Source organism: Rhizobium sp. IY2, from assembly GCF_047532935.1.
Lineage (GTDB): Bacteria > Pseudomonadota > Alphaproteobacteria > Rhizobiales > Rhizobiaceae > Rhizobium > Rhizobium anhuiense.
This window is the reverse complement of record NZ_JBLKNU010000002.1, coordinates 686237-800438: the sequence shown is the minus strand read 5'-3', so window position 1 is coordinate 800438 and position 114202 is coordinate 686237. Positions and strand designations below refer to the sequence as shown.

The window sequence follows — 114202 nt, the reverse complement described above, 5'->3', positions numbered from 1 at the left end:
GCGCGGCCAACTGCGCATTACCGATCAGGCAATTCGCTTTGGCGGCGAGGAATTCGTCGTCCTGCTCGCCGGCGCTCCCCGGGGCGCCGCCGATGTCTGCGAGCGGCTGCGTTTGGCCGTTGAACAGTGGGCCTGGTCCGAGATCTGCAACGGGTTGCACATTACGATCAGCATCGGTGTCGCCGGCACCCTGTCTGCCAATTCTCCGAACGAGATCCTGGCGATCGCCGATCAGAATCTCTATGCGGCGAAAAAGAGCGGCCGCAATCGCGTGGTTGCCTAACCGGCGTTTCCGCAGCTTTCGGGTCAAGGTCGCAGTTACGCCAAATCGGGCGGGTCGCCTCTTTGGGAATGGCTATTTATAGTCCTTCAATGTCGAGGATGAAGGCGAATTCGCCGGCAAGCCCCGGCGCGTGGGCTATGACAGGCCCGCCTTGCGCAAGCAGCCTGTCGACCGGCGGCATCGCCACCACAGCGCCGGCCTCTTCGGCGATCAGCGCGCCGGCGAGCATGTCCCAGGCATTGAGGTGGCGTTCGTAATAGAGATCGGCAGCGCCCTCGGCGACGCGGACGAGGTCGATCGCGGCCGCGCCCATGCGGCGATAATCCATGCCGCGTTCGTGGAGCCGCCGCGAAAGCGCGAGATGGTCTTCAAAGCTCGTCTTGCGGGAATGACCGAGAATGACCAGCGCATTGGCCGGATCAACGGTCGCAGCCGCGTGCACCGGAAGCCCGTCCTTGAAGGCGCCGCCGCCGCGCACGGCGTGAACGACCTTGTCGGCGGCGGCGTCATAGACCACGCCGATCTCAACCTTTCCCGAGACGACGAAGGCGATCGATACGCCCCAGTGCCGGAAACCCCTGATATAATTGGTGGTGCCGTCGATCGGATCGACGACCCAGGTGCCGCCCTCGCCCGATCGTCCGCCGCTCTCTTCGCCCATGAAAGTATCGTCCGGAAAGCGCGACAACAGCCCGTCGCGGATTGCCTGCTCGGCCTTTCTGTCGGCGATGGTGACGAAATCCTGCAATCCCTTGTTCTCGACGGCGAGAATGCCGGGGTCAGAGTCGCGCCGAAACCGGGCCGCTTCCCGTCCGACCTCAAGGGCAACTGACATGGCGACCTCCGCCCGAGCGCGGATGGCGGCGGCATCGAATGCGGAATTCATCAGGCAGTCCTTCTTCTGATCAATGTCACCGGCGTGAATTCGACACGCGCCGTCAGGTCCGGCTCGGCCATCCGGCTCATCAGCAGATCGACCGTCTTTTCGGCCTGGACGTCGCAGGGCTGGCGGATGGTCGTGAGATCGTAAGCGGTCCAGCTCGCTTGCGGAATGTCGTCATGGCCGATGATGCGGAGCGGCGGAGCGTCATCGCGGCCGCGGCCCTGCATGACGCGGTCGATCACGCCGCAGGCCATGTAGTCGTTGGCGCAGAACAGTCCGTCGATGCCCGATGCGGCAAGTTCGGCTGCCGCATCATAACCGCTCCGGTAGTTGTTGATCCTTACCTGCAGGAATTGCGCCTCGACGCCGAGCTGCCTGCAACGCGCGATGAAGGCCTCGCTGCGCCGTCGCGCCGTATAGGATACGGCAGGTGCGGCCATCACGGCGGGCTTTCGCACGCCGCTGTCGATCAGCTGGGTGGCGGCTAGATGGCCGGCCATCCGGTCGTCGGAAATGATGCGGTCGACGAAGGGGATGTCGTTGCCCTTGTTGATGAGCACGATCGGCACGCCTTCGGCCGCGCACTGCTCGCAGATCTCGGTCGGCGGTGCGTCCGAGGTGACGATGACGCCTGACACGGCGTAATGCAGCAGCTGACCGATGACCGTCGAAGTATCGGCCTCCGGCGAGGTCGGCAGCAGGATGGGACGAAAATTACGGGCGAGCAGCACTCTTGCGAGATTCTCGATCTGTAGCGTGCGGAACGGGTTGTCGAGGCCGGCAGCGACAACGCCGACGAGATCGGAGCGTTTGTTGGTCAGGCTTCGAGCAAGATAGTTCACCCGGTAGCCGAGTTCCTTGGCGGCCTGGTAGACTTTCTCGCGCGTCTTCGGCGAGACGCTGGCATCCGGCGTGAAGGCGCGCGACACGGCGGCGCGCGAGACGCCGGCCACACGCGCCACATCGAAGGAGGTTACCTTGCGCGGTCCCTTATCCCTGTCTGCCAACTGCTTTTTCCTTAACCGCAGGCGACCGCATCAGATCGGGCAGATCCGTGCAGATGCCGAGAACGGGAAGCTTCATGATGTCGTCGAGAATGGCCGGTCGCTCCTCGTGCCAGAGCACGATCTCGCGGCCCGCCTCGAAGGCGCGGTTCATCAGCGCCTCGGTGACCAGATCCTGCGGACGCTCGCCTGCCCTCTCCCAGCAGAGATGCAGGATATCGGCGCCGGCCTCGTCGCCGAGCGCATGCGGATCGTGGCCAACGCGGATCAGCACCGAGAGCGGAAAATCGCAAGCCGCGTCACGGAGTTCGCGCACCTGCGCCGTGTCGAAGGAGCCGAGACAGGCGAAACGCTGGTTCATCTCGGCAAGATGCCGCCAGCAGCGCATGCCGGTTCCAGGCGCTTTCAGCTCGACATAGAGACCGGTCCCGGTCTCGCGGCCGAGAGCGGCGACCTCCGAAAAGCTCGGCACGCCGACACCGTCGAGCCCGGCAAGCTCCGCTGCCGTCATTTCGGAAATGCGGCGGTCGATGCCGAAGACGCGCTCGAGATGATCGTCATGCGAGACGACGACCACGCCGTCGCTGGTCAGCTGCGTGTCGAGCTCCCACATCTCAGCGCCGAGTTCGGCGGCGCGGCGAAAGGCGGCAAGCGTGTTCTCGGGTTCATGGCCGCTGGCGCCACGATGGCCGATGCAAAATGGAAGCAGGCCCTTGGCCGCTGGCCAGCCGTAACGCTCGAAAAATCCCGAAAAATCGTGGGTCATCAGAGCCTCCTGCCATGTTCATCGAAGACGAATATGCCGCGGCTGTCGATCGCCCAGCGGACGTCGTCGCCGACATGGATATCGCTGCGTACCGGCTGGATGGAGCGCAGCAGCGGCCCGCCGGCAAGAGCCACATCGTAGAGGTTCTCGCGGCCTTGCGTTTCGGCGAAGGTGATCTTGCCGGGCACGGGGATGTCGCCCGCCGGCGTGAAATGCTCCGGCCGGACGCCGAGCATCAGCTTCGTACCCTCGGCGGCGCCGATGGTATCGGGCAGCGGCACGCGGATCTCGCTTTCCGGGATCGTGAATGCGCCCTTGTCGACGACGCCGCGCAGGAAGGTGATCGGCGGGTTGCCGAGAAAGCCGGCGACGAAGGCGGTCTTCGGATCGTTGTACATTTGGGCCGGCGTGGCGATCTGAACGATCTCGCCTTCCTTCATGATGGCGATGCGGTCGCACATGCTCATTGCCTCCACCTGGTCATGGGTGACGAGAATGGCGGTGATGCCGGTCTCGCGCTGCAGGCGGCGGATTTCCGAGCGCATTTCGAGGCGCAGCTTGGCGTCGAGATTGGCGAGCGGTTCGTCGAGCAGCAGCACGTCGGGTTTGCGGATCAGCGCGCGGGCGAGCGCCACGCGCTGCTGCTGGCCGCCGGAAAGCTGGGCCGGCCGGCGCCCCATCAGGTTGCCGATCTGCACGAGGGCTGCGATCTGGTCGACCTCCTTTCGGATTTCGGCGGCGGACACGCCCTTCACCTTCAGGGGAAAGCCGATGTTTTCGGCAACCGTCATGTGCGGGTAGAGCGCATAGGATTGGAAGACGACGCCGACATTGCGGGCTTGGCTCGGCAGATCGGTGACGTCGCGGTCACCGAAGAGGATGCGTCCGCCGGTCGGCCGGTGAATGCCGCAGACAGCAAAAAGCGTCGTCGATTTGCCGCAGCCGGAAGGCCCGAGCAGCGCCAGCATCTCGCCGTCGCCGACTTCGAGCCGCATGTTCTCGATGACCTTGGTGGAGCCGAAGCTCTTCGAAAAATTGTCGAGGAGGATGCGCATCAGCCTTTGCTCCCGCCGCCGTAGATGTTCATGAGATATTTGTTGAAGAGTGCGTAAGCGATCAGAACCGGGAGGAAGTAGAAGATGCCGACCGCTTTGAACATGTTGAAATCGTAATTGTTGTCGTCGACGAGGAAGCCGGCGAGATAGACCGACAGCACCTGCACCTGATTACCAGGCGCCAGCACCTGCGGCAGGATAAATTCACCCCAGCCGGAGAGGAAGGAGAACAAGCCGAGCGCCATGATGCCGGGCTTGACTTGCGGCAGCACAAGGCTGCGCCAGACCCGGAAACGCGAGGCGCCGTCGACGACACCGGCCATTTCGATTTCCCACGGCACGGTGTCGTAGAAGCCTTTCATCAACCAGATGCCGAGCGGCAGGTCGATCGCCGCCTTTACCAGGATGACGCCGATCAGCGAATTGTAGAGGCCGATCATCTGCAGCACGATGAAGATGGCGATGATCAGCGTCACCGAGGGGAAGGCATGCAGCACCATGACGCCGGCAAGGAAGAAGCCGCGCGCCGGGACGTTTAGCCGCGATAGCACATAGCCCGCCATCGACGAGACGATGAGCACGACGCTGGTGGTGCAGGCTGCAAAGAGCAGCGTATTCACCGTCACTTGCCAGATGTTCGCCTTGCCCGCCGTCGTCTGCCACAGGAAACGCCAGTGCTCGAGCGTCAAGCCGGAGGGCAGCAAGGCATCCGGCTGCCTTACCGTCACGGTGTCGAGGAAGAGATAGGCATACATCAGGAGCAGCGGCAGGCTGACGATTGTCAGTGCCGATATGACGGGCCAGCTGCGGTAATTTGCCGAGGGCTGCGATTGTTCGGCCATGGTCAATCCTCGATCAGGGGCTTGGCGACAAGCGTGCCGTAGTTGAAGACTCGCAGATAGAGGAGCGACAGCACCACGCCGATGACGACGAGCACCAGCGCCATGGCGGCACCCAGCCCATATTCGAGATTGCCGGCATAATTCCTGAGCGCGGTGTGATAGGCGGCCAGCGCCCAGACCTCGGTCGAGTTGCCCGGTCCGCCATTGGTGGCTAGCAGGATTTCATTGAAGGAGGCGAGCAGCGACAGCGTCTGATAGCAGGTGACGAAGAGGATCGGCCAGCGCATCTGCGGCAGAATGATGTAGCGGATCTGCTGCCAGCGTGAGGCGCCGTCGACCTCGCTCGCATAGAACTGGCTCTTCGGAATGGCTTTCATCGCCGAGGAGAAGACCAGCATGCCCATCGAGGCGCCGATAAAGCCGTTGATCAGCACAACGAAGATCCAGGCATTATAGGCGTTGTCGAGCAGGTAGTTCTTCGGGGGATAGCCGAACTTGCCCATCAGGATGGAAATGAAGCCGGTATCCCAGGCAAGCCATTTCCACAGCATCACATAGATGACGACGGGGGTGATGCGTGGCAGGAGCCAGATGCCGCGGAAGATCGAGGCTGGCGTCGGCGGCATGTAATGCGTCCAGATCGCCAGCAGCAGCGCATAGCCGACATTGAAAAGCGTCAGCACCAGCGCGACATAGAGCACGGTATTCAAGAGCACGCGCGCCATGTCGGGTGAAGTGACCAGGCGCGAGAAATTGTCGGTCGTCCAGATCCAGCCGGTATAGGTGGCCGTGGCGACGGTTTCCTTCTGTTCCGGGGTCAGCTTGAAACCCAGAGAATCCAGCGCCGAAAAGAGCTGCTCCTTGCTGTCGAAGCGAGTGTTGAGGACGGAGCGGTTGAACTGTTCGGAGATCTGCTTGACCTCGCGCGTCGAAGGCCGCTCGGCGAGATCCTTGAGCATGCGCTCGACGTCGCGGCGTGCTGGAAAGACCTCGCCCATATGTTTGGCACGCAATTCCGCCGAGATCCCAGGCGCAAGCCCGAGGCCCTCGACGGCCTTGAGGCCAGCTTCGTCGACCGTGTAACGCGGTTCGGCCATCTCGGCGGCAATGTCGGGCAGCGCCGATTTCAGCGCGATCAGGGAATTGGGCGCGATCTGGTAGACACCGCCTGATATGCCGGTCGCCGTCGTCATGCTGGTCATCGAGAAGACTGCCGTCAGGACGACCGGCATCAGGAAGAACAGGACGATCATGATCGCCGCAGGCGCAATCATCACCAGTCCGAGCGTTCTGGACGATTTCATGGAAGCCCCTCATCGCGAACCGACCGGGCGGCGGGTGCTGCCGCCCGGAGCTTCGATCTTAGCGGATGACGATCTTGTCGCCGAGCGTGCTCTTCAGCTCGCTCTCGGCATCACCAATGGCGGCGTCGACGGTCTTGGCGCCGGTCCAGGATGCCTCGAGGTTCTTCCACATGATGTTCCAATATTTGCCGAAATCGGAATTGTTCGGCATGGCATTGGCATGCGGCAGCAGGCGCTCGGTGGCTTCGCGGGTCCAGCGGTCGGCCGAGTAGAAATCGACTTGCGATTCCGCCTCGGAAATGCCGAGATGGGCCGATTTGACCGCATGCAGCGCGTTGATGCGCGGCTCGGAGGCGATCGTGATCAGCTGGGCGGCGATATCGGTGTCTTCCTTGTCGTGACCCGCTGTCAGCAGGTAAACGAGCGGGTGAGTCAGCGTGTTGGCCTTTCCGCCTTCGCCGGCCGGGATCAGCGTGAAGATCACATTGCCGAAGAAATCCTTGAGGCCTTCCTGGTTGACAAGGCGGGCATAGTGCCAGGTGCCGCCGTCCCAGATGCCGGCCTTGCCGGTGGCGACTTCCTTCCACCACTGGTCGCCCGGCATGCCGATGTGGTTCTTCTTGGTGACACCTGATTTAACGGCATCGGCGAAGAACTGGTAGGTGCGGGTCATTGCCGCCTTGTCGAAAACGAGCTTGCCGCCTTCTTCCATCGTGCCGCCGAAGCTGGTGTAGAACTGCCAGTAGTCGGGTCCGTTGCTGGCGCGCGGATAGAAACCGTAGCCGGCCTGGACCAGGCCTTTGTCCTGCATCTTCTTGGCGTCTTCGAGCAGGTTCTTCATGGTGTACTTGCCGTCCTGGACGCTCTGCGGCAACGCATCCAGATCGGCGTCGCTGTAGCCGATCGCCTTCATGTAAGGCTTCCAGAAGAACATCGGACGAGACTCGGCATCCTGCGGAATGCCGTAGACCGTGCCGTTGTAGGAGGCTATCTGCAGCAGATTTTCATAGATGCCGTTGAGCGGCCAGGAGTCGAGATCGACGTAATCCTCGATCGGAACGATAAGGCCGGCCTGCGACCAGGGCGCGATGTCTTCATGGCCGCTGACGACGATGTTCGGCGCGGTCTTGGCTTCCGCGGCAAGGGTCAGCGCCTGCTTGAAGTCCTCCCAGGCGGAGTAGGATTTCTTGTCGACGGTGATCTTCAGGTCTTCGCCCTTGAGGGCGGCCTGGCGCTGCAACTGCTGGGCCGCGATCTCGATGGCGTCGAGGCGATAGACGTCGTTCGGGCCGGTACCGCCGGCCCAGACGCTGATGGTAACGTCCTTGGCAAAGGCGAAAGCGGAGGTCGAGGCCAGAATGGTGGCCGCGATCGTGAGGGATTTCAAGCTCGGCAGAATAGTCATCTTCTTCGTCTCCCTAGAAGAGCAGTGTGAAGCCTCTTGACGGGTCAGCACTGCTGATGATGGCCGCTCCGAAACCCCACGAAAACGTGACAATGTCCGCTTTATGGACTGAACGTAACGGCCGAATGACAAAATTGAGCACGTGTGCAAATTTATTATGCCGATGTCCGGAAGACTTGCAAGCGGCGGTTTTCGACGGGCGTCTTTTACGCTTCAAATTGCGCTTTTCCTGCGTTAACGTCCCGCCATGAGCCTCGAATCCGTCCGCGCCTTTCTCAGCGTCCACGCACCCGATATCGAAATCATCGAAACCGCCGAGAGCTCCTCGACGGTGGCGCTTGCCGCCGAAGCCCACGGCGTCGAGCCGGCCCAGATCGCCAAGACGATCTGCCTGCGCGTCGGCGAGCAGATGATGCTGGTCGTTGCCGGCGGCACGGCAAGGCTCGACAATCGCAAGTTCAAGGACACCTTCGGAGCCAAGGGGCGCATGCTCGACGCCGAAGAGGTGGTGGCGGTCACCAGCCATCCGGTCGGCGGCGTCTGCCCTTTCGGCCTGCCCTCGCCGCTGCCCATCTATTGCGATATCTCGCTGAAACGTTTCGATGAAGTCGTGCCGGCGGCCGGCTCGACGAATTCGGCCGTGCGCATCGAAACCGGACGGCTGGCCGAGCTGACCGGCGCCAGCTGGGTCGATGTCTGCCAGTAAAACTGGCCGAAGAACTTCACACCGGGGAAAGACTACCTATATTACCTCTCGACATGCCGTCATTGTGCATGACAGGAGATCAGGAATGCCGAGTGCCGTTTCGCGTTTTGCCAAGATCGCGGCAATTGCCGCACTGACGAGCGCTACCGTTTTTGCTTCCCTCGACGATGCCGAGGCGCGCCGCGCCGGTAGCGGCGGTTTCGGAAGTCGCGGCACGCGCACCTTCCAGGCTCCGCCCGTCACCAGCACCGCGCCCGGGACTGCGGCACCGATCGAAAGATCGATGACGCCGCGTCCACCGACCACGGCACCGGCGACCGCGCAGCAACCCTTCGGTACCCAGCGCCCCGGTCTCTTCGGCGGCTTCGGCCGTTCGATGATCGGCGGCCTGATTGCCGGCGGCCTTCTCGGCATGCTGCTCGGTCACGGTTTCGGCGGCGGCTTCGGCTTTCTCGGCATGCTGCTGCAGATCGCGCTGATCGGCGGCGCCGTCATGCTCGCCATGCGTTATTTCGCCAATCGCCGCCAGCCTTCCTACGGCGTCGGCGGCCAGAGCCGATCCTCGCCACAGTCCTATGGCCAGCAATCCTATAGCATGTCGCCTGCCGGCAATTCGTCCTTCCACATCCCGGCGATCGGTTCGGGGGCCGGTTCAGCTTCGTCTTCGCGCGGCAACCGCCCGAGCGACGAGATCGGGCTGGCGCAGGCCGATCTCGATCAGTTCGAGGAACTGTTGACCAGCGTTCAGTCCGCCTACGGCGCTGAAGATTACGGCACGTTGCGGCGCCTGACGACGCCCGAGGCCATGTCCTATCTTGCCGAGGAACTCGGCGAAAACGCCACCAACGGCGTGCGCAACCGCGTTTCCGACGTCAAGCTGCTGCAGGGAGACATTGCCGAAGCCTGGCGCGAGGACGGGCAGGAATTTGCCACGCTCGCCATGCGCTACTCCTCGATCGACGCCATGGTCGAACGCGACAGCGGCCGTGTCGTTTCCGGCGACGACCGCCGCCCGAGCGAAAGCGTCGAGATCTGGACCTTCGTGCGCAAGCCGGGCGCCGACTGGAAGCTCGCCGCGATCCAGGGCACGGAGCAACGCGCCGCGTGATGCGGCGCGCAAAGCCGATACTCTCTTTAATTCACTGCGACCGGTTTGGAACGCATGCGGGAAACCGTCTCGCGTTCCGCCCGCTTGCAGCGCATCGGCGGCAGGCCGCGATCCATCAGGTCCATGTCTTCGAGCACCATCTCGCCCATCTTCTTGAAGGCGCTGTCGAGTGCGCCGGCGCGATGCGCCGAGCGGATGAAGCCCTTCAGGCTCCGCACCGGATGATCGGCCGGCAACGGCTCTTCAGGGTAGACGTCGCTCGCCGCGACGATATGGCCTGACGAGACGGCCGCCATCAGCGCATCGAAATCGACGACATCGGCGCGGCTGAGCAGGATGAAGGCGGCGCCCTTGCGCATGCTGGCGAAGGCCTCCGCGCCGAGAAATCCCCTGTTCTCGCTGGTGACGGCGGCGGCGACGAAGATGAAATCGCTCTTCGTCAGAACGTCCTCCAGGCTTGCCGGCTCGACGCCGTTTTCCTCGAGGATCGATTGCGGCAGCCAGGGATCGAACACCCGGATGCAGGCCCTGAAGCCGGACAGCACTCGTCGCAGCGCCTTGCCGAGATCGCCGAAGCCGACGATGCCGATCTCGGAGCCGGCGAGCAGCCGCGCGCTTGCATTGCCCTCCCCTCCCCAGAGTTCGTTGCCCTGGCGGAAGGCGACATCCGCATCGACGATGCCGCGCGCCAAGGCCAGCGCGAAACCGAGACCGATTTCGGCGACCGGCTCGGCAAAGACCTGGCCTGTGGTCACGACATGGATGCCGCGCTGGAACAGCACCTCATAGGGCATGTTGTTGAGAAGATTGCTTTCGACATTGAGGATCGAGCGCAGGGCCGGCATCCGTCCCAGCGTTTCCGCCGAAAGCGGCGGCTGGCCGATGATGTAGCGCGCCTTGCCGAGGATCTCGTCGCCGAGGGCCGCGATATTCTCGGGGTCGGCCTCGATGATCTCGTATTTTGCATGCAGTTCGGCGCGCGCCTTGTTACTGAAGATCAGGTCGAGCGTGCGCGGCTCGGGGGCGCTGATCGCCAGCGGCCGTTCAGTGTTCGTCATGGGCATCTCCTCCACCGCGGCGGCTTGCGCCATCTCCGCCGGACGATTGATAGCCGCTGTGCGCGATCGTTTCCAGTTCGCGGAAAAGAACTTTGAAAAACGAGGACGCTCGGCGCCGAGAGGCGCTATCGAAAGCGGCATCTGCCTATCAGATAAGCAATTGAATCGGCTTGGTATTTCGCGGCATTTTCGTTGACGGCGAGAATTCTTTGAACTAGCGTGATGCACGCGACTTGGAACCACGCCTGTGTTCGGCGGCCGCAGGATATTCGAAAACTCACGAGGGAATGAGCAATGAAATCAGCACTCAAGAGCGGTCTGCTTGCCTTGGCTGCCGCAGCGCTTCCAGCCGTCGCCTATGCCCATCCCGCCATCGGCGAAGCCGCCGGCTTCAGCCATGGCTTTGCCCATCCGATCTCTGGCCTCGATCATGTCCTCGCCATGGTGATGGTCGGTGTTTTCGCATTTCAGCTGGGCGGCCGCGCCACCTGGCTCGTGCCGACGACCTTCGTCTTGGTGATGGCACTTGGTGGTGTCCTCGGCGCTACCGGCGTCAATATTCCCTTCGTTGAAACCGGCATCGCGCTTTCCGTCGTCGTCCTCGGCGCCATCGTCGCGCTCAATGTCAAGGCGCCGCTCGCCGCAATACTCGGTATCATCGGCCTCTTCGCCATCTTCCACGGTCATGCACATGGTGCCGAAATGCCGGAAAATGCCGCCGGTGCTGCCTATGCTGCCGGCTTCATGATCGCGACCGCACTGCTGCATGCCGCCGGCCTCACGCTTGGTTACCTCATCGGCCGCGCCGGTGAACGTCAGGGGCTTTTTGTGACGCGTACGGCAGGCGGCATTGCCGCCATATCGGGCGTCGGTATCCTGGCCGGCTTGATCTGAGCCTGGCATTTCTGAACAAATACGAGGCGGCGTCCTAGACATCTCAATCCGACAGAACGCCCGGCATGCCTAGCGCATCGCCGGGCGTTTCTGCGTCATCGCTGCAAAGGGCTCCGGATTTGACCCAAGTCAAATTCACCGGCGTTGCGCCCGGCTATAGATAGCCAACGATCAACGACGGGACACCCAAATTGACGCAGGCCTGCCTTGCCCATTGCCGGCGAGACGCGAAAGTCAGTATATTAATTTCAGAAATTTCTGAAATCACAGACGCAACGGAAACGACTATGAACCTTCCGCCTCTCGTCCAGTCCTTTGTTCTCCATTTCGGCGAAATGGGATCCCGCTGGGGAATCAACCGCACGGTCGGCCAGATCTACGCCCTGCTCTTCGTTTCTCCGGCGCCGCTCTGCGCCGAGGAGATTGCCGAGTCGCTCGGCATCTCGCGCTCCAATGTGTCGATGAGCCTGCGCGAACTGCAAGCCTGGAACCTCGTTCTTCTCAAACACAGGCCGGATGATCGCCGCGATTTCTTCACGACGCCAGATGATGTCTGGCACATATTGAGGACGCTTGCCGAGGAGAGAAAGAAGCGGGAAGTCGATCCGACGCTGTCTGTTCTGCGCGAAATCCTGATGCAGCGGCCGGCGAGCGACGCCGAGCGCCATGCGCAGCAGCGGATGAGCGAGATGCACACGCTGATCGAGCAGCTGACGCATTGGTATGACGACGTAAAACAACTTGAAACGGAAAGGCTCGCAACGCTACTCTCGCTGGGTGCGAAAGTGACCAAGCTTCTGGAGGCCAAGGACCGGGTCGTTTCGCTCGGCCGCAGCCGCCGGCCAAATCCTGCGAACAAGAGTTAGCGCCATGGGCACTGCTTTCTTCGACGCGAAGGACAGACAAGAGGCCGAGCCAATGCCGGAGGGCGATCCTGTCTCGCCTGTCACAGGTCCCAACGGTGCGAAAGGCGGGCTGCGCAGAGCGGCAATGCTGCAGGCGCTGGGCGCCGCCATCTGGATCCCGCAGGCCGGGTTGCTGGCCGTCTCGGTCGGCCGCATCGCCGATGGCGGCGGATGGCATGACGTTCTATGGCCGGCCCTCGGCATCCTTGTCCTCGGGTTTGCAAGAAGCTGTCTCGACGCGGCCGGCGGCCGCCTGGCCTTTCATGCCGCGCGCGGCGAGCTCAGCCGCAGGCGGAAGATTGCCGCCGCGGCACTTTCCATGTCGTCGCCGATCGATCGCAGCCGGCCGGCCTCCGGCAAAGCCGCAAGTGTGCTTGGCGAACAGGCCGAACTTATCGTGCCTTACCTCGCCCGTTTTCAGCCGGCGCGCATGAAGGCGAGCCTCGTGCCGCTCATCATCCTTGCCTTCATCCTTCCGGTCTCCTGGATCGCCGCGCTGGTTTTGCTGTTCGCCGCGCCGCTGATCCCGATCTTCATGGCGTTGATCGGCTGGCGTGCCCAGGCGGCCAGCGAAAGACAGCTGGTTGCGACCGGCGGCCTCAACGGCTTCCTGCTCGATCGGCTGCGTGGACTGGCGACGATCCGCGCGCTCGACGCGGTGGATGCAACCGCCCTGCGGCTGCGTTCGGAAGCGGAATCGCTGCGAGTGCGCACCATGGCGGTTCTGAAGATCGCCTTTCTGTCCTCGGCCGTGCTTGAGCTTTTCGCAGCCCTCGGCGTGGCCATGATAGCCGTCTACGTCGGCTTCAGCCTGCTCGGCGAAATCCGCTTCGGCACTTGGTCAGGCCGGCTCGACCTGACGGAGGGATTGTTCATCCTGCTGCTGGCGCCGGCCTTCTTCGAACCGTTGCGTGAACTTTCGGCCGTCTGGCACGATCGGGCGGCGGGCGAAGCGGCGCTGAAAGCCATGGACGCCATCGCTGCCGACGGCCTGTCCATCCGAGGAGCAGTCGAAGTCGCGCCGGCGGTACCTGCCGTCGCCAAAGCGCCTGATATCCACCTTGAAAATCTCGCCTTTCGCTACGCCGCCGACGAACCGTTGGTGCTCGACGATTTCAACCTCGATATCGTAGCCGGCGAACATCTGGCGCTTCTCGGCGCCAGCGGTTCCGGTAAATCGACGCTTCTTTCGTTGATTTCAGGACTGGCGCCCTGCACCGGTGGCCGGATCGTCATCGGTGGCATCGAGCTTGCGGACGATACCGCCGCCGTCCTGCGCGGCAGCATGGCGTGGATCGGCCAGAGACCGCATATTTTTGCCGGTACCATCGCTAGCAATATCGCGCTCGGCAGGCCCGGCATGCTGCGCGGCGATCTGACGGATGCGCTCGATGCCGCGAGACTGCGAAATGTCGCCGAGGCCTATGGCAGCCGGCCGCTCGGCGAGGGCGGAATCGGACTTTCCGGCGGCGAGGCGCTGCGGCTGGCGATCGCGCGGGCCGCCTGCAATCCGCATCTTAGGATCATCCTTGCCGACGAGCCGACTGCGCATCTCGACGCCGCCACCGCCGCCGAGGTGACCGAGAGCCTGCTTTCGCTCGCCAGGGACCGTATCTTGATCGTTGCGACCCACGATCCGCTGCTTGCCGCCCGCATGCATCGCATCATGCGCATCGACACTGACCTCGTCATGAGGGAGGCCGCCGAATGAGCACATTTGCTACAAACCTCAAGCCGATCCTGCGACTCTTCTTTGCCGAACGCCGGCGTGCGCTGCTGCTCGGCGCAGCACTTTCGGCGGCGACGGTGGCGGCCGGCATCGCCCTGCTCGGCCTGTCCGGCTGGTTCATCACCGCCACCTCGCTCGCCGGTCTCTCCGCCGCCGCCATCACCTTCGACGTCTTTGCGCCGTCGGCCGGCATCCGCCTGCTCGCCATCGTCCGGACGGCCGCGCGCTACGGCGAGAGGCTTGCGACCCATGATGCAACGCTCGGCGTGCTCGCCGCCCTGCGCGAAAGGCTGTTTCGCGGCTTTGCCGAACCGGGTGCGGCTCGCACCCTGCTCTATCGTCCCGCAAGACTACTCTTCCGGCTGACGGCCGATATCGATGCACTCGATTCCCTCTATTTGCGCATTCTCGTGCCGGCTGCGGTGGCGATCGGCGCAGCGCTGGCGGCAAGCCTCGCACTGGGGCTGATGCATCCCGTGTTCGGTCTGTGTTTCGGCCTTTTTCTCGCCGGCGCCGGGCTCGGCCTGCCTCTGATCGCCGGCCGGGGGGCGCGCAAACATGCCCGCAGGCGCGCCCATGGTATCGAGGGGTTGCGGTCGCGGACGATCGATCTCGTCGCCGGCCAGACCGATCTCCTGATGGCTGGTCGGCTTGCCGCGCAGAGACATGCGATCATGGCAGCCGACAGCTATGCCGCCCACGCCGACGACCGGCTGAACCGTGTCGAAACCGGCGTGACATTCGGCTTCGGCCTCGTTTCGACGCTGCTGTTGACGGCATCGCTGCTTGCCGTCGCAGCGCTTGCGGAAGCCAAGGTGATTACCGCTCCCGTCGCCGCGCTCGGCCTGCTCGTCGCCTTTGCCGCGGTCGAACCCTTTGCAGCACTACGCCGCGGCGCCCTGGAACTCGGCAGAACGCTGCTCGCGGCAGCGCGGATCGCGCCGCGGTTTGCCGCCGCGACAGAACCCGAACCATTGGCAGCGCCTTTGCCGGGATATGCTTTCTCACTGGCTGATGTGTCAGCCTTCCATGAAAACTCCGCCGCGCCGGCGCTTGAGGGTATCGAACTCACGCTTCAACAGGGCGAACGTCTCGCCGTCATCGGCAGCAGCGGCGCCGGCAAGTCGAGCCTGCTTGCTCTCCTTTCCGGCGAGTTGCCGGCCCGGACGGGAAGTGTTGCCGTGACAACGGCGACCCTGCTGACGCAACGGACGGAACTCTTCGAGGACAGCCTGCGCGGCAACCTCTGTCTTGCGAACCCGGATGCCAGCGAGGGCCGTCTTCTTGAGGTGCTCGGCGCCGCCGGCCTGCTTGCCGATATCGAGGCCATGCCGCGGGGGATCGATACGCCGCTCGGCGAAGGCGGGATCGGTCTTTCCGGCGGCCAGTCGCGCCGGCTGGCGCTTGCCCGGCTCTTCCTGCGCGACACGCCGCTCTGGCTGCTCGATGAACCGACAGAGAGTCTCGACGGCGCCACCGCCCGTGACGTGATCGGCCGGCTGTCGAGCATGGCGGCAGGCCGGTCGCTGGTGATCGCCACGCATATCCGTCGCGAGGCGGCAATCGCCGACCGCATCGCCGTCATCGAAGGCGGCCGCATCTCAGAGATTTCGCGCCGCGGAGAGGCGGCGTTCGAAAAGGCGCTTAACCGGCTTCGGCCGGATTGAGCAAACATGCCCTCACGCGCCGGCCGGCGCGGAGGAACGCTTTGTATCCCGTGGGACCGTGGGAGAAAGATAATGGAACTAGATATCGTCGCGCTATCGCGCTTCCAATTCGCGCTGACGGCGCTTTACCACTTCCTGTTTGTGCCCTTGACGCTCGGCCTGTCCGTGCTCCTGGCGATCATGGAAACCGTCTATGTCATGACCGGTCGCCAGATCTGGCGGCAGATGACGAAATTCTGGGGCACGCTGTTCGGCATCAACTTCGTGATCGGCGTCGCTACCGGCATCGTCATGGAATTCCAGTTCGGCATGAACTGGAGCTATTACAGCTATTATGTCGGCGACATCTTCGGCGCGCCGCTGGCGATCGAAGGCCTCATGGCCTTCTTCCTCGAGGCGACCTTCGTCGGGCTGTTCTTCTTCGGCTGGGACAAGCTGTCGAAGGTCGGGCATCTCGTTGCCACCTGGGCGGTGGCGCTCGGCTCGAATTTTTCGGCACTCTGGATCCTCATCGCCAATGGCTGGATGCAGAACCCGGTGGGATCGGCGCTCAACCCGCAGACGATGCGTATGGAGATCACCAGCTTTTTCGACGTGGTCTTCAATCCGGTGGCCCAGGCGAAATTCGTCCACACGGTGTCGGCGGGTTACGTCTGCGCCTCGATCTTCGTGCTCGGCGTCTCGGCCTGGTATGTGTTGAAGGGCCGGCATATCGAGCTTGCCAAGCGCTCGATGACGGTGGCCGCCTCCTTCGGCCTCGCCTCGGCACTTTCCGTCGTCGTGCTCGGCGATGAGAGCGGGTATCTCGCCACCGAAAACCAGAAGATGAAGCTCGCCGCGATCGAGGGCATGTGGAAGACGGAGCCCGCTCCGGCGGCCTTCACCGCCTTTGGTTTTCCCGATCAGGAGGCGCGCGAGACGCATTTTGCCGTGCATATTCCCTGGGTCATGGGCCTGATCGGCACACGGTCGCTGACGACCGAGATCCCCGGCATCGACAAGCTCGAACAGCAAGCCGAAACCCGCATCCGCGACGGCATCAAGGCTTACGACGCGCTGATGCAGATCCGTTCGGCACCGGCACAGGATCAGGTTGCGCAGGAAGTGCGCAGCTCCTTCGAGGATCTCGGCCATGATCTCGGTTATGCCCTTCTTCTGAAGCGCTACGTCGACGATCCTCGCCAGGCGACCGACGAGCAGATCGTCCAGGCCGCGCGTGATACGATCCCGCACGTGCCGACGCTGTTCTGGTCGTTCCGCATCATGGTCGGCCTCGGCATCTTCTTCATCCTGCTGACCGCCACCTTCTTCTGGCTGTCGGCGCGCCGCCATCTCGACAAATATCCGCTGCTTCTGAAGATTGCCGTGCTGGCGATCCCCTTGCCCTGGGTCGCCATCGAACTCGGCTGGGTCGTCGCCGAGTTCGGCCGCCAGCCCTGGGTGATCGAAGGCGTTCTGCCGACGGCTGCCGCCGTCTCCAGCCTCGGCGCCAGCACTGTGCTTCTGACCATCATCGGTTTTGGCGCACTTTATACGGTGCTGATCGTCATCGAGATGAGCCTGATGATCAAGGCGATTCGCCAAGGACCGGAACCGGACGACGAGCCGGAAGCCGTTCTGATTTCCGAAACCCTCGTCCCGGCCGCGGAGTGACTGTCATGATCCTTCACGAACTCATCGACTATGAAAGCCTGCGTCTCATCTGGTGGCTGCTGCTCGGCGTATTGCTGATCGCCTTTGCAACGACGGGCGGCTTCGACCTCGGCGTCGGCACGCTTCTGCCTTTCGTCGCCAGGACCGACACGGAACGGCGCGTGGCGATCAACACCATCGGCGCCACCTGGGAGGGCAACCAGGTCTGGCTGATCCTCGGCGGCGGCGCCATTTTCGCCGCCTGGCCGCCGCTCTATGCGGTTTCCTTCTCGGGCTTTTACCTGGCGATGTTTGCGATCCTCTTCGCGCTCATCCTGCGCCCGGTCGGTTTTAAATACCGGTCGAAGCGGGAAAGCGCCACTTGGCGGAGCGGCTGGGACTGGGCGCTCTTCATCGGCGGTTTCGTGCCGTCGCTGATCTTCGGCGTTGCCGTCGGCAATGTGCTACAGGGCGTGCCCTTCCGCTTTGCCGACGATATGCGGATCTTCTACGAAGGTTCGTTCTTCGCCCTGCTCAACCCCTATGCGCTGCTCTGCGGCCTGCTTTCCCTAGCCATGTTGACGATGCATGGAGCGGCATGGCTGGTGTTGAAGGCAAGCGGCCCGGTGGCCGAACGTGCCAGACGCTATGGCAGCATCGCCGCTCTTGCCGTCATCGTGCTTTTCGCACTCGGCGGCCTCTTCCTGTGGATCGGTGTCGGCGGCTATCGCATCACCAGCGATATCAGCCCGATCGGTCCCTCCAACCCGCTGCTGAAGACCGTGGCGCTGGAGAAAGGCGCGTGGCTGACCAACTACGCTGCCCATGCGTGGATGATCATCGCGCCCGTGCTCGGCTTCGTCGGCGCGGCACTGGCCTTCATTGCCATGCGGGCAAAACGCGAGGTGATGACGCTGCTGTTCAGCAAGGTGGCGATCCTTGGCATCATCTCCACGGTCGGCCTGTCGATGTTCCCGTTCATCCTGCCCTCCTCACTCGATCCGCGATCGAGCCTGACGGTCTGGGATGCATCCTCCAGCCACATGACGCTGTTCATCATGCTGGTGGTGACGGTGATCTTCCTGCCGATCATCTTCGCCTACACGGCCTGGGTCTACAAGGTTCTGTGGGGCAAGGTCGATGAGAAGTCCATCACCGACAAAAATAGCCACGCTTACTAGAGCGGCTCAGTAGAACCGCTCTAACCTTTTGTTTTTACGCAATTCCCGGCAAAAGCGCTTCACGCTTTGCCTGGAATTGCTCTGAAGGAGACGAAACGATGTGGTATTTTGCATGGATGCTCGGACTGCCGCTGGCCGCCGCCTTCGCCGTCCTCAACGCCATGTGGTATGAGCTGATGGACGATGCCGCCCGGAAGAGGGCTTCCGAGTCACGCAAGTAGAATGGAAAGGGCGCGACGTGAACCGCGCCCTTTCCTATTGGTCAGCCTTCCAGCCACTTCACCTGATCGGGCGTCAGCTTGATGTCGAGCGCCGAGAGACTGTCTTCCAGCTCGGCGACGGTGCGCGGCCCGATCAGCGGAATGACCGGGAAAGGCTGGGCGATCACATAGGCGAGCGCGATATGGATCGGATTGCGGCCGAGCTTGTTGGCCAGCTCGATGGCGCGGTCGCGGCGTCCGAAGTTGCGCTCGGAATACCAGACCCGCACGATCTCCTCATCGTCTCGCTTGTCGCGGCCGGCACGGTCGGTGAAGAAGCCGCGGCCCTGGCTCGACCAGGCAAAGTTCGGGATCTGCTTCTCGTTCAGCCACTTCTTCCAGTCGTCGTCGGAAGCGGCGACGCAACCGGCCCAGATCGGATCGAGCATCTCGGCGAGCGAGAAGTTGTTGGAGAGTGCTGCCGGCGCCGCCTTGCCGGTCTTTTCGGCATAGGCGATCGCCTCGTCGAAACGCGCCCTTGTCCAGTTCGAGCCACCGAAGATGCCGCGAATGCGGCCACGCTTGACCTCGGCATCCATGGCATCGACGAACTCGCTGACGGGCACGTCGGTGTTGTCGCGATGCATGAAATAGATGTCGACATAATCGGTCTTCAGCCGGGAAAGCGACTGGTCGAGCTGCTTTGCGATCATATCGGGATAGCAGAGCGGCGAATGCGCACCCTTGCCGATCAGCACGATCTCTTCGCGCGGCACCTTTCGGCTCGTGTGCCAGTCGCCGAAGATCGCTTCCGTCTTGCCGCCGCCATAGACATAGGCCGTGTCGAAGGCATTGCCGCCGGCTTCGTAGAAGGCGTCGAGCGTCAGCGAGGCAGAGGCGAAGTTCGGGAAGAACTCGAAGCCGAGCGTGACGACCGAGGCCGGCTTGGAAATGCCGGGGATCTGACGCTGCGGAATGCTGTTGCCACGCGCGACCGTGCCGCCGGCAATGTTTGCCGTGCGCTTACTGGCTTTCTCAACGCCGTATTCCAGACCGACCGAGGCACGCCATTGGTCGAGCACGCGCAGGTTTCCGATCGAATCCGCCCAGCTCATGCCGGGAGAGCTGAATTCCGTCTTACCGGCGCGGATGGCGTCACCCGCCGCATCGGCCTCGAAGGAGTAAAGCCAGCGGTCTTCCCTGAGCTCGACGGTTTCCCGGCTGCCGCCCTTGAAGATCTCGATCTTGCCGACGCCGCCCTTGTGGCCGGAGGCGAACCAGAAGTCCTGGACCTCGATCCGGCCTTCCGAGCCGATGATGCGCAGCACATTGTCCTGATTCGCCATGATCGAGCAGGAGACTTCGGCGATGATCTCGTTCGGGAACTTCAGCACGGCAGAGGCCCATTCATCGACGCCGCTCTCTCCGAGATGGGCGACGCCCGAGACCTTCTCGGGTTCGAGGAAGGCCTTGCCCTGCGCCGCGCCGGCAATCAGCCGGGCCATCGAAACCGGATAACCGCCGACATCGAGAATGCCGCCGCCGGCGGTATCATTGGCGAAAAGCCGGTGTTCCGGCCTATAGCTGCCCATGTTGAAGCCGAAGCTCGAACGGATGATGCGGACGGTGCCGATGACGCCGCTTTTGACGAGCTCGACCAGCTTCTCCGTCTGCGGATGCACGCGGTACATGAAGGCCTCGCCGGCAAAGACGCCGGCCTTTTTCGCCTCGTAGTAAACGGCTTCGGCATCATAGGCCGACAGCGCGATCGGCTTTTCCACCAGGATGTGCTTGCCGGCGCGGGCGGCCTTGATCGCCCATTCGGCATGGCCGGTATGGGGCACGGAGATATAGACGGCATCAACCTCAGGGTCGGAAAGCAGCGCCTCGTAGCCATTGACGATGCGGGCGCCGGGGAAATTTTCGGCAAGGCCGGGTTTTGCAGGATTGCGGGTGGCGATTGCCACCAGCTTTCCCGTGCGAGAATGGGCGACGCCGTCGGCAAAGGTGCGGGCGATGGTGCCGGGGCCGATGATGCCCCAGCGGATCGGTTGATCTGAACTCATGGAAAATCCTCTTTCGTCTTTCGGTCTTGGGATAGGTTAGCGAAGCCGCCTGCCGGCACCGTCGAAAAGGAATGTGCGGTTGGCGGGAAGGCCGACCGTCAGCGTCTCGCGATTGCCGGCGACGCGGGATTCCGGCCGCTCGATGATCAGTTGCTCGGGGCCGATGGTGGCGTAGATGTAGCTGGTATTGCCGAGGTGTTCGGCGACGTCGATGGTGACGGTGAGGTCGGCATCGCCCATGCCCGCATCGACGAAATGTTCGGGACGAATGCCGAGCGTCACCTTCGCGCCGGCTTCGATCGGATCGGCGACGGGCAGCGACAGCCGTGTATTGGTATCACTTTCCAGCGCGATCACCGCCCTGCCCGGCTGCGTCTCGATCACCACGGCCTTCAGGAAATTCATCTTCGGCGAGCCGACGAAACCGGCGACGAACTGGTTGGCGGGGTCGTCGTAAAGGTCGAGTGGCGCGCCGATCTGCTCGATATTGCCGGCGCGCAACACGACGATCCTGTCGGCGAGCGTCATCGCCTCGGTCTGGTCGTGGGTGACATAAATCATCGTCGTGCCCAGTTGCTTGTGCAGCCGGGAGATTTCGACGCGCATCTGCACGCGCAGTTCCGCATCGAGGTTCGACAAGGGTTCGTCGAACAGGAAGACCTGGGGTTCGCGGACGATGGCGCGGCCGATCGCGACGCGCTGGCGCTGGCCGCCGGAAAGCTGCTTCGGCCGCCGCTTCATCAACTCGGTGATCTGCAGGATCTCGGCGACATGGCGCACGCGCCGTTCAGTGTCGCCTTTCGGATTGCCGTTCATGCGCAGGCCGAAGCTCAGATTTTCCTCGACGGTCAGGTGCGGATAGAGCGCATAGGACTGGAACACCATGGCGATGCCGCGATCGGCCGGCTCGACGTCGTTGACGACCCTGCCGCCGATCTGAAGCTCGCCCGAGGTGATGTCCTCGAGGCCGGCGATCATCCTGAGCAGCGTGGACTTGCCGCAGCCGGAGGGGCCGACGAAGACGACGAATTCGCCGTCCTTCACCTCCAGATTGGCGCCGTGGATGATCTCAAAGCCGCCGAAGCGCTTGACGATGTTGCTGAGTGAAAGCTCTGCCATGCGGCCTCCCTATTGTTCGATTATTTGATTGCGCCGGCCGCGATGCCGGCGATGAAATGGCGCTGGAGAGCCACGAAGACGACGAGGATCGGCGCCGTCAGCAGCACCGCGCCGGCCATGATGCCGCCCCAAGAGACCTTGGTGAGGCCGATCAGCGTTCCCAATGCCACCGGCGCTGTCATCATTCCCGGTTTGGAATTGATCAGAAGCGGCCAGAGGTAGTTGTTCCACGAGGCCAGGAACAGGATGATCGCCAGTGCCGCCATGGTCGGACGCGCCAGCGGCAGCGCGATGCGCAGGAAGATCTGCCATTCCTTGACGCCTTCGACCCGAGCCGCATCAAAGAGTTCGCCCGGCATCATCGAGAAGGATTGCCGCATGAACAGCACGCCGAGCGAATTGAACAACGGTGGCACAATCAGCGCCACCCAGGTATTTGCCAGCTTGAATTCGCGTGCCACCATGATGAATTGCGGGATGACGACCACCGAAAACGGCAGCGTGATCGTGCCGAGGATGATGGCGATGACGATGGAGCGGCCGACGAAACGGTAACGCGCCAGCGCCCAGCCCGCCATCGAGGTCAGCAGTACCGACAGGACCGTATAGATGAGCGCGACGCCGACGGAGATCACCATGGCGCCGATGAAATCGGTATCGGCCTGCAGGTTCTTGAAATTCTCGACGAAATTGGTCGATGGCCAGAGCACGATATCAGGGCTGAAGATGCCGTTGTCGGGCATGGTCGAGAAGACGAACATCATCCAGAGCGGAAACAGCCAGATTATCGCCAGCGGCGCCAGTGCGGCATGCAACGCGATCTGGCGCAGCAGAAGGGATTGCGATTTGGACTTCATTTCGGATCCCTCCCGACCCAGAGATTGAGAAGCGAGATCGCCACGGCAAGGGCAGCCATCGTATAGGCGATCGCCGAGGCATAGCCGAAGTTCAGCGAAGTGAAGCCCTGGCGGTAGAGCAGCAGGCCGAGGGTCTCGGTGCCGCCGCCGGGACCGCCGCGGTTGGTGATCAGGAAGGGCTCGGTGAAGAGCTGCATGGTGCCGATCACCGAAAGAACCACGCAGAAGAGGATGATCGGCTTCAGAAGTGGCAGGGTGATATGAAAGAATTGCTGGATCTTGCTCACCCGGTCGAGTGTCGCCGCCTCGTAGACATCGTCGGGAATCGACTGCAGCCCGGCGAGAATGATGATGGCGTTGTAGCCCGCCCAGCGCCATGTGACGGCGAGGATGATCAGCGCCATGGCGGCATTCGCGTTGTCGAACCAGGAGACCGGGCTGAGACCGACGGCGGAAATCAGCTTGTTGATGATCCCGAAATCGAGGCTGAACATCAGCCGGAAGACGGCAGCATAGGCGACCTCGCCGACGACGACAGGCGCAAAGAAGGCGAAGCGGAAAAGCGGCCGCGCTTTCAGCAGCGGCGAATTGAGCATTACGGCCATGACCGTCGCAAGCGCGATCATCACCGGCACCTGAATCAGCAGGATGATCAGCGTGTTGTAAAGAGCATTGTAGAAGGCCGGGTCGTAGAAGAGCCGGCCCCAATTGGCCTGGAAACTGTATTTCCACGGGTTGATGCGGGTGTTCTGAAAGGAAATCAGGAACGAATTGATGATCGGCCAGACCCAGAAGGTGGCAAAGACCAGCAGATAGGGGGCAAGGAACGCATAGGCGCTCCGGGTTCTGAACGGCATCAAGCCTCCTCCTCACGAACGAATGACCGGCCGCTTTGCAAGCCGGGGGAAAGCCGGGCGCCTCAAGCGCCCGGCATCGTCATTCATTGCGCGATCGGAAGGCCGGTCGCTGAAGCGATCTGCTTGGCGGCATCGTCGAGAGCCGCCTTCGCATCGGGATAGCCGCCGGCAAAGAACTTCGCCTGCGTCGCCTTGAAGATGGCTTCGGCATCACTTTGGAAGGCGGTACCGCGGCTCGGCACGATCTTCGGCAGTGTCGCCAGGATATCAGCCCAGACCTTCTGGCCGCCCCAATAGGGTTGCGGCTCATTGACGAAGGGATCCTTCTCGGCCGAAAGCAGCGACGGAACCAGACCGAACTCCTTCAGCATGGTGATCTGACCCTCATCCGTGCCGAGGGCGTAGTTGACGAATTTCCAGGCGGCTTCCTTATTTGCGGACGTCGCCGAAATGGCGAGCGACGAACCGCCGAGATTGGCCGCATGCGGGCCATCAGCCGTCAGGCTCGGCATTCTGTAGACGCCCCACTTGCCCTTGAGATCGGGAGAGGTCGAGCGCACGGTGCCCTCATACCAACCGCCATACAACTGGCTTGCGGCCTTGCCGGCGGTATTGGCCTGGATCTTTTCGTCCCAGTTGGCCGCCGTCAGCGTGCCGGCGTCCTTCATTTCCTTCACTTTTTGCAGCGAAGCGACGCAGGCCGGCTGGTTGATGGTGATGTTCTGGCCGTCGGTCGAGTAATAGCCGCAGCCCTGTTCATTGGCGATCATGCGGAACCATTCGCTGTCGCCATTGAAGTCTGCCTGCGCCATGACCACGCCGGGATTGGCGGCGGAAATCTTCTTGCCGGCGGCAATGAAATCGTCCCAGGTGCTGATGGTGCTCGGATCGACGCCGGCCTTTTCGTAGAGGTCGCGGCGGTAGAAGACGGCGACAGGGCCGGAATCCCACGGCATGGCGTAAGCGACATCGCCGACCTCGAGCTCAGTGCGCTTGAAGTCAGGAAATTTTGCCTGGATCTCGGGCGTATAGCCGAGCTCTTTCAGATTGGCAAAACAATCCGGGAATCGGCTCCAGAAGATTTCAGCCTCGAAATTCTCGATGCTGACGATGTCAGGCAAGCCGTCGCCGCCGGCGGCGCAGGCAGCGAGCGTCTTGTCGAAGACCTGGCTGTTGCCGAGGTCCTCAACGGTGATTTTGATATCGGGAAACTGCTTGTTGAAGCCTGGAAGCGTGGACTTCAATGCCGATGCGGCGACATTCCAGCTCCAGATGGTAAGATTGGCCGACTGCGCGAATGCGGAGCCGGAAGCAAGCAATGCAACAGCTGCGGTCGCAGCGAGAAGTTTGAAGCGCATTGAAAATCCTCCCTTTTCAATTGCCGATCTTTCACGAACGCGGTTAGACTATCTGTAAGGGAGCGGGTGTCTCCTAAAAAGGGAACATGAATTTGGCGGAAAGTAAGGTCGGCACACGTGCAATCTACCAGCCCGGCGCGAGCAGCATCGAGGGTTTGCCGACAGCGCTGCAGATGTTTCATGCCCATCCGCCTGTTATGGCGATGCCGCACTGGCACGCGCAGGTCGAGGTCAACTACGTGATGCGCGGAACCGTTCACTACCGGATGAGCGACCACGAATTCCGGCTGAACGCCGGCGAAATGTGCCTGTTTTGGGGTGGTCAGCCGCATCAGATGGATGAATCTTCGGATGATTCGCTCTATGCCGGCGCCCATTTGCCGCTCGTCTATTTCTTCCGGCTGCGCTTGCCGATCAGCGTTTCCAGCCGACTGATGAAGGGCGAGACGCTGCTGACTTCGGCAACGGATGCCGCCGACAGCGAGAACTTCACCCGCTGGTTCCGCTATGCCAACTCAGGCGATCCCGCCAAGGCCCAGCACGCCGTCGACGAGCTGCTGCTGCGCATCGAGCGGATCGCGCTCGAACCCTATTCGATGACGTCGCAGGCGGCCATCAATCTCGACGGCGATCAACCGTATCCGCATTCCTCGCGCAGCGTCGCGCGCATGTGCGATTTCATCGCCGCCAATTTCCTGCAGGACATCGATTCGGTCGATATCGCCCGCGCCGCCGATCTGCATCCGAAATATGCGATGAACCTGTTCAAGCGATCGACTGGCATGACGCTCAGCAAATACGTGACGCTGCTGCGGCTGTCGCGCGCTCAGGCGATGCTGATGAGCGAGGGCGCCAACGTGCTGCAGGTGGCGATGGACAGCGGCTTCGGCTCGATCAGCGCCTTCAACAAATCCTTCCGCCACATCGCCGGCATGTCGCCGTCGGACTTCCGCCGTGACATCCGGCTGGTGACGACGGTCCCGGCCGGCGCTTTCCGGAACTAACTCAGGGCAGCCGCAATTCGGCGTTCTGTGCGTTCTGCCTGGGGCCTTGTTTTCCGCTGGGCAAAAAAGAACCAGCGCCTAAGCTGGCGGCAGAATACGCACATTTTCTGTGCAAGTGCATGCACTATTGCATTTGCTGGGGAATTGGCGCCATCGACCTCTCAATAAAATCAACGGTTTATAATTTGGCACGCACTTTGCTTCGATAGTTGCAGAGTTGGTGGCTAGGGTTCCGGCGTCGCAAGGCGTGGCTGGTCCGAGAGCTACCACCGGCAGGGGAGACATCCCGCCGGGTGCACGGCGGGACAAAAGCCCGGGAGACCTCGTAAGCCAAGGGATTGGCGGCACGATGGTCATTGCCGATCCCTTTTGAAGAAAAGCAAAAGGGGAATTTCAATGCAGACTTTTTCGAAGATCCTATCGATCACCGCCCTGACGGCGTCCCTGGCGCTCGGGCTCGGCTCCATCGCCAAGGCCGAACAGAAGGCCGATTTCAAGGTCGCCTGGTCGATCTATGTCGGCTGGATGCCCTGGGGTTATGCTGCTGATCACGGCATCGTCAAGAAATGGGCCGACAAATACGGCATCAAGATCGAGGTCACCCAGTTCAACGACTATGTCGAATCGATGAACCAATATACCGCAGGCGCCTTCGACGCCGTGACGTTGACCAATATGGACGGCCTGTCGATCCCGGCCGCCGGCGGCGTTGATACGACAGCGGTCATCGTCGGCGATTTCTCGAACGGCAATGATGCCGTTATCCTCAAGGACAAGGCGAGCCTTGCCGACATCAAGGGACAGAACGTCAATCTCGTCGAATTTTCCGTTTCGCACTATCTGCTGGCCCGCGCGCTCGAAAGCATCAAGCTGACCGAGCGCGACGTTAAGGTGGTCAACACCTCCGATGCCGACATGGTCGCCGCCTATAAGACGGCTGACGTGACCGCAGTTGTCACCTGGAACCCGCTGGTCTCGACCATCCTCGAGGATCCCACCGCCAAGAAGGTGTTCGACAGCTCGCAGGTGCCGGGCGAGATCATCGACCTGATGGTCGCCAATTCAGGCGTGCTGAAGGACAATCCGAATTTCGGCAAGGCACTCGCCGGCATCTGGTATGAAACCGCTGCACTGCTGACTGCCGACAGTGCCGACGGCAAGGCTGCGCGCGAAGCGATGGGCCAGGCATCGGGCACCGATCTCAAGGGTTTCGAATCCCAGCTTGCCGCCACCAAGCTGTTTGCCAAGCCGGCCGATGCCGTTGCCTTCACTGCCTCAGGCAGCCTGCCGAAGACAATGGATCTTGTCCGCAATTTCCTGTTCGAAAAAGGCTTGCTCGGCAATGGCGCGCCATCGGCAGACGTCATCGGCATCGAAATGCCGGATGGCAAGATCCTCGGCGACAGTGGCAACGTCAAGTTGCGCTTCACCGAGACTTACATGAAGGCGGCCGCCGACGGTTCGCTCTGAGCGATGTCCAAGCAGCGGTGCGGTCTTGACCGCGCCGCCCAATCTTCATCAGCGGAGCTTTCCTCATGCGCTGGATCAACACGAGGCCGAGCCGGGGCGCGCAGCTTGCCTTGACGCTGCTGCCCTTCGTGCTGCTGATCGTTGCCTACACGATGGGCTCGGCGGCACGGCTGGCGGAAAACGCCAATGACAAGCTGTTGCCCGGTCTTGCCGGGTTTGCCGATGCGATCGATCGCCTGGCCTTCGTCGCCGATCCGCGCACCGGCGAATATCTGCTCTGGTCCGATACGGGGGCGAGCCTGATCCGCCTGCTTGCAGGCCTCGGCATCTCCACGATCACCGCGCTCGTCATCGGCATGCTGATCGGCATGCTGCCATATCTCCGGGCGCTGCTCTCCCCCTTCGTCGCCGTCATCTCGATGGTGCCGCCGCTGGCGCTGCTGCCGATCCTGTTCATTGCCATGGGGCTCGGCGAAGCCTCGAAGATCGCGCTCATTGTCATCGGCGTTGCGCCGACGATGATCCGCGACCTTGCGCTGAAGGCGCTGGAGCTGCCGCGTGAGCAGATCGTCAAAGCTGAAACGCTCGGCGGCTCCTCCTGGCAGATCGGCCTCCGTGTCGTGCTGCCGCAGATCCTGCCCCGGCTGATCACCTGCCTCCGGCTTCAGCTCGGCCCCGCCTGGCTGTTCCTGATTGCGGCCGAGGCGATCTCGTCGGATTCCGGCCTCGGTTACCGCATCTTCCTCGTGCGCCGCTACCTCTCGATGGACGTCATCTTTCCCTATGTCGTCTGGATCACGCTGCTCGCCGTGGTCATGAATTACATTCTCGATCGCATCCGCATTGCCATCTTCCCCTGGTCGGAACTGGAGAAGCAGGCATGAGCGAGTTGGTGATCGAAAAGGTCTGGAAGGAATACGGCGACCAGATCGTCCTGGAAGATGTGTCGCTGACTGTCGCCTCGCGCGCCTTCGTCGCCCTCGTCGGTCCCTCCGGCTGCGGCAAGTCGACGTTCCTGCGCATGCTGCTCGGCCAGGAACGGCCAACGCGCGGCACGATCCTGCTGGACGGCGAAGCTCTGCCGCAGGAGCCAGGTCCGGATCGGGGCGTCGTCTTCCAGCGCTATTCGGTTTTCCCGCATCTGACTGTGCTCGGCAATGTGCTGCTGGGGCGGGAACTCTCGGGGTCTCGCTATAAAGCCAAGCTTTTCGGCGCTGCCCGTCGCAACGCCATTGACGAAGCCCGGCGGCTGATCGGTGAAGTCGGCCTTTCCGGCGCCGAGGACAAATATCCGGCGCAACTGTCAGGCGGCATGCAGCAGCGCCTGGCGCTGGCGCAGGCGCTGATCATGAAACCGAAGGTGTTGCTGCTCGATGAGCCCTTCGGCGCGCTCGACCCCGGCATCCGCGCCGAGATCCACACCTTGATGAAGCGGCTCTGGCACGAAACGCAGATGACCGTCGTCATGGTAACGCACGACATGCGCGAGGCCTTCACGCTGGCGACGCGCGTCGTCGCCTTCGAGCGTCGGCGTGACCGCCCGGAGGAAAAAGAGCGCTACGGCGCGACGATCACCAAGGACATTTCGATCTGGCCGCCCAGGCTTGCCGGCGCGCCCTCCGTCTTCAGCCCCGACCGGGACGGCCCGGTCATTTCTCTGGGCCCTCGCCGGGACGACCCGGCTTCCAGTCCGTCAGGAGAAAAACCATGATGCATGTCAGACGTTCGCCCGAAGAGATCGCCGCCAACCGGCAGCGTTACGAAGAACATCAGAAGAAGGGGCTGGAATTTGCGCCGAAGGCCCTGCCGGCGCCGAGCCCCCTGCCCGCCCCCGCAATCGATGCGGCTGCGATCATCCATCAGGAAACCATCCCCGGCGGCTGGTATTGGTCGACTGCGGTCAAGCGCGGCGAAGCGCTCCGCATCGACCAGGGCGAAGGCGCATCGACCGTGGCGCTCGTCGCCTGGAACGCCGCTGACACCAGCGAACGGCTCAATCTCGTCGATACGGTCAAGGTGCAGTGGACGACCGCCCTCGGCAAGGGCCGCGTCATCTTCTCGGATATGGGCCGAGTGATGTTTTCGCTGATCGAGGACAGTTCGGGCGCCCATGACTGCCTGATGGGCGGATCGACGGCAGCTTCGAATGCCACAAAATATCCTCACGTCAGGACCCGCAACACCCGCGACAATCTCGTGCTCGTCGCCGGCAAGCTTGGTCTTGCCAGGCGTGACATCCCGGGGATTCTCAATCTCTTTGCGCCTGTCCGCGTCGACGACGCCGGCGGCTTCCACTGGCGCGGCAAGCTCTCCAACAGCGGCGATTATGCCGAGCTGCGCGCCGAAATGGACATGATCGTCGGCTTCTCGAATTGCCCGCATCCGCTCGATCCCGACCCGGTCTACGCGCCGAAGCCGGTGATCGTCACGCGCTATCGCGCGCCTTCGCCCGCAGCCGACGATCTCTCGCGCACCGCGACCGCTGAAGCCCTTCGCGGCTTTGAGAACAATGCCGCGATGCTGGCCTGAGGGAGGATTGTAATGACCGATTTCATCAAGACTTCAGCTTCGCGCAGCCTCGAAAACGCCGTGCAGGATCATTTCATTCCGGCCGAGGCGCCATGGTCCGGTATCATCCGCAAGGGCCAGACCATCCGCATCGAGGACAGCTACGGCCAGCAGGCGATCGACACGCTGTTTTATCGCGCCGATGATTTTGCCGAGCGTTATTCCAACCAGGATACGATGCGGGCGCAGGGTGGCGCCTATATCGGCACCGGCACGAAGATCATCTCGAACGAAGGCAACGTCATGCTGGTCATGACCGCCGACAGCTGCGGCCGCCATGACACATCAGCCGGCGCCTGCTCCTGCGAGAGCAACACCGTGCGCTTCGGCCACGGCACGAAATACCTGCATGCCTGCCGCGACAATTTCGTGCTCGAGGTGACCAAACACGGCATGAGCAAGCGCGACATCGTGCCGAACATCAATTTCTTCATGAACGTGCCGATCAAGCCGAACGGCGAGATGACCATCGTCGACGGCATCTCGGCACCAGGTGACTATGTCGAACTGGTGGCCGAGATGGACGTGCTCTGCGTCATCTCCAATTGCCCGCAGATCAACAATCCCTGCAACGGCTTCGATCCGACGCCGATCCGGGTGCTGATCTGGGACGGCGAGGACTGACCGATGTTCACCAAGGTCCTTATCGCCAATCGCGGCGAAATCGCCGTCCGCGTCATTCGCACATTGAAGCAGATGGGCATCGCTTCGGTCGCCGTCTATTCCGATGCCGACCGGTTCTCGAAGCCGGCGCTGACCGCCGACGAGGCCGTCCGCCTCGGCCCGGCGCCTGCCGGGGAAAGCTATCTGAACGTCGATGCCGTCATCGCCGCCTGCAAGGCGACGGGCGCTGAGGCCGTGCATCCGGGCTATGGGTTCCTGTCGGAGAATATCGGCTTTGCCGAGCGGCTCGCCGCCGAAGGTATCGCCTTCATCGGCCCGCGGCCGGAGCATTTGTCGGCCTTCGGCCTGAAGCACACGGCGCGCGAGCTGGCGAAAGCGAGCGGCGTGCCGCTGCTGCCCGGCACCGATCTCTTGCAGAGCGTCGAAGAGGCGCTTTCGTCTGCCGAGACCGTCGGTTATCCCGTCATGCTGAAAAGCACGGCGGGCGGCGGCGGTATCGGCATGCAGCTCTGCACCGATGCGGCCGGCCTCAAGGCCTCTTTCGAAAGCGTGCAGCGGACCGCGCGCGCCAGCTTCGGCGACGCGCGGGTCTATATCGAGCGTTTCGTTGCCGAAGCGCGCCATGTCGAGGTGCAGATTTTCGGCGACGGCAAGGGCGGAGTGATTGCGCTCGGCGAACGCGACTGCTCGCTGCAGCGGCGGAACCAGAAGGTCGTCGAGGAGACGCCTGCGCCTGGCCTTTCCGCGGAGACAAGGGCGCGACTGCACAAGGCGGCGGTCGACTTGGGACGCTCGGTGTCCTACGAATCGGCCGGCACTGTCGAATTCATCTACGATCCCCAGCGCGAGGAATTCTATTTCCTCGAGGTCAATACCCGCCTGCAGGTCGAGCATCCCGTCACCGAAGCCGTCTTCGGCATCGACCTCGTCGAATGGATGATCCGTCAGGCGGCGGGCGAGGATGTGCTCTCGGCTGCTCGGGCCCTGACGCCGAAGGGTGCGGCGATCGAGATGCGGATCTATGCGGAGATGCCGCATGCCGATTTCCGCCCAAGCGCCGGCCTGCTGACCGAAGTCGTTTTCCCCAACAATGCCCGCGTCGACGGTTGGATCGAGACGGGAACCGAGGTCACGCCCTTCTATGACCCGATGCTCGCCAAGCTGATCGTGGCGGCGGAAGACCGGCCGGCGGCGATCGCGAAGCTGAAGGCAGCCCTCGCCGCAACATCGATATCCGGCATCGAGACCAATCTCGCTTATCTCAGGGCGATCTCCGCTTCCGAACTGCTTGCCGACGCCAAGGTGGCGACGACGGCACTACGCGATTTTGCTTTCGTTCCCGATGTCGTCGAGGTACTCGCGCCCGGCGCACAGTCGAGCATCCAGGAACTGCCGGGCCGGCTCGGCCTTTGGCATGTCGGCGTGCCGCCGAGCGGACCGATGGACGAGCGCTCCTTCCGCCATGCCAACCGGCTGGTCGGCAATGACGATGTGACGGCTGCGCTGGAGTTGACCGTTTCCGGTCCGACATTGCGGTTTTATGCCGACCAGACGATCGCGCTTGCCGGCGCGCGGATGCCAATGACATGCGACGGCGTAAAATTGCCACATGACGCCCCGGTGACAATCCGGGCGGGTCAGGTTCTGTCGATCGGTTCGATCGAAGGACCGGGACAACGCGCCTATCTCGCCGTCGCCGGTGGTTTTGCCGCTCCCGTTGTGCTCGGCTCCCGCGCGACCTTCGGCCTCGGCCAGTTCGGCGGCAACGCCACTGGCACGCTGAAGACAGGGCATGTGCTGCATTTTGCGCGCCAGGCACCGGTCGAACCGGTAAGACCTGCGACGGAGCCCGCCGCCTTGACGCGTGAATGGGATGTCGGCGTCGTCTATGGCCCGCATGGTGCGCCCGATTTCTTCGAGGCTAGCGATATCGAGGCGCTGTTTTCGACGGCCTACGAGGTGCATTTCAACAGCGCCCGCACCGGGGTGCGCCTGATCGGCCCGGCCCCGCATTGGGCACGTAGCGATGGCGGCGAGGCGGGGCTGCACCCCTCCAACCTGCACGACAATGCCTATGCGATCGGGGCGATCGATTTTACCGGCGACATGCCGATCATTCTCGGCCCTGACGGTCCGAGCCTTGGCGGCTTCGTCTGCCCGGCGGTGATTGCCCGAGACGAGCAATGGAAAATGGGTCAGTTCAAACCCGGCGACCGCATCCGTTTTCATGCCTTGGCACGGCCGGAAGACCCGATCGCCGGGCCGGCTGTCCGGCGGCCCCCGGAAGAAACAGGTTCGCCGATCGTCGGCGCCAGCGAGGATGGCCCGGTTTCGGTCGTCTATCGCCGCCAGGGCGACGACAATCTGCTCGTCGAATATGGGCCGATGACGCTCGATATCGCGCTGCGGCTGCGGGTGCATCTATTGATGCAGGCGGTCGTGGAGGCCCGCCTCCCCGGCGTCATCGACCTCACCCCCGGTATCCGGTCGCTGCAGATCCATTATGACGGCACGCAGTTGACGCGCCGGCGCCTGCTCGGGCTGCTCTCCGAGATCGAGGCGACGCTTCCGGCGGCCCAGGAGGTCACGGTGCCGAGCCGCATCGTGCATCTGCCGCTTTCCTGGAACGATCCGGATGCGGAGCTTGCCATGAGCAAATATCAGGAGCTCGTGCGCCCGAATGCGCCCTGGTGCCCCTCGAATATCGAGTTCATCCGCCGCATCAATGGTCTTGCCGATGAACAGGCCGTTCGCGATATCGTCTTTGAAGCCAGCTACTTGGTGCTGGGTCTCGGCGACGTCTATCTCGGCGCGCCGGTTGCGACCCCGACGGATCCGCGCCACCGCCTCGTGACGACGAAATATAATCCCGCCCGCACCTGGACGCCGGAAAATGCCGTCGGCATCGGCGGCGCCTATATGTGCATCTACGGCATGGAAGGACCGGGCGGCTACCAGCTCTTTGGCCGCACCATCCAGGTCTGGAACACGTGGCGGGAGACACCGGCTTTTGCCAGGGGCAAACCTTGGTTGCTGAATTTCTTCGACCAGATCCGTTTCTTCCCCGTGAGCAATCAGGAGCTAACGGAGGCGCGCGCCGCCTTCCCGCATGGCGGTTATCCGATCCGGATCGAGGAGACGGAATTCTCCTATGCCGCCTATGAGAAGGAATTGCAGGCGAATGCGGCGTCGATCGGCCGCTTCAAGGCAACGCAGCAGGCCGCCTTCGAGGCCGAACGCCAGCGCTGGAAGGACGCCGGTCTCGACAGCTTCGTCACCGATGAAGGCACAGGCGAAAGCCCGGATGGGGATATTCCCGACGGCTGCTTCGGAGTTGCCAGCGCCGTGCCCGGCAATATCTGGAAATTGCTGGTCGAGCCGGGCGCCCCGGTTGCGGCCGGCGATACACTCGCCATCATCGAATCGATGAAAATGGAAATCAACGTCACCGCCCATGCGGCAGGCCGCGTCCGCGACCTGCGCGCCGCGCCGGGAAGAAACGTCAAAGCGGGCGATATCATCGTCGTTCTGGAGGAATGCTGACATGCTGCCGACCATTCTCGATCTCTCAAGCCTTCGCGCCGCCTATCAATCCGGCCTGACGCCGCTCGACGCCATCGAAGAGGTGATTGCGCGGCGTGCCGCCTCGAAAGATCCGGCAATCTTCATCACCCCGGTGCCCGACGAAGAGCTGCGCGCCGCCGCCAAAGCCTTGATGGCACGTGCGCCCGAGGCAAATAGCCTGCCGCTCTGGGGCGTGCCCTTCGCGGTGAAAGACAATATCGATGCCGCCGGCCTGCCGACGACTGCTGCCTGCCCGGCCTATGCGTATCGGCCGGAGGCGGACTCCACCGTCGTTGCCCGGTTGAAGGCCGCCGGCGCGCTCGTCATCGGAAAGACCAATCTCGACCAGTTCGCGACCGGCCTCAACGGCACGCGCTCGCCCCATGGCGCGCCGCGTTCGGTCTTCGATGCGGCCTATATCTCAGGCGGTTCGAGTTCCGGATCGGCGGTCACCGTGGCCTCCGGCCTCGCGGCCTTTGCGCTCGGCACCGATACGGCCGGCTCCGGCCGTGTGCCGGCTGCCTTCAACAATCTGGTCGGCATCAAGCCGACCCCGGGTCTCTTGCCGAATACCGGCGCCATACCGGCCTGCAAGAGCGTCGACTGCATCACGATCTTTGCCGCGACCGTCGGCGACGGTGTTGCGATCCGCAAGGTCGCCGAAGGCTTCGATGCCGCCGATGCTTTTTCCCGCCACGCCAAGCCGGCGAACCTGCCGGTATCGGGGTTGCGCATCGGCGTCCTTGCTGGCGCCGAGCGGGAATTCTTCGGCGACAAGGAGGTGGAGGCGCTCTACGATCAGGCGATCGAGCGGGCCAGAGCGCTCGGCGCGACCATCGTGCCGTTCGATTACGCACCATTCCGCGAGGCCGCCGCCCTTCTCTATGACGGGCCGTGGGTCGCCGAACGTCTGGCGGCGGTCGAGACCTTCCTCGCCACGAACGCGGCCGATTTCGACCCGACGGTGCGCGGGATTATCGAAGGCGCCAAGGGCAAGACCGCGGTCGAGGCCTTCAACGGCCGCTACCGGCTGGAAGAATTGCGCCGCAGGACCGAAGCCGAATGGGAAAAGGCGGATGTGCTTCTGCTGCCGACCGCTCCGACCACCTATACGGTTGCCGACATGCAGGCCAATCCCGTCGTGCTCAACGGTCGCCTCGGCCGCTACACCAATTTCGTCAACCTGCTCGATTGCGCTGCGATCGCCGTTCCGGCCGGTTTCGGAAAGGGTGGCCTGCCAGGTGGGGTGACGGTGATCGCCCCTGCCTTCACCGACGATGCGCTGGCGCCGCTTGCCGATGCGCTGCACCGTGCCGCAGGTTCCGGCATGGGCATCGACCGGCAGGCGGCGATCCCCGAAGCCAGTCGTGTTGCGCCTGGCGATGACGGTTTCATCGAAATCGCGGTCGTTGGGGCGCATCTGACCGGCATGCCGCTCAATCACGAACTGGCCGGCGGGCGTCTGGTCAAGACCTGCCGCACATCAGGCGATTATCGCCTCTTCGTTCTGCCCAATACCACGCCGCCGAAGCCGGGGCTGCTGCGCGAACCCGGCCATAAGGGTCAGGGGCTGGAGGTCGAGGTCTGGGCACTGCCGGCCGATGCTTTCGGCAGGTTCGTCCAGAAGATTCCGGCACCCCTCGGCATCGGCAAGCTGGTGCTCGAAGATGGCTCCAGCGTCTCCGGCTTCGTCTGCGAAGCGCATGCGGTGAAGGGTGCCGAGGAAATCACCGCGCTTGGCGGCTGGCGCAACTATATCCGCGCCAAATTGGCGAGCTGAGGGGAGCCTTTCATGGCGGCAAAGCTCATCCGGCGCCTGATCGATCTGCTGCGGGACGGTCTGGCCGCCCGCAGCGAAGCGATCGGCAGCACCTGCGTCAACCCTGGCGGCTCTGGGAGCGTTCGGCAAGCTCGACGATGATGCCGTCGGGGTCGCGAACGAAGGCAATCTTGTTCAGCATCTCGGAGTGGACGGCGAAGCGCGGCCGCTCCTTGATCTCGACGCCCGCCTGTTCAAGGCGGGCGAAGGTCTCCTCGACATTGTCGAAATGGAAGGTGAGGTGCCGGACGCCGGCCGTATCTTCAGGCACGTCGACCGCCCGCGAAGCGCCGCCGGGCGGCGCGAAGATCTCCAGCATGCCGCCGCCTGCATCGAGGAACGCCACCTGCATGCCATTCGCCATCGTCTTGCGCAGCACGAGGCTGAGGCCAAGCAGGCCGCAGTAAAAATCGATAGCACGGTCCATATCGCCGACCGTCATGCCGACATGCTCGAAGGATTTCAGCATGAGAGAGCCCTTCCCGATTCAGACCGTAGCGGCGCTGCGCCACTCCCCCGCCGGAAGCCAGGAGCGATAGAGCGGATGATCGGCGGCGATCGGCATCGGCGTCGGCCGGCCGGTGCGCTGCGAGAAATAGGCGGCTGTCACCAGCTCCAGCGAATTGCGGGCATCCTGCAGCGTCACCGGCGGCTCCTTGTCCTCAACGATCGCCTTATGAAAGAGCTCGAACTGACGGGTGTAGCCATCTTCGCCTGGCACATAGCCAGCGAGCGCCGCGTCGATCCGCGCCTGATGCTCCTCCGTTCCGGCGACGAACGTCCACGGATCACGGCCCATCGTATAGGGTTCGATGATGCTTTCGGCGACGAGGTCGTTGAAGCAGAAGCGCAGCCGCGAGATCTCCTTGCGCGAACCCAGCGTCATCGACAGCGTCGCCAGCGAGCCGTTCTGCATCTTCACCGAAAGGGCTGCCGTGTCCTCGACCTCGATCGGATTGACCAGTGTCGCGCCATAGGAAAACACTTCGGCGCAGGGGCCATGGACATAATTCAGCATATCATGCGCGTGGATGGCGTGACCAAGAAGACCGCCACCGAGTTCGCTTGCCCATTTGCCGCGCCATGGCACGGCATAATAATCCGGGCCGCGCCACCAATGGGTTTCGATCGTCGTCAGGAACGGTTTGCCGGCAAGACCGCGCTCGATCAGTAGCTTCAGCTTCTGCAGGCCGGAGCCGTAGCGGTACTGGAAGATCGGCATCAGCTTCCTGCCGGGGAACCGAGCAAGGATGCGGCCCATCTCGTCGACCTCGGCAATCGAGCCGAAAAGCGGCTTCTCACAGATCACGTGCTTGCCGGATTCGATGCCCTTGCGGCAGAGTTCGAAATGCGAGCTCGGCGGCGTCGAAATGTCGATGATGTCGAGATCGTCACGGGCAAACAGCGAATCGGCATCCTGGGTGTATTCAGCAATGCCGTACTCCTCGCACAGCGCCCGGCCGCGCTCCTCGTCGAGCGAGCAGAGCACAGGAACCTCGAAAAGCTCCTTGTTCCAGCCGAAGCCGGCCAGATGCCGCGCAGCGATGCCTGCGCCGATGACACCGACGCGCAATTTCCTGGTCATGATATCCTCCTCAGCGAGCGCCGATCCGCGCGGCTTTCGTCTGGGCTTCGAGCGAAAGACGGCAGACTTCAAAAACGTGATCCTGCGTCATCGCCGTCTGCGTGCGGTTGCCGACGTCGGCGGTGAAAGCGTCGAAATAATCGAGCTTTTCGCCGCTGCAATCGATATGGGTCATTTCCTTGCCGTTGACCAGGAAGAGATGATCCTTACCCGGCCGGCCGGCAATATCGATATATTTGCGCAGCTCGATATAACCTTCGGTGCCGAGAATGGTCAGGCGCCCGTCACCCCAGGTCGGCAGCGCCTCCGGCGTGAACCAGTCGACGCGGACATAACCCGCCGCCTTGTCGGAACGCAGAAGCACCTCGCCGAAATCCTCGAAGGCCGGCTTGTCGGGCATGCCGAAATTGCCGATCGAGCTGGCGATGACCTCGCCCGTGGTCGAGCCGGTATAGAACAGGAACTGGTCGACCTGGTGAGAAGCGATATCGACGATGATGCCGCCGAAGGCTTCCGGATCGAAGAACCAGTCGGGCCGCGTCGGCAGTTGCAGCCGGTGGGGACCGACACCGAGCGTCTGGATGACCTTGCCGATCGCACCGTCGGCGACGAGCTTGCCGGCCTTGACGGCGGAGCGCACGCAGTGGCGCTCGGAAAAGCAGATCGAGAAGATCTTGCCGGTCTCGGCGACGGTGCGCTTGACGTCCTCAAGCTGGGCGAAGGTCGTCACACCGGGCTTGTCGGTCATCACGTCCTTGCCCGATCTCATCGCGCGGATGGCAAGCCCGGCACGATCGCGCGGGATCGCTGAAATGCAGATGACATCGATCGACGGATCGTCGAACAGCTTTTCCCGGTCGATCTGCGGCGCATCGGGATAGGTCTTCTCGAAGGCCTCGCGCAATGTCGGCACCGAAGTCTGCGGGCAATAGCCGACGAACTCGCCGCCAGAGGCAAGCAAACCCTTCACGTGATCGAACGTATGCCCATGGTCGATTCCGACGACGGCAAATCTCAACATCGCTGTAATATCCTCCCGGGATTTTCTTAGCGCCGGCTGACGCCAGCAGCCTCCATGTCGGGCAAAACAGATAACGAAAGCCGGCTCCTGTCAAGGCGAGATGAGGGGAAAAATCGCCGCACCATGTAGTTAACTATTTGAAATAAAATATGTATTTTGTATCTAAATAGTTATTTTGCGGGCTTTAGCGATTGGATTTACGAGAAATACCGCGGCTTGAGCCGATCAGGCAAAAGTCTTTTTCCCCAGTGCATCTTGCCCCGCCTTCATGAATGTGATCGATTTCGGCAGTCGCCGGGTCGGAGGGCGGCAACACCCCACAATTCTCAAAAGAGCGCTTCTCGCTCACCTTGACGGAAGATCACCATGTCTCAAGCTCTTCTCGATGTCGCCGCTTCGGATGGTCTTTTCGTCGGCCGCGTCTGGAATCCCGACGTTGCCGGACCGAGCATTGTGACATCACGCGAGGGCGTGCTGGTCGACATCACCTCGCGCGAGGCGCCGACGCTGAGCGCTCTCTTCGAGCGGCAGGACGCCGCCGGCTTCGTCCGCGCCGCAAGTGGCAAGGCGGTCGGTTCAGTGGAGCAGATCGTCGCCAACAGCACCGGCAAGCCGGACGAAGCGCGTCCCTATCTCCTGGCGCCCGTCGACCTGCAGGCCGTCAAGGCCTGCGGCGTCACCTTCGCCCAGTCGATGATCGAGCGCGTCATCGAGGAGAAGGCTGCCGGCAATCCGGAACGTGCCGCCGCCATCCGCGAACGTGTCAGCACGCTGATCGGCGGCAGCCTCACCAATCTGAAGGCGGGTTCGCCGGAGGCTGCCAAGGTCAAGCAGGCGCTGATCGACGAGGGCATGTGGTCGCAATATCTCGAAGTCGGCATCGGGCCGGATGCCGAAGTCTTCACCAAGGCCCCGGTGCTTTCCTCCGTCGGCTGGGGTGCGGAGGTCGGCCTGCATCCGATCTCGACCTGGAACAATCCGGAGCCGGAAATCGTGCTCGCGGTCAATAGCCGCGGCGAAATCAAGGGCGCGACGCTCGGCAACGACGTCAATCTGCGCGACGTCGAGGGCCGCTCGGCACTGTTGCTCGGTAAAGCCAAGGACAACAATGCCTCCTGCTCGATCGGTCCTTTCATCCGCCTGTTCGATGCCGGCTACAGCCTGGATGATGTTCGCAAGGCCGAACTCGATCTGAAGGTCACCGGCCGGGACGGCTTCGTGCTGCGCGGCAAGAGTTCGATGTCGCAGATCAGCCGCGATCCGACCGATCTCGTCAAACAGACGGTCGGCGCGCATCACCAATATCCCGACGGCTTTATGCTCTTTCTTGGCACGTTGTTTGCACCGACGCAGGATCGCGAGGCGCCGAAGCAGGGCTTCACCCACAAGATCGGCGATGTCGTCGAGATTTCCTCGGCAGGGCTCGGCGCGCTCGTCAACACCGTTCGGCTCTCCACCGAATGCCCGCCTTGGACCTTCGGCATTTCGGCGCTGATGAGTAATCTCGCAAAGCGTGGATTGCTGTAAGCTACTGGTTTCGCCGCTTGCCCTCTAAAAGGTCGAGAACGGAGTTTGCCGCCTCGAGAACGTTCGTGCCGGGCCCGAACACGGCTGCAACGCCGTGTTCGTGCAGGAAGTCATAGTCCTGCCGCGGGATGACGCCGCCGCAGACGACGATGATATCGCCACCGCCCTTTTCCCTCAGCCTGTCGATCAGCTGCGGCAGCAGCGTCCTGTGACCGGCCGCCAATGACGAGACGCCGACGACATTGACCTTTTCGCTGAGCGCGACGCTGGCGGCTTCGTCAGGGGTCTGGAACAGGGGACCGGCGAGCACATCGAAGCCGATGTCACCGAAGGCCGAGGCGATCACCTTGGCGCCCCGATCGTGCCCGTCCTGACCGAGCTTGGCGACCATGATTTTCGGCCGGCGGCCCATCGCTTCCGTCACCTCAGTCATGCGGGTCCTCAAGACGGCGAGTTCCGGCTCGTTGCTATAGGCCTCGCCGTAGACGCCTTTGATGACATTAGGGATCGCGGCATGATCGCCGAAGGCATCGCGCATGGCATCCGATATCTCGCCGACCGTGGCACGAGCCCGGGCCGCCTCGATGGCGGCTTCCAGCAGGTTGCCCTTGCTGGTCCGGGCGATCTCCGCCAGCGCGGCCAGCGTCTGGCGCACGGCCCCGCCATCGCGGCGCCGTTTGGTTTCCTCGATCCGCCTGATCTGTGCGATGCGCACCGCACTGTTGTCGATCTCCAGAATGTCGATCGGCTGTTCGTTGTCGAGCCTGTAGCGGTTGACGCCGACGATGACCTCCTCGCCCTTGTCGACGGCCGCTTGCCGGCGCGCGGCCGCTTCCTCGATCAGCCGTTTCGGCAGGCCGTCATTGACGGCCTTGGTCATGCCGCCGAGCGCTTCCACCTCCTCGATCAGCGCCCAGGCCTTGTCGGCAAGCTCCTTCGTCAGGCTTTCGACGTAATAGGAGCCGGCGAGCGGATCGACGACCTTGGTGACGCCGGTCTCATGCTGGAGGATGAGCTGCGTGTTGCGGGCAATGCGGGCGGAAAACTCCGTCGGCAGCGCGATCGCCTCGTCGAAGGAATTGGTGTGCAGCGACTGCGTGCCGCCGAGCACGGCCGACATCGCCTCGAAGGCGGTGCGGATGATGTTGTTATAGGGGTCCTGTTCCTGCAGCGAGACGCCCGACGTCTGGCAATGGGTGCGCAGCATCAGCGAGGAAGTCTTCTTCGGCTGGAACTCTTCCATGATGCGGGTCCAGAGCAGCCGGGCGGCGCGAAGTTTGGCCGCCTCCATGAAGAAATTCATGCCGATCGCAAAGAAGAAGGAGAGCCTTCCGGCGAAATCGTCGACATTGAGGCCCTTGGCGATCGCCGCCCTGACATATTCGCGGCCATCGGCAAGCGTGAAGGCGAGTTCCTGCGTGAGCGTCGCGCCGGCCTCCTGCATGTGATAGCCGGAGATCGAGATCGAATTGAACTTCGGCATCTCCCTTGCGGTATATTCGATGATGTCGGCAACGATCCGCATCGAGGGTTCTGGCGGATAGATATAGGTGTTGCGGACCATGAACTCCTTGAGGATGTCGTTCTGAATGGTCCCCGAGAGCTCGGCCCGCGAAACGCCCTGCTCCTCGCCAGCCACGATGAAGGCGGCGAGGATCGGGATGACGGCGCCGTTCATGGTCATCGACACCGACATTTCGCCGAGCGGAATGCCGTCGAACAGGATTTTCATGTCCTCGACGCTGTCGATTGCCACACCTGCCTTGCCGACATCGCCCTCGACGCGGGGATGGTCGCTGTCGTAACCGCGATGGGTGGCAAGATCGAAGGCGACCGACAGGCCCTTCTGGCCGGCTGCCAGATTGCGGCGATAGAAGGCGTTCGATTCCTCCGCCGTCGAGAAGCCGGCATATTGGCGGATCGTCCATGGCCGGCCGGCATACATCGTCGCGCGTGGGCCGCGGGTGAAAGGCGAAAAACCGGGAAGCGAGCCGAGATGCTCGGCACCGTCCAGATCCTCGGCCGTATAGAGCGGCTTGACGGCAATGCCTTCCGGCGTCTGCCAGGTCAGCGTTTCAGGTGAAGCGCGCAGATCCTTTTGCGCAAGCTCCGCCCAATCCGACAGCGTCTTCTTCGTCATGCGTTTCCTCCGGCTTTTTTCATCCCAACCCTACCATTTCACAGGCTCTTCGTGCGATAGAGCCCGAACAGGATGATTTTGGGCCGAGCCGGCCTAAAATCTGAATCCTGTTCTACATTATATAGTTAGAGCATGATGTCGTCCGAAAACCGCACGCACTTTTCGGCATCACGCTCTAGGATAATTAATGCGGCAAATCCTTGATTTCTATTGCCGGTTTTGGGACCCGCCTCATGAAGACCATGCAGATCTATGCCTTTGACATGAACTGCGTCGGGCATATCAACCACGGCCTGTGGACGCATCCGCGCGACGGCTCAGCGCATTATACCGATCTCGACTATTGGACGGAGTTTGCCAAGACCGCCGAACGCGGCAAGCTGGACGGCATCTTCCTTGCCGATATCGTCGGCGTCTATGACATCTTCAGAGGAAGCCCGGCGCCGGTGATCACGACGGCGGCGCAGATCCCGGTCAATGATCCGCTCATCCCGATTTCGGCGATGGCCTATGTCACCAAACATTTGGGTTTTGGCGTCACCGTCAATACCACCTATGAGCCGCCCTTTCTGCTGGCGCGGCGCATGTCGACGCTCGATCATCTGACCAAGGGGCGGATCGGCTGGAACATCGTCACCGGTTATCTCGATAGTGCTGCCCGCAGCATGGGTTTCGACAGGCTGCCGGAACATGACGCGCGTTACGACGCAGCCGAGGAATATCTCGAGATCGTCTACAAGCTCTGGGAAGGCAGCTGGGATGACGATGCGGTGCTGCGCGACAAGGTGGGCGGCATCTATGCCGATCCCTCCAAAGTGCGCACTGTCCGTCATGACGGTCAATATTACCGGATGGAGGGCATCCATCTCTCCGAACCTTCTCCACAGCGCACGCCCCTGCTCTTCCAGGCCGGCGCCTCCGCACGCGGCCAGGACTTTGCCGCCCGGCACGCCGAATGCGTCTTCCTCGCCGGCTCGAACCCCAGGGCGATGCGGCCGACGGTGGATGCGCTGCGGGCGAAGGCCGAGGAATTCGGCCGCGGCGCCGACGCACTGAAGATCCTGAGCCTGATCACTGTTGTCGTCGGGCGGACGGAGAAGGAAGCACGGGACAGGCTGGAGGAGTATCGCCGCCATGCGAGCGTCGAGGCCTCGCTTGCGCATTACTCCGCCTCCGTCGGCATCGATTTTTCGAAATATGGGCTGGATGACGTCATCGACCAAAGCTCGACGAACGCCAATCAGTCGGCGCTTGCGGCCATCACCAAACAGGCGGCGAAGCCGGTGACGCTGCGCGACATCATCGACCAGATGATACTCGGCAGCCGGATGAAGCCGGTGGTGGGCTCGCCCGAGCAGATCGCCGATCATCTCGAGGCATGGATCGAGGAGGGCGGCATAGACGGCTTCAATCTGGCGCGGACCGTGGCGCCGGAAAGCCTGCGCGATTTCGTCGACCTGGTGGTGCCGGTGCTGCAGGAGCGCGGTCTCTTCAAGGCGGACTACGTGGAAGGACCTTTGCGGCAGAAGCTTTTCGGCGGCGGGGACGGCAGGTTGCCCGCCGCGCATCCCGCCGCCCAGTTCCGGCACTGACTATCGATGGTCCAGCTTGGCGACCAGCCGGTCGCCCAGCCACTGAATGCCGCAGACGAGGACGATGAGGACGGCCACCACCGCGATCATCACATTGGTTTCGAAGCGCTGATAGCCATAGCGGATGGCGAGATCGCCGAGACCGCCGGCGCCGATCGCGCCCGCCATCGCCGAGGCGCCGATCAGCGTCACCAGCGTGACGGTGAAGCCGGCGACGATGCCCGGCAAAGCTTCGGGCACCAGCACCTCACGGATGATCGTCCAGCGATTGCCGCCCATGGCGCGGACGGCATCGATCAGCCCGCGGTCGACCTCGCGCAACGACACTTCGGCGATACGGGCGTAATAGGGCGTTGCGGCGATGGCGAGCGGCACGATGGCCGCCCAGGTGCCGAGCGCCGTGCCGACGATCAGCCGCGTCAGCGGGATCAGCGCCACCAGCAGGATGATGAAGGGCACCGAGCGGAAGCCGTTGATGATCCCACCGAGCACGCGATTGATCCACAGATTTTCGGCGATGCCGCCGCGCGCCGTCGCCACCAGGGCAAGGCCGAGCGGCAGGCCGGCGACGAGCGAGATCACTCCCGAGGCGACGGTCATCAGGACCGTCTCCCAAAGGGAGCGAAGAAGCAGTTCAACCATGATCGGTGTCATAACCAAGCACCTCCACCCGGGCGGACCGGGCCGTCAGGAATTGTTCGACCTTTCCGGCAAGCGCGGGGTCGCGCATGGGAACGGCGATGAAGAACCGTGCCACCGGCTGGTTCTGGATGTGGTCGATGCCGCCATGGACGAGGCGGAAGGAATGCGGCAGCGCCGCCGAGAGTTCGGCAAACAGCGCGCCCTGCGCCTGCGGCCCGGCGAGATCGACGCTGAGGATCGCCTCGCTCCCCGTCGTTGCCGACAGCCGACCGGCGATGTGATCCGGAAGCTGCGGGCGGATACCGCCGAGCAGGCTCCCGGTGATGTCAGCCTGCGGGTTGGCGAAGACCGACCAGACCTGCCCTTCCTCCACGATCCGCCCGGCGTCGATGACTGCGACGCGATCGGCAATGCCGCGCACCACTTCCATCTCATGCGTGATCAGCAGAATGGTCAGCCCGAGCTTACGGTTGATATCCCTCAACAGCGCCAGGATCGACCGGGTCGTTTCCGGATCGAGTGCCGACGTCGCCTCGTCGGACAAAAGCAGTGCCGGGCGGGCCGCAAGCGCCCGAGCGATGCCGACGCGTTGTTTCTGCCCGCCGGAGAGCGATGAGGGATAGGCTTTCGCCTTGTCGGCAAGCCCGACCAGATCGAGCAGCTCATGCGCCCGTTTCAAGCGCTCGTTCTTTGCAACGCCCTCGATCTTCAGCGGTAGCGCGACATTTTCCTCGACGGTCTTGGCGGAAAGCAGGTTGAAATGCTGGAAGATCATGCCGATGCGGCGGCGCAGCGGCTGCAGTTCCTGTTCTGAAAGTCCGGTGATATCTCGGCCTTCGATGAGAATCTCGCCGCTATCGGCGCGCTCCAGGCCGTTGAGGCAACGGATCAGCGTCGATTTGCCGGCGCCGCTGCGGCCGATGATGCCGAGGATCTCACCTCTCTTCACCGTCAGCGAAATACCGTCGAGTGCTGCCGTGGTTCCGAACCGCCGCTTCACATTGGTAAGCCTCACCACGTCTTCGGCCGCCGCTTGCGGCTGTGTCTCGATCGCCGTGGTGGAAACAAAGGAATTCATGTGCTTTTCCTTACAAACACCGAAGGCGGCCCGGGCAAGGAACGCCTGGACCGCCTCTCGGCAGGGCTTAACCCCCGCCCCGCTTCGGATCAGTAGGCGCTGAGACCCGTTCCCTTGTAAACCTTGTCGAACTCGGCCTTGACGGTCTCGTTCTGATAGGAAGAGACAAGCGTCTTGACCCACTCGGCATCTTTATTGTCGGCCTTGACCGCAATGAAGTTGCGATATGGATTGTCGGCAATCGGCTCCTGCGCAATGCGCTCGGCCGGCGAAAGGCCGCTCTTCAGCGCCCAGTCGGTATTGACGACACCGGCATCCAGGTCGTCGATCGAGCGGCCGACGATACCCGCGTCGAGTTCCTTGATTTCGATCTTCTTCGGATTGTCGGTGACGTCGGCGACAGTTGCGAGAATGCCGGTGCCGTCCTTCAGCTTGATCAGGCCTTCGTTCTGGAGAACGCGCAAAGCGCGGCCTTCGTTGGAGGGATCGTTCGGCACGCCGATGACGGCACCTTCCGGGATCTCGGCGACGGACTTGTACTTCTTGGTGTAGAGGCCGATCGGCCAGACGCCGGTATAACCGACACGAGCGATGTGGTAGCCGTGCTGCTTGATCTGGTTGTCGAGATAGGGCTGGTGCTGAAAGGCGTTGGCGTCGATTTCGCCGCGCTCCAGCGCCTCATTCGGCTGCGTATAATCGTTGAAGGTGATCGTCTCGATCTTCAGGCCTTTCTTGGCCGCCTCGCTGGTGACGACGCGCCAGACGTCTTCATCCTCGCCGGCCATGATGCCGACCCTGATCGACTTGTCCTCGGCAAAGGAAGGAGCTGGTGCTGCAAAGGTGAAGAGCGCGGCAGCGGAAACGGCGACAAGAGCCGCCCGGCGCGAAAGGTGGAAGTCGTGAAGATTTTTATTCTTGGTCATTTTATATCCCGTCTGACTGAGTGAGGCCATACGCCCCGACCAGGCCGATCATGGCAAATGCGCGGATCGGTAGCGAAGCACGATTGTCCGATGTGGAGGAAGGGTCGGAAAAACTCTTGCCCTGCCATTGGTATCGGCAGGATAAATTTCCATCAAATTTGTGGATTATGACGACGTGAGAAGGGTGGCCCAAAAACGAAAACGGCGCCTCCGCGGCGCCGTTTCAAGCCTATCCCTAACTCTTCATTCGGCGGCGATAAGCGCCTGATTCCGGCTGGGAAAGAAGGCCGAGAGCTCACCGATAACCTCCCCGATCCGCTTGGAAAGCGGCTCGGATGAGACACGGTAATCGGTGAAGTCGCGGTCGGACGCGTAAACGGCGGTCGGCAGCGTGTGAGACATGAAGAAACCGAAGAGCGGACGGAGCTGGTGCTCGACCATCAGCGCATGCCGATCGCCGCCGCCGGTCGCAGTGATGATGATCGGCTTGGCGCGCAGCTCATGCGGGTCGATCAGGTCGATCAGATGCTTGAAGAGGCCGGGATAGCTGCCCTTGTACGTTGGCGCTCCGATCACCAGCACGTCGGCATTGACGATGTCGTCGATGACCTCCTTGGCGCGACTGTCGAGATCGCCACGCCGCAGCGCCTGGCCAAGCGAGGGGCCGACATCGGTCAGGTCGTAGATGGTGTTGTCGAAGCCGTATTTCTCGCCGGCGAGGCCAGCAACGTTTTCGACGAGCGCGAAGGTCTTCGAGGGGCGGTTGAAGCTACCCGCAAGGCCGACCAGTTTGTGAGCAGACATGCCATTTCCTTCCAATATCGTGCCGAAACCGATGTCATTCTCCAACGAATATTATCTATAAAAATAGTGGATTAAAGGAATGGTGATCCCTCTTCCCCATATGAGGAGAAAAATACGTTCGTGCCTGTCGCGATAGCGACGTGTGAACCGCATGATGCGTCGAGCCGGAATACTCTAGGCCGATTTCTGCTTGGGTATGCGCGGAAGGAAGACCGTCAGGAGACCGAGCAGCGGCAGGTAGGAGCAGATCCGGTAGACGAAATCGATGCCGTGGGTATCAGCGAAATCGCCGAGCAATGCTGCACCAAGTCCCCCTGCCCCGAAGGCGAAGCCGAAGAAGACGCCGGCAATCAGTCCGACGCGCCCGGGCACCAGTTCCTGCGCGAAGACGACGATCGCCGAGAAGGCCGAAGCGAAGATCAGGCCGATGACGATGCTGAGCACGCCCGTCCAGAGGAGATTCGCATAAGGAAGCAGGAGCGCGAAGGGAATGACGCCCAGGATCGAGAACCAGATGACGAACCGCGCACCGAAGCGATCGCCGATCGGCCCACCGAGGAATGTGCCGACGGCGACCGAGCCGAGGAACAGGAAGAGCATCAGCTGTGCCTGCTGCACGCTGAGCTCGAACTTGTCGATGACATAGAAGGTAAAGTAGCTCGACACGCTCGCCATGTAGACATTCTTCGTCGCCGTCAGCAGCACGAGGATCAGCAGCGCCCAGACGACCCTGTTCTGCGGCAGCGGCAGGGCCCGGCTCACCGCCGGTTTGCTGGCATTCTGACGTCGGTGGCTCATGTACCAGTTGCCCACCCAGCTCAGCACGACCATGCCGACCATGGCGATGGCGGCAAACCAGGAGACGCTGTGTTGCCCAAGCGGCAGCACGATGAAGGCGGCGAGCAGTGGACCGATCGCCTGGCCGGCATTGCCGCCGACCTGGAAGAAGGACTGCGCGAAACCGTGGCGACCGCCGGAGGCCAGACGGGCGACGCGCGAGGATTCCGGATGGAAGACGGCTGAGCCAAACCCGATCAGGCTTGCGGCAACCAGCAGCAGCGCGAAACTGCCGGCGTTGCCGAGCAGGATGAGGCCGCAGAAGGTGCTCGCCATGCCGACCGGCAGCGAATAGGGCATCGGCCAGCGGTCGGTGACAATGCCGACCAGCGGCTGCAACAGCGAAGCGGTGACCTGGAACGTCATGGTGAGGAGGCCGATCTGCACAAAATCGAGATCGTAATTCGCCTTGAACAGCGGATAGAGCGAGGCGAGCAGCGATTGCATGATGTCGTTCAGCATGTGGCAGAAGCTGACCGCCATGAGGATAGACATCGTTGTTTTTTCGAAACGGGGCGCGCCTTCGGCAACCGTTGCCATCAATATTCCTCCTGCACAGGCCGGTCGGTGCCGTGCCGCGTCTTTTTTCGATGGATTTTAGGCGATCGGGGCTGGGAAGACTATCGAGCGGCGGTCGCTGAATTGCATTTAGCGTAAGCCGGGCGGCAATCACAGCCCAGTTTCATCGGGATTGGTACGGCTTTTGTTTGATTTGCCCTTTTGTCGACCGATTCCAGCGTGGCTTTATGTCTTTCCGGACGGGGGCTTTCATATCACAGTCAGTCGCGATCATCGCATATTGAGTACGCTATATGAAAACAACCATGGAAAACCGAAGCGGGGAATACTACAGCTGCGCCGATTGAAAATGCGATCGAGGCTGAAAACACGCGATGAATGTCAAGACACCGAATGCAATAGACAGCTATGTCGGAGCGCGCATAAGAATGCGTCGGCAGTTGCTCGGGATGAGCCAGGAACGGCTTGCCGAGCAGATCGGCGTAACCTTTCAGCAGGTTCAGAAATACGAGAAGGGCATCAACCGCATCGGCGCGAGCCGCCTGCAGCGGATCGCCGATGTGCTCCACACCTCGGTAAGTTTCTTTTTCGAACAGGAGAATTCCGAGCCGTTGACGCTGCAAGGGCTGGATCTGTCGGCGAATTCCGATCCGGTCGCCGAATTCCTGCGAACGAAGGAAGGATTGGTGCTCAATCGCGCCTTTCTGAAGATCGCCGACCGCAATATCCGCGAAACGGTCATCGCATTGGTGAAGGCGATGGCGCAGGCAGAAAGTCACGGTGTGACATTGGGCGCCTCCATAGCGGACGTCACTCTTCCGCTCGGAGAATAGCTGGGCGTATCGGCAGGCAATAACCGCATGAAGCGCTTGGCTATTGCGAGCCGTCGCCTTTGCGTCGCCTCCGGCTGACCATCATGCCGCCGACGATGAGGACGATTCCGGTCGCGTTCGCCCAAAACGACGTTGGAACGGCGCTGATATAATCAAGCGCCACGCCTGTCACCATCTGACCACCGATGATCAGCAGAGCCGAATTGACCGCGCCTATGCGCGCAATCGCCCAACTGCCCGCCGCCACAAAAACAACACCGATGGAGCCGCCCAGATAGGCATACCAAGGCGCCTCGGCGGCGCCTGCAGGAAGCAGGCCCCCGACGAAGAGACCGAGGCATGTGAGAACGGCAAAGCCTATGGCATGATTCCAGAAGGATGCGATCAGCGGCGTGGTGGATATGCTCAACCGCCCATTGAGCTGGCGGCTGAGACCGACGAGCGCGCCGCCGAGGCACGCCAGGAGAATGAATAGTGTCACGCTCCACCTCGTCCAAACAGGATGATGAGGGCACCCCCGGTGACGACCAGGCCGAGTGCTACGATGTCTCGCATATCCGGACGCCGCTTCGGCAAACCGAACAGTCCCCAACTGTCGGCCGCGACGCTGAAGGCGACCTGGCCTGCCAAACCGAGCGGCGAGTTGACCGCGGTCGAGGTCAGAATGACCGTTGCCGCGCCGGATATCCCACCGAAGTAAGCCCACCACGGCGCGTTGGGGGCTTTTCCCACCGTCGGCCTGCGCCGGCGGTGGACCAGCAAGAGAAGAATGACGGCTGCGAAGATGCCTGTGCCATGAGCGGTCCAGGAGGAGAACAGGGGATTGCCATAATGGGCCAATTCCCCGTTGAAGTGCACCATGAACGTCAAGAGCCCACCCGTGGCAAAAGCACCGATGAAATAGATGGGATGCGAATTACGCGCTGCTTCGGTGGTCATTGCGGATCCTGTCAAAGAATCGATTGCGCCCGATATTTTTCAAATTGCCACTAAGGCCATTCATCGGCATTTTCAGCAAGATGATTAGCACCGTGTGTCTGTCGGATCGGCCCTCCTTGATGGCGCTGATGAAGCTCGTTTCGATCGACGCGACCCATTTAATCCGAACAATGGTTTTACAATGCCAGATGCCACGTCCGAGGACCTCGATGGTCCAGACGACCCTGCAATACCACGGACCGGATTGTCGGAAATCCTCGCGCCCGGCCTTTCCGTGGTTTTCTGCGGATTGAATCCGGCTCTGTCCGCCGTTCGCGACGGGCATAATTTCTCGAACCCGAGCAACCGTTTTTGGCGGGTCTTGCATCTGGCTGGATTTACGCCGCGCTTGCTGCGAGCAGATGAAGAGCGCGCGTTGCTGCAATATGGCTGTGGCCTGACGTCCGCGGTTTCACGCCCGACGAAAAGCGCAGGCGAACTTAAGAAGCAGGATTACCTCAGCGCAGCACCTGCTCTGGAAAGCAAGATACGAACGTTTGCGCCGGCCAATCTGGCCTTTCTTGGAAAGGCGGCATATGCGGCAATCAGTCTTCGAGCCAATGTCGAATGGGGTCGGCAAGCCGAGGAATTTGCCGGCGCCGTCGTCTGGTTGTTGCCAAATCCGAGTGGCCTCAACAGAGCCTTCACCTTGACGACATTGACCGAACGCTATCTCGAGCTGAGAGCGACGCTCTAGCCATCATAATGCCTGGACGAATGCGCTGACCCGCCCTTCCAGCAGATGGCTAATGGCCTGGTGTCATCATTGCCTTGCATGGAGGATGCGATGCTGCTCAAGGGCGAACGAACCTTCGTGGTGCGGGATGCGGGAGGTTTCGTCGCGCACGTCAATATGCCGGGCTGGTTGACGCCGAAGCCGACCGATCACGGCCATGGCCCCCTCGCCATGATCGCAGAATCCATCCTCGATCCCGGTCGCCTGATCGCGATGCATGAGCATAGAAACGACGAGATCATTTCCTGGGTGCCCGAAGGCGTCATGCGTCACGACGACAAGGCTGCGGGCCGACTGGTGATCGACCGCGACCATCTCATGGTGATGAATGCCGGAGCAAGCTTTTGGCATTCCGAAGAAACGCTGGCATCCGATCCGCCTCTGCGGATGCTGCAAATCCTCATTCGCCCTCACGCCATCGACCTCGAACCGAAGGTCCAACACGGACCGGTGCCAGTTGCCGCGGCAAACACCTGGCGACACCTGGTCGGGCCGGAAGCGGAGGGCGCGCCCTTCTATGTCCGCAGCACGATCGACGTCTTCGATATGCGGCTGGACGCGGGCGCAAGGGTGGAATTTCCGCGCAAGCAAGGCCGAGACCTCTATTTCTATGTCTTCAGCGGTTGTGTCGTCGTCGATAAGCAGACATTCGCCGAAGGCGAGCAGGGGCTGCATTTATTGGATGACAAGCTCGAAGTAGAGGCGCAGAGTGCAAGCATGTTGGTCGCGTTTCTGCTCGATCCGAACGCAGCGATCACCAGGCAGGGAACTGTCGGCGACCACAAGAAGATCCCACCGGCAATCCTCATTCGCGCGTTCCTGCGATGGAGGAAATTCCGCCAGATGTGGCGTCGTCATCTTTCGCATCGCCGCTCGAACACCGAAAAGGCGATATAAATGGAACAAGGATGCCCCTAACGGGTTTCGAACCTTAGCGTTCAATAGGAGGAGCATTTCATGCCTACGGTTGCCGCGACACCCATCACCCCGCCTGACCAGCATGTTGTCACAGCGCGCGAAGCCATCGAGCCGCTTTATGAGAAGCTTGAGCTGCAAACCGAATCGCTGGTCCTCGCTGCGGCGCTGGAAGCGGGCTGGCCTCCCGAGGAGGCAACCGAGGCACTGGCAGCACTCAGGCTACAGGACGCACTTTCCACCCTTGGACGAACGACTTAGCCGATAAGCCCATTATTCAAAGCGGATCGGCGAGAAAGTTTCCGCAGTGATCCCCTCCTGGCGGAGGGCTGCCGGAATCGGGGTTTCCAGAAGCAGCGACGACGCGAGCGCAGCGACCGCTGGCGAACTTTGAATACCGAACCCGCCGAGCCCGGCCAGCCAAAAGAAGCCCGGCGCCCGCTTTGAGGCACCGATGACCGGCAGCCGGTCCGGTGCGAAGGTGCGCAGGCCCGCCCAACTATGGGAGATCCGATGGATTTCGAGCTTGGTGCAGTCGCTCAGATATTGCGCCGCCTGGGCGATATCCAATTCTTCCGGCCAAGCGTCATGCGGGGCGACCGGCGTCTCATCCGCCGGACTAACCAGGAGCCGGCCTGCATCCGGTTTGAAGTAGAAATCCTCGTCGATTTCGTTGACTTCGGGCATGGCCGAAACATCGTAGCCCTCAACTGGCACGGTGATGGCGGTTCGGCGATAAGGCACTAGGCCGAGAGGCGTCGCGCCGAAATGGAGCGCCACGGGATCGGCCCAGCCGCCCGCCGCGTTCACCACCGTCGTGGCCAGCAGATCGGCGCCGTTCGTCTCCAGCCGCCATGCCGATCCGTCCATTCGGGCGCCCGTCACCTCGGCGTTGCGGCGCAGGTCGGCCCCGGCGTGTCGCGCCGATTTCAGATAGGACTGCAGCAGGCTGTCGACCTCGATGTCCCAGCAATCCGGGTCATAGAGCGCAGCCGCGACCCAGTCGGGGTCGAGAAACGGGACCAGCGCCAGCGCATCGGCAACCGTGAGCAATTGAAGCGGCCGGGCCATGGGCGCGCTTTTGTTGCGCTCGACTTCGAAGATGTGATGGAGATGCCCGGCCTTCTCGGCCTGGGCAATGCAGAGGTTTCCGCGCGGCCGGATGAGCGGCAGGTCGCAGAACCCATCCGGAGGCGTCTGGAGAAATCCGGCGCTGGCCCGGATCAGCCGCCCCGCGCCTTCGGACTGGAAGCGCAGCGAGAATTCCGCCGCCGAGCGGCCGGTGGAATGATAGCCCCATGCCTCCTCCCGCTCCAGCAGCACGACCGAACGGCGATTGCCGATGGTATGTGCCAGTGCGGCGCCGACGATGCCGCCGCCGATGATGGCAATGTCAAAATGTTCAGCCATTGATTGGATCCAGTGGAAAAATTGGGCGTCGAATATTGCGGTAGTTGCGGCGGGTGAGATCCGGCGAGCATAATCCGCCGGCATCGGTCACCAGGATCTCACTTGCGAGCGGGGCGAAGGCGCCGCGGAAATGATGCATGGATTTCACCGCCAGGACCGCCTTCGCCGTCGGTTCGATGCCGAGCGCGCGGAAGATGTTGGCGTCGAGCATCTGTTGGTTTTCAGATGCGATCAGCACCTCTATCCCGCCGACCCGGAAAGAAACGGAGCGGCCGAGCGTGCCGGGAAGGCCGGTGAACATCGGCCCTTCAAATGTAAAGGCCCCATCGGAGACGGCCGCAACAGTGCCAGTGACTTCGATCGGCCCACCGCCCGTGCTCGGATCCGTCTTGCCGCCGAGCAATACAGTGCATTCTGCGCCGACACCTGCGGATGCCAGCAGGTCAGCCGCTTGCGGGTCGTAGAGCACACCGAGAGCAATATTGCCCCGCCCTGCGTCAAGCAGCGCAGCCAACAATGTCGTGCTGTCGCCATAGCCGCCTGAGCCCGGGTTGTCGGAGAAGTCGGCCACCACGATCGGCTTGTCGGTGGATTTGTGCGCCTTCAGCCGGGCGATACACTCCCAGAGAGGGATCGGCCGGGCCCAGTCGTCGCGGAAGTCCCATATCCGCGCGCAGATCCTGTCGGCAGTTGCTTGAGCCGTGACGGCGGAGACGATCTTTTCGTCGTAATTTACGAGAACGCTCGGGCCTGCCGCCCAGACATCGGCATCGGTGAAACCGGCGTTGACGGAGACGTTGAGGATGCCCGGCGTCATCATTTCCAGCGCTGCATCTTCCAGCAGCCGGCACATCGGCCCGTCCTGCGTCGTTCGTCCGTCGTCACAGCCGACCAGCATCGGCGGCCGGGCGATGAGCAGGCGCGGCGCCGTCTCGCCTGCCATTGCCGCATGAAGCAGCGTGCAGGCCTCGCGTCCGCGCTCGCGCATGTCGATATGGGGATAGGTCCTGAAGCTTACCGCGATATCGGCAAGCCCTGCCATTGCATCGAAGATATTGGCATGCAGATCGAGCGTCACCGCAATCGGGAGATCGGCCCCTACCACCGAACGGATGGCGGCGAGAAACTGGCTCTCTCCATCCTCGGATGTCTCGGTGACCATCGCGCCGTGGAGTGCGACGAAAATCCCGTCGATCGGCCCGGCCGTTTCAAGGCCGTGAACGACATCTGCGGTAATCGTGCGGCGCGCGGCTTCGGTGACCGTGCCGCCCGGCTGAGCATGAGCGGCAAGAATCGGCACAACCTCCCAACCCCTCGCCTCGGCCAGATCGAGGGCGCCGCCAATCTCGGAATTGGTGCCGCGCATCTTCGTGACAATCTCGACACCTTGGAAATAGCGACTGGCATGGAAGGCCTCGATCGGGGTCGAGCGAATGGTGAAGGTGTTTCCTTCGTGAGAGAATTCGATCAGAGCGACGCGAAAGCCCATCTTATACTCCTTGCCGGCCTGCCGCGCGGGCGCAGATATATTCCAGGATCAGCGAGGCGCCCAGGAGCGCTGTCACGCCGGTCGGATCATAGGGTGGCGCCACCTCGACGAGGTCCATCCCGACGAAATTGACATCCGTCGTCCGGCGCAGGATCGAGAGGATTTCGTGCGGCGCCAGTCCGTCGACGACCGGGGTGCCTGTGCCGGGAGCAAAGGCAGGATCGAGGCAGTCGATGTCGATGCTCAGATAGGTGGGCCTGTCACCCACCACTTCGCGCAGGCGAGCAAGGGCACCCTGCCAACCATGTTCGTGCAGCCAGTCACGGTAGAGCACGGTGATCGAGTCGGTATGGTCGTAATGGGTGCGGATGCCGATTTGGATTGCGTGAGCGGGGTCGATCAATCCATCGCACATTGCATGATGCACGAATGTGCCATGGTCGAATTCCTTGCTCGCCTGCGTGTCACGGTGGGCGTCGAACTGGACATAGGCGAGCTTCCCGTGCCGCTCGGCATGGGCCTTCAAGGCGGTGAAAGTGGTGCTGTGATCGCCGCCCAGCATGACCGTTCCGGCCCCCTCCTCGACGATCCGGCGGGCGAATTCCACCGCGTTTTCCAGCATCTTTTGTGGCTGCCCGCGCCGGAACGGCACGTCGCCAGCGTCCACCACCGAGAGCCGGTCGAAGGGGTCGAAACCCCAGGGCCAGACCTCGCCCCAGGCCAACTGGGTCGAGGCTTCGCGTAGCGCGGACGGGCCGAAGCGTGCACCCGAGCGGCCGGAGGTCGCCAGATCGAAGGGAATGCCATAGACGACAAGATCGACGCCGGTGAAATCCAGGCTGGGACGGCGCCGAAGGAAGGTGCGGATGCCGGAATAAGGCATTTCCACATGGGTCCCGTCCGGACCGGGCACGGTCTGGAACACACCTTCATGGCCGAAGATGCTCTGATTGGATTGTATTTTCATTTCAAACTGTTCCTGCGAAATGTAGCCATCGGTTGCGACCCTCGAGGCGGCGCCAGAGCGCTTCGATCAGGAGGACGACGGCCAGATAGTTAAGCGCCGCCACGTAGAAGACGGTGAGGTCGAAGCTCTGGGCGTAAAGGGATCGCGCCTGGCCCATGATATCGGGCACGGTGATCACGCTGACGATGGCCGAGGCCTTGAGCAGCAGCACCAGTTCATTGCCGATGGTCGGCAGCATCCGTGCCGTGGCGATCGGCAGCACGATCTTGCGGAAAATCTGCACGGTCGAAAGGCCGAGCACCCGCCCTGCCTCGATCGTCCCTCGCGGCACGGCCTGGATACCGCCGCGCAAGATTTCCGCCTGATAGGCCGCGGAATTGAGTGCGAAGGCGAGGAGGCCGCAATAGAACGCATCGCGAAAGAACCACCAAAGGCCAATATCCCGCAGTTCGCGGCTGAAGGAGCCAAGGCCATAATAGATCAGAAAAACCTGAACCAGCAGCGGCGTGCCGCGCATGAGGTAGATATATCCATAGGCCACGCCGGAGATTGTCCGGTTGCGACTGAGCCGGGCCAGTGCGAGTGGCAGCGCCAAGCTGAAGCCCATGAGCGCGCTCAGCAATGTCAGCGTAACCGTATTCTGAAGCCCTTGCGCCCATAGGGCGAGATTGTCGGTGAGAAGCGTCAGCATCTTCTAACGCCCCCTACCGCGAGGAGCCGTGCGTCGTTCCAACAGCGCCTGACCGATGCCCGACAGCAAAGCAAGCGCGACGTAGATCAGGGCGAGCACGGTATAGAAGAAGAACGGCTTCTTGGTCGTCGAGATCGCCATATTGGTGTAACGGACGAGGTCGTTCACCGCTATGATCGAAACCAGCGACGTATCCTTCAGAAGGATCAACCACAGATTGCCGAAAGCGGGAATGCAATGCCGCCACATCTGGGGGAGGACGACCAGGAAGAAGGCCTGTCTCCGGTGCAGGCCCAGCGATGCCGCCGCCTCTGCCTGTCCCCTGCCGACCGCCTGATAGGCGGCACGGACGACTTCGCTGCCGAGTGCGCTGAAGACGAGCGTCAGCGCCACCACGCCAGCCGCAAAGGCATTGAGTGAAATGTTGGCGTTCGGGAAAGCGAGATGCACCACCCAGTCAATGAGCACTTGGAGCTGGTAGTAGATGATGACGAGGGTCAACAGCTCGGGCAGACTGCGAAAGACTGTCGTGCTGGCGAACGCGAACCAGCGGGCAATCGGACTGCGGGCGTTTTTGCCCCAAGCCAGCAGGAAGGATAGGACCAGGGCCAGCGGAGCGGTGGCGAAGGCGAGTGCGAGTGTTACACTCAGGCCTCGCAGCAACTCGTCTCCCCAGCCCTCGTCGCTGAATAACAGCAGTGAGATGAACTCCATCGCGAATTATCTTCCGATTGCTTGGCGGGGCTGGCTGGACGCTGACTGTGTGGCGTCCAACCTGGTTGCGGACTACTTGAAGATTTCGCCGGCGAGCTTCGGTTGTGTCATGATGTCGAATTTGAAGTAGCGCGCGCGAATCTTGCCATAGGTGCCGTTGGCCTGGATCTCGGCCAGCGCGTCGTTCAGCCGCTTCAGCAGCGCCTGATCGTCCTTGCGGACGGCAATCCCCGTGCCCTTCATGCCGTCATCGCCGAAGGCCTCTCCGACGAAATCACAGCAGGCGCCGCTGTCCTTGGCGAGCCAATCCGCCAGCACGAACTGGCTGGCCAGGACCAGATCAAGCCTCTGATTGTCGAGGTCGAGCAGAGCGTCGTCGAGCTTGGGATAAAGCTTCACCTCCGCTTCGGGGAAATATTGCTTGAGGATCGCGACCTCGGTCGTGCCTGATTGGGTGCCGACCACCAGCCCTTTCAAATCGGCTGGCAGCGCGCTCTTCAGTCCCGAATCCTTGGAGGCGACGAAGCGGTCGGGGTTGAAATAGTAGGGAGCGGTGAAACTGATCACCTTCGCGCGTTCAGCGGTGATCGCCATCGAGGAAAGGATGGCGTCGAATTTCTTCGCATTCAGCGCCGGGATGATCCCATCCCAATCGGTGGACACCCATTCGCACTTCACCTTCATTGTCTCGCAGAGCGCGTTGCCGATGTCGATATCGAAGCCGTTCAGATTGCCGGCGCTGTCAAAATACTCGAACGGTGGGTAATAGCCCTCAGTTCCCATTCGGACGACACCGTCTTCCGCCGCCGCATTGGTCGCGGCAGCAGCGGCAATCAGGGCGAGGATTCTAAGATATCGCATGGCGGTCTCCTGTTGATGGGTGCGGGCTTTGCTCCGAGGGCGGTTCAGGATTCCGGAAGATGGTGAATATTGAAAATTCTTATTTCTTCTTCTAGAAATAAATTTCGCTTATGGAGACATGCCAGATGGTCGACTTCGTCCGGCAACTTGACTGGAACCTGCTGCACACTTTCATGATCGTGGCGCAGGAACGGAGCATGACGCGGGCCGCCGACGTGATGCACCGCACCCAGCCGGCGATCAGCCAGGGGATCAAGCGGCTTGAGGAAACGGCCGGCACGAAGCTTCTGGAACGCAGTCGTACCGGCCTGATACCAACGCCCGCGGGCGAAATGCTGCTCGAACAGGTCCGATCGATTTTCGCGACGATTTCCCGCTTGCCGGTCGGTTTCGAAGCGGCGCCGGCGGCGTTGTCCGGCAGGTTGAAGATCGCCATGATCGACCAAGTGGTGAACGAGACCTTGGATCGTGCGCTGACGTCTTTCTTCGCACGGTATCCAGGCGTGGATCTGGAAATCACAGTGAGCACCACGGCGGCCATCATCCGTGCCGTAGAACTCGGCCATTGTACCTTCGGTATCTCGGACGGGGTGATTCCGGATTTCCTGGCTTCCCGCGAGTTGATGCGAGAGAGGTTCGGCCTGTTTTGCGGCGCAATCCACCGGCTGGCTGGCCGCAGGGACCTGACCGTCGCACAACTGCGTGCCGAACCATTTATCGGCTTCACCGCAGATGTGCTCGGCGGCACGCATATGGGCGATGTCACCGCCTACCGCGCCAGCGCCTCGATCGGTCAACGGGTACGGGGTCAGTCGAGCTATGTCAGCGAGATACGGCGGATGATCGAATGCGGCCTCGGAATAGGCTTCCTGCCGCTGCATCTCGCCGAACCGTATGTCGACCAGGGAAAGTTGTGGCGCCTGCCGCCCTATCGGGACGAGCCCTGCGCATCGGCCTATGTCGTCACCAATCCGCAAATCGGGCTCTCGGTGCCCGAGACGTTGTTCCTGAAGGAGCTTTCGAAGATCGATTTCGGACTCTGAGCTATGCTTTGCAATATATCGTTACAGCCATGAATTATCATGCTCCATAGTCGGCCGGCACGAGCCCTGATATCCGCTTTCAAATAACGTTTGGTGATCGCAGTTCGTAGAGCACGTGAGGGCGCAACGGATGCCCTTCGGCCAAATTGGGATGATCGAAGTCACCGATCCGGTTCATTCCCAATCGCCTCATCAAACCCCAGGAATTGCTGTTTGCGGGCACCGTGAAGCTGACGATGCGGTCAAGTTTCAGATCGTTGAAGGCAAAGTCGAGAGACCGTTCCGCTGCTTCGCGCGCATATCCGGCGCCGTGCCGCGACGCTGAAAGCCGCCAGCCGATTTCGACTGCCGGGGCAAACGGCAAAGCCGGCGAAACGTTGTTGAGGCCGCAGAGGCCGATCAACGCGCCGCCTGCCTTCTCCTCCAGCGCCCAGAAGCCCCAGCCATGATCCTCGAAGTGACGGTCGATGCGGTCGAGCATCGCATCCGACTGTTCATCTGTCAGAGGATTGAGATATCGGACGACGTCGGGTTCGGCGTTGATCGCAGCAAAGGGTTTACGATCCTGCTGCCGCCAGGGTCTCAAGATCAGTCGTTCGCTTTCGAGCCTCATCGCCCCTCCGCGACAGATCCTACCAGAGCGTCATATGACGGTTGACGTCCTTGTAGAGCAGGTAGCGGAACCGGCCGGGGCCGCCGGCGTAACATGCCTGCGGGCAGAAGGAGCGCAACCACATGAAGTCGCCGGCCTCGACCTCGACCCAATCCTGGTTCAGGCGATAGACCGCCTTGCCTTCCAGCACATAGAGACCGTGCTCCATGACATGGGTTTCCATGAAGGGGATCACGGCACCCGGCTCCAACGTCACGATATTCACGTGCATGTCGTAGCGGACATCGGCCGGATCGATGAACCGGGTCGTTCCCCAGCGGCCATCGGTGTCGGGCATTGCCGAGATGGCGTGCTCGTCCTCATGCGTGAAGATCGCCGGCGGCGGTTCCAGCCCGTCGACCTCCTGAAAGGCCTTTCGAATCCAGTGGAATTTTGCCGCGGTCGAACCGTCGTTTTTCAGGCGCCAGACTGAACCTGCCGGAAGATAGGCGAACGAGCCGCTGCGAAGCGCATGGCTGACGCCGTCGAGTTCCACCGTGATGTCGCCCTCGACGACGAACAGAACCGCTTCGGCCCGCTTGTCGGGCTCCGGCCGATCGCTTCCGCCGCCCGGCTGGACCTCCATCACATATTGCGAAAAGGTCTCGGAGAAGCCGGAGAGCGGCCGGGAGAGAACCCATGCCCGCGTCCCCGTCCAATGGGGAAGGACGCTGGTGACGATGTCGGTCATGACGCTGCGCGGAATGACTGCATAGGCTGTGGTGAAGACGGCCTTGCTGGAAAGCAGCTCGGTTTGCGGCGGCAGTCCGCCGAGTTTGGAATAATAATCTCTGTTCATCGGTCCAGGCTTCGCGGCTTTTGATTGTGCATCTGCTTTATGCGCCGTTGCCGCGTTAGGCAACTCCCAATGGGTCGAGCCGCGCCGTCCGAGCTCGGGTCTCGAAAAGCGCGCGGCGCTATAGCCTACCGGTCGGCCATCACCAGATGACCCGGCCCGACCTCACGATAGGAGGCGTTCGCCGGCTGATAGTCGACCGGGCGCATCGGGCTCTTGATCTCGTCATTCGCCACCATCCGCTTTTCATGGCGGCGGTCGGGATCGGGCACGGGCACCGCCGCAATGAGCATTTTCGTATATGGATGCTGCGGATTTTCAAAGACCGCGGCCCGTGGGCCGATCTCGACAATCTCGCCGAGATACATCACCGCCACCCGGTGGCTGACGCGTTCGACGACCGCCATGTCGTGCGAGATGAACAGGAAGGCGAGGTTCAGGCTCTGCTGCAAATCGAGCATCAGGTTGATGACCTGCGCCTTGATCGAGACGTCGAGCGCCGAGACGCTTTCGTCGGCGACGATGACCTTCGGCCGCAAGGCGAGCGCGCGGGCGATGCAGATGCGCTGGCGTTGGCCGCCGGAAAACTCATGCGGATAGCGCGCGGCCATATCCGCCGACAGACCGACCTTCATCAGCAGATCAGCGACGACGTCCTTTGCCTGTTTCGCATTGCCCATCTTATGTTCGAGGTAGGGTTCGGCGATCGCAGCACCGACTGTCATGCGCGGATTGAGGCTGGCAAAGGGATCCTGGAAGATCATCTGCACGGATTTGCGCATCTCGCGCAGATCCTTTTTGTCGAGGCCGAGCACCTCCCTGCCCTCGACGAGGACGGAACCGGCCTGCGGTTCGATGAGACGCATGATGGCGCGGCCGGTCGTCGATTTGCCGCAGCCGGATTCACCGACGAGGGACAACGTCTCGCCGGCGTGAAGATCGAAGGAGACGTTTTCGACCGCGTGCACCCGGCTGGTCAGCCGGCCGAACAGGCCGGTATGAATGTCGAAGCGCTTGGTGAGGTTCTTCACCTCAAGGACCGGCCTTGCAGCGACGGTATCGGCGGCCTCGGCGGGAACGTCCGATTCTCCCGTTGCCGTATTGACCACCGGAAAGCGCAGGGGCCTTTGCCTGCCTTGCATCGAGCCAAGCACCGGCACGGCGGATAGCAGCGCCCGGGTATAGGGGTGTTTGCCGCGGTGGAAGATATCGGCGGTGGCGCCGCTTTCGACCTGTTCGCCGCGATACATCACCACCGTCCTGTCGGCGATCTCGGCGACGACGCCCATGTCATGGGTGATGAACAGAACCGAGGTCCCCTCCTCGTCCTGCAGCATCTTGATGAGATCGAGGATCTGACCCTGGATCGTTACGTCGAGCGCGGTCGTCGGCTCGTCGGCGATCAACAGTTTCGGCCGGCTGGCGAGCGCCATGGCGATCATCACCCGCTGGCGCATGCCGCCGGAGAAACGATGCGGATATTCGCCGAAGCGCGAGGCGGCCGAGGGAATGCGGACCTTTTCCAGCAGCCGGATGGTCTCGGCTTTGGCGTCCGTCTTGCTCATATCGGAATGGCAGAGCAGCGCCTCGGAAATCTGATCGCCGATGGTGAAGAGCGGATTGAGCGATGTCATCGGCTCCTGGAAGATCATCGCCACTTCATTGCCGCGCACCTGACGCATGGCATTTTCCGGCAAAGCCAGGAGGTCGCGTCCGCCGAGCATGACGCGGCCCTCGACGCGGCTCGTCTCCGCCTGCAGCAGCCGCATGATGGAGAGCGAGGTGACGCTCTTGCCCGAGCCGGATTCGCCGACGATCGCCACCGTCTCGCCCGGCGCCACGGTGAAGGAGACGTCGCGCACGACCGGTTTCCAGACGCCATCCACCAGAAAGGACGTCGTCAGCCTGTCGACGGCAAGAACGTCGGTCGTCGTCTGGATCGGTTGCGCTTGGACGTTGGCCATGTCTGCTCCTCTACGGTTCAATCCGGCCAGCGCAACAGCCCGTCGAAGCGGTGCCGGCTGCGGTTCTCGATCGGCGTGGCGATGATCTCGTTGGAGGCGCGCGCCTTGTCGAGTTCCTCAGCCAGGCGCTCCGCCACGATCCTCTCCTCGCCCGGATGCAGGTTGCACGGATCGAGATAGAAATAGCGATGCTCCACTTCGTGATCGCGCACGATGATCGGCGGGCTGCCCTTGGCAAGCGCATCGGCCAGATCCCAGGCGGTGATATGGGCCTGCTCGGGATCGACGATCAGGCGCAGCCGATCGAGCGGATTGCTGGTCGGGTCGGGTTCGATCAGTGCGGTGAGGCCGGGGCGACCGTCGAGCGTGCGCTTCCACAGATTGAGATAGCTGGTTTCGCGTTCCCGGATGCCGGCATGGTCGCGTTTCTCCCAGGCTTCGAGTGCCGCCATGACGCCGAAGATGCTCTCCTTGCCGACCTTCATGCCGCGGCCGATGCCCATGTTCTGCAGGAAGGCATGACGCACCAGCTCCTTCTTGCCGGCAACGATGCCCGTAGTCGGACCGCCGAGGAATTTGTGGCCGGAGTAAAGGGCGATATCGGCGCCCTGCTCCAGGAAAATCTTCAGATCATATTCCGAAGCCGCATCGACGATGACGGGCACGCCCTTGGCATGGGCGATCTCGACGAATTCCTTCAGGTTCAAAAGTCCGTAATCGACGACATGGTGCGAGACGACGTAGACGGCGGCTGCGGTCTTGTCGGTGATGGCGTTTTCCATGTGGAAACGATGTGTCGAGGTCGCCTGGCCCACAAGCACGACCTTGCCGCCGGCAAGCCGGATCGCCTGGTCAACAGGTGCGCCGTAGCTCACCACATGGCCCATCTGTACCAGCACTTCGTTCTTCTCCGGCACGACATCCGGCAGCCTCTCGATCGCCAGCAGATTGTTGCCGGTAATCGCACCGGCAACGGCCAGCGAAATGCCGGCCGAGCAGGAAGCGGTGACGAAGCCCGCCTCGCCGCCGGTCAGCCGGGCGATGACGCCGCTTGCCTTGCGCTGCAGGTCGTTGATCTCGACGAAGTGCGGCAGGATCGATGCCATCGCCTCGATCGCTTCCGGCACGACGATCGAGGCGCCGAGGCTCGTCATCGTGCCGGATACGTTGATGACAGGGCGAAGACCGATTGATGGTCTCATATCAGTGGACATGAAGTTCTCCAGAATTCTGGGGCGGGTAGCGGGATAAGATGGGACGCTACTCCAAATATGAAAGTTCTCGTCAGCCGTGCAAGGCGACGATCGCCTCGATCTCGACGGTGATGTTGCCGGGCAGCGAGCCGAAGCCGACGGCCGAGCGGGCATGTTCGCCGGCCGGCCCGAAGACTGCGATCAACAGATCCGAGCAGCCGTTGATGACGCTCGGATGATCCTCGAACTCGGGCACGGCATTGACCATGCCGAGCAGTTTAACCACTCGCTTGACCCGGGTGAGATCGCCGAGCGCCTCCTGCATGACGGCAAGCAGGTTGATGCCGGTCAGCCGCGCATGGCCGTAGGCCTCGTCGACACTGATGCCGCCGCCGACCTTGCCGGCATGCAGGAAACCGTCAGCCTCGCGCGGTCCCTGACCGGAGAGATAAAGCATATTGCCTTCGAGCACATGCGTGACGAAATTGGCGATCGGCGGCGGTGGCGGCGGAAGCGTTATGCCGAGGGCGGCAAGCCGTTCGTAAGGCGAGTTCTCGACCTTGCCGGCGGCGGTGGGAAACTGATTCACGCAAACTCCTGTCATGCAATTTTCGATTTGGCGAATTGGAATAGGCCGACCCACGGTCGGCGGATTAGAGATCCTTGCGAAGTCTTGGATCGAGCATGTCCCTCAGGCCATCGCCGACCATCTGCAGCGACAGCACCGAGAGGATGATGGCGATGCCGGGAAACAGCGTCATCCAGTCGGCCTGGCCAATATATTGCCGGCCGGCGGCGATCATCGTTCCCCAGGTCGGGATTTCGGGGCTGACGCCGAGACCGAGGAAAGACAGGCCGGCTTCGGCAAGCATCGCGCTGGCGAAGAGGAATGTGGCCTGCACGAGGATCGGCGACAGCAGATTGCGCAGCACATGCAGCGTCATGATATGGAAGGTCGAAATGCCAAGCGCCCTCGCCGCCTCGACATAGGGCAGTTCGCGAATAACCAGCGTCGACGCGCGGACGATGCGGGCAAGGCGCGGCGCATAGACGATCGACAGCGCGATGATCACGGTTGTCAGAGAGGGACCGAGGGCTGCGACGAGCGCGATCGCCAGCAGAATATCCGGAAACGCCATCATGGCGTCGATCAGCCGGGCGATCGGTGTGTCGAGCTTCTGGAAGAAACCGGCCAGCAGCCCGAGCGTCACGCCGATCACGGCCGAGAGCGTCACGACCGCAACACCGACGAGCAGCGACAGTCGGCCGGCGAAGATCGTGCGCGAAAAGACGTCGCGGCCGAACTCGTCCGTGCCGAAGAAGAACATGCCGCTCGGCGGCTTCAGCCGGTTGACGATGGAAAGCTTCGACGGCGAATAGGGCGCGACGAGAGGCGCAAAGACCGCCAGAAGCACGAAGATCGTCAGGATCAAGAGGCCGCAGGCGACCGTCTTGCGTTTCAGCAGGCGCCGGACGAATTTGCTGCGCTCGCCCTCGACGGCTGATTTGATTGCGATATCGGCCATCAGTAGCGCACCCTCGGATCGATCAGCAGATAGAGCATGTCGATCGCAAAATTGATCAGCACGTAGAGCGCGGCGATGACGAGTAGCGCGCCCTGGATGACCGGATAATCGCGGCGCAGCACCGCCGAGACGACGAGATTGCCGACACCCGGCAGGCCGAATACGGTCTCGGTGACGACGGCACCCGAAATCAGCACCGCCGCCGTCAGGCCGATCACCGTCAGGATCGGGATCAGCGCATTTTTCAACGCGTGCTTGAGGATCACCCGGCGCTCGATCAGCCCCTTGGCGCGCGCCGTGCGGATATAATCGTCGCCGAGCACATCGAGCATCGAGGCGCGGGTGAAGCGCAGGATCAGCGCCGAGGAGACAATGCCGAGCGCGAAGGCCGGCAGCGTCAGGTGATACATGCGGTCGAAGAAGGTCGAGCCGGGACCGCCATAACCGGAAACCGGGAAGAGGTTGAGCCGGACGGCGAAAAACTGCATCAGGATGAGGCCGAGCCAGAAGCTTGGAATGCTGGCGGCAAACATGGCAAGCGTCGTCGCCGCCTGGTCGACCAGGGAGCCGCGGCGATAGGCGGCGTAGATGCCGATCGGCAAAGCGATGATGCTGGCGATGAGAAGCGAGAGCAGCGTCAAGAAGAAGGTCGGCTCGGCGCGGTCGAGCAGGGCCGAGGTGACGGGCATGTTGAGGAAGATCGACTGGCCGAGATCGCCCTTCAGCAGTTGGCCGATATAATAGACATATTGCAGGCCAAGCGACTGATCGAGGCCAAGCCGGGATCGGAGATCGGCGATATCCTGCGGCGTCGCATCCGGCCCGAGCATGACGGCGGCCGGATCTCCCGGCGTCACGCGCACGATGACGAAGACGATCGTGACGACGAGAAACATCACGACGATCATGCCGAACAGGCGCTGGAGGATGTAGCGTATCATGAATGCCTGGCCTTAAGCCTTTGCGGATGCGGCAGAAAAGATGACCGGTACCGGCCGCGGAAGGCCGGTACCGGTGGCGATGTTTACTTCTTGATCGAAGCATTCCAGAAATACGGCCACGGCGCCGGATCGACGCCTTCGAGCTTGGTCGACTCGGCCGAGACGGCGTTGAAGTCGCCGATCTTCATGAAGGGTGCGTCGGCATAGACGGCCTTCTGGACATCGGCCCAGAGCGCAACGCGCTTCTTCGGATCGACTTCCGAAGTGAAGGCATCGACGGCTGCCTTGCGGGCCGGCGTATCCCACCAGCCGGGCGAGCTGGTCGAGAGCGAGCCGATGAGGGCCGGCTCCGGCAGGAAGGGGCTATGGGTGATATAGATATCCCAGAGCTTCGGATCGGCGCGGCGCTGCGTCAGCGTCGCCCAGTCCACAACCTGCATATCGACGGTGAAGCCGGCGAGCTTCAGATATTCGGCGGCGACCTGCGCCATCTTATAGTGGAACTCGTACTGGCGGCTGGTCAGGATACGGATCGGTTCGCCGTTATAGCCGGCCTTCTTGGCGGCAGCGGCCGCCCCTTCCGGATCGGCGACGTTATAGGCGCCCTCGACGCCGGCATCCGTCGACCAGGCAAAGGTCTTCGGATAGATGGCGCCGTCGAGAGCGTAGAAATCCGTGCTGCCGAAAGCCGCGGCCAGCATGTCTTCCATGCTGAGCGCCTGGCGGATGGCCTTGCGCACTTCGACATTCTTGTTGATACCCTCGGCCGTATTGAAGACGAAGACGGGATAACCGAAGGGCTTCAGGATGATCGGCTGCGAGGCCGTGGAGGCCTTCAGCTTGTCGTAGGATTCGACAGGGATCGAGTCGACATAATCATACTGGCCGGAAACGGCGGCCTCGACGCGGGTGTTCGGATCCGGCACCGGCACGAAGCGGATCTCATCGAGATATTGATGGCGGGCGCCGCCATAACCATTGCTGTCGCCCTCGCGGGACTTGTAACCGTTGAAGCGGACGAGCTGGATATACTGGTCAGCCTTGCGCTCCTTCAGCATGTAGGGACCGGTGCCGATGAATTCCTTCATCGGCTCGTCCTGCTTTTCGGCGGGGATGATGATCGCGGCCGAATTGTTGAAGGCAAGCAGCGAGGTCAGCGGCGCATAGGGCTGCTTCAGCGTGATCGTGACGGTCGCCGGATCGACGGCCGCGATCTTGTCGATGAAACCGGCCACCTGCTTGCCGCGCGAGGCGATCTTCATCCAGCGGCCGAGCGAGGCGACGACATCGTCCGAAGTCATGTCGCTATTGTCGTGGAACTTGATGCCGGTCCTGAGCTTGATCGTATAGGTTTTGCCGTCGGCGCTGATCTCGGGCAGGCTTTCGGCCAGAAGCGGCGTGACGTTCCAGCTCTTGTCGAAGGTATAGAGCGTTTCGAAAATGTGCTGCGTGACGATGCCGACAAGATCGGCCGTCGACGACATCGGATCGAGCGTCGGCGGCTCGCCGATCGTCGCGACGTTGATGACGCCGCCCTTTTCCTGGGCAAGGAGCGTCGAAGGCAGGGCGACGAGCGCAGTGCCGAGCAGGAATGCGACCAGTGTTTTCATGCGAGATCTCCCGATTTAGTTCCACAATTATGTAATTCATATTTTTGTAAGAGAATAAGAGATGCATCGATCCTGTCAAGCACGCGCGACGGATTATGCCCTCCCGGGTAGCGCGACGCCGGAAAAACACCATCTTCGGCTGCGGCGAGCCCTCTGCACGACGGCCGGGCATTATGCCAAGGTAAGGCGATCGCCCTGCGGCAAGGCTTCAACGGAACGGGAGAACAGGATGAGCATCGATTTCAACGACGGAACATGGCTGAACGAGCCGGCCAACTGGCGGGCAGACGAAGCCGCCCTCACCCTGACGACCGATGAGAAGACCGATTTCTGGCGAGAGACCCATTACGGTTTCATCCGCGACAGCGGCCATTTCCTCGCCTTTCCGAGGGCCGACGGCTTCACCGCACAAATCCGCGTCCAGGGCGAATTCCGCACCCTCTACGACCAGGCCGGCCTGATGGTGCGTATCGACGAGAAACGCTGGGTAAAAACCGGCGTCGAATTCACCGACGGCGAAGCCTTCCTCAGCACCGTCGTCACCGACGGCAAATCCGACTGGTCGGTGGCGCAGCCCTTCAAGGAATTGGAAGACTTCCGCATTCGCGTCACCGTCGCCAACGGCGCGATGCGCATCCAGGCTTCACGTGATGGCAGCTTCTGGCCACTGCTGCGGTTAGCGCCCTTTCCGGCAGCTGACCGATATGAGGTTGGGCCGGCTGCCTGCACGCCGGAGCGCAGTGGGTTGAGGGTGCTGTTTTCGGAGTTCTGGATCGGCCCGGCGATTACGACGGATCTGCATGATTTGAGCTAGAAGAGCGACACTACCGAAAGAACAAGATCAAATGACTGCGAGTGCAGGGCAGCACACTTGACAAAGATAAGATGCCTGTATTTTACTCAAGCCTGCGGAATAGGCAGAAGGCCGCCGCATTGACATGACTCCGATAGTCTCTGGGCAGTTTCGCCCCATGACGCCTCATCGCTCGATGGGACCAGCGTCGTGGGGTTTTTTGATGTGGTCACTTCATGAATGACGCGCTGAAAATCGGCATCCTCTTTTCGACCACCGGCCCTTACGGCTCGATGGGCCGCGACGCGCGCGACGGCGCCGTTTTCGCGATGGCCGAATATGCCGGCGCCGAAGGACTGGCGATCGAACCCGTGTTCTTCGATCCGCATGCCGATCTTGCCGCCTATCTCGATGGTGCGCGCCATCTTTTGCGCGCCGGCTGCCGCCACATCGTCGGCACGATCACCTCTGCGGCGCGCAAGGAGGTCATCCCGCTCGTCGAGAAACATGACGGCCTGCTCTGGTACATGTGCCCCTATGAAGGTTTCGAGGCCAACGAGAACGTCATCTATGTCGGCGGCTGCCCGAACCAGCATCTGTTGCCGCTTTTCGAGCACCTGATCCCGCGTTACGGGTCAAGGCCCTATCTCGTCGGCGCCAACTATGTCTGGGGCTGGGAGATGAATCGGCTCGCCCGCGAACTCATCACCAATGCCGGCGGCGAGGTGCTGGGCGAACGCTATCTCCCGCTCGAGGAAACCGCCGTCGAACGCATCGTTGCCGAGATCGCGCAGCGCCGCCCGAGCTTCATCCTCAACAATCTCATCGGCCCGTCGAGCTACGCCTTCCTGGAGGCGATCAAGGCCTTGGGTGATCGCGACCCGGCCTTCCGCGCGGAAAACTGCCCGGTCGTCAGCTGCGACCTGATGGAATGCGAGCTCGACGATATAGCCGCAGGAGCTGCCGCCGGCCAGCTTTGCGCCGCGTCCTATTTCGACAGTATCGCGACCCCCGAAAATGCTGCCTTCAAGGCCCGTGTCACAGAGCGTCACGGCACGGAGCGGCGTGTCTCCAGCGTCTTTGCCAGTGCCTATACGGCCGTCCGGCTCTGCGTCGACGCGATCGTCGCTGCCGGCGGTGATGAGCCCGACGCCGTCCGGCGCGAGCTCTACAATCGATCCTGGCCGACCCTGTTCGGTGCGCTGGCGATCGACCGCGAGACCAATCACGCCGCCCTGCCCTTCCATCTCGGCCGGATCAACGCCGACAACGGCTTCGATGTCGTCGCCTCGCGGCCGCCGCTCGCCGCCGACCCCTATCTGACCGGCCGTAACCGACAGGCCTTGCCGCGGCTGAGGGTGGTGTCATGAGAGAGACACCCAATTTCACCGGCTGGCTGGCGACGGTCCTGCATCGCGAGGACGGCAACACCGACAAGCTGGTCCGCCAGCTTCGCCTGCTCGGCATCGATGCAACGCTGCAATGGGCGCCGCTTTCGGCCGCAGTACTGCCTGATCTCGTTATCGTCGATGCCGACCAGGGCTGGGACGATCTGCTGCCCTGGAACGGCGAAACGCCTGCCTGCCCCGTCGTCGCCTTGCTTGGTTCGGAAGCGCCCGGCCGCATCGCCTGGGCGCTCGGACAGGGTGCCGGCGCGATCATCGCCAAACCGATCGCCACATCGGCCGTCTATCCGGCGCTTGTCATGGCCGTCTCCATTCATCAGGAACGCAAGGCGACTGCGGAAAAGCTGCAATATCTCGAAGAGCGCGTCCGGCTGCGGCCGCTCGTTCACGCCGCCGTCGAAAAGCTTCGGGCCGCACACGGCATCGACGAGGAGAGCGCTTACGCAATCCTGCGCAACTGCGCCATGCGCCGCCGCCTGCCGATGGAGCAGATATCAGCCTTCATTCTGGCAGGAGCAGAACCTCTGCCGGAGGCGGGCTGATGCATGTGCTGAAACAGATGATTCGCCAGCCGACCGCCCTCTTCGGCCTGATCGTCGTCACACTCGTCATCGGGCTCGCCATCGCAGCGCCGTGGATCGCGCCGTTCAGTCCGGACGAGCAGATGTTTGACGGCCTCTCACTCGAAGGCGCGCCGCTGCCGCCGGGCGGCCCCTATCTGCTGGGCACCGACACGCTCGGCCGCGACCTCTTTTCCCGCCTGCTGTTCGGCGCCCGCACCTCGCTGATCATCGGCCTTGTCGCCAATGGCATCGCGGTGGCGATCGGCCTCTTCGTCGGCATCGTTGCCGGTTATCTCCGCGGGCTGCCGGGCAACATCCTGATGCGCTTCACCGATCTGATGATGGCCTTTCCGGCGCTGCTGCTCGCCATCGTGCTCGCCGCATTGCTGAAGCCGAGCCTCTGGATCGTCGCCATGGTGATCGCGCTCGTCAACTGGGTGCAGGTCGCCCGCATCGTCTATACCGAGACTCGCGGCCTGGTGGAGCGCGATTTTATCATGGCGGAGCGCTCGCTCGGCGCCGGCCATATGCGTGTGCTCTTCATGCATATCCTGCCGCATCTCGTGCCGACGGCAATCGTCTGGGGCACGCTCGGCATCGCCACCACCGTACTGCTCGAGGCGACACTTTCCTTCCTCGGCGTCGGCGTCCAGCCGCCGCAGCCCTCCTGGGGCAACATCATCTTCGAGAGCCAAAGCTATTTCCAGGCCGCCCCCTGGCTGGTCTTCATTCCCGGCGCGATCATCCTTCTGACGGCGCTTTCCTTCAATCTGGTGGGCGACGCGCTGCGCGACATACTCGACCCGACCCAGCGCGGGAGGGGCTGATGGCGTCCCTCATGCTGCGCCGGTTGGCACAGGCGGCCCTCATCCTGCTCGGCGTCGCGGCAATCACCTTCGTGCTGCTCTACGCCCTTCCGGCCGACCCGGCCCGCATGATCGCCGGCCGCAGTGCCACGGCTCAGACGGTCGCCAACATCCGCCATGAGCTCGGACTCGACCAGCCGCTGCTGGTCCAGTTCGGCACCTATCTCGGCAATCTGCTGCATGGCAATCTCGGCCGCTCCTATGCGCAGAAAACCGATGTCTGGACGCTGATCGCCGCGCGGCTACCGGCGACGTTGACGCTGATGCTTGCCGGCATCTTCGTCGAGGTGGTGCTCGGCCTGACGCTGGGCACCATCGCCGCCGTGCGTCGCGGCGGCTTCGTCGACCGGCTGGTGATGATGGCCTCCTTTGTCGGCACCTCGGCGCCGCAGTTCCTCGTCGCCCTGCTGCTGCTCTACCTGCTGGCGGCAACGCTCGGCTGGTTTCCGATGAGCGGTTATGGCAGCTTCTCGCATCTCGTCCTGCCTGCCGTCACACTCGGCATCTGCGGCGCCGGCTGGTACGCCCGCATGGTGCGCTCGTCGATGATCGAAGTGCTGAACCAGGATTATGTCCGCACGGCGCGCGCCAAGGGTCTTTCCTCGAAGCGCGTCATCCTGCGCCATGCGCTGCCCAATGCCGTGCTGCCCATCATCGCCATGATCGGCATCGATATCGGCCAGTTCATGGGCGGCGTGGTCGTGGTCGAAGCCGTCTATGGATGGCCCGGCATCGGCCAGCTCGCCTGGCAGGCGATCCAGCAGGTCGACATCCCGATCATCATGGGCGTCACCCTGACGTCTGCGCTCGCCATCATCATCGGCAATCTGCTTGCCGACCTCATCGCGCCGGTCATCGATCCGCGCATCCGCACACGCTGACAGCAACCAAAGAAGGGGAACCCAAATGTTCAAACGCTGGCTGCAACAGACGACCATGGCAACGATGGTGGCGCTCGCCCCATTGTCCGTCATGGCCGAGGAAACGCCCAAGCAGGGCGGCGATATCGTCGTCACCTACAAGGACGACATCACCACACTCGACCCGGCGATCGGCTACGACTGGGTCAACTGGTCGATGATCAAGAGCCTCTATTCCCGACTGATGGATTATGCGCCCGGCACGCCGAACCCGGTCCCCTCGCTTGCCGAAAGCTTCACCGTTTCGCCCGATGGCTTGACCTATACCTTCAAGCTGCACAAGGGCGTGAAGTTCTCGAACGGCCGCGAGGTCGTCGCCTCAGACGTGAAATATTCGATCGAACGCGCCGTCGACCCGAAGACGCAAGGGCCCGGCGCAGGATTTTTCGGCGCGATCAAGGGCTTCGAGGATGAAACCGGCGGCAAGACGACGACGCTCTCCGGCATCGAGACGCCTGACGATAGCACCGTCATCTTCAACCTCTCGCGCCCCGACGCCACCTTCCTGCACGTGCTTGCCATCAACTTCGCTTCGGTCGTGCCGAAGGAAGCCGTCGAGGCAGCCGCCGGCGACTTCGGCAAGAAGCCGGTCGGCTCCGGCACCTTCATCCTGAAGGACTGGACGATCGGCCAGCAGCTCGTTTTCGAGCGCAACAAGGATTATTTCGTCAAGGGCATTCCCTATATCGACAGCTTCAAGGTCGAGGTCGGCCAGGAGCCGCTGGTGGCGCTCTTGCGCCTGCAGAAGGGCGAGGTCGATATTGCCGGCGACGGCATTCCGCCGGCAAAATTCCTCGAGATCAAGAATTCGGCCGACGGCGCGCAGATGATCGTCGACGGCGAGCAGCTGCACACCGGCTACATCACGCTCAACACCAAGGTGAAGCCCTTCGACAACGTCAAGGTTCGCCAGGCGTTGAACATGGCGATCAACAAGGAGCGCATCACCCGAATCCTCAATGGCCGTGCAACGCCTGCCAACCAGCCGCTGCCGCCGCTGATGCCGGGCTACGACAAGTCCTTCACCGGCTATGCCTATGACTTGGCGAAAGCCAAGGCGCTGCTTGCCGAAGCCGGCTACCCCGACGGCTTCGAGACCGTGCTCTACTCCACCAACACCGACCCGCAGCCGCGGATCGCCCAGGCGATCCAGCAGGATCTGGCTGCCGTCGGCGTCAAGGCCGAAGTCCGGGCGCTGGCCCAGGCGAACGTCATCTCGGCCGGCGGCACGGAAGGCGAAGCGCCGATGATCTGGTCGGGCGGCATGGCCTGGATCGCCGACTTCCCGGATCCGTCCAACTTCTACGGCCCGATCCTCGGTTGCGCCGGCGCGGTTCCGGGCGGCTGGAACTGGTCATGGTACTGCAACGCCGATCTCGACAAGCGCGCCGTTGCCGCCGACTCGATGTCCGATCCGGCAAAGGCAACCGAGCGCACCGCGGCCTGGGGCAAGATCTTCACCGACATCATGGCCGATGCGCCGTGGATCCCTGTCATCAACGAACGCCGCGTCGTCGCCAAGTCGCTGCGCATGGGCGGCGCTGACAACATCTACATCGATCCGACCCGCGTCATTAATTACGACGCGATCTACGTCAAGCAATAGACCCAAGGATCAAGCCTTCCCGGCGCTAGCCGGGAAGGCCATAAATTTCAGGGAGACATGACATGTGCATCGCCTGCACCCACACCATTCACCGCGCCCAGCATAATTTCGGCTGGAACAAGGATTTCGCCCCCGCCGTCGTCGCCAAGCCGGGCGAGACGATCCACTTCGAATGCATGGATTCATCAGGTGGCCAGCTCGGAAGCGACGCGACCCTGGAAACGCTGAACGCGCTCGATTTCGGCAAGATCAACCCGGTCTCCGGCCCGGTCTATATCGAAGGCGCCAAACCCGGCGACGCGCTGAAGGTGACGCTGCGCAAGTTCATTCCCTCGGGCATCGGCTGGACGGCCAATATCCCAGGCTTCGGCCTGCTCGCCGATCAATTCAAGGATCCGGCGCTGCATGTCTGGTCCTATGACGCGACAAGCATGGTGCCCGCCCTTTACGGCCCGGGCGGCCGCGTGCCGCTGAAGCCCTTCGCCGGCACGATCGGCGTCGCCCCCGCCGAGCCCGGCACCCATTCCGTCGTTCCCCCACGTCGCGTCGGCGGCAACATGGACATCCGCGACCTGACGGCGGGGGTGACGCTCTATCTGCCCGTCGAGGTCGACGGCGCGCTGTTTTCGATCGGTGATACCCATGCCGCCCAGGGCGATGGCGAAGTCTGCGGCACGGCGATCGAAAGCCAGATGAACGTCGAAGCGACGATCGAGCTCGTCAAGGACGCCAAGCTGCAGACGCCGCGCTTCACCACGACCGAACCGGTAACCCGCCATCTCGACGGCGCCGGCTACGAGGTGACGACCGGCATCGGCCCTGACCTGATGACCGGGGCGCGCGAAAGCGTCATGCGAATGATCGATCTTCTCGGCGCGGAACACGGCATGAGCGCCGTCGATGCCTATCTGCTCTGCTCCGTCTGCGGCGATCTCCGGATCAGCGAGATCGTCGACCAGCCGAACTGGGTGGTTTCCTTCTACTTCCCGAGGATCGTGTTCGCGTGAACGAAGCCATGCCCGCCGCAGCACCGGTGCTCAGCCTTCGCAATCTGAGCGTCGATGCCCGCACCCCCGAAGGCCGCAAGCCGGTGCTCCAGGATGTCAGCTTCGACCTTGCAAGCGGCGAAACGCTCTGCATTGCCGGCGAATCCGGCTCCGGCAAGTCGGTCACCTCGCTGTCGATCATGGGGCTCTTGCCGAAAGCCTCGCTGAAGGTCGCCTCCGGCAGCGTGCTGCTTGGCGAGCGCGACCTGCTCACGCTTTCCGACCGGGCGATGCGCAGCGTGCGTGGCGGCGATATCGCCATGGTGTTCCAGGAGCCGATGACCTCGCTCAACCCGGTCATGTCGGTCGGCAACCAGCTGACCGAGGCAATCCGCGCGCACCAGGGCAGCGAGAATGCCGAGGCAGTGGCGCTGAAGATGCTCGATGCCGTGCAGATCACCGAGCCGGCCCGGCGGCTGAAGCAATATCCGCACGAGCTTTCCGGCGGCATGCGCCAGCGGGTGATGATCGCCATGGCGCTCTCCTGCCGGCCGAAGGTGCTGATCGCCGACGAGCCGACGACGGCACTCGACGTCACAGTACAGGCGCAGATCCTCAGGCTGATGCGCGAGTTGAAGCGCGAATTCGGCGCCTCGATCATCCTCATTACGCACGACATGGGCGTCGTCGCCGAAATGGCCGATCGCGTCGTCATCATGCAGAATGGCAGGATCGTCGAGCAAGGAACGGCGCTCGCCGTCTTCCAACGGCCGAAGGAGGCCTATACGCAGCAATTGCTTGCCGCCGTCCCGCGGCTCGGCGCGCTTGCCGGCACCGACCGTCCACCGCGCGTCACGCAACGCGCCGTCGAAACGCTGCATCCGGACCGCACGCCGGTCCTGAACGTGCGCGACCTCACCGTCACCTATGGCAATGCCGCAAGCCGGTTTTTCAGGGGCAAGCCGCCGGTGGCGGCCGTCGATGGCGTCTCCTTCGATATCCTGCCGGGTGAAACGCTCGGCCTCGTCGGCGAAAGCGGCTCCGGCAAATCGACGACGGGCAAGGCCGTCCTCGGTCTCATCCCCTTCAAGGGCAACGTCCTGATCGACGGTCGCAATATCGCCGGGCTCAGCCAGCGCGAGATGCGGCCCGTACGCCGCTCGGCGCAGATGATCTTCCAGGATCCTTATGCCTCGCTCGACCCGCGCATGGCCGTCGGCAAGGCGATCGGCGAACCGATGGTCATCCACGGCATCGGCAACCACAGTGAAAGGCAGGACCGCGTCGCCGAACTGCTGCGCCGGGTCGGCCTGACGCCTGATGCCGCGACGCGCTATCCACACGAGTTTTCAGGCGGCCAGCGCCAGCGCATCTGCATCGCCCGGGCGCTGGCGCTGGAGCCCAAGCTGATCGTCGCCGACGAAAGCGTCGCAGCGCTTGACGTCTCCGTCCGCGCCCGCGTGCTCGACCTGCTGCTCGAACTGCAGGAAACGCTGGGGCTCGCCTATCTCTTCATCTCTCACGACATGGCAGTGATCGAGCGCATGTCGTACAACGTCGCCGTCATGCGCGCCGGCCGCATTATCGAAACCGGGACGCGGCGGGATATCTTCGAGAACCCAAGGGATGACTACACCCGCGCGCTGATCGCCGCAGTTCCAATCCCCGATCCGGAGGTCTATCGCGGCAGGGAAGCGCATGCCTAACTGAAGGTTAGGCATAACTAAAATGTCGACGAGGCACGCCTTGCGGGAATAGACCAGCGCGAACCGGAGACGGGGAGCGTTTAAGTTAGCTTCACCTTCGTATCAAACGAGTATCTGAGACAAAAGCCATTCAATTGGGTTCGGTATTTCGCCAAAATTCAGGCGGTTTCTGCACTTGCAAACGATCGACGGCACCTCCCAATTACAACAACGTCTTTGATGTTCGTTATAATTTAAGTTAGCCCCTGTCGTTTTTCAATTCGATGAACCTACCAAAACTTGGGGCAGGCGGCGAAAGAATCCCTTAGGCTGCGCAGCAACGGCCCATCGAGATCGCTTTCCAAGCGCGCTTCAAGGCGTATCATCCCTTGTGAAATGATTGGTTCAAGTACTTGAATTGTAGTTTCAAAGGATGTTGCAGTTCGCTCAATAACAAAACGGAAGTATTCGCTCATGTCCACAAGCCTGAGGATTTTCGGTTCTTGCGATGAAAGGGCGATTGTAAATTCATCCCAAATGTCCGTATCGAACCAAACGTCCGTCGCCAGATAGGAAAAACATCCAGTGGAGTGTTTTATGCTCAACTCGACGCTCCAACGCATTGAGGCTTGATCGTTCGGATCCAGTTCTAAAAAGCTTAGCCCTAAGGAAACGGTTTCAGAGTCAAAAATTATATCACTCATGGGATGTACAACGCATGCTTGATCACAGGGAGGAGGTCTGTTGGCCGTTCACTAAAAATCAGTTCCCAGCCGTTCATATTGTAAACCTTATTGTATTCGATACTTCCCGCAGAGGATATTTGTTTTGCTGCGTCCGAAAATCTACTCAAAAGAATCTGATCATTGGCCGGGTTCGAATGACCTGCCACTGAAGTTTCATCCGGCCGCGATTAGAGCCTCGGTGGTTCTAAATATGCCAACTGGCGCGGTGGGAGCAACCGGCGGAACGCGAAGCTTTCATCTCGCGCAGCGTTGGAGCCGGTTGCGGCGATGCTCCCGGCGTAGCCTGCCGGGGTCTGGTATCCGAGCGACGAGTGTGGCCGGAAATGGTTATAGTCGTCAGCCCATTCAGCAATGACGCTGCGGGCATGATCCAGGCCGAAGAAGATGCTCTCGTTGAGTAACTCGTCGCGCATTCGACCGTTGAAACTCTCGACATATCCGTTCTGCATTGGCTTCCCCGGTGCGATGTAGTGCCACTCCACCTTGTGATCCCTCGACCATGCGAGAATGGCATTCGACGTTAGTTCGGTGCCGTTGTCGGAGACAATCATTCCGGGCTTGCCGCGTCGTTCGATCAGCGTTGTCAGTTCTCGGGCGACACGTCGACCAGAGATAGACGTGTCCGGGATCGCTGCCAGGCATTCGCGCGTCACGTCATCAACGACATTGAGGACCCGGAATCGTCTGCCGCAGGCGAACTGGTCGTGGACGAAATCCAGCGACCAGCGGGCATTGGCTTTCGCCTCGACCAGGATCGGTGCACGCGTGCCGACAGCACGCCGCCGGGCCTTTCGCTTGCGAACGGAAAGCCCTTCCTCGCGATAAAGACGGTAGATGCGATTGACGCCGGACGGCTCTCCATCCCGCAGAAGCAGGATGAACAGCCGACGATAGCCGAAACGCCGCCGCTCGTTGGCGAGGTCGCGCAGCTTCGCCCGCAATTCTATCTCCGGTGGTCGACTTGACCGATAGCGGACCGTCTTGCGGTCGGCGGATATGATCTGGCAGGCCCGCCGCTCCGAGAGACCCATGACGGCCTTCAGATGGGTGACGGCTTCACGCTTGGCGGCAGGCCCTACCATTTTTTTGCAAGAAGCTCGCGGAGTGCGGCTGCATCGAGCATCTGCTCGGCCAGCAACTTCTTTAGCTTGGTATTCTCGTCCTCAAGCGCCTTCAGACGCTTCGCTTCGGAGACTTCCATGCCGCCGTATTTGGCTTTCCAATTATAAAACGTTGCTTCTGAAATCCCTTGCTTGCGGCAGAGGTCGGCCACTTTCGCACCTGCCTCCTGTTCCTTCAGCACCGCAATAATCTGCTCTTCCGTAAATCTCTGCTTCTTCATATGTCCGTCCTCAAGGGGCCGGACTCTAATCCATTCTGGAGGAAATTCTCAGTGGCAGGTCAGGTGGTTACAGCGTCGGTATTGACGAACATAACGGATCACATGGGGTTTCACGGGCGGCGACACACCCGCCGTTATACTGAGATCGGCTCATGCTTGACGAGAAAGAAATCGTCGGGAAACAACTTCTTGAGTTCCGCCCTCCGTTTCGAGAAATGGGAATAATTGTCGGCTAAGTCATTTATATTGTCCGTCAGTCTCAACAAGTAGCCGTCATTGATTTTTTCGATAGTGAAGCCCGCTTCTTCAATTTGTTCGGCTTTGACTGCTTTGGCCAACTCTCCTCCAAGAAATGTGGCCCAACCGAGATTCGGAATGTCCTTAAGCGTTCCTCTAGGGGGCACCACTCCTCCACCAAAATAACTCTCAGGTGTCCCAGACCGTTCCGTGTCTTCGATAGGTACGAAGTAATGCAGCAAACCAAAAGTGGGCCTCATGACGCGGCACAGACGCCGGAAAGCCGGCAGCCAATCAACCGTCTTATGTGGCGCGGCATAAACCGAAAGCTTCCCACTAAGCCAATGTCCAAGCATGTTGGTTTGGCTATGCTTGATTTCAGCTTGATATCTGATGTCTTTTTTTCTTCTCCAGCCTAGGCCGATAGGAAACTCAATCAATGATCCCCTAATGCGCGAGCGCGCAATTCCTGCCCAATGGGGCTCACACTGCTCGATAGAATGAAACTCGCCAATGCGCGTCTCCCATTGATATATGCTCTCAGGTACCAGGCGAAAATCCGCCTCGCAGAAGGCCAACAGCACCTCCTTGCCAACGGACCAATCAGTGGTAGCAGCGTCCGTATTGATGAACATGCGCATCATATGGTGTTTCATGTCGCGCCTCTAAAAATCGGTTATTAAACCGGTTGCAGGATCGAAACGATAAATGCCGCCCCCAACAAGTTCATTTATTCGTCTGATTTCGCGCTCCAGGGGCTTTGTAGGCCTAGTGTTCGGACTAACGACGAGGTTAAACGGCTGCCCGAACGCTTCAGCAGCTCTCAGTTGCGCGCGCAGTTGATCGGAATTGGATAGATATTTTACATTCTTCGCCTCAACTATTCCCACGACAGTTTTGTCCCAAAGATCGGGAATGGTCGTAACCTCTTTGCCGTTTTTAAGCGATACAGTCACTGGTACGCCATTCCTGGCAGCACCGACGTGGTCGAGTGCGTCAATGATCTGCTCTTCGAAGGTGACGCCGGAAAAACACCATCTTCGGCTGCGGCACGCCCTCTGCACCACGGCCGGGTATTATGCCAAAGTAAGGCGATCGCCCTGCGGCAAGGCTTCAACGGAACGGGAGAACAGGATGAGCATCGATTTCAACGACGGGACATGGCTGAACGAGCCGGCCAACTGGCGGGCAGACGAAGCCGCCCTCACCCTGACGACCGATGAGAAGACCGATTTCTGGCGTGAAACCCACTACGGCTTCACCCGCGACAGCGGCCATTTCCTCACCTTTCCCACGACCGAGAGCTTTACCGCGCAGATCCGCGTCCAGGGCGAATTCCGCACCCTCTACGACCAGGCCGGCCTGATGGTGCGCATCGACGAAAGACGCTGGGTGAAGTCAGGCGTCGAGTTCACCGACGGCGAACCCTTCCTAAGCACCGTCGTCACCGACGGCAAGTCCGACTGGTCGGTGGCGCAGCCCTTCAGGGAATTGGAGGATTTCCACATCCGCGTGACCATCAAAAACGGCGCCATGCGCATCCAGGCCTCGCGCGACGGCAGCGTCTGGCCGCTGCTGCGGTTAGCGCCCTTCCCGGCGGCCACGCGCTATGAGGTCGGACCGACTGCCTGCACGCCGGAGCGCAGCGGGCTGAGGGTGCAGTTTTCGGAGTTTTCGGTTGGGCCGGCGATTACGACGGGGCTACATGATTTGAGTTGAGGATCTGTATTGCGTTCAACCGCCGGAGATCAGCTTGCCGCTCGGCACCATTCATTGGGGATATCATCAGAACAGCTCGGCAACGCTATCCGGTATAGCTGGCGCGGATTGACCAATATAATTTTTGATCAACCAAGGACCGGCAACAAGATCGATATTATCGATGCCGCCTTCATCAAATAACCCCTCTAAATTTTTTCGAAACTCTTCAAATCCACCTTCGTATAGGGTTTTGCAAAAGCCACTATCCGCCTGGCGCACAGATGTGCCAGGACGTGATCCAGCTTGTAAATGGCATCAAGCCGATCCGACCATTGATTTATCTCCTCGGCAAGCTGTCGCGAAATTGGCAGCGTGTAGGGGTCAACATTGTCGCGCATTTCCATGTCCCAAATCGCCCAACATTGGACTTCGGCCATCAACGTCAGACGCCTGCGGACTGGCCGAATAGCCTTGCCCCTAGTCATGAAGAACCTCCCGCAAGCCTTCGCATTGCGGGCCTGTATTTTATCTTTCTGAAAACACCTCGCTTTCCCTTGTCATAATTTAGCATGAAATAGAGGCGGTCAGTGAATCCTGACCTAACACCTCCAATGCTGATACCCCGGCATTTCAATTCGGTAATCGCCCTAGCAGCTGATCAACGTCAATATTCATGGCGCTCGCCAAACGACGAATGAAGTCCCTTACCGCAATGCTCGCCACCTTGTTTTCCTCGGCATAAATCGCGACTGCTGTTCTCAACGCAAGTCCATACTCACCGACATCGATATATTCTTGTATTTCAGTGCATTCCGATTCAGATAGCTCTGATTTTGCTGATTCCATTAGGCCCTGAAATAGCAATTCAATTTCCTCAAATCTGCGTGACAACTGCATCTCCTATTTCGGGTTTTGCACGACACCCGGACCTTTTACCGGCCAACCGCTAATGATCTTGCCATCGGACCCTACGATAACCCTGATTTTAACACCCTCGCGCTCGCCTATAACAACCGTTGCGCCATCCCGACCAGGCAATCGATCAGAAGCAGGATCAGTCGCGACGTCTGAAATTTCTCCGAGAATTTTTTCGTCGGACCATCCGCTTGGAAACTCGCTTTTTCCTGGGTTTCCCGTACCAGGACGATGACCTCCGCCTTCCGCATCCCCGTCCAAGACATCCCCGGCGGCGTCAGGATCGAGAAGGTTAGGCTTTTCCTCATTTGCGTTGTTTGAATTGCTCGTCTCATTATAGACAACACTTATACCTCCACGAGACAGCTGCTTTGCCATATCGGCAAGCATTGTGACCGGCATGGCCCCGTCCAGCACCCTTCCAGCAACCAGTTCATAACCACCACTTGCCGTGAGGTTGAGGACCAGTGAAACCTCCTGACCGTTAGGCAAGGTGACAAGAACGCTCCTTTTAAATTGGTCCTGTTGCCCCGTAAGATGGACGATAGTGCCGTCTTTGAGCGTCGTCTTTTGGTCGATCGCTGCACCTGCTGGCCCGGCGGAAACGAGGAGGAACAAGCTGGCGAGAGCTATAGTGGCGGCTGTCGCTGCTGCGCTCGCTTGCGATGCGGCAAGCCGTGTCTCCGTCAGGAACAATCCCAAGCAGTCCAGTGCTCCGCTCGGCGTAATTGTGTACGTCTGGCTTCCGGCAGTGATAAGGCAACTCGCAGGGTTGGCATACGCAGGCGTAATCAGCCAATCGAAGATACTAAAACCCGCATCGCCACTCTGTTGACCGCAGCTCGCTAACTGCGCCAGAACCTTCGGATCATTGCGGTAAGCGGACAGCGCTGCCGCAGAGCTATGGTCACTGGCTGACAATTTGCCATCTGCAGCCAATCGATCAAGGGCGTTGCCAATCGCTTCCGCGACTGTCTGCCCGGCCTTGATTGCCGCCTCGAGACTGTTGGTCGACAGATACACATCGAGATTGACATGTTTGTCCCTGGTGATCTCGTAGGCCTTGTCGGGATCGCGGTTGAGTTCATCAAGCGGACGCGTGGAAGTGCCGTTCTGTTCGAGAGCGGCCTGCTGGTTCTGATCGCGAATGACGATGTCGCCCGGACCGACGGTGGCCCGTACCGTCCGAGAGCATCATCGATGATCCCTCTCAAAGTCCTTTAGCAAGGTCACCCAATGGTTGAGTCACCAAATAATTCAGAAATGCTGTTCGGGACGGTTGGCGCCGACTTGCCAATGTTGTTTTTGATCAACCAAGGACCGGCAACGAGATCGATATTGTCGATGCCGCCTCCATCAAATAAATTCTCCAAGTCTTGACGAAACTCTTCAAATCCGTCTTCGTACAAGGTTTTTCTAAAGTTACCATTTTCCTGGCGGATTGATTTTCCAGGACTAAAATCTCCTTCAGAAATCAGGAAATTAGCCAGCCGGAGTGCGTGGTTAAATCTGTCGGCTTCAGATTTTTCGTATGGGGCATCCTCTCTGTCGAAGCTAACGACACCGATGATGAACCCGAAGAATATTATATCCCTATCTCCTTCATCATAGAGGTAGTCCACGATTGTCTTTGCATATTCTCTGTCCACAGTCTTACTCCGGCTCCACATGGATTTTGTAGGGAGTTCCTTTTCCTGGAAATATGTCTATCGTTTTCCCTCCGGTTTCCGAGGTTTCTCGTAAACCAATTCTCGTTCCATCTGGCAACATTTTCATTGTGCCGTCATAATTCTTGGCGCCTACGTCTTTTGCGCCGACTGTAAGTCTGCTGAATAAAGACGTTAGCTCGGTCTCCGATTTGATGTTGTATGCCTTCCCACTTGTTCCAAATGGCGTCGTGTTCTCCCGGACGATATTTCTTACGAGGGCCGCGTTAAGTCCGGGTCCTATCCCTCCCGTGATCGCTATTGCGATCACGGCGTTGATGTCGAGGCCCGTCTTCTCCAATTTCTGGAACTTTTCGGAAAGCGTCGTCGAGGGGTCGTTCCAAATCGCCCACTGTTCCCCTTGCAACTGCTCTCCGATGAGAGCCGCGTCACGCCTTGCGTCAAGATACGCCTGATAGGCTGTGCCGCCGGAGATTCCGCCGTCAAGCCTATCAATTGCGTCCAGCAGCCAGCTATTTTTGATCTGGCTGTCCGCGTCGATGGGGTGGTCGACACCAAACGCGAAGGCGGCAGCCTTGATAACATTCAGCCGTTCCTCGGTATCGAGGGAGTTGAGATAGGCGTAAATGGCATCCTGGCACGCTTGATAAGTCTTGATACCCAGATGGATAAATTGGCCGTCCGCCTGCCTAATCGTGCAATCCGTGGAGAAACCGTCGGCGTAAGCGGGCGTGAAGAAGAGGTCGAGCAGATTGAAACCCTGCTTCTGACCGCAGCCGACAAATTCACCACCGTTTACCAGCGCATCAACGCCAGCTTTGACATTGGCGACTTCCTCTGGCGTAAGCCGCTTGCCAAGAAGGTATCGATCAATGAATCCGCCCGGGGCGAACGCATTCTGGATGCCTTCTGCAAGCGCGTTGACGCTTCGCGTTGAAAGATAGATTTCCAGATCAATATGCTTGTCGCGTGTGATCTCGTAAGCGTTGTCGGGATCGCGATTGAGGTCAGCGAGCGGCGCGGTGGCTCCGGATTGCTCCAAGGCCGCCTGCTTCTCCTCGTTACGAATGGTGATGGTGCCAGGGCCGACGGTGGCACGTACGGTCTGGCGCGTGTCGTCGAGCTTGTAAGTGCCTTCGAGGGTGTTGTTTGCCGGCGACGCACCGGGCAACTCGTTGCCGGGAATCTCAATGCCGATCTGGGCGCTGAAGCCCTCATAGCCCTTCTGTCCGAGGAAATCGCTGTAGGTCAGCGTATCGGTCGAAAGCGCCAAGTCACCGCTATCAGAGATGATCTTGCCGGCCTGAAGGTCGGTATTGCCACCGACTTCGATATCCATCTTACCAGTGGATAGAAGGCCAGATTGCTCGTTAATCCAGTTCGTTGTGCCGGAACCAAGGCCACCGCCAAACTGGATACCAGAGAGCAAGGTGCCCCCGAGCGTAAAGCCGGCAGAGGCAGAACTGTTCGTGCTGCTGCCAGTATCGGGGCTGGAGATGATACTGAGATCACCATCGACCTCAGCTGTGATCGTATCGCCAGAAACGACAGCGCCCTTAAGTGTCGTATCGTTGCCGGATTTGATCGTGATATCGCCGCTGCCAGTGACATGGCTGTTGACTTGTGTGACCGAAGTGGCATCGGATTTCGACATTCCCGCGCCGGCGCCACCGGTGAGACCTACGCCGACGCCTTGCAGGCCGATACCTGCGTTTAAGCCGAAGCTGGCATTTGCCGATTTACTGTCGCTGGCCGTCTCACTGGTCGCCTGAGCGCTTTCGAGCATGATATCGTGCCCGGCCTTCAACGTGATGTCGCCAGACTTGTCGTCATCGGATGCAACCACGCCGTAGTCATATCCCGCCGTTATCTGCGCGCCGTGCCCCGTCAGATCGCCGGAAGTCGCTTCGATAGTGACCGATCGTCCGGCCCCCACGCTGGTGACAACAGGCGTGGAAGTGGACGAGGAGGCGCTGCTCTTCTCGTAGCTGAAGCCTGCCGTCAGCGATACGGATGCGATGCTGCCGCCGTCCTTGGCGATGCTGGAAAGCTGCTGGAGGGCGTCATAGGCCTTGAGCGAGGCGAAGGCGGCGTTGGCTGCCGTGTAGCCGTCCGAAATGCCGGCGATCTTCTGTGCAGCGCCGGCAATGCTCTGGCCTGCGCTAACCAGCCCTGTCGAAACCGACAGCGTCACCCCGGCGAAGAACTGCTCGTGCACGCTCTCGTAGTTCGACTTGTCTTCCGCGCTCAGCAAATTGACATCACGCTCAGCAATGATCGCTACGTCGCGATCGGCCCAGACGTCAGCGGCCTGCAGGTTGGCGTCACGCCCGGCCTTGATCGTCAAGTCGTTGCCGGCGGACAGCGTGGCCATCGCGTTGGTCTGCGAACCTTGCTTCGTCGTGTCGGAAACCGATGACATGCCGATGCCCACGGAGAAGCCGCTGCTGCTTGAGCCGAAGGAAATGCCGAAGCCGGAGCGTTTTTCCTTTTCCTCGGACGACTCGCTTTCCGCGCCCGGGGTGATGTTGACGTCGCGCGCCGCGTCGAGCGTGATGTTGTCTGTCGCAGAGATCTGCGAGCCGAGGATGTTGATGTCGGTGTCGCGTGACTTGAGTGCGACGTCCGTTCCGGCAGACAGCACCGATGCCACATTGAGCTCGGAGGCCTGTTTGCCGCTGTTCTGCTGGCTGCCATAGATCGAAATGAAACCGCCACCGCCGCCGACGCCGAAGCCGGATTTCTTGCGCTGCTCCTCGAGTTCGTGGGTTTCCTGCGCGCCGATGATCGAAACGCTGTCGGCCATGACGGAAATCGATTTGTCGGCAGTGGCCTTCGAACCCGATATAACAGCCGCGCCGTCGGCGGTCAGATTGATATTGCCCGATGCGCCGAGCTCGGAGGCGACGGTGGTCTCATCGTAGCTCTTGTGGCTGGACGAACCCTTGGACAGGAAGCCACTACGCGAGCCCTTGTCGTCCTTGGCGCTGGTATCCATTCCGGAGGCGATGATCAGGTCACCGCCGGCGCTGATGTTGAGGTCCGCCGGGTCGGTGTCGTCGGCCTTGCCGGCTTCGATCTTCGATGCGGAGATGACCGTGTCCTTGCCGGAGGTGATGTCGACGCCTGCGCCGCCGCTGATCGATGAGCCGATAGCCGTCGTCGTTTCCAGATGGGTGGTGGTCTTCTCACTCGTGCCGAGGAAACCGCCCTTGGTGCTGAGCCTGGTGTCGAGGGTCGCGGTGTCGGTGGCTTCGGCGATCGTCACGTCGCCGTCGGCCTTGAGAGCGAGCTTGCCGTCGGCGGCGAGCTTGCTGCCGACGATGTTGAGGTCGTGATCGCCGCTGCCGTTGCCCGCGGTGACCGAGAGATCGCCGCCGGCTGATATCTCCGAGCCGACATGTGTGATCGACGAGGCGGACTTCTTGCCGAAAGTGGATGCGGACTGCTCCTGCGCGGCGGTGATATCGATGTCGTCGCCGGCACTCAACGCCGCCTTGCCCTCGGCCTTGATGGAGGAGCCGGAGAGCAGGATGTCGTCGCCTGATTTGATCGTCGTATCCGTGCCGGAGGAAAGCTGCGATTGCTGCTGGTCGGTGGAGAGGGTCTTGGTGTAGCCGGATTGGTTGCTGCGGGCGACATCGGTCGACACCACGGCCACAGAGCCGTTGTCGGCAGTCACATCGAGCGTCGTGCCCGCCTTGGCCGAACTGCCGATGACGTTGACGTTGTCGGTTGCCTTGATCGTCAGGCTGCCGCCGCTCGCGATCTGGCTGCCGGTGGCATTCTGCTGGCCTGCATTGTCGACCTTGGCCGCCGCGAGCGTGACATTGTTGCCGGAGAGCTGGGCGGAACCTGTGGCATTGACCTTGACGCCCTTCAGCGCCAGATCGCCGCTGCCGCCGGCGAGCTGCAGATTGCCGCCTGCCGTCACGCCTGCATTGGTGTTGACGAGGTTCTGGCCGCCGATCGTCATTGTCTGGGCGGCAAGCGTGATGCCGTTGGTGGCATTGAGCACCGTGTCGCCGCGCGACAGGAACGTGCCGCTGCCCTGGATGGAGCTGCCGGAGACGGTCAGGCCGCCAGCGGATGCGATCAGGCCGGAATTGTCGAGATTGCCGACATTCATATTGACCGAGCCGCCCGCTATGGCGGCGCCGGCACCGGTCAGCTTCTGCCGGTCGGCGGCAGCGACGTAGACGACGGGCGCGAGCACCTGCACGCCGTCGATGGTCTGCCACTGGTAGAGGACGATCGACGTGGTCAGCGCCGCCGCCTGCTCAGGCGTGAGGCCTTGGCCGACGGCCAGGTGGTGCTTCTTGGCATAGTCGACACCCTCGTCGAGCAGCGTCTTCATCTGCTCGATGGCGTCATTGCCGGCGATGAAGGTGCTTCTGCCGAGCCCTTCGCCGACAAGCTGCCGCAACTGCGTGTCGATCAGCTGGTTCTCGAAATAGGCATCGCCCAGGAACGGAACCGTCGTCTCCGGCACGTAGCCGATTTCTTTCATGAAATAGCCGGAGCCGTAGAATTTGCCGACGTCGAGGAATTCGGCGCGGGTTTCGAACAGGAAGATCTGTCCGCGTATGGTGCCGCCGAAGCCGCCCGATTGCGGCTTGGCGGCGGCCGCAAGAGCTGCGCCGTCGACGCGGATGCGCTCGGCAATATTGCCGAGCCCGGCAAGCAGGCTGCCGCCGTTGGCGGTGACGCCGCCGAGCGCCGAGTTGACGTTGAACATCGCGCCGCCGGCGGTCAGACCGGAGAGCGCCGAGAGCGGATCGCCGGGATTGCTTGATGCCGCCAGGCTGGCGCCGCCGGCCATCGAGCCGGCTGCTGAGGTGTTGTTGACACTGCCGAAATCCACGGAAAGCGCGCCGCCGGCCTTGATGTTGGCCGAGACGCCGCCGATCGCCTGGACGGAGCTGACGATCGTCGAGCCGTTGGCGATGTTCTTCGAGGGATTGGCGTTGCCATTGCCATCATAGGCCGTGCAGGCGCCCTGGGCGTTGCAGGTTGTCGTCGTCGTGCGAAAGAGCGTGACGCCCGTATTGTTGAGTGTCGAGCCCTTCAGCGTTGCGTTGCCGCCGGCCTCGATCGAGCTGTAGGAATTGGTCAGATTCGTGGCGTCGATCGAAAGGTTGCGGCCCGCCCGGATCGTCGCTTCCGGGCTGAGCGTGCCGACCAAGCGGTCCTCATAGACCGACTGACTGAGATTGGACGACCAATCCCAGGTGTAGGTGGTGCTTTCGTCCGAGCCGCTGAAATTCACCTCGTCGACGATGAAATAGCGCGACGGATTGTTGGGATCGACAACGGGATTGCCGTTCGCGTCCCTCGGCACCCGGTCCCTGATCCAGTCGATGATCGGCCCGACCTTCTCGGGTCCGTCGGCCGAGATCCATGTCCATGCATGATAGGTCGTGCCGTCGGCAAGCGTCGCCTTCGACCAGAGCAGCGGTTCATAATCCTGCCACAAGGCCGGATCCACGCCCGCATAGAGCTGGTACATGTTCTGGTCTGCGGTCTCGAGGTAGCCGAACGGCAGGCCGGCGGCGACGGGATTCAGCGTGAAACCGCTGACGACGCCTGACGACACCAGGGTACCGGTGGTCCATTGCGGCGTGGCGGCCCGCTGGTTGGTCAGGTTGCTGGTCAGGATCGACATGTCGTTTCCGGCCTGGATCAGCCCGGAAACATTGGTGACCGCCGCATTTCTCTGCGCTGATGTCGCCCCGGCAATCGTCAGATCGTTGCCTGATATGATGGCGCCCTGATTGTTGGTGAGCACCCCGCTGACGAAGAGGTTGGCGTTGTTGCCGGCATAGGTCAGGCCCGTGGCGCTGTTGGTAAAGTCGCCGGAAATGTTGAATGTGAGATCGTGGCCGGCGGCCAACTGCCCGGTATTGGTCAGCGACGGCAGCGTCAGCGTCAAATCGTGGGCGGCGAGCAGCGCCGTGCCGGCCGTCGTGGTAAGGCCGGCCGCTTTGATGGCGACATCGCCGGAACCGCCGGCACTGGTGACGGCGTTGACCCGGGCACCGCTGATATCGGCCGTGCCGGAGAGATTGAGGGCAAGACCGCCGAGTGTGAGGCTGCTGTTGGCAAGGTTGGCGCTCGCCGCATTGAGCGTCAGCGTACCGCCGGCGGCAATGTTGCTCGCCCGGCCATTGGAGAGATCGATATTGGTCGTGCTGAGCGTCAGGTTGCCGGCAGTGCGGGTGGGATTGCCGTAGCTGATCTGGCCGCCCGACGCCGTGAGCGCAGCGCTGGCGAGGCTCTGGAGCTTGTTATAGGCAATATTCTGGCTGGCGCTGGCCGAAAGAGCGCCGCTGCTCAGCAGGGCGTTGCCGGCGGTGATCGAACCGCTTGTTGCGGCAAGGCTCATGCTGCCGGTCTGCTGGAGCTTCAGCGTGCCGGCGGATGCAGCTGTGGCCGCGAAGTCGAGGCCGGAAACGAGAGTATCGACGGTGATATCCCGCGCCGAGAGGCTGGCGTTGCCGGCGGCAAGCGACTGGCCGGTAAGATCGATCGAGCCGCCGGCAACGATCGTCATGTCCTGATGGGCGACGACGTTGGCGCTGACATCCCCCGCTGCGCTGGCATCGACGCTTCCGGCGGCAAGCAGGTTGCCGGCGCTGATATCGGTGGTCGTCGCCTTGAGCGTGAGATCGCCGGCCTGCCCCAGAGCGATGTCGCCATTGGCCGACTGGGCGGTGGCGGCAAAATCGACGCCGGAGACGATGGCGCCGGCCTGAATGGCGGGACCCGTGACCGAGACGTCGCCGGCGCCAAGGAGCTGGCCGGTGACCGATGTATCGGCGTTGATGGCAACGGCGCCGTGGCCGCTGACATTGTCGGCCTGGAAACGACCGGCATCGATGAGGAGCGCGCCTGCGGCAAGCAGCGTGTCGATATCGACGCTCCCGCTGCTGCCGGCATCAAGCGTCAGGTCGCCGGCCGTGCCGACGGCGATGGCGCCACTCGGCGAGGCGGCGGTGGCGGCAAAGTCCATGCCGGCGACGATCGTGCCCGCTGCAATCGAGCCGCCGCCGATCGATACATCGCCGGCGGCGAGGAGTTGGCCGGAGATATCCGTGTTGCCGGACAGCGTGATCGCGCCATGACTGGTCACGGTCGCCGCACCGATATTGGCGGCGGAAGCCGAGAGATTGCCGGCAGCAAGCAGGGTGCCGGCATCGATGTCGCCGCTCGCGGCAAGCGAGAGATCGCCGCTCTGCGTCAGCACGATATTGCCGCCGGCCGCTTCCGTTCCCGCAAAGTCGATGCCGGCCATGATGGCGTCGGCCGAGATGGCCGAGCCGGTGAGGTCGATGTTGCCGGCACTGAGGATCTGACCGCTGACGTCCGTGGCCGCGTTGATCGCGACCGCGCCATGCGCGATGACGCTCTGGGCCGTCAGCGTCGCTGACGTGACCGACGTATCGCCGGCCGACAGAAGTGCCTCGACATCGACCGCGCCGCTGCTGGCGGCAAGCTGGATGTCGCCGGCGCCTGATAGAACCGTGCTGCCGTTTGCCGCATTGGTCGCAGCGATGTCGAGGCCGGAAACGACCGTATCGGCCGAGATCGAGCGGCCTGACGCCGTGACGTTGCCCTGCGCCAGAATATCGCCGGAGACGCCGATATCGGCGCCGGCGGAAAGCGCGATATTGTTGCTGCTGACGAGCGAGGCAGCCGAGATCGCGCCTGATGTGGCGGTGATGGAGAGCGCGCCGGTGCCCTTGACCGCACCGACAACCTGGATGTCGCCCGACGTAGCGGACAAAGAGAGCGCATTGCCGGCGGTAATGCTGCCGGCGGCAATGCCGGCCGCCGACGACATCAGCACGTTGGCGGCGCTGTTCACCTCGCCGCCGACACTCAACAGCCCGCTGCCGCTTGACAGCACGATGTCGCCATCGGCGGCGACCGTATCCAGCGTGATGCCCTGCCCCGCCTGAACTGCGACCTTGGCTTTAGAGGCCACCTTGGCGGCCGTCACCTTCGCCTTCGAGGAGATCGAAACGCCCTGCTGGCCGGAGACGTTGCCGAGCGAGATCTTGCCGTCGGCCGACAGTGACAGCTCGTTGGTGTTGGCGGCAAGATTGCCGCTCATGCGCACACCGGCACCCTTTTCGGTGACGACGATCTTGATGCGGTCGGCCTGCATGGCGCCGAGTGCTGTGCCGTCGATCGCATATTCCGGCGTTCCGGACGTCGCGGCAAGTGCCGTGGCGTTGCCGGTGGCATAATCGAATTGATTGCGGCCAGCCGTGACGCGAAGATCCTTGCCATAGACAGGACCGTTGACGTGAACCGCCCGAGAAACGATGTCGAAGAGGTCGACGGCGCCAGACCCGGCGGAGAAATTGCCGCCGTTCGGCCCGATGGTGACGTCGCCGCCATTGACGGTAAAGCCGTTGAGCTTGCCATCGGCGCCGATTTGAGGCGCGCCCGTGGTCAGCGTCGCATGCGGCGTGTTGATGAAGCCGCAGCCGTCGCAGGTGATGCCGTTCGGATTGGCGATGACGACATCCGCCCGGCCGCCGAACACCTCGATCGGGCCGTTCAATCCCGAGCGGTTGCCGCTGGTGACCTCGTTGAGGATGACCGATGCGGGACCTGATGTGTTGAGATTGGGATTGCCCGGCGTCAAGCCGCCGAGATTGGAGGTGCCGACCTCGCCCTTGTAGTTGTTGAGGATGAGGCCCGGCGTGCCGACGTTGAAATTGTCGTATTTGTTATGCGACAGGCCGCTCGCATTCGGGGTGACGATGTCGATGAGCGGCACGCCGTTCGGGGCGGTGCCGACGCCCGGCTGGTTGGCGACGGGCGCCGTGGTGCTCGCGGAAACCGATTGGGCATTGGCCAGCATCGGCTGAAAGACCAAGAGTGCGCTGAGCACGACGGCAAGCGAGCGATTGGCAAATCTGCCGAGCCGGCAGCCAAGACCCCTTGCTTCAGAACCAAGACCGGTTTTCTCACGCATCGTTTTGTCTTCCCAAACGCACAACTGGTTTTGTGTCTCGATATCAATCGTTGCTCAGTGCCGCCGTCACCGCGGCGGCACTGAACCTCATCGCAGGCCTATTTCTGGGTGAGCCAGGTCTTCACATTGCGGGTGAAGGAATTGGAGAGCCTTTGGGCGAGCGCGTCCTCTCCCTGGGACTGCGCAGCATTAATGGCCATCGCAATGACGATGCCGATTTCGCCACCGCCCTTTACGCCCTTATCGTCGCCGCGAATGCTTTGGGCTTCGGCGATCAGCTGGCCGGTCTTGGCATCTTCCAGCCGCACCGTTCCCTGGATGTAGCTATCGCTTCCGGCGATGACGCGTCCCGCCTTGCTCGACACGTCGACCGTATGCAGTGTCACAACCAGCCGACCTTTGACCGGTCCGCCGGGAAGACCAGTCAGGTCGCGCGCCATGGTGCTCTGCAATGTCCGCACCACGGCGGGCAGCTGCGGGTCCGGCTTCGTGCGATTGAAGAAGCCGCCCATCGTGACGTCGGGAGCGGTCTCGACCCGGATCTGCGAAACCGAGGTCTGCTTGAGAGCCGAGACCAGCCGCGGGTCGGTGGTGACGCAGGACGCAAGCGTCGCTGCCAGAAGGAGAAGGGTTAGAAAACGCACGATACGCATACAGAAGCTCCAGAATTCGCTTATAAATTCAATCAGATATTTGTTGGTCACCAGCGCATCGACGTGCTCGCGTAGAACAGGCCGTCGGCACCGTTGTCGATGCTGCCGGTCACCAGGTGTGAATAGCCGATGTCGAGATTGAGGGTGCCGCCGACAGCGCGGATGCCGGCCGTCCAGCTGGCGAGATCGCCGCCTGATATATCGAGGCGCTGTTGCGCGTAGATGTGGCCGTAATCGAAGCCGAGATAGGGGCGCAGCTCGCCGAATGCCTTCGCAGCCGCGCCGCCACCCTGGTTGGACCCCGTTCTCCAGACGATCTCGTTGTGGCTGAACATGCCGTTATTGCCGAAGAGCACGCTTTCGCGCGTGCCGCGGACATTGCTGTAGCTGCCGAGCGAGATCTGCTCGGCGCCGAGAAGATTGTCGGGGGAATATTGACCGCTGACCAGCGAGGTCAGTTCGAACTGCCGGCCGGCGGCCTGGAATGGCTGCGTTACGCTGACCGTCGCGTTGAATTTGGAAAAGCGTGGGTCTGCATTTCCGGCACCCGGATCTCCGGGGTCCACGGCATCGAAGAGACCGAGCCCCTTGTCATAACTGACGTCGAATACCCAGATGCCGCCGAACATGCGGCGGGAGTGGGAAATGCCGATATCGCCGACCGTATAGCGGCGGCTGCCGACTTCGATCAGATTGCCGAGCAGAAAGTTGTTGGTCTGCTTGTAGGTCAGGCTGCTGCGGACCGTCGTGATCGAATCCTTGTCGCGGAAGACGACGCGATCGAGGCCGAGTCCCGCCTGCCCTGAATTGCCCGAGGTTTCGAGCGATGAGAAATTTCCTTCGACCGTGCTTTCATACTGGTACCAGGAGCCGTTCAGCGAAACCGTCGAATAGCCGTAGGGGACGCTGACATTGCCGGAATAGCTGTTGCCATATCCGTTTCCGTCGTTGCTCCACGGATAGTCCGGACCGCTATGCTCGTAGGAGAACGACCACTGATCGTTGATATCAAGCAGATCGTCGAAGCCGAGCGATGCCGAACTCCTGGAAAAACCGGTGCTTTCCTGCCCCATATTGTTGTTGCCCAAGGAGACATGCCAGGGGCGGCCTGGGCGGTTTTCGATGTTCAGGATGGAGGTTCCGTCCTTCGGGCCGGGCAGCATGGCCGACTTGGCGTCGTTGGCTTGCAGCCGGTTCATCTGGTCGAGGCCCTGCTCGATATCGCGGATATTGACGACCCGGCCGATCAGGCCGGGAAAGGCTGTCGCCAGCGACGCGTTGCCGGCCACTTTCTGGCCATTGAGATAGATGTCGGAAAGCGTGCCTTCGACGACGAGCAGCCGGAGGACCCTGGTCTTGGCGATATCCTGCTGCGGCACGTAGGCACGCGAGGTCACATATCCATGATCGATATAGAGGTGCGTCACATCCCTGAGAACGGCATTGATCTCTGCCAGGCCGACGCATCGGTTGCCGTAAGGCGCCGTCACCTTGCCGATCTCCTGCGCCGATAGCAGATTTGCCCCATCGATCTCGACGCGAGTGATGTCGAAACAGGCAGCATTTGCCTGGCTGGCCGGCAAAGAGCCGTCTTCCGTATCCGCATCGCCGCCCGGTGTTGCGCGGCGCAGGGCATCCAGCCGCTGCGTCTGCGACTGTTGCTCCTGGCGCCGGTTGAAATCATCGGCAGGCGACTGCGCGTAAGCGGGTGCGACACCCATCACGAGAACGGCGCCAGCGACCAGGGAGTATCGAATTTCAGTGGTCATTTTGAAATTCGGCTACTTCGCGGCAATGGATTGAAGTTCGTCGAGGGCCGGTTGCAGCCCTTTCAGCGAGAAACGGATATTGACGTCCTGGCCGTTCATCAGCCGCACCAACCCTTCGGCGGTCGAGCCCTTCTTGAGCGCCGTCGCCGTCTTCGTATCCAGCGCCAGCTGCGCCCAGCATCCGGCCTGGTTGCAATTGCGGTAGTCAAGTTTCGCAACGGGCTTGCCGTCGGCCTTGATCGACAGGCCCGAGGGCAGGAAGACGTTGAGCGGCAGCAGAGCGGTCAGCGTCAGCCCCGGCTTGCCTTTCTCGCCCTTGCCCTTCTCGCCCCCGCCCTTCTCGCCCTTGCCTTGGGACCCGGCCGGCGCAGCTGCGATCGCCAGCGTCAGGACATTGACGTTCTCGCCATCTTTGGCGACTTGCGCGATCTGGGCGACTTCGCAGGCCTCGGTGCCTTCAGAACCCGAGCAGCGATAATACCAGTCGTCGAATTTCTGGGATTTTATCGGCGGCGCCTGCACCTGCCCCGCTCCCTGATCGGCAGGAACAGCAGATTGCGAAAAAGAAGGATTCGCCCAAGCGATGAATATCAGAACGGAGGCGACTGTCTGGAGGCCCCACTTCATATCGGCTTTCAAAAATTTTCTCATTGAAAATACAACTTCAGGAAGATTTTATTGGCGTGTAAAGTCATATCGCTACAATCCATCGTTTGGTCAACCTAAGCGTGTCAGCACGGTAAAGTTTCCGTTAGATATTTACTTCGCGTTCTGGGAGTTTGATTCCACGCCCTGGGAGAGGCTTACCGCAACGAAATCGCCACCAAATCTCGACAGCCGGAATAAAACTGAATGGCGAGGCGATGAGACGACACGCAACTTACGCGAAGCTGTTCTCGTGCTCGGCTACATTGAAAAATTCCATCGATGAACGGATAGGATGAATAACTTCGCGCTATTCCAAATGCAGAAAAGTCTTGGGAAGATGAACTTCATTCTTTCAAAGAAAAGACTGCTTTCCCGCATCAGCACCCTCACCAATGCTGGCAGCCAACCCCTCACAAAGACGAAGATGTATTTTAGAAATTGATTGCACCCACGGTTGCTGCGGTTATTCCTTTTGAAAAAGGAGAGGATAGCCGCATGGCGAAAAGGCAAGGACTCGGCCAACCCGGAAGAGAACCGGCAGACGACTTTCGGGAAAACCTGGTCAAGACCCGAATCGGCGGCGATCTCTCGTCCTTCATGAAAGGCGATCCCGACCCATAAATCATCCATAGCCATCGCGCGCCGCGTCGGTCGCATGATTGTCATTTTCGAGGTGACATCAGCCCCGTTCTCTGCGAAAAGAAACGCGATGAGAGACAGGGGCGTTCGTCGACAGACGGGCTGAGAAGCACCCTTCGAACCTGAACCGGATAATGCCGGCGGAGGGAGTCGCTCGGGGTCGCGGCATCGCCCGCACGAACCGCCCCGTGGCCGCCCCCGCCTGAAAGGGGCCATATGCAGACCAAGACCACACCCGGAGCGATGCTGAAGGCGATGCGCGAGAAGCCGCCGCTCGTTCAGTGCATCACCAATTACGTCGCCATGAACATCGCCGCAAATGTTCTGCTTGCCGCGGGCGCCTCGCCCGCCATGGTGCATGCCGCGGAAGAAGCCGGCGAATTCGCCGGGATCGCCAGTGCGCTGACCATCAATATCGGCACGCTGTCGACGCAATGGATCGACGGCATGCAGGCGGCGGCGAAGACGGCGGCCTCGGCCGGCAAGCCCTGGGTGCTCGACCCGGTCGCCCATTATGCAACGGCCTTCCGCCGCAACGCCGTCGCCGATCTCCTGGCGCTGCATCCGACCATCATCCGCGGCAACGCTTCCGAAATCATCGCGCTGGCCGGTGGAGAGAGCCGCGGCCAGGGCGTCGACAGCCGCGACCCGGTCGAGCAGGCGGAAGGTTCGGGGCGATGGCTCGCCGAGCGTCAGCGGGCGGTCGTCGCCGTGACCGGCGCCGTGGATTTCGTCACCGACGGCGAGCGGGCCGTGCGCATCGAAGGCGGATCGGCCTTGATGCCGCAAGTCACCGCGCTCGGCTGCTCGCTCACCTGCCTCGTCGGCGCCTTTGCGGCAACGGCGCCCGAGGACATTTTCGGCGCCACGGTCGCCGCCCTTTCGACCTTCGCCATCGCCGGCGAAGACGCGACACTCGGCGCCGCCGGCCCCGGCTCCTTCTCCTGGCGCTTCCTCGATGCGCTGGCAGCGCTCGACGCCGAAACGCTTGACGCCAGGGCGAGGATATCGGCGGCATGAAGGCTTTCGACCTTTCGCTCTATCTCGTCCTCGACCCCGATCTCTGCGCGGGGATCGGCATGGTGGAAACGGCGCGCCTTGCCGTTGCCGGCGGCGCGACGATGGTGCAACTGCGTGACAAACATGCCGGCACCGCCGGGATGATCGAGACCGGTCGCGCCTTGAAACAGGCGCTTGTCGGGACCGGCGCCCTGCTCGTCGTCAACGACGATGTCGAGGCGGCAATCGCCATCGGCGCCGACGGTCTGCATATCGGCCAGGAGGATATGGACGCGCGCACGGCGCGGACGATGATCGGCCCTGCCATGATCCTTGGCCTCTCGGTCGAGACCGCGGCGCTTGCCGCCGCCGTCGATCCGGATCTGGTCGATTATACCGGCGTCGGGCCGGTGTTTGCGACGCCGACCAAGGCCGATCACAAGCAGCCGATCGGTTTTGACGGTCTTGCCACGCTGGTAAAGGCCTCGCCGGTGCCGTCGGTTGCGATCGGCGGCCTCAAGGCGGATCATGTCGCCCAAGTATTTGCTGCGGGCGCCAAGGGCCTTGCCGTCGTCTCCGCCATCTGCGGTACGCCGGATCCCGAAGCGGCCACGCGCCGCATCGCCGCAGAAATTCGAAAGGCCCGCGCATGATCCGCAACGTTCTCTCCATCGCCGGCTCCGATCCCTCGGGCGGCGCCGGCATCCAGGCCGATCTCAAGGCCTTTTCCGCCCGCGGCGTCTACGGCATGGCGGTGCTGACCGCGCTGACGGCGCAGAACACCCAAGGCGTCAGCGGCGTGCATCTGGTGCCGCCGCAATTCGTCGCCGACCAGATCAATGCCGTCTTTGCCGATGTGCGCGTCGATGCCGTCAAGATCGGCATGATCGCCAATGCCGGCATCGCCGATGCCGTTGCCGGTGCACTGACTGACCACCGCGACATTCCGATCGTCATCGACCCGGTGATGATCGCCAAGGGTGGCGCCGCCTTGCTCGCGCCTGAGGCGGTCGACGTGCTGACCCGCCGGCTGCTGCCGCTTGCGACACTCCTGACCCCGAACTTGCCGGAAGCGGCCGCACTGCTGCACCAGCCGGTGGCGACAAACCGAGCCGAGATGGCGGCGCAGGCCGAACATCTGCGGGCGTTTGGCCCGGCCGCAGTGCTGGTCAAGGGCGGCCATCTCGATAGCGACGAAAGTCCTGACGTCCTTGCCACCGCCGCTGGCCTGCACTGGTTCGAAGCCATGCGCGTGCCGACCAAGAACACGCACGGCACCGGCTGCACGCTCTCCAGCGCGCTGGCCGCCGAACTTGCCAAGGGCGCCTCGGCGCGGGAGGCGGTCGCCATCGCAAAGCAATATCTCGCCGGCGCGGTCGCGGCAGCCGGAAGCCTCACCGTCGGCTCCGGCCACGGTCCGGTGCAGCATTTTCATGCGCTGTGGAAAGACGGCGAATAAGCGCTCGCTCGGCATAGATGCAGCCAATCGAAACGGCCCGGCCCTCCCGGGCCGTTTTTTCGTTCCGCAGCTACTTTGCGTTGAAACCGCAGTTGCAGTGCGGGCAGTCCCTTTGACCTTCTGAAAAACCTTGTTGACAAGCCCGGTCAGATGGCCAAATCTATAACACTAAAAGGGGATACATTCCGCAATAAAGGAATAACTGGAGGAGTGACAGGTGCCAGACCTGCTTGTGAGCTTGTATTCCGCTGAGCTCGCCGACCTGAAACGGAAAGCCGATGATGTCGGCATCTCCATCCGTCCGGCCCTCCCCCCGGAACTGCATCTTATCATCAGCTGGGTTCGCGAACGGTTCAGCGAGAACTGGGCGAGCGAAGTCGCCGTCGCCTTCTCCCGCCAGCCGGTTGCCTGCCTGATCGCCGTCGACGGCGGCAAGCTGCTCGGCTTTGCCTGCTATGACACGACGGCGCGCGGCTTCTTCGGCCCGACCGGCGTCGACCCGGAAGCGCGCGGCAAAGGTATCGGGCTCGCCCTCTTCTCCGCCTGCCTGCAGACGATGAAGACGCTCGGCCACGCCTATGCCTTCATCGGCGATGCCGGGCCAGTCGATTTCTACGCCAAGACCGCAGGCGCAACCATCATCCCCGCCCCCGACAAGGGCATCTACGAAGGCATGCTGAGAAGCACGCCGAAATGACCATCTGATCCCGGAGCTACAGAATTGTCCTCGACCCCGCTCGCCCTTTTCGTCGGCCTTCCCACTCCCACGATTTCGGATGATGAATTCGCCCTTTTTCGCGACGCCAATCCGCTCGGCCTGTTCGTCGGCCGGCGCAATCAGCGCGAGCCGGAGCAGACCAAGCGGCTGATCGCCCGCTTCCGCGAAGCCGTCGGCCGCGACGACGCACCTGTCTTCACCGACCAGGAAGGCGGCCGCGTTCAGCATCTCGATGCCGGCCCCTGGCCGCTCTTTCGCAGCTTCGGCCAGTTTGCCGAACTTGCGCGCCGCGATTTCGATCTCGGCAAAAAAGCACTGCGCCTTTCCTCCCAGGCCATGGGCGCGATGATGACGGAACTCGGCCTTTCCAGCGGCTGCTCGCCCGTTCTCGACCTCGTCTTCGAGACGACGAGCGCGGTCATCGGCGCCCGCTCCTTCGGCCCTGATCCCGATTTCATCGCGGCCCTCGGCCGCGAGGTGGTCGATGGCCTGCTCGAGACCGGCAATATCCCCGTCATCAAGCACATTCCCGGCCATGGCCGTGCGACGCTCGACTCCCACAAGGAGCGGCCGGTGGTCGACGCCAGCCGCGAGACGCTCACCGCGACCGATTTCAAACCCTTCGTCGCGCTGAAGGATACGCCTTGGGCGATGGTCGCCCATGTCGTCTACTCGGCCTATGACGCGGAGCTGCCGGCGTCCGTCTCGCCCATCATGCACGACGTGATCCGCAAGGACATGGGCTATGAGGGCGTGCTGATATCAGACTGCATCTTCATGGAGTCGCTCTCCGGTACCTTGCCGGAACGCGTCAAACAGGTGCTCGACGCAGGCTTCGACATCGCGCTCCACAGCCACGGCGACATTCCGGAAAGCGAAGCTGCCGCCAAGGCCGCCCGTCCGCTGACGGAAGCCGCCCTCAAGCGGATCGTCGCCGGCAAGGCGCGCCTCGGCAATCTCAAAGTCGATGTCCGCGCCGCCCACGCAGAAGTCGAAGACATGTTTGCCAGCGCGCTGGTCTCCTGACCGGCCCGTCAACTCTCACCGCATAAGAAAAGGGGAATAAAACATGAAAAAATATCTTCTTGCCGCCGCCGCGCTGACGCTGCTTTCGGGATCGGCCATGGCGCAGACGATTCTGACGGCGAATATCGAACCGGCGACGACCTGGGTTCGCAACTTCAACCCATTCAACCAGACCTCATCGCGCCAGTCGACGCTCGACTTCATCTACGAGCCGCTGGTTATTTTCAACCGCTTCGACAGCAACAAGCCGGTCTATCGCCTGGCCGAAAGTTTCAAGCTCTCCGACGATCTGAAGAGCATCGAGTTCAAGCTGCGCCCGAACCTGAAATGGTCTGACGGTAAGCCGCTGACCGCAGCCGACGTCAAGTTCACCTATGATTACCTGAAGAAGTTCCCGGCGCTCGACTTCGTCAGCATCTGGACCTTCATCACCGATGTGCAGGCGGTCGACGCCCAGACGGTGCGCTTCACGCTCGCCAATCCGAGCTCGCTCGCCGCCGAGCAGATCTCGCAATTGCCGATCGTCCCGGAACATGTCTGGAAGGATGTCGCCGATCCCGTCACCTTCGCCAACGAAACCCCGGTCGGCAGTGGCCCGCTGACGGAAGTGCCGCGCTTTACCGGCCAGACCTACGACCAGTGCCGCAACCCAAACTACTGGGACAACGAGCACCTGAAGGTCGATTGCATGCGCTTCCCGCAGCTTGCCGACAACAACCAGATGCTGACCGCGACAGCCGACGGCACGCTTGACTGGGGTGTCTCCTTCATTCCCGATATCGACAATGTCTATGTCTCCAAGGATCCGGCGCATTTCCACTATTGGTATTCGCCGAGCAGCATGGTCGCCTTCCTCTTCAACTTGGAAACGGCGAACGAGAACAACAAGAAGGCCTTCAACGATCTGAAGTTCCGCCGGGCTGTCAGCATGGCGCTCGACCGCAAGACGATGATCGACGTCGCCGGCTACGGCTATCCGACGCTGAACGAAGATCCTGGACTGATGGGCGAGCTTTACAAGAGCTGGGCGGACCCGTCCGTCAAGGCCGACTTCGGCAAGTTCGCAACCTATGATGCCGATGCCGCCAAGGCCCTGCTCGACGAGGCGGGCTACAAGGATAAGGACGGCGACGGCTTCCGCGACAATCCCGACGGCACGAAGATTTCCTTCTCGATCATCGTCCCCAGCGCCTGGACCGACTGGATCGACACCGTCAACCTCGCCGTCGAGGGCATGCAGGCAGTCGGCATCGACGCCAAGATCGAAACGCCTGAGGAAGCCGTCTGGACCGGCAACCTCATCAACGGCACCTTCGATGCGGCGATCAACAGCCTGCCGGCATCGGCCTCGCCCTACTATCCTTACAAGCGTGCCTTCAGCGCTTCGGACAAGGGCAAGACCCGCTTCACCGCGCAGCGCTGGTTCAACCCGGAGGTCGAGAAACTCGTCACCGAGTTCACCCAGACCGCCGACCTTGCCAAGCAGAAGGAAGCGATGAACAAGGCGCAGCGCATCGTCGCCGAAAACATGCCGATGATTCCGCTGTTCAACAATCCGAACTGGTATCAGTACAACACCAAGCGCTTCACCGGGTGGTCGACCAAGGAAAACCCCTTCGTCAATCCGTCGATCTCGCGGACCAATCCGGCACGCCTCTTGAACCTGCTCGCTCTCGAGCCGGTCAAGTAAGCATCATGATCTCCGGAAGCGGCGTAGAAAACGCCGCTTCCGCGACGACGGAGTTCCCATGGCTTTCCTGCTTCGCCGCCTCGTCTTCTACATGGCAGCCTTCATCGCGGCAGCGACGATCAATTTCTTCCTGCCCCGGCTGATGCCGGGCGATCCCGTGCAGATCATGTTCTCCAGCGCCGGCACCGAATTGCCGCCGGAAAGCCTGCAGGCGCTGAAGCTCACTTTCGGCTTCGTCGACGGTCCGCTCTGGCAGCAGTACCTCACCTATCTCGGCAGCATCTTCACCGGCGATCTCGGCCGTTCGATCAAATATTTCCCGCTGCCGGTGACGTCGGTGCTCGGCCATGCCCTCCTCTGGACCGTCGGCCTGATGGGAACGGCGACGATTTTCAGCTTCGCGCTCGGCACCTTCCTCGGCATCGTCGCCGCCTGGCGGCGCGGCAGCAGGTTCGATGTCGTCGTCTCGGTAGGCGCGATCTTCGCCACCTCGGTACCGGCCGTCGTCACCTCGCTGATCGTGCTCTTCATTTTCGGCTTCACGCTCGGCTGGTTTCCGAACGGTTATGCCGCCGATCCCTCACTCGATCCGGCCTTCAGCTTGCAATATATCGGCAGCGTCGCCTATCACGGCATCCTGCCGATGGTGACGCTCTGCACCGTGCTGATCGGCGGTTTCACCGTCACCATGCGCAACAACATGATCAACCTGCTCGGTGAGGACTATATCGTCATGGCCCGGGCCAAGGGTCTTTCCAACCGGCATGTGATGCTCTGGTACGCGGCGCGCAACGCCCTGCTGCCAACCGTCTCCAGCCTTGCCATCGCGATCGGCACCATCCTTGGCGGCTCGCTTGTGACGGAGGTCGTCTACAACTATCCCGGCCTCGGCAACATTCTCTACCAAGCAATCCTCGCCCGCGATTATCCCGTCATCCAGGGCCAGCTTCTGATCATGACCGCGACCATGCTGATTGCCAATTTCATCGTCGACGTCAGCTATATCTTGCTCGACCCGCGGCTAAAGGGAGCATGAGATGAAGACCCTGCTTCGAAACCGCAAGGCGCTGGTTGGCCTCGTCATCATCGCCCTCATCGTCATCGTCGCGATCGCCGCGCCGCTGCTCACGCAATACGATCCCGCCGCCCGCACCGGCCGGCCGCATCAGCCGCCGTCGCTCGACCACATCCTCGGCACGACCCGCATCGGCCAGGATGTTTTCGCCCGGCTGATCTACGGCGCCCGTACTTCGCTTGCTGTCGGCTTCGGCGCCGGCCTGCTGATCACCCTCGTCGGCACCGCGCTCGGCATCATCTCCGGCTATCGCGGCGGCAGGACCGACGAGATCATCAGCTTCTTCACCAACATGGTGCTGGTCGTGCCCAACCTGCCGCTGCTCTTGGTGCTCGCCGCCTTCATCGGCCAGGCAAGCCCCCTCGTCATCGCCCTTATCCTCGGCGCCACCTCCTGGGCCTGGGGCGCCCGCGTCACCCGCGCCGAAACGCTCTCCGTCAAGCAGAAGGATTTCGTCAAATCGGCCGAGATGATGGGTGAGCCGCAATGGCGCATCATGACATTCGAGATCTTCCCCAACGTGATTTCAATCGTCGGCATCAATTTCATCGGCAGCGTCATCTTCGCAATCATCACCGAGGCGACACTGGAGTTCCTCGGCCTCGGCGATCCCCGAGCCATCTCCTGGGGCACGATGCTCTATAATGCGCAGAAGGCTTCAGCCCTTTCGGTCGGCGCCTGGTGGGATATTCTCACCCCCTGCTTCGCGCTCGCCTTCCTTGGCATCGGCATGTCGCTGTTGAACTTCGCCGTCGACGAGATCGCCAATCCGCGACTGCGCACCGGCAATCACCTGAAGCGCTGGTCCCTGCTCGTTCGTTCCGGGGAGGGCCGCCTGTGACGCAGCCGCTGCTTTCGGTGAGGAACCTCACCATCGACTATATCGGCGAGGAGAAGGATTTCCGCGCCGTCAACGATGTCAGCTTCGACGTCGCGCCCGGCGAGGTGTTCGGCCTTGCCGGCGAATCCGGCTGCGGCAAGAGCACCATCGCTTTTGCCATCAGCCGCCTGCACAAGCCGCCGGCGCTGATCCGCAAGGAGAGCCGCATCCTGCTCGACGGCCGCGATGTGCTCGGCCTCGACCGGCAGGCGCTCAGCGCCTTCCGCTGGCGCGATGTCGCCATGGTCTTCCAGAGCGCCATGAACTCGCTGAACCCGGTGCTGCGCATCGAGGCGCAGTTCTATGACATGCTGCGCACCCACAAAGGCATGAGCCGTGCGGCGGCCCGCGAGCGTACCGCCGAGATGCTGACGCTCGTCGACATCGCGCCGGACCGCATGCGCGACTATCCGCACCAATTCTCCGGCGGCATGCGCCAGCGCATCGTCATCGCCATCTGCATGGCGCTCGATCCGAAACTCGTCGTCATGGACGAGCCGACGACGGCGCTCGACGTCGTCGTCCAACGCGAGATCCTGCAGCGCATCAACGAACTGCGCCGCCGCTTCGGCTTTTCCGTGCTGTTCATCACCCATGATCTCGGGCTGATGGTGCAGTTCTGCGACCGCATCGGCATCATGCTGTCAGGCCGGCTGGTGGAGCAGAACACGGCCGAGGCGATCTACAGGACGCCCAGGCATGACTACACGAAAAAGCTCTGGGCCTCCTTCCCGTCGCTGCATGGAGGAGTGCTGTTATGACGGATGCCATTCTCGCACTCGATCAGGTGAGCAAGACCTTCGGCCATGGCTCCGGGGCCGTGCATGCGGCACGCGCCATCTCGTTTTCCCTGCATGCCGGCCGCGCATTGGCACTCGTCGGCGAATCCGGCAGCGGCAAGACCACCTGCGCCCGCATGGCGATGCGCGAATATCTGCCGACATCCGGCCGGATCCTCTACAAGGGCCGGCCGGTCGAGGCGGCGAAATCCGCCGAGATCGCCCGCTACCGCCGTTCGGTGCAGATGATCTTCCAGGACCCCTTCGCCTCGCTGAACCCGGCCCATACCATCGCCCATCATCTCCGGCGGCCGCTGAAGCTGCATCGTCCTGACATCAAGGGAACTGAGATCGACGCGACAGTCCGCGAATTGCTGCAGCGCGTCAGGCTCGATCCCGATCTCGTCGCGCCGAAATATCCGCACGAGCTTTCCGGCGGCCAGCGCCAGCGTGTCAACATCGCCCGCGCGCTCGCCGTCAAGCCGGAGGTCATCGTCGCCGACGAGCCGACCTCGATGCTCGACGTCTCCGTGCGCCTCGGCGTGCTGAACCTGTTGAACGAGATGAAACAGGAGATGAAACTCGGCCTGCTCTACATCACCCATGATATCGCCACCGCCCGTTATGTCGCCGAGGACATCGCCGTGATGTATGCCGGCCAGATCGTCGAATGGGGCAGCGTCGCCAAGGTGATCGACAATCCGCTGCATCCCTATACGAGGCTGCTGCTCTCGGCCGTGCCCGATCCCGACGTCCGCTTCGAGGACCCGAAAGCCCGGCTGAGGCCCGACGAAGTGGAGGATATCCGCCGCCGTTCGGCCGTGCCGCAGGATGAGACCGTCGAAGTGGAGCAGGGACATTTCATGCGGATGATCTAAGGCCAGCTTGCTGGCCTCACTCCTCGGCCTATGCTAGGGGGACGGTTCCTTTCATATGAGGCGAAGCCGTCATGCTGCCCTGGATCCAGCTCGATTCCGCGACCATTCCCGGCGAAGGCGGGGAACTCAGGCTGAAACAGCGCGGCAGCGAGTTCTCGATCATGCTCGGCGCCAACGAGCTGATGAACAGCCGCCTCAGCGGCTCGGAGGAAGCGCTGGCAACGCTTTCCTGGGAACGGATCAAGACGCACCCGAAGCCAAGGATTTTGATCGGCGGGCTCGGCATGGGTTTCACCCTGCGCGCCGCCCTCGCCGTCCTGCCTGAAGATGCCGGTGTCACCGTCGCCGAACTGGTACCGGCCGTCGTCGCCTGGGCACGCGGGCCGATGGCGGAGGTCTTCCAGGGTTGCCTCGACGATCCGCGCGTCGGCATCCATCAGGGCGATGTCGGCGAGGCGATCCGCGCCGGCAAGGCTGCCTATGATGCGATCCTGCTCGATGTCGACAACGGCCCCGATGGCCTGACCCGCAAATCCAACGACCGGCTCTATGATTTCGCCGGCCTTCGCGCCGCCCGCGATGCGCTTCGTCCCGGCGGCGTGCTCGCCGTCTGGTCGTCCGGCCCCGACCCGGATTTCACCCGCCGTCTCAAGGACAGCGGCTTTTCCGTCGATGCGGTCAACACCCGCGCCAACGGCAAACGCGGCGGCGCCCGCCACGTCATCTGGCTGGCCGTCAAGCCGGTGAAATGACGCTCAAACGGAAGCAATCCGGCGGGCGGCATTGATGGCCCGGCGGGCGCCGGAGCGCAATTGCGTGGTCTCCGCACCGGCAATGACCAGATCGAAGCCAAATTTCAGCAGTTCGCCGGCTCGTTCGCCATCGCCGGCATAGGCGCAGGCGAATTTGCCGTGAGCGCGGCAGCGCGAAACCGCATGCTGCATGGCGCTGTCGATCTCGGCGGCGTTCGGCGCCACCTGGTCGCCGTTCGACAGTGCGATCGAAAGATCGGACGGACCGACGAAAATGCCGTCGATCCCGGCAACACCCAGGATACCGTCGATTGCGTCGAGCGCCGCCCGGGTCTCGACCATGGCGATGGCGACGGTGAGCGCGTTGGCGTTCTTCAGATAATCATCACCCGACAGGCCGGTATAATTCAGCGCCAGCGACGGTCCCCAGCTGCGTTCGCCGGCGGGCGGGTATTTCGTGGTCCGCACCAGGGCTTGCGCGTCTTCGACCGAATTGATCATCGGCGCGATGATGCCGGAGGCGCCGGCATCGAGCAGGCGCGAGGCGGAAGCAAAATCGCCGACCGGAATGCGCGCCAGCGCCGGCTTGCCGGCAAGCCGCACCTGACCGACGGCGTTCGCCGCCGATGGCATGTCCCACATGCCATGCTGCATATCCAGCACGACGGCATCGAAGGCCTCCTGCGCCAGATGATTGACGAGCGTGGCGTCGGGAATGCCGACCCAGGCGGAGATCATGCCGCCCCGGTGGCTCCTGATCCGCTCCGCAAAGCCGTCGATTTCAGCTGCGCTCATGCCATTCTCCTCACTTCGACAGGCCGTCAGCGGCCAGATATTTCACCTCGAGGAGCTCTTCGGTGTCGAATTTCCTCGAAGCCATGCATGTTCTGCCGGCTCATCCTCTCCGGCGCAGCCGTGAAACGATGATTGTCACGGCAAGCCCGGCTGCAGCCGTGATGCTTCCCCAGAGAATCCAGATGCTCTGGTTGATCATGAAGCTGGATGACGGATAGGGAAAATAGCCGCTTCCCTGGGCGACCCAGATCAGCCCCGAGAGGATCATCAGCAATCCCACGACATATCCAATTGTGCGCCACATGCTTCGGCAACCCTTCTTATGAATCAGTGTCACAATGTCGACCGGCATCGTTGATGACAAGGCTTCTCTCCCAAACGCGACGATATTCCCGAATGTCATGTCCTGCCGACTTCATCCACCAGCCAGGTGCTGAGCCTTTCGCTATGAATATTTGCCGATTGCGGCGGTATCAGCCAGTAACCGCGGTCGGGCGCCTCGAGCGGCGGCCCGGCTTCCACCAGCATATGCGCGGAGAGAAGCGTGTCGACCAGCCCCATCCAGCCGATCGCCACGCCCTGCTCGCTGAGAGCAGCCTGGACGACCAGCGAATAGGTGTTGAAGCTGATATCCCCGCGGCCGGCATGGAGATCGCGCGTGACGGAGAATTCGGCAAGATAGCTTCGCCAATCGAACCAGGGTGGCGGCATCGGCGAATCGAGGTGGATCAGGATCGTCTTGGCAAGCTGCTGCGGATCGTCGAACGGGCCGTTGCGATCGAGAAATCCTCGTGTGCAGACGGGCACGACCTTTTCCTGCAACAGCAGCGATCCGAAGGCGCCGAATTCCGCCCGCGTCCCGAAAACCACCACTACATCTGCGTCGTCACCAAAGCCGGGCTCGAGCCGCTGGGTCGCGACGATCTGTATATCCGTTTCCGGATGAAGCTGGCGAAAGCCATGCATGCGCGGGATCAGCCAAAGGGCTGAAAAAGCATAGTCTGTTCTCAGCCTGACGACCGGTCTTTGAGCCTCGGTGCGGAAGCTGCGCGCCAGCGCATCGATATCACCGACGGTCTTGGCAGCGACCTGGAAAAGCCGCTCGCCCTCCGCGGTCAGCTCGACGCCGCGATGCTGGCGGCGCAACAGGCCGACCCCGAATTGCTCTTCCAGCCGCCGCATCTGATAGCTGACGGCCGGTTGCGTGAGCCCGATACGTGCTGCCGCCGACGAAAAGCTCCCGAGTGTCGCGACCTCGACGAAGATGCGCATCCAGCCAAGCTCGGGCGGGCGGTCTGACATAAAAAATCCTTTAGTCACCCATCGAAAAAAGCTGTCTTTACAGCCGTAACAATAAGCGATTGAATAAATTTCTCAAATAGCAAAAGAGGAATTCCATGCCGCGTCCGAATATCCTCATCCTGATGGTGGACCAGCTGAACGGGACCTTCTTTCCGGATGGCCCCGCGGATTTCCTTCATGCGCCGCATCTGAGATCATTGGCAGAGCGCTCCGTGCGTTTCACCAACACCTATACGGCAAGCCCGCTCTGCGCGCCGGCGCGAGCCTCCTTCATGTCCGGACAATTGCCGAGCCGGACGCGCGTCTATGACAATGCGGCGGAATTCGCCTCCGACATCCCGACTTACGCGCATCATCTGCGCGCTGCCGGATACCAGACGGCGCTATCAGGCAAGATGCATTTCGTCGGCCCCGACCAACTGCATGGCTTCGAGGAGCGCCTGACGACGGACATCTACCCGGCCGATTTCGGCTGGACACCCGACTATAGCAAGCCCGGCGAACGCATAGACTGGTGGTATCATAATCTCGGTTCGGTGACCGGCGCCGGTGTTGCCGAAATCACCAACCAGATGGAGTATGACGACGAGGTCGCCTACCATGCCGCCCGCAAGCTGTTCGATCTCTCGCGTGGCCACGACGGACGCCCCTGGTGCCTGACCGTCAGCTTCACCCATCCGCACGACCCGTACGTCGCGCGCCGCAAATTCTGGGACCTTTATAAGGATTGCCCGGCCCTTGATCCGGCAGTTGCGCCGATTGCCTTCGAGCGGCAAGACCCGCATTCGCAGCGCCTGATGAAAGCCTGTGACCACGATGCCTTCGACATCAGCGATGAGCAAATCAGGCGGGCAAGGCGGGGCTACTTCGCCAATATCTCCTATGTCGATGACAAGATCGGCGAGATTCTCGGCGTCCTGGAACGGACCCGCATGGCGGAAAATGCGATCATTCTCTTCGCCTCGGACCATGGCGACATGCTCGGGGATCGCGGCCTCTGGTTCAAGATGAACTTCTTCGAAGGATCGGCCCGCGTTCCGCTGATGATCGCAGCCCCCGGCTGGAAGCCCAAACGCATCGATCAGCCCGTCTCCACGCTCGACGTGACGCCGACGCTCGCCGGTCTCGCTGGGATCGATATCGCTTCGTTGAAACCATGGACCGAGGGCGAGGATCTGGCATTGCTTGCCGAAGGCACCGGCAATCGCAGCCCGGTGCCGATGGAATATGCCGCGGAGGGTTCCGAAGCACCGCTCGTCTGCATTCGGGACGGACGGTACAAGCTCTCGCTCTGCGAGAAGGACCCGCCGATGCTGTTTGACCTCGAGGCCGATCCCCAAGAACTCGACAATCTGGCGGCCGACCCGGCGCACGCCGACATCTTGGCAAGGCTTGCCGAACAGGCCGGGCGCCGCTGGAATCTTGCCGCTTTCGACGCAGCCGTGCGCGAAAGCCAGGCGCGCCGCTGGGTGGTCTATGCAGCGCTGCGCAACGGCGCCTATTATCCATGGGACTACCAGCCGCTGCAGAAAGCCTCGGAGCGCTATATGCGCAACCACATGGATCTCAACGTGCTGGAGGAAAACCAGAGGTTCCCGCGCCAGGAATGAGCGAAACGCCTCTGATTAAGCCGTCCTGCGCGCCGGCACCTCGCGCAGGAAATCCTCGATGAACGCCTTTTGCAACAGAATGCCGTCCCATTCATCGGGGAAGAAGGGCGAGTCGTAGATCAGCGTGAAGGGACCGTCGTAGCCGGCCCGCTCGCACATCTCCAGGCACTTGCGATAATCGTCGGCATCGAGGCCGGTGACGCCATAATCGGCCTTGGCGTGGCAAATTTCCGCCCGGCCCATGATGTCGGCCAGGCCTTCATATTTCGCCGGCGCCGCCCAGTTGCCGAGGTCGCCGTTGAGGCCGACCTTGCCGTCCAGCCGGTCCAGCAGCCAGTTCATCTCGATGGGCGACGGCAGCAGGTCGAACCAATTCTCGACGACGACGCGCACGCCGCTGCCTTCTGCCTTTCCGCCCAGCCAGTTCAGATGACGGGCGGCGCGGGCAAGGTTTTCCTCCGTCGGTTTCTGCTTGCCGGCGATGACGCGCATCCTTTGCGCTCCAAGGGCAGCGGCGATATCGATCCACTCCGCCATCCATTTGACGTCGCGTTCGGCCGTCTCGGGATGGCTCGGATCGCCGTCCTCGACAAGCAGCGTCTGGAACAACACGTTCGAGGCCGCCATCGCATCACGCAACTCGCTTATATAGGCAGCATCGAGGCTCGGCAGATGGAAGGAGCAGATCTCCAGCCGGTTGATGCCGCGCGCCGAGAGTGCCGCCGGCACGTCGATCAGCGCTGCGGCGCCGGGGCCATAGGGTTCCTTCGGCGCGGCACTTTTATCAGGATCGGGGCTATAGGCATGCACGGCGCCGAGCAGCCGATGCAGCGACCATGTCGAAACCGCGAAACGTCCGTTTTGCAAAACCTGCACGTGTCTTCCTCCAGGATCTCCCCCTGCCATCAATGGCAATAAAAGCCCGGCGGTTCAATTGCAATTCAGGCGAAATCGCCGCGGATGACCGCCTCGGCGGCAAGGGCAAACCCCAGCAGCGCCTCATCGCGATGGCGGGTCGCCGACAGCAGCAGGCCGACCGGCATACCGGCCTCTCCCGTGCCGCAGGGAACGGAAACGCCGCACCAGTCGAGGAAATTGCCGAGTGCGGTGTTGCGCAGCGTCTTGTTGTTCGTTGCGAAGAACAGCTCGTCATCCTGCTCCAGCGGTCCGATCGGCGGCGCGACATGGGCAACGGTGGGAAAGGCAATCAGCCGGTCGCCGACAAGCCGCTCGACATCGGCGATCAGGCGGCTGCGCGCCTCGAGAATTCGGAGGTAATCGGGCAGCGTCGTCTTGCTTCCGAGCCGCGTGCGCATGACGACACGGTGATCCATTCTGTCCGCATCCGGTCCGTCCAAGCGTTCGCGGTGAAGTGCAAAAGCCTCCGCCGTCACCAGCGGACCGTATCTCGTCATCAGATCGAAGATCTCGTTGAAGGCGGGGATGACAGTGCGGGCGACATGGGCGCCGGCCTTTTGGAGACGTTCCAGAGCCGCCTCGAACGCAGCGACGACGCCGGGTTCGGCTCCGTCGAAGACGACATTCTCAGGCACGATCAGTTCCAGCTCCTGCAAGGCGCGTTCAATGACCGCCGGCGCCGTCAATCCACGCATCGCCGCATCGATCCAGACCGCATCCCTGACGCTGCGGCAGAGCGGCCCCAGCGAATCCAGGCTCTTTGCCAGCGGATAGACGCCTGCCATCGCATGGCGGCCGCGTGTCGCCTTGTAGCCGACGATACCGTTGAAGGCGGCGGGGATGCGCACCGAGCCGCCGGTATCGGTGCCCATGGCGACCGGCACCAACCCGGCCGCGACGGCGACGCCGGCGCCGGAGGAGGAGCCGCCGGGAATGCGCGGGAGATCGGTGCCACGCGGATTAACCGGCGTGCCGTAATGCGGATTGATTCCGAGGCCGGAAAAGGCAAATTCGCTCATATTGGTGCGCCCAACGGCGACCATGCCCGCGTGCCTGAGCAAACCGACGACGGCCGCATCGCGCTTGGCGGGCGCGTCCGCCGCCAGGACGACGGAACCGGCTGTCGTCGGCACGCCCTCCATGTCGAAAAGATCTTTCCAGGCGATCGGAATTCCGTCCAACAATCCCAGCGAGCGCCCTTCCCGCAGACGGTTCGAGGCGGCGCGCGCCTCCTCCATCGCCCGGCTTTCGGTAAGCGCGGTGAAGACAGCCTTGTCGGCATAATGCGCGATGGAATCGAAGACCGTCTCGGCCACTTCAAGCGGATCGGCCGCACCGCCTTGAATGAGGAGAGAAAGCTGGGCGACCGACATCGCGCCGAAGGATTTGCTCATGAGACGATCCAGAAAAAAGATGACCCTCTGAACTACCCCGGATCATTCCGACGGGCCAGAGCTTCACGATATTTTGCGTTTATTAGTGCGATTTTTTGAACACTGAGTTTGCATATCGCCCCTTCAATTGCCACGATCGAAGACACACATGCTGCACGCATGCGAAGCCGCTTCGGCATGAGGGCGAGAGCTTACTCTTGAGAGGCCGGCTGCGCATGTGTTGCAGGAGTAATTAAAATGACAGATTGTGAAACTTTGAGCCGTCGCCAGGATATGGTGACCCTCCATGCGAAAGAGGATGAAACCACCGGCTTGGGCGAGCGCGACTATGTAGACCATGTCAGCGCCCAGAAACTTTCGCCCTTCGAGCGCATCGTCGTGGTCGGAGCCTTGGTTCTCTTGAGCTTTGCGGGCTTCGCCGCATATTCTTCCGGTGGTACGGACCCGATGACGACATCAGCCATTGCCGCCACATCAGATGATAACACGCCGCATCATCCGGCTTACGGCCATTGCCGTGACAGCAGCCCCTACGCTGAAAGGGTCTGCTAACAGGAAAGCTAGCTCGCCGGGCATGGAGACCTTGGCCCAGGCTGCGTTGACAGCAGGAAAAGGGACCATGGCCGGTGACATCGACTACGACTTCGACCGCTTCATCGATGCCCAGAACGGCGTCTATGAACAGGCGCTGTCGGAACTGAAGGCCGGGCGCAAGACCTCCCATTGGATGTGGTTTATTTTTCCGCAGATCGCCGGTCTCGGCACCTCTGCAATGGCCGAAAAATATGCGATCCGTTCGGCTGAGGAAGCCACCGCCTATCTCGCCGATCCCATTCTCTCAAGCCGGCTGTTGCGCTGTGTCGAGGCGATCTTGTCGGTTGACGGCCGATCAGCGCATGAAATCCTGGGCTCGCCGGACGACCTCAAGCTCCGCTCCTCGATGACCTTGTTTGCCGCCATCAGCGACCATGGGTCGCCCTTCCACCGGGTGATCGAGCATTTCTATCAGGGAAAATTCGACGAGCGGACGACGGAGATCCTTGGCGCGGATTAGCCGCCCGGCCTGCTCTCCAGCGTCGCAATTTCCTCGGAGATCTCGCTCAACCGCTGACGCAGATCGCTGTCAGTGCCATCATCGACTTCTTCCTCGCCGAAACAATAGCGCGCATCATGAAGCTCCAGCTTGGCTTCGAGCTCGGCGCGTTTGGCATATAGGCGCTTGAGATAGACGTAGTTCATCTCCCTGCCTCCACATTGCCCTCCGGTGATGGAAAAACGACACGGAAGCGGTAAGGTTCCCCGACTGCATGGTTCAAAATGCTACGCGTGTCCTTCGCGCGTCTGAAAAGACGCGCGGCGCTTTAGAGTGGCGGTCAGGCGAAAGAGGCAATCGCTGCGTTGCAGGCCTTGGCGAAATGACCGCAGCAGTTGGCAGTGCCCATGGCTTGGCGCGTGACGCGCGCACCCTCGAGCAGCAGTGTCAACGTATCGGCAAGAAGCTCGGGTTCGCGCGCACCGGCCGCCGAACAGAGCGCGGCCAGGCGATCACGCTGTTCGGCCTTGTGCCGCTCGATCATCTCGTGGGCGGGATGGCCCTCGCCCTTCAGCTCGATGGCAGCATTGGCGAGATCGCAGCCGGCAGGCTCGCCGTTCAGACATTGCGCCCGCGTCTCCACCCAGGCGTAGAGCTGGGCGCGCGGATTGCCGGGATAGGCCGCTTCCAGATCGTGCCAGATGGCGCCGGCCTTTTCGGAGGCGCGGCGCAGCGTTTCGCAGACGAGCTCGTCCTTTGAGCCGAAATGCCGGTAGAGCGTCATCTTGTTGGTGAGCGCCGCGTCGGCGATGGCATCGACGCCGATCCCGCGAATGCCGCGCTCGCGG

General features: G+C 61.9%; 106 protein-coding genes, 1 pseudogene and 2 riboswitches (2 of these 109 cut by a window edge). Of the genes and pseudogenes, 49 read left to right on the top strand and 58 right to left on the bottom strand.

The features are described from left to right. Positions 1-283, top strand: the 3' portion of a protein-coding gene (locus tag ACMUVN_RS12410; protein WP_097594800.1) for a GGDEF domain-containing protein. It extends 1373 nt beyond the left edge of the window; the window shows 283 of its 1656 coding nt (coding positions 1374-1656); its start codon lies beyond the left edge, outside the window; it ends in the stop codon at positions 281-283. A gap of 76 nt (positions 284-359) precedes the next feature. Here the strand turns inward: ACMUVN_RS12410 and ACMUVN_RS12405 are convergent, their stop codons facing one another. Genes ACMUVN_RS12405 through ACMUVN_RS12375 form a run of 7 tightly spaced genes read right to left on the bottom strand, consistent with a single transcriptional unit; the run spans position 360 to position 7542 of the window. Beyond that, entirely contained in the window at positions 360-1169 is an 810-nt protein-coding gene (locus ACMUVN_RS12405) for an inositol monophosphatase family protein (protein ID WP_047613101.1), read from the bottom strand. Then, positions 1169-2173: a LacI family DNA-binding transcriptional regulator gene (locus tag ACMUVN_RS12400; RefSeq protein WP_047613100.1), complete on the bottom strand. Its 1005-nt coding sequence runs from the start codon at positions 2171-2173 to the stop codon at positions 1169-1171. Before ACMUVN_RS12400 ends, ACMUVN_RS12405 begins: the two co-directional genes overlap by 1 nt. Then, on the bottom strand, positions 2157-2936 hold the full coding sequence (locus ACMUVN_RS12395) for a glycerophosphodiester phosphodiesterase (protein ID WP_047613099.1): 780 nt from the start codon (positions 2934-2936) through the stop codon (positions 2157-2159). Before ACMUVN_RS12395 ends, ACMUVN_RS12400 begins: the two co-directional genes overlap by 17 nt. After that, the gene (locus ACMUVN_RS12390; RefSeq protein WP_047613098.1) at positions 2936-3991 is read right to left on the bottom strand and encodes an ABC transporter ATP-binding protein; all 1056 of its coding nucleotides are present in this window, start codon (positions 3989-3991) and stop codon (positions 2936-2938) included. Before ACMUVN_RS12390 ends, ACMUVN_RS12395 begins: the two co-directional genes overlap by 1 nt. Continuing rightward, on the bottom strand, positions 3991-4833 hold the full coding sequence (locus tag ACMUVN_RS12385; protein ID WP_047613097.1) for a carbohydrate ABC transporter permease: 843 nt from the start codon (positions 4831-4833) through the stop codon (positions 3991-3993). Before ACMUVN_RS12385 ends, ACMUVN_RS12390 begins: the two co-directional genes overlap by 1 nt. Before the next feature lie 2 nt (positions 4834-4835). Then, entirely contained in the window at positions 4836-6137 is a 1302-nt protein-coding gene (locus ACMUVN_RS12380) for a carbohydrate ABC transporter permease (protein WP_097622789.1), read from the bottom strand. A 58-nt stretch (positions 6138-6195) separates the two neighbouring features. Beyond that, complete coding sequence (locus ACMUVN_RS12375) at positions 6196-7542, bottom strand: extracellular solute-binding protein (RefSeq protein ID WP_063476091.1); 1347 nt, start codon at positions 7540-7542, stop codon at positions 6196-6198. A 247-nt stretch (positions 7543-7789) separates the two neighbouring features. On the opposite strand from ACMUVN_RS12375, the gene ACMUVN_RS12370 reads away from it, so the two are divergent. Together ACMUVN_RS12370 and ACMUVN_RS12365 are read left to right on the top strand one after the other, a co-directional pair. Beyond that, the gene (locus ACMUVN_RS12370; RefSeq protein ID WP_047613092.1) at positions 7790-8248 is read left to right on the top strand and encodes a YbaK/EbsC family protein; all 459 of its coding nucleotides are present in this window, start codon (positions 7790-7792) and stop codon (positions 8246-8248) included. A gap of 85 nt (positions 8249-8333) precedes the next feature. Next, positions 8334-9356, top strand: coding sequence for a Tim44 domain-containing protein (locus ACMUVN_RS12365; protein WP_414815145.1), 1023 nt, complete (start codon positions 8334-8336; stop codon positions 9354-9356). A gap of 26 nt (positions 9357-9382) precedes the next feature. Here ACMUVN_RS12365 and ACMUVN_RS12360 read toward each other — a convergent pair whose 3' ends face one another. Next, positions 9383-10414, bottom strand: a complete 1032-nt coding sequence (locus ACMUVN_RS12360) for a hydroxyacid dehydrogenase (protein ID WP_097594901.1) — start codon at positions 10412-10414, stop codon at positions 9383-9385. On the opposite strand from ACMUVN_RS12360, the gene ACMUVN_RS12355 reads away from it, so the two are divergent. The 8 genes from ACMUVN_RS12355 (at position 10413) to cydX (ending at position 18643) form a co-directional block, all read left to right on the top strand. Further along, positions 10413-10610 (top strand): hypothetical protein, encoded by a 198-nt coding sequence (locus ACMUVN_RS12355; protein ID WP_143541334.1) that lies wholly within the window; start codon positions 10413-10415, stop codon positions 10608-10610. The two genes, ACMUVN_RS12360 and ACMUVN_RS12355, sit on opposite strands and share 2 nt — an antisense overlap. 98 nt (positions 10611-10708) lie before the next feature. Beyond that, complete coding sequence (locus ACMUVN_RS12350; protein WP_097594803.1) at positions 10709-11308, top strand: HupE/UreJ family protein; 600 nt, start codon at positions 10709-10711, stop codon at positions 11306-11308. Between the two features lie 287 nt (positions 11309-11595). Next, positions 11596-12174 carry a GbsR/MarR family transcriptional regulator gene (locus ACMUVN_RS12345; protein ID WP_047613087.1) on the top strand — a complete coding sequence of 193 codons (579 nt, stop codon included), beginning with the start codon at positions 11596-11598 and terminating at the stop codon, positions 12172-12174. A gap of 4 nt (positions 12175-12178) precedes the next feature. Next, a complete protein-coding gene (gene cydD / locus ACMUVN_RS12340) occupies positions 12179-13924 on the top strand; it encodes a thiol reductant ABC exporter subunit CydD (RefSeq protein ID WP_097630951.1) in 1746 nt (581 codons plus the stop codon). Then, a complete protein-coding gene (locus ACMUVN_RS12335; RefSeq protein ID WP_097630952.1) occupies positions 13921-15609 on the top strand; it encodes an amino acid ABC transporter ATP-binding/permease protein in 1689 nt (562 codons plus the stop codon). Before cydD ends, ACMUVN_RS12335 begins: the two co-directional genes overlap by 4 nt. Before the next feature lie 72 nt (positions 15610-15681). After that, positions 15682-17262 carry a cytochrome ubiquinol oxidase subunit I gene (locus ACMUVN_RS12330; protein ID WP_047613082.1) on the top strand — a complete coding sequence of 527 codons (1581 nt, stop codon included), beginning with the start codon at positions 15682-15684 and terminating at the stop codon, positions 17260-17262. Between the two features lie 5 nt (positions 17263-17267). Continuing rightward, entirely contained in the window at positions 17268-18422 is a 1155-nt protein-coding gene (gene cydB / locus ACMUVN_RS12325) for a cytochrome d ubiquinol oxidase subunit II (protein ID WP_047613081.1), read from the top strand. A 98-nt stretch (positions 18423-18520) separates the two neighbouring features. Beyond that, positions 18521-18643, top strand: coding sequence for a cytochrome bd-I oxidase subunit CydX (gene cydX / locus ACMUVN_RS12320; RefSeq protein WP_047613080.1), 123 nt, complete (start codon positions 18521-18523; stop codon positions 18641-18643). A 41-nt stretch (positions 18644-18684) separates the two neighbouring features. Here the strand turns inward: cydX and ACMUVN_RS12315 are convergent, their stop codons facing one another. The 5 genes from ACMUVN_RS12315 to ACMUVN_RS12295 all read right to left on the bottom strand — a co-directional run bounded on the left by ACMUVN_RS12315 (position 18685) and on the right by ACMUVN_RS12295 (position 24879). Next, positions 18685-20688 (bottom strand): aldo/keto reductase, encoded by a 2004-nt coding sequence (locus ACMUVN_RS12315; protein ID WP_097630954.1) that lies wholly within the window; start codon positions 20686-20688, stop codon positions 18685-18687. A gap of 36 nt (positions 20689-20724) precedes the next feature. Beyond that, a complete protein-coding gene (locus tag ACMUVN_RS12310) occupies positions 20725-21807 on the bottom strand; it encodes an ABC transporter ATP-binding protein (RefSeq protein ID WP_097544040.1) in 1083 nt (360 codons plus the stop codon). Positions 21808-21827: 20 nt separating this feature from the next. Then, positions 21828-22664: a carbohydrate ABC transporter permease gene (locus ACMUVN_RS12305; RefSeq protein ID WP_063476083.1), complete on the bottom strand. Its 837-nt coding sequence runs from the start codon at positions 22662-22664 to the stop codon at positions 21828-21830. Continuing rightward, positions 22661-23521: a carbohydrate ABC transporter permease gene (locus ACMUVN_RS12300; protein WP_028757496.1), complete on the bottom strand. Its 861-nt coding sequence runs from the start codon at positions 23519-23521 to the stop codon at positions 22661-22663. The genes ACMUVN_RS12305 and ACMUVN_RS12300 overlap by 4 nt, the downstream gene beginning before the upstream one ends. Positions 23522-23604: 83 nt before the next feature. Beyond that, positions 23605-24879: an extracellular solute-binding protein gene (locus tag ACMUVN_RS12295; RefSeq protein WP_047614940.1), complete on the bottom strand. Its 1275-nt coding sequence runs from the start codon at positions 24877-24879 to the stop codon at positions 23605-23607. Between the two features lie 86 nt (positions 24880-24965). Here ACMUVN_RS12295 and ACMUVN_RS12290 point away from each other — a divergent pair, with 86 nt between their 5' ends. From ACMUVN_RS12290 to atzF, 8 genes are all read left to right on the top strand, one after another. Continuing rightward, the gene (locus tag ACMUVN_RS12290) at positions 24966-25883 is read left to right on the top strand and encodes a helix-turn-helix domain-containing protein (protein WP_097630955.1); all 918 of its coding nucleotides are present in this window, start codon (positions 24966-24968) and stop codon (positions 25881-25883) included. Positions 25884-26096: 213 nt separating this feature from the next. Continuing rightward, a riboswitch (guanidine-I (ykkC/yxkD leader) is annotated at positions 26097-26205 on the top strand. Between the two features lie 74 nt (positions 26206-26279). Further along, the gene (locus ACMUVN_RS12285; RefSeq protein ID WP_047613073.1) at positions 26280-27353 is read left to right on the top strand and encodes a putative urea ABC transporter substrate-binding protein; all 1074 of its coding nucleotides are present in this window, start codon (positions 26280-26282) and stop codon (positions 27351-27353) included. A gap of 65 nt (positions 27354-27418) precedes the next feature. Then, entirely contained in the window at positions 27419-28237 is an 819-nt protein-coding gene (locus tag ACMUVN_RS12280; protein ID WP_063476081.1) for an ABC transporter permease, read from the top strand. Next, positions 28234-29064 carry an ABC transporter ATP-binding protein gene (locus tag ACMUVN_RS12275; RefSeq protein WP_063476080.1) on the top strand — a complete coding sequence of 277 codons (831 nt, stop codon included), beginning with the start codon at positions 28234-28236 and terminating at the stop codon, positions 29062-29064. Before ACMUVN_RS12280 ends, ACMUVN_RS12275 begins: the two co-directional genes overlap by 4 nt. After that, positions 29061-29882: an urea amidolyase associated protein UAAP1 gene (locus tag ACMUVN_RS12270; RefSeq protein WP_063476079.1), complete on the top strand. Its 822-nt coding sequence runs from the start codon at positions 29061-29063 to the stop codon at positions 29880-29882. The genes ACMUVN_RS12275 and ACMUVN_RS12270 overlap by 4 nt, the downstream gene beginning before the upstream one ends. Positions 29883-29894: 12 nt before the next feature. After that, positions 29895-30545 (top strand): urea amidolyase associated protein UAAP2, encoded by a 651-nt coding sequence (locus ACMUVN_RS12265; RefSeq protein WP_063476078.1) that lies wholly within the window; start codon positions 29895-29897, stop codon positions 30543-30545. A 3-nt stretch (positions 30546-30548) separates the two neighbouring features. Next, complete coding sequence (uca, locus tag ACMUVN_RS12260) at positions 30549-34088, top strand: urea carboxylase (protein ID WP_183844812.1); 3540 nt, start codon at positions 30549-30551, stop codon at positions 34086-34088. Position 34089: 1 nt separating this feature from the next. Next, positions 34090-35889: an allophanate hydrolase gene (gene atzF / locus ACMUVN_RS12255; RefSeq protein ID WP_097630958.1), complete on the top strand. Its 1800-nt coding sequence runs from the start codon at positions 34090-34092 to the stop codon at positions 35887-35889. Positions 35890-35986: 97 nt separating this feature from the next. Here atzF and ACMUVN_RS12250 read toward each other — a convergent pair whose 3' ends face one another. The 3 genes from ACMUVN_RS12250 to ACMUVN_RS12240 are packed head-to-tail and all read right to left on the bottom strand — an operon-like array spanning position 35987 to position 38534. Next, complete coding sequence (locus ACMUVN_RS12250; RefSeq protein ID WP_047613059.1) at positions 35987-36397, bottom strand: VOC family protein; 411 nt, start codon at positions 36395-36397, stop codon at positions 35987-35989. 18 nt (positions 36398-36415) lie between these two features. Further along, positions 36416-37513 carry a Gfo/Idh/MocA family protein gene (locus tag ACMUVN_RS12245; protein ID WP_047613058.1) on the bottom strand — a complete coding sequence of 366 codons (1098 nt, stop codon included), beginning with the start codon at positions 37511-37513 and terminating at the stop codon, positions 36416-36418. A gap of 10 nt (positions 37514-37523) precedes the next feature. After that, positions 37524-38534 carry a Gfo/Idh/MocA family protein gene (locus tag ACMUVN_RS12240; RefSeq protein ID WP_097622778.1) on the bottom strand — a complete coding sequence of 337 codons (1011 nt, stop codon included), beginning with the start codon at positions 38532-38534 and terminating at the stop codon, positions 37524-37526. Positions 38535-38900: 366 nt separating this feature from the next. Here ACMUVN_RS12240 and ACMUVN_RS12235 point away from each other — a divergent pair, with 366 nt between their 5' ends. Next, the gene (locus tag ACMUVN_RS12235) at positions 38901-40061 is read left to right on the top strand and encodes a fumarylacetoacetate hydrolase family protein (protein WP_097630960.1); all 1161 of its coding nucleotides are present in this window, start codon (positions 38901-38903) and stop codon (positions 40059-40061) included. A 1-nt stretch (position 40062) separates the two neighbouring features. On the opposite strand, the gene scpA is transcribed toward ACMUVN_RS12235, so the two are convergent. Then, positions 40063-42201: a methylmalonyl-CoA mutase gene (gene scpA / locus ACMUVN_RS12230; RefSeq protein ID WP_097630961.1), complete on the bottom strand. Its 2139-nt coding sequence runs from the start codon at positions 42199-42201 to the stop codon at positions 40063-40065. A 233-nt stretch (positions 42202-42434) separates the two neighbouring features. Here scpA and ACMUVN_RS12225 point away from each other — a divergent pair, with 233 nt between their 5' ends. Next, positions 42435-43793 carry an LLM class flavin-dependent oxidoreductase gene (locus ACMUVN_RS12225; RefSeq protein WP_097594818.1) on the top strand — a complete coding sequence of 453 codons (1359 nt, stop codon included), beginning with the start codon at positions 42435-42437 and terminating at the stop codon, positions 43791-43793. Here ACMUVN_RS12225 and ACMUVN_RS12220 read toward each other — a convergent pair whose 3' ends face one another. From ACMUVN_RS12220 to ACMUVN_RS12200, 5 genes are all read right to left on the bottom strand, one after another. Further along, positions 43794-44447 carry a methionine ABC transporter permease gene (locus ACMUVN_RS12220; RefSeq protein ID WP_097544047.1) on the bottom strand — a complete coding sequence of 218 codons (654 nt, stop codon included), beginning with the start codon at positions 44445-44447 and terminating at the stop codon, positions 43794-43796. After that, complete coding sequence (locus tag ACMUVN_RS12215; RefSeq protein WP_097622775.1) at positions 44428-45513, bottom strand: methionine ABC transporter ATP-binding protein; 1086 nt, start codon at positions 45511-45513, stop codon at positions 44428-44430. The genes ACMUVN_RS12220 and ACMUVN_RS12215 overlap by 20 nt, the downstream gene beginning before the upstream one ends. An 89-nt stretch (positions 45514-45602) precedes the next feature. Beyond that, on the bottom strand, positions 45603-46436 hold the full coding sequence (locus ACMUVN_RS12210) for a MetQ/NlpA family lipoprotein (protein WP_097622774.1): 834 nt from the start codon (positions 46434-46436) through the stop codon (positions 45603-45605). Positions 46437-46679: 243 nt separating this feature from the next. After that, a complete protein-coding gene (gene msuE / locus ACMUVN_RS12205) occupies positions 46680-47240 on the bottom strand; it encodes an FMN reductase (RefSeq protein ID WP_097622773.1) in 561 nt (186 codons plus the stop codon). Positions 47241-47414: 174 nt separating this feature from the next. Further along, positions 47415-48617: an MFS transporter gene (locus ACMUVN_RS12200; RefSeq protein WP_063476071.1), complete on the bottom strand. Its 1203-nt coding sequence runs from the start codon at positions 48615-48617 to the stop codon at positions 47415-47417. 353 nt (positions 48618-48970) lie between these two features. On the opposite strand from ACMUVN_RS12200, the gene ACMUVN_RS12195 reads away from it, so the two are divergent. Further along, on the top strand, positions 48971-49429 hold the full coding sequence (locus ACMUVN_RS12195) for a helix-turn-helix domain-containing protein (RefSeq protein ID WP_047613041.1): 459 nt from the start codon (positions 48971-48973) through the stop codon (positions 49427-49429). Between the two features lie 40 nt (positions 49430-49469). Here ACMUVN_RS12195 and ACMUVN_RS12190 read toward each other — a convergent pair whose 3' ends face one another. Together ACMUVN_RS12190 and ACMUVN_RS12185 are read right to left on the bottom strand one after the other, a co-directional pair. Further along, positions 49470-49910, bottom strand: coding sequence for a DMT family transporter (locus tag ACMUVN_RS12190; RefSeq protein WP_047613040.1), 441 nt, complete (start codon positions 49908-49910; stop codon positions 49470-49472). Then, positions 49907-50368 (bottom strand): DMT family transporter, encoded by a 462-nt coding sequence (locus ACMUVN_RS12185; protein ID WP_414815144.1) that lies wholly within the window; start codon positions 50366-50368, stop codon positions 49907-49909. The genes ACMUVN_RS12190 and ACMUVN_RS12185 overlap by 4 nt, the downstream gene beginning before the upstream one ends. A gap of 181 nt (positions 50369-50549) precedes the next feature. Between ACMUVN_RS12185 and mug the strand changes: the two genes are divergently transcribed. The 3 genes from mug to ACMUVN_RS12170 all read left to right on the top strand — a co-directional run bounded on the left by mug (position 50550) and on the right by ACMUVN_RS12170 (position 52319). After that, complete coding sequence (gene mug, locus ACMUVN_RS12180) at positions 50550-51104, top strand: G/U mismatch-specific DNA glycosylase (protein ID WP_063476069.1); 555 nt, start codon at positions 50550-50552, stop codon at positions 51102-51104. Between the two features lie 90 nt (positions 51105-51194). Continuing rightward, positions 51195-52040: a pirin family protein gene (locus ACMUVN_RS12175; RefSeq protein WP_097544051.1), complete on the top strand. Its 846-nt coding sequence runs from the start codon at positions 51195-51197 to the stop codon at positions 52038-52040. Between the two features lie 60 nt (positions 52041-52100). After that, on the top strand, positions 52101-52319 hold the full coding sequence (locus tag ACMUVN_RS12170) for a hypothetical protein (RefSeq protein ID WP_047613034.1): 219 nt from the start codon (positions 52101-52103) through the stop codon (positions 52317-52319). 12 nt (positions 52320-52331) lie between these two features. On the opposite strand, the gene ACMUVN_RS12165 is transcribed toward ACMUVN_RS12170, so the two are convergent. From ACMUVN_RS12165 to ACMUVN_RS12140, 6 genes are all read right to left on the bottom strand, one after another. Continuing rightward, on the bottom strand, positions 52332-53468 hold the full coding sequence (locus ACMUVN_RS12165; RefSeq protein WP_063476068.1) for an NAD(P)/FAD-dependent oxidoreductase: 1137 nt from the start codon (positions 53466-53468) through the stop codon (positions 52332-52334). Next, positions 53461-54957, bottom strand: a complete 1497-nt coding sequence (locus tag ACMUVN_RS12160) for a M81 family metallopeptidase (RefSeq protein ID WP_063476067.1) — start codon at positions 54955-54957, stop codon at positions 53461-53463. The genes ACMUVN_RS12165 and ACMUVN_RS12160 overlap by 8 nt, the downstream gene beginning before the upstream one ends. A gap of 1 nt (position 54958) precedes the next feature. Further along, positions 54959-55924, bottom strand: coding sequence for an agmatinase (gene speB / locus ACMUVN_RS12155; RefSeq protein WP_080759870.1), 966 nt, complete (start codon positions 55922-55924; stop codon positions 54959-54961). Between the two features lies 1 nt (position 55925). After that, positions 55926-56615, bottom strand: coding sequence for an ABC transporter permease (locus tag ACMUVN_RS12150; RefSeq protein ID WP_097544053.1), 690 nt, complete (start codon positions 56613-56615; stop codon positions 55926-55928). A gap of 3 nt (positions 56616-56618) precedes the next feature. Further along, complete coding sequence (locus ACMUVN_RS12145) at positions 56619-57329, bottom strand: ABC transporter permease (protein WP_097544054.1); 711 nt, start codon at positions 57327-57329, stop codon at positions 56619-56621. A 72-nt stretch (positions 57330-57401) separates the two neighbouring features. Beyond that, positions 57402-58190, bottom strand: a complete 789-nt coding sequence (locus ACMUVN_RS12140; RefSeq protein WP_097544055.1) for a transporter substrate-binding domain-containing protein — start codon at positions 58188-58190, stop codon at positions 57402-57404. Between the two features lie 125 nt (positions 58191-58315). Here ACMUVN_RS12140 and ACMUVN_RS12135 point away from each other — a divergent pair, with 125 nt between their 5' ends. After that, complete coding sequence (locus ACMUVN_RS12135; protein ID WP_049809800.1) at positions 58316-59233, top strand: LysR family transcriptional regulator; 918 nt, start codon at positions 58316-58318, stop codon at positions 59231-59233. Positions 59234-59312: 79 nt separating this feature from the next. Here ACMUVN_RS12135 and ACMUVN_RS12130 read toward each other — a convergent pair whose 3' ends face one another. The 8 genes from ACMUVN_RS12130 to ACMUVN_RS12095 all read right to left on the bottom strand — a co-directional run bounded on the left by ACMUVN_RS12130 (position 59313) and on the right by ACMUVN_RS12095 (position 67915). Continuing rightward, positions 59313-59846: a GNAT family N-acetyltransferase gene (locus ACMUVN_RS12130; protein WP_047614931.1), complete on the bottom strand. Its 534-nt coding sequence runs from the start codon at positions 59844-59846 to the stop codon at positions 59313-59315. A 19-nt stretch (positions 59847-59865) separates the two neighbouring features. Further along, on the bottom strand, positions 59866-60684 hold the full coding sequence (locus tag ACMUVN_RS12125) for a bifunctional allantoicase/(S)-ureidoglycine aminohydrolase (RefSeq protein WP_047613020.1): 819 nt from the start codon (positions 60682-60684) through the stop codon (positions 59866-59868). A gap of 125 nt (positions 60685-60809) precedes the next feature. Next, positions 60810-62645 carry an ABC transporter ATP-binding protein gene (locus ACMUVN_RS12120; RefSeq protein ID WP_097544058.1) on the bottom strand — a complete coding sequence of 612 codons (1836 nt, stop codon included), beginning with the start codon at positions 62643-62645 and terminating at the stop codon, positions 60810-60812. 17 nt (positions 62646-62662) lie between these two features. Then, positions 62663-63859, bottom strand: a complete 1197-nt coding sequence (locus ACMUVN_RS12115) for an aminotransferase class V-fold PLP-dependent enzyme (protein WP_063476062.1) — start codon at positions 63857-63859, stop codon at positions 62663-62665. 70 nt (positions 63860-63929) lie between these two features. Continuing rightward, entirely contained in the window at positions 63930-64442 is a 513-nt protein-coding gene (locus ACMUVN_RS12110; RefSeq protein WP_097544059.1) for a RidA family protein, read from the bottom strand. A gap of 49 nt (positions 64443-64491) precedes the next feature. Then, entirely contained in the window at positions 64492-65364 is an 873-nt protein-coding gene (locus ACMUVN_RS12105; RefSeq protein ID WP_414815143.1) for an ABC transporter permease, read from the bottom strand. Continuing rightward, positions 65364-66305, bottom strand: coding sequence for an ABC transporter permease (locus ACMUVN_RS12100; protein WP_179867841.1), 942 nt, complete (start codon positions 66303-66305; stop codon positions 65364-65366). The genes ACMUVN_RS12105 and ACMUVN_RS12100 overlap by 1 nt, the downstream gene beginning before the upstream one ends. A gap of 83 nt (positions 66306-66388) precedes the next feature. After that, positions 66389-67915, bottom strand: a complete 1527-nt coding sequence (locus tag ACMUVN_RS12095) for an ABC transporter substrate-binding protein (RefSeq protein WP_063476058.1) — start codon at positions 67913-67915, stop codon at positions 66389-66391. A gap of 229 nt (positions 67916-68144) precedes the next feature. Here ACMUVN_RS12095 and ACMUVN_RS12090 point away from each other — a divergent pair, with 229 nt between their 5' ends. The 8 genes from ACMUVN_RS12090 to ACMUVN_RS12055 all read left to right on the top strand — a co-directional run bounded on the left by ACMUVN_RS12090 (position 68145) and on the right by ACMUVN_RS12055 (position 76761). Next, on the top strand, positions 68145-68729 hold the full coding sequence (locus tag ACMUVN_RS12090) for a DUF1349 domain-containing protein (protein WP_097544060.1): 585 nt from the start codon (positions 68145-68147) through the stop codon (positions 68727-68729). A gap of 215 nt (positions 68730-68944) precedes the next feature. Next, the gene (locus ACMUVN_RS12085; protein ID WP_097544061.1) at positions 68945-70078 is read left to right on the top strand and encodes a transporter substrate-binding protein; all 1134 of its coding nucleotides are present in this window, start codon (positions 68945-68947) and stop codon (positions 70076-70078) included. Then, on the top strand, positions 70075-70656 hold the full coding sequence (locus ACMUVN_RS12080; protein ID WP_097544062.1) for an ANTAR domain-containing response regulator: 582 nt from the start codon (positions 70075-70077) through the stop codon (positions 70654-70656). Before ACMUVN_RS12085 ends, ACMUVN_RS12080 begins: the two co-directional genes overlap by 4 nt. Beyond that, on the top strand, positions 70656-71504 hold the full coding sequence (locus tag ACMUVN_RS12075; protein ID WP_017996436.1) for an ABC transporter permease: 849 nt from the start codon (positions 70656-70658) through the stop codon (positions 71502-71504). The genes ACMUVN_RS12080 and ACMUVN_RS12075 overlap by 1 nt, the downstream gene beginning before the upstream one ends. Beyond that, complete coding sequence (locus ACMUVN_RS12070) at positions 71504-72424, top strand: ABC transporter permease (RefSeq protein ID WP_097544063.1); 921 nt, start codon at positions 71504-71506, stop codon at positions 72422-72424. The genes ACMUVN_RS12075 and ACMUVN_RS12070 overlap by 1 nt, the downstream gene beginning before the upstream one ends. 25 nt (positions 72425-72449) lie before the next feature. Next, a complete protein-coding gene (locus tag ACMUVN_RS12065; protein ID WP_097544064.1) occupies positions 72450-74069 on the top strand; it encodes an ABC transporter substrate-binding protein in 1620 nt (539 codons plus the stop codon). A gap of 62 nt (positions 74070-74131) precedes the next feature. Next, positions 74132-75076 carry an acetamidase/formamidase family protein gene (locus ACMUVN_RS12060; RefSeq protein WP_097544065.1) on the top strand — a complete coding sequence of 315 codons (945 nt, stop codon included), beginning with the start codon at positions 74132-74134 and terminating at the stop codon, positions 75074-75076. Beyond that, positions 75073-76761 carry an ABC transporter ATP-binding protein gene (locus tag ACMUVN_RS12055; RefSeq protein WP_097630964.1) on the top strand — a complete coding sequence of 563 codons (1689 nt, stop codon included), beginning with the start codon at positions 75073-75075 and terminating at the stop codon, positions 76759-76761. The genes ACMUVN_RS12060 and ACMUVN_RS12055 overlap by 4 nt, the downstream gene beginning before the upstream one ends. A 269-nt stretch (positions 76762-77030) precedes the next feature. Here the strand turns inward: ACMUVN_RS12055 and ACMUVN_RS12050 are convergent, their stop codons facing one another. From ACMUVN_RS12050 to ACMUVN_RS12035, 4 genes and pseudogenes are all read right to left on the bottom strand, one after another. After that, positions 77031-77444, bottom strand: a complete 414-nt coding sequence (locus ACMUVN_RS12050) for a hypothetical protein (RefSeq protein WP_097544067.1) — start codon at positions 77442-77444, stop codon at positions 77031-77033. Between the two features lie 195 nt (positions 77445-77639). Next, a pseudogene (locus ACMUVN_RS12045) lies at positions 77640-78828 on the bottom strand (IS3 family transposase). 134 nt (positions 78829-78962) lie between these two features. Then, the gene (locus ACMUVN_RS12040; protein WP_143541096.1) at positions 78963-79721 is read right to left on the bottom strand and encodes a hypothetical protein; all 759 of its coding nucleotides are present in this window, start codon (positions 79719-79721) and stop codon (positions 78963-78965) included. A 9-nt stretch (positions 79722-79730) separates the two neighbouring features. Beyond that, positions 79731-80129 carry a putative toxin gene (locus ACMUVN_RS12035; protein WP_245433470.1) on the bottom strand — a complete coding sequence of 133 codons (399 nt, stop codon included), beginning with the start codon at positions 80127-80129 and terminating at the stop codon, positions 79731-79733. 70 nt (positions 80130-80199) lie between these two features. Between ACMUVN_RS12035 and ACMUVN_RS12030 the strand changes: the two genes are divergently transcribed. Then, a complete protein-coding gene (locus tag ACMUVN_RS12030) occupies positions 80200-80784 on the top strand; it encodes a DUF1349 domain-containing protein (protein WP_097630742.1) in 585 nt (194 codons plus the stop codon). Between the two features lie 188 nt (positions 80785-80972). On the opposite strand, the gene ACMUVN_RS12025 is transcribed toward ACMUVN_RS12030, so the two are convergent. From ACMUVN_RS12025 to ACMUVN_RS11985, 9 genes are all read right to left on the bottom strand, one after another. Beyond that, positions 80973-81251 (bottom strand): hypothetical protein, encoded by a 279-nt coding sequence (locus tag ACMUVN_RS12025; protein ID WP_097543431.1) that lies wholly within the window; start codon positions 81249-81251, stop codon positions 80973-80975. A 145-nt stretch (positions 81252-81396) separates the two neighbouring features. Beyond that, positions 81397-81657, bottom strand: a complete 261-nt coding sequence (locus ACMUVN_RS12020; protein ID WP_179867819.1) for a MafI family immunity protein — start codon at positions 81655-81657, stop codon at positions 81397-81399. A gap of 9 nt (positions 81658-81666) precedes the next feature. Continuing rightward, positions 81667-82704 (bottom strand): EndoU domain-containing protein, encoded by a 1038-nt coding sequence (locus tag ACMUVN_RS12015; protein WP_210202130.1) that lies wholly within the window; start codon positions 82702-82704, stop codon positions 81667-81669. Positions 82705-82910: 206 nt separating this feature from the next. Further along, positions 82911-83330 (bottom strand): hypothetical protein, encoded by a 420-nt coding sequence (locus ACMUVN_RS12010; protein WP_143541060.1) that lies wholly within the window; start codon positions 83328-83330, stop codon positions 82911-82913. A gap of 4 nt (positions 83331-83334) precedes the next feature. Further along, complete coding sequence (locus tag ACMUVN_RS12005) at positions 83335-92337, bottom strand: hemagglutinin repeat-containing protein (protein WP_245450187.1); 9003 nt, start codon at positions 92335-92337, stop codon at positions 83335-83337. Positions 92338-92435: 98 nt separating this feature from the next. After that, positions 92436-92990 (bottom strand): hypothetical protein, encoded by a 555-nt coding sequence (locus tag ACMUVN_RS12000; RefSeq protein WP_097630788.1) that lies wholly within the window; start codon positions 92988-92990, stop codon positions 92436-92438. A gap of 47 nt (positions 92991-93037) precedes the next feature. Further along, positions 93038-94759, bottom strand: a complete 1722-nt coding sequence (locus ACMUVN_RS11995; protein WP_097622752.1) for a ShlB/FhaC/HecB family hemolysin secretion/activation protein — start codon at positions 94757-94759, stop codon at positions 93038-93040. 12 nt (positions 94760-94771) lie between these two features. After that, complete coding sequence (locus ACMUVN_RS11990) at positions 94772-95410, bottom strand: invasion associated locus B family protein (protein ID WP_097622751.1); 639 nt, start codon at positions 95408-95410, stop codon at positions 94772-94774. A 255-nt stretch (positions 95411-95665) separates the two neighbouring features. Then, complete coding sequence (locus ACMUVN_RS11985; protein WP_179869505.1) at positions 95666-96043, bottom strand: hypothetical protein; 378 nt, start codon at positions 96041-96043, stop codon at positions 95666-95668. 72 nt (positions 96044-96115) lie between these two features. Next, a riboswitch (TPP riboswitch) is annotated at positions 96116-96212 on the top strand. Positions 96213-96262: 50 nt separating this feature from the next. Between ACMUVN_RS11985 and thiM the strand changes: the two genes are divergently transcribed. From thiM to ACMUVN_RS11930, 11 genes are all read left to right on the top strand, one after another. Further along, entirely contained in the window at positions 96263-97066 is an 804-nt protein-coding gene (gene thiM, locus ACMUVN_RS11980; RefSeq protein ID WP_414815142.1) for a hydroxyethylthiazole kinase, read from the top strand. Next, positions 97063-97698, top strand: coding sequence for a thiamine phosphate synthase (gene thiE / locus ACMUVN_RS11975; protein WP_097630743.1), 636 nt, complete (start codon positions 97063-97065; stop codon positions 97696-97698). Before thiM ends, thiE begins: the two co-directional genes overlap by 4 nt. Beyond that, positions 97695-98504 carry a bifunctional hydroxymethylpyrimidine kinase/phosphomethylpyrimidine kinase gene (thiD, locus tag ACMUVN_RS11970; protein ID WP_097630744.1) on the top strand — a complete coding sequence of 270 codons (810 nt, stop codon included), beginning with the start codon at positions 97695-97697 and terminating at the stop codon, positions 98502-98504. The genes thiE and thiD overlap by 4 nt, the downstream gene beginning before the upstream one ends. Before the next feature lie 217 nt (positions 98505-98721). Then, positions 98722-99201 (top strand): GNAT family N-acetyltransferase, encoded by a 480-nt coding sequence (locus tag ACMUVN_RS11965; RefSeq protein ID WP_097630745.1) that lies wholly within the window; start codon positions 98722-98724, stop codon positions 99199-99201. 24 nt (positions 99202-99225) lie between these two features. After that, complete coding sequence (locus ACMUVN_RS11960; RefSeq protein ID WP_097630746.1) at positions 99226-100248, top strand: glycoside hydrolase family 3 N-terminal domain-containing protein; 1023 nt, start codon at positions 99226-99228, stop codon at positions 100246-100248. 43 nt (positions 100249-100291) lie between these two features. Then, positions 100292-101938 (top strand): ABC transporter substrate-binding protein, encoded by a 1647-nt coding sequence (locus ACMUVN_RS11955; protein ID WP_414815141.1) that lies wholly within the window; start codon positions 100292-100294, stop codon positions 101936-101938. Positions 101939-101996: 58 nt separating this feature from the next. Then, a complete protein-coding gene (locus ACMUVN_RS11950) occupies positions 101997-102974 on the top strand; it encodes an ABC transporter permease (RefSeq protein ID WP_097630747.1) in 978 nt (325 codons plus the stop codon). A gap of 1 nt (position 102975) precedes the next feature. After that, the gene (locus tag ACMUVN_RS11945; RefSeq protein ID WP_183844810.1) at positions 102976-103854 is read left to right on the top strand and encodes an ABC transporter permease; all 879 of its coding nucleotides are present in this window, start codon (positions 102976-102978) and stop codon (positions 103852-103854) included. Continuing rightward, positions 103851-104654 carry an ABC transporter ATP-binding protein gene (locus ACMUVN_RS11940; RefSeq protein ID WP_047614920.1) on the top strand — a complete coding sequence of 268 codons (804 nt, stop codon included), beginning with the start codon at positions 103851-103853 and terminating at the stop codon, positions 104652-104654. Before ACMUVN_RS11945 ends, ACMUVN_RS11940 begins: the two co-directional genes overlap by 4 nt. Then, positions 104651-105550, top strand: coding sequence for an ABC transporter ATP-binding protein (locus tag ACMUVN_RS11935; RefSeq protein WP_047614919.1), 900 nt, complete (start codon positions 104651-104653; stop codon positions 105548-105550). The genes ACMUVN_RS11940 and ACMUVN_RS11935 overlap by 4 nt, the downstream gene beginning before the upstream one ends. 71 nt (positions 105551-105621) lie before the next feature. Continuing rightward, a complete protein-coding gene (locus ACMUVN_RS11930; protein WP_097622742.1) occupies positions 105622-106302 on the top strand; it encodes a spermidine synthase in 681 nt (226 codons plus the stop codon). Between the two features lie 3 nt (positions 106303-106305). Here ACMUVN_RS11930 and ACMUVN_RS11925 read toward each other — a convergent pair whose 3' ends face one another. From ACMUVN_RS11925 to ACMUVN_RS11915, 3 genes are all read right to left on the bottom strand, one after another. Continuing rightward, entirely contained in the window at positions 106306-107097 is a 792-nt protein-coding gene (locus tag ACMUVN_RS11925) for an HpcH/HpaI aldolase family protein (RefSeq protein WP_097622741.1), read from the bottom strand. 100 nt (positions 107098-107197) lie between these two features. Next, positions 107198-107401, bottom strand: coding sequence for a hypothetical protein (locus ACMUVN_RS11920; protein ID WP_047613481.1), 204 nt, complete (start codon positions 107399-107401; stop codon positions 107198-107200). 95 nt (positions 107402-107496) lie between these two features. Beyond that, positions 107497-108399, bottom strand: coding sequence for a choline sulfate utilization transcriptional regulator (locus ACMUVN_RS11915; RefSeq protein ID WP_097630749.1), 903 nt, complete (start codon positions 108397-108399; stop codon positions 107497-107499). Between the two features lie 95 nt (positions 108400-108494). On the opposite strand from ACMUVN_RS11915, the gene betC reads away from it, so the two are divergent. Then, complete coding sequence (betC, locus tag ACMUVN_RS11910) at positions 108495-110009, top strand: choline-sulfatase (RefSeq protein ID WP_097630750.1); 1515 nt, start codon at positions 108495-108497, stop codon at positions 110007-110009. A 15-nt stretch (positions 110010-110024) separates the two neighbouring features. Here the strand turns inward: betC and ACMUVN_RS11905 are convergent, their stop codons facing one another. Further along, positions 110025-110885, bottom strand: a complete 861-nt coding sequence (locus ACMUVN_RS11905) for a sugar phosphate isomerase/epimerase family protein (RefSeq protein ID WP_097622738.1) — start codon at positions 110883-110885, stop codon at positions 110025-110027. A 65-nt stretch (positions 110886-110950) separates the two neighbouring features. Beyond that, on the bottom strand, positions 110951-112321 hold the full coding sequence (locus ACMUVN_RS11900; RefSeq protein WP_414815140.1) for an amidase: 1371 nt from the start codon (positions 112319-112321) through the stop codon (positions 110951-110953). A 273-nt stretch (positions 112322-112594) separates the two neighbouring features. Between ACMUVN_RS11900 and ACMUVN_RS11895 the strand changes: the two genes are divergently transcribed. Continuing rightward, positions 112595-112873, top strand: coding sequence for a hypothetical protein (locus tag ACMUVN_RS11895; RefSeq protein ID WP_052213315.1), 279 nt, complete (start codon positions 112595-112597; stop codon positions 112871-112873). 67 nt (positions 112874-112940) lie between these two features. Continuing rightward, the gene (locus ACMUVN_RS11890) at positions 112941-113375 is read left to right on the top strand and encodes a DUF1810 domain-containing protein (protein ID WP_097630752.1); all 435 of its coding nucleotides are present in this window, start codon (positions 112941-112943) and stop codon (positions 113373-113375) included. On the opposite strand, the gene ACMUVN_RS11885 is transcribed toward ACMUVN_RS11890, so the two are convergent. Both ACMUVN_RS11885 and ACMUVN_RS11880 read right to left on the bottom strand, forming a co-directional pair. Beyond that, a complete protein-coding gene (locus ACMUVN_RS11885; RefSeq protein WP_047612978.1) occupies positions 113372-113560 on the bottom strand; it encodes a hypothetical protein in 189 nt (62 codons plus the stop codon). The genes ACMUVN_RS11890 and ACMUVN_RS11885 overlap by 4 nt on opposite strands. A gap of 134 nt (positions 113561-113694) precedes the next feature. Then, positions 113695-114202, bottom strand: the 3' portion of a protein-coding gene (locus ACMUVN_RS11880) for a TetR/AcrR family transcriptional regulator (RefSeq protein WP_097630753.1). 116 nt of this gene lie beyond the right edge of the window; 508 of the gene's 624 nt are visible here — the last part of the coding sequence; its start codon lies off the right edge, out of view — the gene reads right to left on this strand; it ends in the stop codon at positions 113695-113697.

Bases quoted from the DNA above. Each gene is read 5' to 3' on its own strand.
- ACMUVN_RS12240 (WP_097622778.1), bottom strand. From the start codon at position 38,534: ATGTTGAGATTTGCCGTCGTCGGAATCGACCATGGGCATACGTTCGAT.
- ACMUVN_RS12065 (WP_097544064.1), top strand. From the start codon at position 72,450: ATGTTCAAACGCTGGCTGCAACAGACGACCATGGCAACGATGGTGGCG.
- ACMUVN_RS12025 (WP_097543431.1), bottom strand. From the start codon at position 81,251: ATGACTAGGGGCAAGGCTATTCGGCCAGTCCGCAGGCGTCTGACGTTG.
- ACMUVN_RS12100 (WP_179867841.1), bottom strand. From the start codon at position 66,305: ATGATACGCTACATCCTCCAGCGCCTGTTCGGCATGATCGTCGTGATG.
- ACMUVN_RS12080 (WP_097544062.1), top strand. From the start codon at position 70,075: ATGAGAGAGACACCCAATTTCACCGGCTGGCTGGCGACGGTCCTGCAT.
- ACMUVN_RS11995 (WP_097622752.1), bottom strand. From the start codon at position 94,759: ATGACCACTGAAATTCGATACTCCCTGGTCGCTGGCGCCGTTCTCGTG.
- ACMUVN_RS12070 (WP_097544063.1), top strand. From the start codon at position 71,504: ATGGCGTCCCTCATGCTGCGCCGGTTGGCACAGGCGGCCCTCATCCTG.
- ACMUVN_RS12270 (WP_063476079.1), top strand. From the start codon at position 29,061: ATGATGCATGTCAGACGTTCGCCCGAAGAGATCGCCGCCAACCGGCAG.
- ACMUVN_RS12110 (WP_097544059.1), bottom strand. From the start codon at position 64,442: ATGACAGGAGTTTGCGTGAATCAGTTTCCCACCGCCGCCGGCAAGGTC.
- ACMUVN_RS12170 (WP_047613034.1), top strand. From the start codon at position 52,101: ATGCCTACGGTTGCCGCGACACCCATCACCCCGCCTGACCAGCATGTT.
- atzF (WP_097630958.1), top strand. From the start codon at position 34,090: ATGCTGCCGACCATTCTCGATCTCTCAAGCCTTCGCGCCGCCTATCAA.
- ACMUVN_RS12280 (WP_063476081.1), top strand. From the start codon at position 27,419: ATGCGCTGGATCAACACGAGGCCGAGCCGGGGCGCGCAGCTTGCCTTG.
- ACMUVN_RS12390 (WP_047613098.1), bottom strand. From the start codon at position 3,991: ATGCGCATCCTCCTCGACAATTTTTCGAAGAGCTTCGGCTCCACCAAG.
- ACMUVN_RS12380 (WP_097622789.1), bottom strand. From the start codon at position 6,137: ATGAAATCGTCCAGAACGCTCGGACTGGTGATGATTGCGCCTGCGGCG.
- thiM (WP_414815142.1), top strand. From the start codon at position 96,263: ATGCAGACCAAGACCACACCCGGAGCGATGCTGAAGGCGATGCGCGAG.
- ACMUVN_RS12315 (WP_097630954.1), bottom strand. From the start codon at position 20,688: ATGAGTTCAGATCAACCGATCCGCTGGGGCATCATCGGCCCCGGCACC.
- ACMUVN_RS12265 (WP_063476078.1), top strand. From the start codon at position 29,895: ATGACCGATTTCATCAAGACTTCAGCTTCGCGCAGCCTCGAAAACGCC.
- thiD (WP_097630744.1), top strand. From the start codon at position 97,695: ATGATCCGCAACGTTCTCTCCATCGCCGGCTCCGATCCCTCGGGCGGC.
- ACMUVN_RS12275 (WP_063476080.1), top strand. From the start codon at position 28,234: ATGAGCGAGTTGGTGATCGAAAAGGTCTGGAAGGAATACGGCGACCAG.
- ACMUVN_RS11955 (WP_414815141.1), top strand. From the start codon at position 100,292: ATGAAAAAATATCTTCTTGCCGCCGCCGCGCTGACGCTGCTTTCGGGA.
- ACMUVN_RS11990 (WP_097622751.1), bottom strand. From the start codon at position 95,410: ATGAGAAAATTTTTGAAAGCCGATATGAAGTGGGGCCTCCAGACAGTC.
- ACMUVN_RS12185 (WP_414815144.1), bottom strand. From the start codon at position 50,368: ATGACCACCGAAGCAGCGCGTAATTCGCATCCCATCTATTTCATCGGT.
- ACMUVN_RS12090 (WP_097544060.1), top strand. From the start codon at position 68,145: ATGAGCATCGATTTCAACGACGGAACATGGCTGAACGAGCCGGCCAAC.
- ACMUVN_RS11890 (WP_097630752.1), top strand. From the start codon at position 112,941: ATGGCCGGTGACATCGACTACGACTTCGACCGCTTCATCGATGCCCAG.
- ACMUVN_RS11925 (WP_097622741.1), bottom strand. From the start codon at position 107,097: ATGAGCGCAGCTGAAATCGACGGCTTTGCGGAGCGGATCAGGAGCCAC.
- ACMUVN_RS12060 (WP_097544065.1), top strand. From the start codon at position 74,132: ATGTGCATCGCCTGCACCCACACCATTCACCGCGCCCAGCATAATTTC.
- betC (WP_097630750.1), top strand. From the start codon at position 108,495: ATGCCGCGTCCGAATATCCTCATCCTGATGGTGGACCAGCTGAACGGG.
- ACMUVN_RS12290 (WP_097630955.1), top strand. From the start codon at position 24,966: ATGAATTTGGCGGAAAGTAAGGTCGGCACACGTGCAATCTACCAGCCC.
- ACMUVN_RS12165 (WP_063476068.1), bottom strand. From the start codon at position 53,468: ATGGCTGAACATTTTGACATTGCCATCATCGGCGGCGGCATCGTCGGC.
- msuE (WP_097622773.1), bottom strand. From the start codon at position 47,240: ATGTCTGCTCACAAACTGGTCGGCCTTGCGGGTAGCTTCAACCGCCCC.
- ACMUVN_RS11930 (WP_097622742.1), top strand. From the start codon at position 105,622: ATGCTGCCCTGGATCCAGCTCGATTCCGCGACCATTCCCGGCGAAGGC.
- cydD (WP_097630951.1), top strand. From the start codon at position 12,179: ATGGGCACTGCTTTCTTCGACGCGAAGGACAGACAAGAGGCCGAGCCA.
- ACMUVN_RS12200 (WP_063476071.1), bottom strand. From the start codon at position 48,617: ATGGCAACGGTTGCCGAAGGCGCGCCCCGTTTCGAAAAAACAACGATG.
- ACMUVN_RS12345 (WP_047613087.1), top strand. From the start codon at position 11,596: ATGAACCTTCCGCCTCTCGTCCAGTCCTTTGTTCTCCATTTCGGCGAA.
- ACMUVN_RS12120 (WP_097544058.1), bottom strand. From the start codon at position 62,645: ATGGCCAACGTCCAAGCGCAACCGATCCAGACGACGACCGACGTTCTT.
- thiE (WP_097630743.1), top strand. From the start codon at position 97,063: ATGAAGGCTTTCGACCTTTCGCTCTATCTCGTCCTCGACCCCGATCTC.
- ACMUVN_RS12030 (WP_097630742.1), top strand. From the start codon at position 80,200: ATGAGCATCGATTTCAACGACGGGACATGGCTGAACGAGCCGGCCAAC.
- ACMUVN_RS12370 (WP_047613092.1), top strand. From the start codon at position 7,790: ATGAGCCTCGAATCCGTCCGCGCCTTTCTCAGCGTCCACGCACCCGAT.
- ACMUVN_RS12300 (WP_028757496.1), bottom strand. From the start codon at position 23,521: ATGCCGTTCAGAACCCGGAGCGCCTATGCGTTCCTTGCCCCCTATCTG.
- scpA (WP_097630961.1), bottom strand. From the start codon at position 42,201: ATGACGAAGAAGACGCTGTCGGATTGGGCGGAGCTTGCGCAAAAGGAT.
- ACMUVN_RS12310 (WP_097544040.1), bottom strand. From the start codon at position 21,807: ATGGCAGAGCTTTCACTCAGCAACATCGTCAAGCGCTTCGGCGGCTTT.
- ACMUVN_RS12140 (WP_097544055.1), bottom strand. From the start codon at position 58,190: ATGCGATATCTTAGAATCCTCGCCCTGATTGCCGCTGCTGCCGCGACC.
- ACMUVN_RS12150 (WP_097544053.1), bottom strand. From the start codon at position 56,615: ATGCTGACGCTTCTCACCGACAATCTCGCCCTATGGGCGCAAGGGCTT.
- ACMUVN_RS12235 (WP_097630960.1), top strand. From the start codon at position 38,901: ATGTCTCAAGCTCTTCTCGATGTCGCCGCTTCGGATGGTCTTTTCGTC.
- ACMUVN_RS11920 (WP_047613481.1), bottom strand. From the start codon at position 107,401: ATGTGGCGCACAATTGGATATGTCGTGGGATTGCTGATGATCCTCTCG.
- ACMUVN_RS12115 (WP_063476062.1), bottom strand. From the start codon at position 63,859: ATGTCCACTGATATGAGACCATCAATCGGTCTTCGCCCTGTCATCAAC.
- ACMUVN_RS12395 (WP_047613099.1), bottom strand. From the start codon at position 2,936: ATGACCCACGATTTTTCGGGATTTTTCGAGCGTTACGGCTGGCCAGCG.
- ACMUVN_RS11895 (WP_052213315.1), top strand. From the start codon at position 112,595: ATGGTGACCCTCCATGCGAAAGAGGATGAAACCACCGGCTTGGGCGAG.
- ACMUVN_RS12285 (WP_047613073.1), top strand. From the start codon at position 26,280: ATGCAGACTTTTTCGAAGATCCTATCGATCACCGCCCTGACGGCGTCC.
- ACMUVN_RS12050 (WP_097544067.1), bottom strand. From the start codon at position 77,444: ATGAGTGATATAATTTTTGACTCTGAAACCGTTTCCTTAGGGCTAAGC.
- ACMUVN_RS12210 (WP_097622774.1), bottom strand. From the start codon at position 46,436: ATGACCAAGAATAAAAATCTTCACGACTTCCACCTTTCGCGCCGGGCG.
- ACMUVN_RS12305 (WP_063476083.1), bottom strand. From the start codon at position 22,664: ATGAAGTCCAAATCGCAATCCCTTCTGCTGCGCCAGATCGCGTTGCAT.
- uca (WP_183844812.1), top strand. From the start codon at position 30,549: ATGTTCACCAAGGTCCTTATCGCCAATCGCGGCGAAATCGCCGTCCGC.
- ACMUVN_RS11945 (WP_183844810.1), top strand. From the start codon at position 102,976: ATGAAGACCCTGCTTCGAAACCGCAAGGCGCTGGTTGGCCTCGTCATC.
- cydB (WP_047613081.1), top strand. From the start codon at position 17,268: ATGATCCTTCACGAACTCATCGACTATGAAAGCCTGCGTCTCATCTGG.
- ACMUVN_RS11950 (WP_097630747.1), top strand. From the start codon at position 101,997: ATGGCTTTCCTGCTTCGCCGCCTCGTCTTCTACATGGCAGCCTTCATC.
- ACMUVN_RS11935 (WP_047614919.1), top strand. From the start codon at position 104,651: ATGACGGATGCCATTCTCGCACTCGATCAGGTGAGCAAGACCTTCGGC.
- ACMUVN_RS11900 (WP_414815140.1), bottom strand. From the start codon at position 112,321: ATGAGCAAATCCTTCGGCGCGATGTCGGTCGCCCAGCTTTCTCTCCTC.
- ACMUVN_RS12365 (WP_414815145.1), top strand. From the start codon at position 8,334: ATGCCGAGTGCCGTTTCGCGTTTTGCCAAGATCGCGGCAATTGCCGCA.
- ACMUVN_RS12000 (WP_097630788.1), bottom strand. From the start codon at position 92,990: ATGCGTATCGTGCGTTTTCTAACCCTTCTCCTTCTGGCAGCGACGCTT.
- ACMUVN_RS12245 (WP_047613058.1), bottom strand. From the start codon at position 37,513: ATGACCAGGAAATTGCGCGTCGGTGTCATCGGCGCAGGCATCGCTGCG.
- ACMUVN_RS12160 (WP_063476067.1), bottom strand. From the start codon at position 54,957: ATGGGCTTTCGCGTCGCTCTGATCGAATTCTCTCACGAAGGAAACACC.
- ACMUVN_RS12250 (WP_047613059.1), bottom strand. From the start codon at position 36,397: ATGCTGAAATCCTTCGAGCATGTCGGCATGACGGTCGGCGATATGGAC.
- ACMUVN_RS11985 (WP_179869505.1), bottom strand. From the start codon at position 96,043: ATGGCTATGGATGATTTATGGGTCGGGATCGCCTTTCATGAAGGACGA.
- ACMUVN_RS12095 (WP_063476058.1), bottom strand. From the start codon at position 67,915: ATGAAAACACTGGTCGCATTCCTGCTCGGCACTGCGCTCGTCGCCCTG.
- ACMUVN_RS12220 (WP_097544047.1), bottom strand. From the start codon at position 44,447: ATGACACCGATCATGGTTGAACTGCTTCTTCGCTCCCTTTGGGAGACG.
- ACMUVN_RS12175 (WP_097544051.1), top strand. From the start codon at position 51,195: ATGCTGCTCAAGGGCGAACGAACCTTCGTGGTGCGGGATGCGGGAGGT.
- ACMUVN_RS11885 (WP_047612978.1), bottom strand. From the start codon at position 113,560: ATGAACTACGTCTATCTCAAGCGCCTATATGCCAAACGCGCCGAGCTC.
- mug (WP_063476069.1), top strand. From the start codon at position 50,550: ATGCCAGATGCCACGTCCGAGGACCTCGATGGTCCAGACGACCCTGCA.
- ACMUVN_RS12405 (WP_047613101.1), bottom strand. From the start codon at position 1,169: ATGAATTCCGCATTCGATGCCGCCGCCATCCGCGCTCGGGCGGAGGTC.
- cydX (WP_047613080.1), top strand. From the start codon at position 18,521: ATGTGGTATTTTGCATGGATGCTCGGACTGCCGCTGGCCGCCGCCTTC.
- ACMUVN_RS12355 (WP_143541334.1), top strand. From the start codon at position 10,413: ATGGGCATCTCCTCCACCGCGGCGGCTTGCGCCATCTCCGCCGGACGA.
- ACMUVN_RS12125 (WP_047613020.1), bottom strand. From the start codon at position 60,684: ATGAACAGAGATTATTATTCCAAACTCGGCGGACTGCCGCCGCAAACC.
- ACMUVN_RS11915 (WP_097630749.1), bottom strand. From the start codon at position 108,399: ATGTCAGACCGCCCGCCCGAGCTTGGCTGGATGCGCATCTTCGTCGAG.
- ACMUVN_RS12195 (WP_047613041.1), top strand. From the start codon at position 48,971: ATGAATGTCAAGACACCGAATGCAATAGACAGCTATGTCGGAGCGCGC.
- ACMUVN_RS12375 (WP_063476091.1), bottom strand. From the start codon at position 7,542: ATGACTATTCTGCCGAGCTTGAAATCCCTCACGATCGCGGCCACCATT.
- speB (WP_080759870.1), bottom strand. From the start codon at position 55,924: ATGAAAATACAATCCAATCAGAGCATCTTCGGCCATGAAGGTGTGTTC.
- ACMUVN_RS12335 (WP_097630952.1), top strand. From the start codon at position 13,921: ATGAGCACATTTGCTACAAACCTCAAGCCGATCCTGCGACTCTTCTTT.
- ACMUVN_RS12085 (WP_097544061.1), top strand. From the start codon at position 68,945: ATGAATGACGCGCTGAAAATCGGCATCCTCTTTTCGACCACCGGCCCT.
- ACMUVN_RS12295 (WP_047614940.1), bottom strand. From the start codon at position 24,879: ATGCGCTTCAAACTTCTCGCTGCGACCGCAGCTGTTGCATTGCTTGCT.
- ACMUVN_RS12215 (WP_097622775.1), bottom strand. From the start codon at position 45,513: ATGAATTCCTTTGTTTCCACCACGGCGATCGAGACACAGCCGCAAGCG.
- ACMUVN_RS12075 (WP_017996436.1), top strand. From the start codon at position 70,656: ATGCATGTGCTGAAACAGATGATTCGCCAGCCGACCGCCCTCTTCGGC.
- ACMUVN_RS12145 (WP_097544054.1), bottom strand. From the start codon at position 57,329: ATGGAGTTCATCTCACTGCTGTTATTCAGCGACGAGGGCTGGGGAGAC.
- ACMUVN_RS12135 (WP_049809800.1), top strand. From the start codon at position 58,316: ATGGTCGACTTCGTCCGGCAACTTGACTGGAACCTGCTGCACACTTTC.
- ACMUVN_RS12130 (WP_047614931.1), bottom strand. From the start codon at position 59,846: ATGAGGCTCGAAAGCGAACGACTGATCTTGAGACCCTGGCGGCAGCAG.
- ACMUVN_RS12330 (WP_047613082.1), top strand. From the start codon at position 15,682: ATGGAACTAGATATCGTCGCGCTATCGCGCTTCCAATTCGCGCTGACG.
- ACMUVN_RS12385 (WP_047613097.1), bottom strand. From the start codon at position 4,833: ATGGCCGAACAATCGCAGCCCTCGGCAAATTACCGCAGCTGGCCCGTC.
- ACMUVN_RS12350 (WP_097594803.1), top strand. From the start codon at position 10,709: ATGAAATCAGCACTCAAGAGCGGTCTGCTTGCCTTGGCTGCCGCAGCG.
- ACMUVN_RS12360 (WP_097594901.1), bottom strand. From the start codon at position 10,414: ATGACGAACACTGAACGGCCGCTGGCGATCAGCGCCCCCGAGCCGCGC.
- ACMUVN_RS12105 (WP_414815143.1), bottom strand. From the start codon at position 65,364: ATGGCCGATATCGCAATCAAATCAGCCGTCGAGGGCGAGCGCAGCAAA.
- ACMUVN_RS12005 (WP_245450187.1), bottom strand. From the start codon at position 92,337: ATGCGTGAGAAAACCGGTCTTGGTTCTGAAGCAAGGGGTCTTGGCTGC.
- ACMUVN_RS12040 (WP_143541096.1), bottom strand. From the start codon at position 79,721: ATGAAACACCATATGATGCGCATGTTCATCAATACGGACGCTGCTACC.
- ACMUVN_RS12225 (WP_097594818.1), top strand. From the start codon at position 42,435: ATGAAGACCATGCAGATCTATGCCTTTGACATGAACTGCGTCGGGCAT.